Source organism: Streptomyces sp. NPDC051677 (genome assembly GCF_044453465.1).
Taxonomy (GTDB): domain Bacteria; phylum Actinomycetota; class Actinomycetes; order Streptomycetales; family Streptomycetaceae; genus Streptomyces.
The window spans coordinates 57,672-143,618 of sequence record NZ_JBITCT010000027.1; the positions used below are offsets into that span (position 1 = coordinate 57,672).

Here is an 85,947-nt window from a genome sequence, read left to right on the forward strand (position 1 = left end):
CTTCTACACCGGCACCGCCCGCGTCCTGGACACGGCAGGCCGCGTCGAGCGCTTCGAGCGCCGCTACGGGAAGCGGGGCGGGGCGTGAGCCTGTCGGTCGTGATCGTCGGCGGGCTGCACGCCGACGCCCGCCGGGCGACGGTCGCGCGCCTGCTCGCCGACGTCCCCGGCAGCGTCGTCCTCCACCACGACCTCGCGACGGCCGCGGCGGGCACGGTCGTACGGACGATCAGCGACGCCACCGGCATCCTCTCCGCCGGTGAGGCGCCCCTGGTCGACGACTGCGCCTGCTGCGCACTGCGCGAGGACCTCGTGCCCGAGCTGCGCCGCCTCGCCGGCGACGGCGCCACGCATCTCGCGGTCGTCGAACTGTGGGACTCCGTCGAGCCCAAGGCCATGGCCGAGGTGGTCGTGGCCGGCGGGCTCACGGTCACCGGCGTCGTCACCGCCGTCGACCCGGCATTGCTGCTGCCGTACCTCGGCAACGGCGACGACCTCGCCGACGTCGGCCTCGCCGCGGCCGCCACCGACCGGCGCACCGTCGCCGACACCTTCGCGAGGCAGCTGGAGTACGCCCCCGTCCTGGCGGTCGTCGACTCCGAGGAGGCCGACGACGAGGACCGCGAGCTGCTGGCCCAACTGCACCCGACCGCCCGCCAGGTCCGCATCGCCTCGGCCGGCCCTGCGGACGCACGCTCGCCCCTCGCGCGGGCGGTGCTGGCCGGCTTCGACGTCGAATCGGCCGCCGCCGCCCAGCATCCGGCCTGTGCGCTGCTTCCCGCCGAGGCCGACGCGCACGGTGTGAGCACCTACGTCTGGCGCCGGCGCCGTCCGTTCCACCCGGAGCGGCTGTACGCGGCGCTGGAGGACCTGACCTGCGCCGCCGCCCGCAGCCGGGGCCGGTTCTGGCTCGCCGACAGGCCCGACGTGCTGCTCCACTGGGACGCGGCGGGCGGCGCCCTGTGCGTGGAGTCGGCGGGGCCCTGGCTGGCGTCCCTCCCGGACGCGGCCTGGGACGAGGTCGCGCCGATGCGCCGCGCCGCCGCCGCGCTCGACTGGCACCCCGAGCACGGCGACTGCTGCCAGCACCTGGTCTTCACGTCCCCCGGCCTCGACCGCGACGGACTCGCCAGGCTCCTGGAGTCCTGCCTGCTCACGGACGCCGAGTACGCCGCCGGCCGGGCCGCCTGGAAGCGGTTGCCGCCCGCCTTCGACACCCTCCTGGAGGTCTGACCCCATGCCCCGCAAGCCCGACCGCAAGCCCGTCAAGTCCCGCCCCAACCCCCTCGACCAGGCGGGCATCACCTACATCGACTACAAGGACACCGACCTCCTGAGGAAGTTCCTCTCCGACCGGGGCAAGATCCGCAGCCGCCGCATCACCCGCATCACCGCCCAGCAGCAACGCCAACTCTCCCGAGCCGTCAAGAACGCCCGGGAAATGGCCCTCCTGCCGTACAGCACCGCCCGCTGACCCGAACCCGCCGTGGGGCACACCTCTCCCACCCGGCCTCGCGAACCGGCGCCGCCGGGCGCCCCGGGCGCAGCCCACTCCGGCTCCCGCCCCGCCGTCCCGTGTCCGATACGCGCCCACTGCGTCCACCCGGCCCCCGCCCACAAGCGCCCTCAGCCGTACTCTCGCCCCCACCACCGACGTACATCACCACCCTCATTCATACGAGGAAAGTCACCTCTACCGTCTACTCGGCTCGGTCGGCTGCCTCATCACCTCCCCGGTGAGCGGCCGACCCCGTCCTCATGCACCGAGCCGTCCCAGCGCCACCCCCACGGCCGACCTCACCGTCGTACGCGGGGGTGGCCTGTGTCGTCGTCGGGCGTCGTGGCCAGGGGGTGTTCCTGTCCGACGCGGGGGAGTGGGGTTGTGCGGGCAGGGGCCGGTGGGACGGGCGCCGGGGGTTTTCGAAGGTGGCGCGGGGGACGGCGCACGGCCCGAGAGCGGACCGGCGGTCGGCGTACGGCCCGGCGTCGGGCGGTGCGGTCGCACATCCGGAGGCTCCGGGTACGCCGTCGAACGGATGCCCGGCCTCCGCCGGAACGGTGTCCCTCGGGCGGGTTCCGAGGGCGTCCGCCGACCCTCCGTCGGCGATCCGTTGTCGTGCCGACGGAACACGATGGCCGTGGCGCGCGTCTGTTCCTAGGACACGAGTGGTTCGATCCGGACGACTTTCACGGGGACTCCACGACCTCCGGTGAATCGAACGAGTCGGGTAAAGCGGGCGTCAAAGCTGTAACCGCACAAGCACCCCGCGTGCACGTGCATCTGCTCATGCGACTGCACATGAACGGGGTTATGATCCGGGACAGTTGACCACGGCACCAATGGCCACACGGGCCACACGAGCCAGCGCACCACCAGGGAGCGACCTGTGGACCACGACGTTGACGGGGGGCACGACGTGTACAACGGCATGACGGCCACACAGCTGTACGGGGTTGCCTGGCAGAAGAGCCGGCACAGCAACTCGCAGGGTTCCTGCGTGGAGTTCGCGCGCCTGCCGGGCGGCGACGTGGCCGTGCGCAACTCGCGTTTTCCGGACGGCCCCGCGCTCGTCTACACGCGGGCCGAGATCGAGGCGATGCTGCTCGGCATCAAGGACGGCGAGTTCGACCACCTGATCGCGAGCTGACGTCCCCGGACGCCCCGTGCGCCGTCGCCGTCACGGTCACCGTCGTGTCGTAGTGCACATCGGAAATGTCCGCTGAAAACAGTTCACAACGCGCGTAGAACCGCGGCGCCAGGGCGCGCCGCGGTTCGTCATTCGGCGGGAGTGTGCAGCCGGAACAGCGCCCAGACCACCTTGCCGCCCAGGCTGCCGGAGAGCGGGTGCCAGCCCCAGCTGTCGGCGAACGAGTCGACGAGGAACAGGCCGCGGCCCGACTCCGCCGAGAAGTCCTCGCCCTCACGGGGCAGGGGACTGTCGTGGCTGGGATCGCGCACCGCGCACACGAGCCGCTCGGTCCACCGCATCAGGTGCAGCCGCACGGGCGGATGCTGATCCGTCATGCACGGCCCGTCGTCCGGGGACAGTCCGTGTCTCAGCGCGTTGGTCACCAACTCCGAGACGACGAGACAGACGTCGTCGAAACGGTCGCCCACGTCCCACTGGCCGAGGGTCCTCTTGGTGAACTGGCGGGCTTCGCGCACCGCTTCGAAGCGGGCGGGCAGGGCGCACGAGGCGGCGTTGGACACGGCCGCGGGATCAAGCGGCGGAAGGCCCTGCCGTAACGGCTCGAGCATGGTCGATCCATTCGTCCCCATGCGAGGCACTCCCGGGATTCGCGGTCGTTGCGATGCAGCGGTGGCGCGGGACCATGGTTTCTGATGCGCACTGCGGATGCAAGGGCAGATGCACGTGCACGTGACCGAAATGGACCCGCCCGTACCGCTTCTTGGCCATTTTTTCCGCCAACTTCTCGCTCATGCAGGGGCACTTCTCTTGCTTTCCCCTCACTCTTCCCACGCATCGCTCTGTGCGTATCCTTTGGCCTCTTTCCATCACTGTAATCAGACGAGTACTGCTCGAAGTGTTTTAGTGGCAGACTGCGGCCCCTAGGACGGGTTGGGGAGGCTGGCGAACGTGAGCGCGGGAGAGCCCGGATCGGTGGTGCGGCGGATGCTGCTCGGCTCGCAACTACGGCGGCTGCGTGAGACACGGGGCATCACGCGCGAGGCGGCCGGATACTCGATCAGGGCGTCGGAGTCGAAGATCAGCCGCATGGAACTGGGCCGGGTGAGCTTCAAGACCCGGGACGTGGAGGACCTGCTGACGCTGTACGGCATCACGGACGACACCGAGCGCCAAGCCCTCGTCGGACTCGCCCGCGAGGCCAACGTGGCGGGCTGGTGGCACAGTTACTCGGACGTCCTGCCCAACTGGTTCCCCACCTACGTCGGCCTGGAGGGCGCGGCCGCGCTGATCCGGGCGTACGAGGTGCAGTTCGTGCACGGCCTGCTGCAGACCGAGGCGTACGCCCACGCGGTCGTCAGCCGGGGCATGAAGGGCGCGAACGCGGCCGACATCGACCGGCGCGTGGCGCTGCGCCTGGAGCGGCAGAAGTACCTCGTCGCCGAGAACGCCCCCGACTTCCACATCGTCCTCGACGAGGCCGCCCTGCGCCGTCCCTACGGCGACCGCGAGGTGATGCGCGGGCAGCTCCAGCATCTGATCGACGTCTCAGAACGCCCCAACGTGCGGTTGCAGGTGATGCCGTTCAGCTTCGGCGGGCACTCCGGTGAGTCCGGCGCGTTCACCATCCTGAGCTTCCCGGAGTCCGACCTGCAGGACGTCGTCTATCTGGAGCAGCTCACGAGCGCGCTCTACCTGGACAAGCGCGAGGACGTCGCCCAGTACGAACAGGCGCTGACGGAGCTCCAGCAGGACAGCCCCGGACCGGACGAGAGCCGGGATCTGCTGCGCGGACTGATCCAGCTGTCGTAACGGCCTTCTCCACCAACTCCCCTGAAACACCCGTACGATGACGTGTGATCAGTACGTGATGCCGAGCGATCACAGCCGATCGCAGCAGGGGATTGAGGGTTCACATGTCGTCCTACTTCACCGACCTGGCCCAGCAGTACATCGACGGTAAGTGGCGTCCGGGGACGGGGTCCTGGGACATCATCACCGTCAACCCCTACAACGACGAGAAGCTCGCCTCGATCACCATCGCCACCGTCGACGAGGTCGACGAGGCCTACCGTGCCGCCGCCCGAGCCCAGAAGCAGTGGGCCGCGACCAGCCCCTACGCCCGCCGCACGGTCTTCGAGAACGTGCTGCGCCTGGTGGAGGAGCGCGAGCCGGAGATCAGCGCGATCCTCGTCGACGAGGCCGGCGGCACGCTCGGCAAGGCCGCCTTCGAACTCCACCTCGCCAAGGAGTTCCTGCGCGAGTCGATCCAGCTGACGCTGCGCCCCGAGGGCCGCATCCTGCCCTCGCCGACCGACGGCAAGGAGAACCGCGTCTACCGCGAGCCGGTCGGCGTGGTCGGTGTGATCAGCCCCTTCAACGTCCCGTTCCTGCTGTCGCTGAAGTCCGTCGCCCCCGCGCTGGCCCTCGGCAACGGCGTGGTGCTCAAGCCGCACCAGAACACCCCCGTCGCCGGCGGCGCCGTCATCGCCAAGCTCTTCGAGGACGCCGGTCTGCCCCCGGGGCTGCTGAACGTCGTCGTGACCGACATCGCCGAGATCGGCGACGCCTTCCTGGAGCACCCGATCCCGCGGGTCATCTCCTTCACCGGCTCCGACACGGTCGGCCGGCACGTCGCCACCGTCGCCGCCTCGCACCTCAAGCGGTCCGTCATCGAACTCGGCGGCAACAGCGCGTTCGTCGTCCTGGACGACGCCGACCTCGACTACGCGGTCGACGCGGCCGTCTTCAGTCGCTTCGTCCACCAGGGCCAGGTCTGCATGGCCGCCAACCGCATCCTGGTCGACCGCTCCGTCGCCGACGAGTTCACCGAGAAGTTCGTCGCCAAGGTGAAGACCCTCAAGGCCGGCGACCCGCGCGACCCGCAGACTGTCATCGGCCCGCTGATCAACTGCTCGCAGGCGGAGGCTGTCTCGGGGGTCGTGACGCAGGCGATCGCCGCGGGCGCGAACGCGCTCCTGCACGGCACGACCACCGACAACGTCGTCGAGCCCTCCGTGCTGGCCGGCCTCCCCGCCGACTCCCCCCTGCTCCGGCAGGAGGTCTTCGGCCCGGTCGTCTTCCTCAACACCTTCGACGGCGAGGACGAGGCCGTCCGCCTGGTCAACGACACCCCGTACGGCCTGAGCGGCGCGGTCCACACCGCCGACGTCGAGCGGGGCGTCGCCTTCGCCCGGCAGATCGTCACCGGCATGTTCCACGTCAACGACTCCACCGTCCACGACGAGCCGATCGTCCCCTTCGGCGGCGAGAAGAACTCCGGCGTCGGCCGTCTCAACGGCGAGACGACCGTGGAGGCCTTCACCACCACGAAGTGGATCTCGGTCCAGCACGGCCGCAGCGGCTTCCCGTTCTGAACGCGACCGGGGCGGGCCCCCGCGCATCGGGGCGCCCGCCCGGCACGCCCTAACCTGGGCACATGTCAGCGATCCGTCTTCTCGTGCTGGGCGCCGTGCGTCAGCACGGGCGGGCCCACGGCTACCAGGTGCGCGGCGACCTGGAGTACTGGGGCGCCCATGAGTGGTCCAACGCCAAGCCGGGCTCGATCTACCACGCCCTGAAGCAGATGGCGAAGCAAGGGCTGCTGCGCGAGCACGAGACGGCCCCGTCCACCGCGGGCGGCCCGCCGCGCACCGAGTACGAGATCACCGAGGCCGGCACCGAGGAGTACCTCAAGCTGGTACGCGAGGCGCTGACCTCGTACGACCAGAAGATGGACATGAAGACGGCGGCCATCGGCGCCGTGGTCGACCTCCCGCGCGCGGAGGCCGTGTCGCTCCTCAAGGAGCGCATCCGCCGCATCGAGGAGTGGCGCTCCGCCGTCACCGAGCACTACGTCCCCGAGGACGGCCCGGAACAGCTGGGCCACATCGGCGAGATCATGAACCTCTGGATCCACACGGCCGACGCGGACGCCGAATGGACCCGCGGCCTGATCGCCCGGATCGAGGGCGGGGCGTACGCCTTCGCCGGGGAGGGCGAGCCGTTCGTCGGTGTGCTGGCCAAGGGCCAGGAGAACCCGTACGCGACGGGGGAGCGCCATCCGGGGGACTCCCGCTGATCGAGCTCACTAATCAAGTTTGACGAGTCGCGGACTCGCAGTTACCTTGAATTGCGAGCAAGTAGTCAACTTTGACTAGGGATTAGGTCGGCGAGCGAGTTGGGGGACCGTCCATGCACGGCACGGCGATCACCGTCGAAGACGTACGCAAGAGGTACGGCGACACACAGGCACTGGACGGACTCGACCTCACGGTCGCCCGGGGCACCGTGCAGGGGGTGCTCGGACCGAACGGCGCGGGCAAGACGACCCTGGTCAGGATCCTGTCCACGCTGCTGCGACCGGACTCCGGGCGCGTCGAGGTGGCCGGCCACGACGTGGTGCGCCAGGCCCGCGAGGTCCGCCTGCGCATCGGCCTGCTCGGCCAGTACGCAGCCCTCGACGAGGAACTGGGCGGCCGGCAGAACCTGGAGCTGTTCGGCCGCCTCCACCACCTGGGCGCCCGCCACGCGCGCGTACGCGCCGCCGAGCTCCTGGAGCGCTTCGACCTCACCGACACCGGACGCAAACCCGTCCGCGCCTACAGCGGAGGCATGCGGCGCCGCCTGGACCTGGCCGCCTCCCTCATCGGCAGCGGGGACGGCGCCGACCCCGAGGTCCTCTTCCTCGACGAGCCGACCACCGGCCTCGACCCCCGCGGGCGCGCCGAGGTGTGGTCCGCGGTCCGCTCGCTGGTCGGCGGCGGGACGACGGTCGTGCTCACCACCCAATACCTGGAGGAGGCCGACCAGCTCGCCGACCGCATCTGCGTCGTCGACCGGGGCCGGGTGATCGCCGACGGCACGGCGGACGAGCTGAAGGCGCTCGCCGGCGGCGACCGCATCGACGTCGTCCTGCGCGACGCGGACCACCTGGACGCCGCCCTCGCCCTGCTGCCCCTGCCCCGGCAGGACGTCACCGTGGACCCCGACCGCCGACTGCTCAGCGCCCCCGTCACCGACCGCATGGCCGCCCTCTCCGGCGTCGTCCGCGCCCTGGAGGAGGCCGGCCTCGACGCGGAGGACGTGGCCCTGCGCCGCCCCACGCTGGACGAGGTGTTCCTGCACCTCACCGGTGACGACGCCCGTACGGCTGACCGCACCGACGACGACCGCACGAAGGAGGCCGTGTGACCACGTACGCGCTGACCGATTCCTGGACCATGACCCGGCGCGAACTCGCCCACTGGGCAAGGCAGCCCGGCCGACTGGTCGTCGGGCTCGTCTTCCCGGTGATGCTGCTGCTGATGTTCGGCTACCTGGTCGGCGGCGGCCGTGGCGTGAGCGGCGACTACCTCGACTACCTGATGCCCGGCATGCTCGCGCTCACCATGGCCTTCGGTCTGGAGGGCACGATGCTCGCCGTCACCCAGGATCTGAACAAGGGCGTCATCGACCGGTTCCGCGCGATGCCGATGGCCGACGGCGCGGTCCTGGTGGGCCGTTCGGCGGCCGACATGCTCCAGTCGGCCGTGGGCCTGGCCGTGCTGATCGCCGTCGGCCTCGCCCTCGGGTGGCGCCCCCAGGGCGGACCGGGCGCCTTCCTGGGCGCGGTGGGTCTCCTCCTCCTCTTCCGTTTCGCGATGCTGTGGATCGGCATCCAGCTGGCGCTGGTGGCCGGGAAACCGGAGATGGTGCAGGCCGTGCAGATCCTGGTCTGGCCGGTCGGCTTCCTCTCCAACGCCCTCGCCGCCCCCGCCTCCATGCCCGACTGGCTGGGCACGGCCGTCGAGTGGAACCCGATGTCCCGCACGGCGACAGCGGTACGCGACCTGTTCGACGGCACGGGCGCCGACCCGGGCCATCTGTGGACGGCGGTCGGCTGGCCGCTGGCCCTGCTGGCGGTCTTCTTCCCGCTGGCGGTCCGCAAGTTCGCCCGCATGAGCCGCTGACGCCCGCACGAGCCGCGGCTGCCCGGGGCCGGTGGCGGCCGACACCGGGACGGCCCCGCGGGTCAACCTAGTGGTGGAACCCGGTCGCCACCCCCTTGTCCCGCGTCGACGGCCCCGACTGCCGCCGCAGCTCCGGCAGCAGCCGGGTCAGGTCCTCCACGAACAGCTCGGCGAGGTCCTCCGAGAAGCCGTTTCTGCACACGACCCGCAGGGCGGACAGGTCCTCCCGGTTCGGCGGGAAGGTGTAGGCGGGAACCAGCCAGCCGTTCTCGCGTAGCCGCCGGGAGACGTCGAACACGTCGTATGCATCCACGCCCGGCGCCGTCGTGAAGGCGAACACCGGCAGTTGGTCGCCCCGGGTGAGAAGCCGGAAGTCCTCGAGCGCCTCCACCCGGTCGGCGATGCCCCGGGCCACATCCCGCGTGGTCTGCTGCACCGCACGGAAGCCGTCGCGGCCCAGCCGCAGCAGCGTGTAGTACTGCGCGACGACCTGCGCGCCCGGCCGGGAGAAGTTGAGCGCGAAGGTCGGCATGTCGCCGCCCAGGTAGTTCACCCGGAACACCAGCTCCTCCGGCAGGGCCTCCTTGTCGCGCCACAGCGCCCAGCCGACCCCCGGGTACACCAGCCCGTACTTGTGCCCCGAGGTGTTGATGGACGCCACGCGCGGGAGGCGGAAGTCCCACACCAGGTCCTCGTCTAGGAAAGGAGCGATCATCGCGCCCGATGCGCCGTCCACATGCACCGGAATGTCGAGGCCGGTCCGCTCCTGGAGGGCGTCCAGGGCCGCGCACAGCTCGGCGATCGGCTCGTAGGACCCGTCGAAGGTGGAGCCGAGGATGCCGACGACCCCGATGGTGTTCTCGTCGCACAGCTCGGCCGCGGCCTGTGGGTCGAGGTGGAACCGGTCCCCCTCCATGGGTACCTGACGGGTTTCCACCTCCCAGAAATTGCAGAACTTCTCCCAGCAGACCTGCACGTTGACGCCCATCACGAGGTTCGGGCGGACATCGCGCGCGGGATAGCGATCGGCGTTGCGCTGCGCCCACCGCCGCTTCATCGCCATCCCGGCGAGCATGCACGCCTCGCTCGAGCCCGTCGTCGAACACCCCACGGCCGCCGACGGGTCGGGCGCGTTCCACAGGTCGGCGAGCATCGCCACACACCGCCGCTCCAGTTCGGCGGTGCGCGGATACTCATCCTTGTCGATCATGTTCTTGTCGCGGCACTCCGCCATCAGCACCGCGGCCTGCGGCTCCATCCACGTGGTGACGAAGGTGGCCAGGTTGAGCCGCGCATTGCCGTCCAGCATCAGCTCGTCGTGCACGAGCTGGTACGCGGTCGACGGCGGCATCGGCGCGTCCGGCAGCCGGTGCTTGGGCGGCGCCTCGGTCATACCGCCCAGCGGATTCGCCTCGCCGTAGAAGGGGTTCACGGACAGGGGGCGCTCGTCGGGCTTCTTGGGGCCTTCGTGGAGGGGCATGGCTTCTTCTCCTGACTGAGGAGCGACGAGCGCCGGGTGGCGTTCTACCGCTTCATCGGATCGAGGGGCCTGATCGGTTCACGCAGTCATCGGTTCACGCAGTCACAGCACCGCCGTTCCGCCGTCGCGCAACCGCATCTGCGGCCGCCCCGTCACCAGCGGCCAGGCCGGCAGCGAGGCGACGCACAGCAAGACGGTGATCGCGGGCGCGGCGACTGTTCACGGCGGCCGTGAACAGACTTACCCAGCCCTGCCGGGTGACGGCCAGGAGCACCCCCAGCGCGCCGGCCGCCACGCCCACCGCCGGATGCGCCCAGGGCACGAGGGCATGCGCGGTGAGGCCGAGGCCGAGGCCGAGGGCGACGCCCACGAACACGGACGGGAGGATCCGCCCACCCCGGAAACCGCAGGACGCGGCGACGAGCAGCGCCGTCAGCTTCACCACCGTCATCGTCGCGAACGGTCCGGCCGACCAGCCCTCGGGATCGGCCGCGAGCTCCCCGACCTCGTCCAGCCCTCTGAAGAGCGTCAGATGGCCGCCCAGAGCCCCCAGCAGGCCCAGGACGAGTCCGCCGGCCGGCAGCGCCGGCATCGGGTGTCCCAGCCGCCCCAACGCGCCGTGCACGTACGGGAAGGCGCGGACGGCGTACACGCCGAGCGCCGCGCCCGCCGACGCGACCACCAGCGACGCCGGCAGGTCGCCCCACCCGGGCCGCCCGAACGCGGGCAGATGCAGGTCGAAGGCCGGCTGGGCCACCAGGGTGGTCGTCATCGAGCCGCCCGCGGCGGCGACCAGCGGCGCGCAGACGTCGTCCCACTGCGCCCCCTCGGTCTGCCGCCCCGCCAGCGCCTCGGAGACAGCAGCGCCGCCGCGACAGGTGTCCCGAACAGCGCGCCGATCGTCGCCGCCTCCGCCGGCGCGGGCCACAGCCCGCCCGGCAGCCGGGGCATGAGCCTGCCGCCCAGCCAGAAGGCGAGCCCCACGTTCACGGCGATGACCGGGTTCTCGGGGCCCAGGCTCGGCCCGCCCGCCGGCATCAGCGCGGCCGCCGCCAGCAGCCCGGGCAGCACGGCCGGCGGGAGCACGCGCGCCTCGAGCCCCGTCGTGGCCGGATCCGGCCCGGCGTGCCCCGGCGCCTGCCACACCATCAGCCCCACCAGCACGCCGGTCGCGGTGAGCATGACGAGCATCCACAGCACCGAGTACCGGCCCACGCCGAGCGCGTCCGGCAGATTCCGCCACGACAGCAGGCTCGCCGGCACGCCGACGACGAGAGCGGGCAGGATCAACGGCAGCAGAGCGCGTGCCGGAGTCGCCGGAGCGAAAGGCGCCTGCCGCGCGGTGTCCTGGGTCACGGGCTCACGATAAGCGTGCGTAACGGGACGAACACCTTGAAAAGGGTCACTCGGGGGCGGGGCTTGCACCTCACGCGACGTGAGGACGCACCGTGGAGCGCGTACCGAGAAGGGAGCGGACGAAGTGAGCTACTCCGTAGGACAGGTCGCCGGATTCGCCGGAGTCACGGTGCGCACCCTGCACCACTACGACGACATCGGCCTGCTCGTCCCCGGCGGGCGCAGCCACGCGGGCCACCGGCGCTACGAGGACGCCGACCTCGACCGGCTGCAGCAGATCCTGTTCTACCGGGAGCTCGGCTTCCCGCTCGAGGAGGTCGCGGCCCTGCTCGACGACCCGGCGACCGACCCGCGCGCGCACCTGCGCCGCCAGCACGAACTGCTGACCGCGCGGATCGAGAAGCTGCAGAAGATGGCCGCGGCCGTGGAACACGCCATGGAGGCACGCAAGATGGGCATCAACCTCACCCCCGAGGAGAAGTTCGAGGTCTTCGGCGACAAGGACCCCGAGCAGTACGCCGAGGAGGCGGAGCAGCGCTGGGGCGGCACCGAGGCCTACGCCGAGTCCCAGCGCCGCGCCGCCGGCTACACCAAGGACGACTGGAAGCGCCTGCAGGCCGAGGTCGACGACTGGAGCGAGCGCTACGCCGGCCTGGTGGCCGCAGGCGAGCCGCCCACCGGCGGGACGGCGATGGACATGGCCGAGGAGCACCGCCGGCACATCAGCACATGGTTCTACGACTGCCCGCACACGATGCACCTGTGCCTGGGGGAGATGTACGTCTCCGACGAACGCTTCAAGGCGTTCTACGACTCCATGCACCCGGGCCTCGCCGAGCACCTGAAGGAGGCGATCACGGCGAACGCGGCCCGACGGACTTCGTAAGGAGACGCCCCTGTGGTCCTGGTCCAGGGCCTACTCCTGGACCAGGACCACCGCCGTCCCGTACGCGCACACCTCGGTGCCCACGTCCGCCGCCTCCGTCACGTCGAAGCGGAACATCAGCACGCCGTTGGCTCCACGCACGCGTGCCTGCTCGACGAGGCGTTCCATGGCCTGGTTGCGGGTCTCCACGAGGGTCTTGGTCAACCCCTTGAGCTCGCCGCCGATCATCGACTTCAGGCCCGCTCCGATCTGGCTGCCCAGGTGCCGTGAGCGCACGGTCAACCCGAAGACCTCACCGATGACCTGCTGCACCCGGAACCCGGGTACGTCGTTGGTGGTGACGACCAGTACGTCCGGCTGAGGGCCCTGCCCGCCGCCGTAATCTTCGATGCCCATGGCTCACAGCCTTGTCCCAGTCGGGGCACAGCGCATCCTGGAGGCACCCGTGGAACCTGGGGCGGGCACATTGCGTTGATAGCTTTGTGCGGCCGTACCAAGGACGCCGTACTTCCCCCACCCGTAGGAGCCCGGAACCGTGACGACTCTTGCCCTCGGGCCGAGCTGGCTGGACCCCAACTATCTGCTCGACACCTACAGCATCTGGGGTCTGCTGCTCATCGTCTTCGCGGAGTCGGGTCTGCTGATCGGGTTCTTCCTGCCGGGTGACTCGCTGTTGTTCACCGCCGGCCTGCTGATCACGTCGAACCAGCTGGACTTCCCGCTGTGGGGGGCGATCGCCCTCATCTGCGTCGCCGCGATCCTGGGCGACCAGGCGGGTTACATGTTCGGCAAGAAGGTCGGCCCGTCGCTCTTCAACCGCCCGGACTCCCGCCTCTTCAAGCAGGAGAACGTCACCAAGGCGCACGAGTTCTTCGAGAAGTACGGCCCGAAGTCCCTGGTCCTGGCCCGCTTCGTGCCCATCGTTCGCACGTTCACGCCGATCATCGCCGGCGTCAGCGGCATGAAATACCGCTCGTTCCTGATCTTCAACGTCATCGGCGGCGTCCTGTGGGGCGCGGGCGTGACGCTGCTCGGTTCCTGGCTGGGCAAGATCGACTTCGTCAAGGTGAACATCGAGGCGATCCTCATTCTGATCGTCCTCGTCTCCGTGATCCCGATCATCATCGAGTTCCTGCGCGCCCGCTCCCAGGCCAAGAAGAACCCCCCGCAGGCCGCCCCCGCCCAGCAGCAGCCCCCGGTCATGGACGACGCGACGACCCAGCTCCGCCGCATCGAAGAGCCCGCTCCGTACGGCAACCGCGCCTACGACCAGAACCAGGGCTACCAGAACCAGGGCCACCAGGGTCAGAACCAGGGCCAGGGCCACCAGAACCAGGGCCACCCGAACGACTACTACGGCGGTCAGCAGCAGTACCCGCAACAGCAGCAGTACCCCCAGGACTGGCAGCAGCAGCCCCAGCAGCAACCCCAGGCCCAGCCTCAGCAGCAGCAGTACCCGTACAACCAGAACCAGGGCTACTAGAAGCGCTCCTGAGGGGCGCGGGGCGTCGCTCAGAACCCCCGCGTCCTCTTGGCGGCCCGCCGCTTTTCCGCGGAGCCGATCCGCAGGAACAGCCGCGACACCTCGGATCCCAGGTTCACGCCGATGGCGATGGCCATGGCCAGCGCAGCGGCCTTGGTGAGCGACACCAGCCCCGCGTCCACCTCGTTCTGCGCGATCGCCAGCAGCCCGAAATACGTCGCCGACCCCGGCAACAGGGGCCCGATCGCGGCGGTCGTGTACGGCAGGGCGGACGCGAACCGGTACCGCGAGAGCAGCTGCCCGAACAGTCCCACCACTCCCGCCGCGACGGCCGTGGAGGCCACCGGCGAGATCTCTCCGGTGTAGCGCATCGCGCCGTACACCGACCAGGCCACACCGCCGTTCAGCGTCACGGCGAGCACGGTGGATCGTTCCTGCTGGAGCAGCACCGCGAACGTCAGCGAGAGCAGCATCGAGGCCCCGATCTGCCACAGCGGGTGCTTGCCGATGCCCAGGGCCGTGTCGGGGTTGAGATGGGCGCCGAGCTGCACGCCGACGTAGAGCATCACCAGCACCCCGACGACGATGCCCACGAAGAAGTACATGACCTCCAGCAGGCGGGCGGCAGCGGTGATGTAGAAGCCCGTCAGACCGTCCTGGACGCCCGCCACCAGCGCCCGTCCGGGCAGCAGCGCGAACAGCCCACCGGTGATGACCGCGGAGGCCTCCACGTCGACGTGACCCAGCGTCAGCGCGATGCCTATCGCGGCCGGCGGCATCGCGGCGACCAGGAACTGGTAGAACTCCGGCAGCCCGCGCCCCGCGCAGAGCCACGCCAGCCGGTCGCCGAGCATCGCGCCGAGCGCGGCCGCGACGAACACGATCACGTCACCGCCGACCAGTACGGAAGCCGCGCCCGCGAGCAGTCCGCTCGCCGAGGTCAGCACCCAGGTCGGGTACGGGTGCCGGTTACGGCGCATCTCCGCGAGCCGCCGGTAGGCCTCCTCCAGGGAGAGGTGGGTCTCCGGGTCGCTCAGGTCGTCCACGAGCCGGAAGACGGCCGCCAGGCGCGTGTAGTCGGTGCCCCGGCGGCGCACGGTCCGCGACGCCGTCACCGGGTCCTCCACCAGGGACGGCTGGTACGAGATGGACAGCAGCGTGAAGGTGACGTTCGGCTCGCAGCGGTCGAGCCCGTAGGAGCGGCAGACGGCGAACATCGCGGCCTCCACGTCCTCGGCGCCCTCTCCGCCCGCCAGCAGCAACTCGCCGATGCGCAGCGTCAGGTCGAGCACGCGCGGGACGGCCGGGCCGCCCTCCTCCGCCTTGGGGCCGGGCTCCGGCGCGGGCCGTTCGGCCACCGGCATCCGCAGCATGGTGCGCATCCGGTCCTGCCAGGGCACGTCCTTGGTCAGACTCACCATCGGCACGCCGGCGGCGGGCGTGAAGGCTGCCGGGGCCTGTCGGGCGCTGTACGTGCGCGGCAGGCTGAACGCCGATCCCTCGGCCTCCGCGGCGGCCTGCTGCCCCACGTCCAGGCCCTGCGGAACGGCGAACTCCGAGGTGGTCTCCGACTCAACCCCGGTCTTCGGGACGGCCAGCCCCGCCGGGATCGCGAACTCGGACGTGATCTCGGGGTCGAATGCACTCCTCGCCTCGTCCGACTGCGGCTTGCGGTCATCCGCCTCCGACACTCAGCAACGCTCCCTGAACGACACCTTCCGTAGGCCCTCAGTATGCGCACAGACGCGCGAAAGGGCTGCACGCGTGCGCGTGCAGCCCTTTACGCACCTCTACGCTGCCGCGGCCTCAGTGACCGCCCTGGTCCTTGAACCGCTTGTAGGACCGCGCGATCTCCGCCTCGGCGTCCGTACGGCCGACCCAGTCGGCGCCCTCCACGGACTTGCCGGGCTCCAGGTCCTTGTAGACCTCGAAGAAGTGCTGGATCTCCAGGCGGTCGAACTCCGACACGTGGTGGATGTCCCGCAGGTGCTCCACGCGCGGGTCGGTCGCCGGGACGCACAGCAGCTTGTCGTCGCCGCCGGCCTCGTCCGTCATCCGGAACATGCCGATCGCGCGGCACTTGATGAGACAGCCCGGGAACGTGGGCTCGTCCAGGATGACCAGCGCGTCCAGCGGGTCGCCGTCCTCGCCGAGGGTGTTCTCGACGAAGCCGTAGTCGGTCGGGTAGGCGGTCGAGGTGAAGAGTCGACGGTCCAGGCGGATCCGACCGGTCTCGTGGTCCACCTCGTACTTGTTCCGCGAACCCTTCGGGATCTCGATCGTGACGTCGAACTCCACCGGTGGCTCCTCCATGATCAGCACATAGTTCTGGTGGTTAAGTGTCCCTCACGCAGCTGTGTGATCGCGAAAGGGGCTGGTGATCGTGCCAGAGCTGAGGCCTTGGCGGGCCGCGAGACCGCATGTGGAGCGGGTCGCGGACGCCGTACGACCGCGTCTGGCACGGGCCGCAGGGATCGTACGACCTCGCCTCGCGCGCGTGGGCGCCGCCGCCAAGCCGCAGGTCGCACGGCTCACCCAGGCGGCGAAGCCGCACCTCGCACGCGTCACGAAGCCGATGGCCGGACCGAACGCCAGGTCCTGGCAGTACTCCGCGGGTGCGGCGACCGCCGGGCTGGCGCTGGCCGCCGGTGTGGTGACCGCCGCCGGCCCCTGGGACTCCACCGGTCAGCGTACGGCGGAGCGGGACCGCGCAGTCGCCCTCGAACGGACGGGTGGCGCAGATCACGGCCGCGCGGACGATTCGTCCGGTACGTCCGACACGGTGGCCGGGGCGCCGCGGCCCGCCCCCAGCGCCGCCTCCGTCCTCACCGGCCTCGGCGGCGCCGTCGGCAGCACCGTGAAGTCGGCCCCGGCCGCCCTTCCCACCGGTCCCGGCCTCGCGAACGTCCTGGCCCCCCTCCTGGACGATCCGGCCCTCGGCGCCCGGCACACCGCCGCGGTCGTCGACGTGGCCACCGGCAGGCCGCTGTACGGCACCGGGGCCGACCAGGCGTTGACCCCGGCGTCCACCACGAAGATCGCCACCGCCGTCGCCGCGCTCTCCGCGATGGGCGCCGAGCACCGCCTCACCACGCGCGCGGCGCTCGAACCCGACACCAAGGAGCTCGTCCTCGTCGGCGGCGGCGACCCCACCCTCACGGCCCGCCCGGAGGCCGAGGGCTGGGCGAGCCTGCGCACCCTCGCCGTCTCCACCGCCGCCGCCCTGAAGAAGCGCGGCCTCACCCAGGTGACGCTCTCGTACGACACGACCCTGTACGCCGGAACCCAAGTTCACCCCATCGGGATCAACCCCAACCTCGCTCCCGTCACCGCCCTGTCCGCCGACGAGGGCCGCACCGACGACTCCACCAGCGGCCCGGCGACCCGGGTGAGCGACCCGGCGGCCGACGCGACCCTCAAGTTCGCGGAGTTCCTGAAGGCCGCAGGCATCAGGACCACGGCCCCCGGCCCCTCCAAGGCCACCACGCGCGCGCAGAGCCTCGCCACCGTCTCCTCGCCCCCGCTGTCCGCCCTGGTGGAGCGGATGCTCACCAACAGCGACAACGACATCGCCGAGGCCCTCGCCCGCCAGACCGCCGTCGCGACCCGCGTCCGCGCCGACTTCGACGGCGCCGGCAAGGCCGTCCAGGCCCAGCTGAAGAAGCTCGGACTGCCGACGGCCGGCGCCCGCTTCAGGGACGGCAGCGGCCTCAACCGCGAGGACCGGCTCACGGCGAACCTGCTGACCGCCCTCCTGGTCAAGGCGGGCGACCCAGCCCGACCCGGCCTGCGCCCCGTCCTCACCGGCCTCCCGGTCGCCGGCTTCACCGGCACCCTCACCAGCCGCTACGGCGACGGCGCCGCCGGTGTCGTCCGCGCCAAGACCGGGACCCTGACCGGCGTGAACACCCTCGCCGGCACGGTCGTCGACCAGGACGGCCGCCTCCTCGCGTTCGCGCTCCTGACCGCCGACACGACCGACCCGGCGGCCGCCCAGGCGGCGTTGGACCGGGCGGCCACGGCGCTCGCCGGATGCGGCTGCCGCTGACGGGCGTGGCCCGCTACCCCCGAGCCACCCCCGGCCCCGACCCTGACATCTCCCTGACCGGCCTCCTGCGGCCTGCCCCCAACGGCGGCGCTCACGTACGGTTGACGCATGACGAGCATCGGTGGTGCCGCATCTTCGGGGATGGTCGACTGGAATCTCGCGGTGGCGACCGCGACCCGCCTGGTACGGCCGGGACCCGAGGTCAGCCGTGACGAGGCCCGTGCCGTCGTCGCGGAACTGCGCCGACACGCCAAGGCCTCGGAGGAACATGTCCGGGGCTTCACTCGTATGGGCACCGAGGACACCCACGACACCCCGATCCTCGTCGTCGACCGCCCCGGCTGGGTGCGTGCGAACGTCGCCGGGTTCCGGGAGATCCTCAAACCCCTCCTCGACAAGATGCAGGAGCGGCGCGGCAGCACCCCCGGCGGCGCGGTCCTCGGCGCCGTCGGCGGCAAGGTCACCGGCGTCGAACTCGGCATGTTGCTGTCGTTCCTGTCCTCCCGGGTCCTCGGCCAGTACGAGACCTTCGCGCCCGCCACCCGCGAACTGCCCGCGGGCGCGGGCGGCGGCGGGCGGCTGCTGCTCGTCGCGCCGAACATCGTCCACGTCGAACGCGAACTCGACGTACAGCCTCACGACTTCCGCCTGTGGGTGTGCCTGCACGAGGAGACGCACCGCACGCAGTTCTCCGCCGTGCCCTGGCTGCGCGACCACCTGGAGGGCGAAATCCAGTCGTTCTTGGGCGAGACCGACGTCGACCCCATGACCTTCCTGGAGCGTGTCCGGGAAGCCGCCCAGTCGCTCGCGGGCGGCCGCCCCGAGGGCGAGGAGGACGACGGAGGGCGCTCCCTGGTCGAACTCGTGCAGACGCCCGCACAGCGCGAGATCCTCGCCCGCCTCACCGCCGTGATGTCCCTCCTGGAGGGCCACGCCGACTTCGTCATGGACGGAGTCGGACCGGAAGTCGTGTCGACGGTCGCCGAAATCCGCGAGAAGTTCCAGCAGCGCCGCGCCAAGGGCGCCTCCCGACTGGACCTCGCCCTGCGCAAACTGCTGGGCCTGGACGCCAAACTCAAGCAGTACCGGGACGGCGAACGCTTCGTCCGGGCCGTCGTCGACCAGGTCGGCATGGACGGCTTCAACCGCGTATGGACCTCCCCGAACACACTTCCGACCAAGGCGGAGATCGCCAAACCGGCGGACTGGGTCGCGCGGGTGCACCGCAAGGCCGAGTCGTGAACCTCCGACAGAGGTGGTAGCCGAATCCGGCCGTCGGCAGGCGAACGCCCCTTCAATCACCCGTCCGAGGGACCGTGAGGCCTCGGCAGGCGTGCAATGCTCGGGGAACGGCCCGGTTCTGTCACCATCTACACACTCTGAGTGACCGAACCTCGGGCTCACCCCCCGAAAACTTCATGAAGGGAACCGGACAATGGGTCCCCATCCTGCGGTCGCGGCGATACGCCTGGCGGTCCGCCGCGTCCTTCACGACATCCTCAACGACCACCCCGCCCCCGAAGCGAGCCCGCACGAGCGCCCGCCGTCGCCGCTCGTGCTCGTGGCGTGCTCCGGCGGCGCCGACTCCATGGCGCTCGCCTCCGCCCTCGCCTTCGAGGCCCCCCGGCTCGGCATCCGCGCCGGCGGCGTCACCGTAGACCACGGCCTGCAGCCCGGCTCCGACCTGCGCGCCGAGGAAGTCGTCCTGCGGCTGCGGGAACTCGGCCTCGACCCGGTCGAGTCCAGCGCCGTGTCCGTCGGCCGCGCAGGCGGCCCCGAGGCCGCCGCCCGCGACGCGCGCTACACCGCCCTGGACGCCGCTGCCGAACGCCACGGCGCCGCTGCGATCCTCCTCGGCCACACCCGCGACGACCAGGCCGAAACCGTCCTCCTCGGCCTCGCCCGCGGCTCCGGCATCCGCTCCCTGTCCGGCATGGCCGCGGTCTCGGGGGCCGGCGGCCGCTACCGCCGCCCCTTCCTCCAGCTCGACCGGCAGACCGCCCGCAAGGCCTGCATGGTCCAGGCCCTGCCCGTCTGGGACGACCCGCACAACGCCGACCCGGCCTACACCCGCTCCCGGCTGCGCCACGAGGGCCTGCCCGCCCTGGAGAAAGCTCTCGGCAAGGGCGTCGTCGAAGCCCTCGCCCGTACGGCCCAGCTCTCCCGCGACGACGCCGACGCCCTCGACGCCTGGGCCGGCCAGGCTGAGTCCTCCGTACGGGACGCAGCCGGCCTCCTGGAGTGCGCCAAGCTCTACGCACTGCCGCCCGCCGTACGCCGCCGGATCCTGCGCCGCGCCGCCATCGAGGCGGGCGCCCCGGCTGGTTCCCTCTTCGCCCGGCACATCGAGGAGGTCGACCGGCTGATCACCGGCTGGCGCGGCCAGGGAGTCATCAATCTCCCCGGCAAAGTCGTCGCCCAGCGCCAGGGTGGCAGACTGGTGATTCGGCAAGGCTGAATCCGGGCCCTCCGGCAGGACCGCTTACGTGGTCGTGGGCGGTCCCGGTGGCCGGTGGGACAACCGAAAGTGATGCGGGTGGACGCGAAAGACATGGGCACCGACCTCAAAGAGGTGCTCATCACCAAGGAAGAGATCGACGCGAAGCTGGCAGAGCTGGCCGCGAAGATCGACGCGGAGTACGCGGGCAAGGACCTGCTCATCGTCGGCGTCCTCAAGGGCGCCGTGATGGTCATGGCCGACCTCGCCCGAGCGCTGTCCACCCCCGTCACCATGGACTGGATGGCCGTGTCGTCCTACGGCGCGGGCACCCAGTCCTCCGGTGTGGTGCGGATCCTCAAGGACCTCGACACCGACATCAAGGGCAAGCACGTCCTGATCGTCGAGGACATCATCGACTCCGGCCTGACCCTGTCCTGGCTGCTGTCCAACCTCGGCTCGCGCGAGCCCGCCTCCCTCAAGGTGTGCACGCTGCTGCGCAAGCCCGAGGCCGCCAAGGTCGCCATCGACGTGCAGTGGGTCGGCTTCGACATCCCCAACGAGTTCGTCGTCGGCTACGGCCTCGACTACGCCGAGAAGTACCGCAACCTCCCGTTCGTCGGTACGCTCGCGCCCCACGTCTACGGCGGCTGAACCCGAAGGGCCCAAGCCCCGTACGAAGATCGGGAACCCCGGCGGGCCTCTCGCCGTTGGAGCATGCAGACGGGTGCGCCAGCCGTCCCGTGCGGCTTCGCGCGACAAAGCTGGGGTACCGTCAGAAGAACTGTCTTATCAAACTCACTATGGCAGGAGGGACGGGGCGACACCGCTCCGTATGGATGGACGTGAAGCGATACTTCCGTGGGCCGGTCATGTGGATCGTGCTGGCCGTCCTTGCCGTGGTCGTGTTGATGCAGGTCGTCGGCTCGTCCGGCGGCTACAAGACGGTGGACACAGGCCAGGTCATTGCAGCGATCAACGACAACAAGGTCGAGTCGGCCAAGCTCACCACCGGTGACGAGCAGACCGTCAAGGCCACGCTCAAAGACGGCACAAAGATCGAAGGCAGCTCGAAGATCCAAGCGAGCTACATCGGCGATCAGGGCGTGACCATCGCCAACACGCTGCAGACCAAGTACCAGGACAAGCAGATCCCGGACGGCTACACGGTCTCGCCGACGAAGCAGAACGCCTTCGTCGGGATCCTGCTGTCCCTGCTCCCCTTCGTCCTCATCGTGGTCGTCTTCCTGTTCCTGATGAACCAGATGCAGGGCGGCGGCTCCCGGGTCATGAACTTCGGGAAGTCCAAGGCCAAGCTCATCACCAAGGACACCCCGAAGACGACGTTCGCCGACGTCGCAGGCTCGGACGAGGCCGTCGAGGAACTCCACGAGATCAAGGAGTTCCTCCAGGAACCGGCGAAGTTCCAGGCCGTCGGCGCCAAGATCCCCAAGGGTGTGCTCCTCTACGGGCCTCCCGGCACCGGCAAGACCCTGCTCGCGCGCGCCGTCGCCGGCGAGGCGGGCGTCCCCTTCTACTCGATCTCCGGTTCCGACTTCGTCGAGATGTTCGTCGGTGTCGGTGCCTCCCGAGTCCGTGACCTCTTCGAGCAGGCCAAGGCGAACGCCCCGGCGATCGTCTTCGTCGACGAGATCGACGCGGTCGGCCGCCACCGCGGCGCCGGCCTCGGCGGCGGTCACGACGAGCGCGAGCAGACGCTGAACCAGCTGCTCGTCGAGATGGACGGCTTCGACGTCAAGGGCGGCGTGATCCTCATCGCCGCGACGAACCGGCCCGACATCCTCGACCCGGCCCTGCTGCGGCCCGGCCGCTTCGACCGCCAGATCGCGGTCGACCGCCCGGACATGCAGGGTCGTCTGGAGATCCTCAAGGTTCACCAGAAGGGCAAGCCGGTCGCGCCCGACGTCGACCTGGCCGCCGTCGCCCGCCGCACCCCCGGCTTCACGGGCGCCGATCTCTCCAACGTGCTGAACGAGGCCGCGCTGCTGACGGCCCGCTCGGACCTGAAGCTGATCGACAACCACATGCTGGACGAGGCGATCGACCGTGTGGTCGCGGGCCCGCAGAAGCGGACCCGGATCATGTCGGACAAGGAGAAGAAGATCACCGCGTACCACGAGGGCGGTCACGCCCTGGTCGCGGCGGCTTCGCCGAACTCCGACCCCGTCCACAAGATCACCATCCTGTCCCGCGGCCGCGCGCTCGGCTACACGATGGTGCTCCCGGACGAGGACAAGTACTCCACCACCCGCAACGAGATGCTCGACCAGCTGGCCTACATGCTGGGCGGCCGAGCGGCGGAGGAGCTCGTCTTCCACGACCCGACCACGGGCGCCGCGAACGACATCGAGAAGGCCACGGCGACCGCGCGGGCGATGGTCACCCAGTACGGCATGACCGAGCGTCTGGGCGCCATCAAGTTCGGCGGCGACAACACCGAGCCGTTCCTCGGCCGTGAGATGGCTCACCAGCGCGACTACTCGGAAGAGGTCGCCGCCCTGGTGGACGAGGAAGTCAAGAAGCTCATCGAGAACGCGCACAACGAGGCCTGGGAGATCCTGGTCGAGAACCGCGACGTCCTCGACAACCTGGTGCTTCAGCTGCTGGAGAAGGAGACGCTGGGCAAGGAGGAGATCGCCGAGGTCTTCTCGGCCATCGTCAAGCGCCCGGCACGGCCCGCCTGGACCGGCTCCTCGCGGCGCACGCCGTCCACCCGTCCGCCGGTGCTCTCCCCCAAGGAGCTCGCACTGACGAACGGCGCCAACGGCGCGGCACCGGCGATCTCCACCGCCAAGTCCACTGCGGTGGAGTCCACCCCGGTGGCCGAGCCCGCCTCGGAGGACCGCCCGGAGAGCTGACCCGGCTCCGGGAGCCCCACCAGGCCCGGAATGGATGCCGCGCCCCCCAGGACCTAGCCTGGGGGGCGCGGCATTTCGTATGACCGATTCTCTATGCCCGCAGATGAGGCGCGTGCCCCACACGCGCGAACCCGTACAGGAACGAGGCACCAGATGACCGACCCCGTGACGCTGGACGGCGAAGGCTCCATCGGCGAGTTCGACGAGAAGCGGGCCGAGAACGCCGTACGCGAGCTGCTGATCGCGGTCGGTGAGGACCCGGACCGTGAGGGCCTCCGCGAGACGCCGGGACGGGTGGCGCGGGCGTACAAGGAGATATTCGCGGGGCTGTGGCAGCAGCCCGAGGACGTCCTGACCACGACGTTCGACCTCGGGCACGATGAGATGGTGCTCGTGAAGGACATCGAGGTGTTCAGTACCTGTGAGCACCATCTCGTGCCGTTCAGAGGCGTCGCCCACGTCGGTTACATCCCGTCCACCAGCGGGAAGATCACCGGTCTGTCGAAGCTGGCCCGGCTCGTGGACGTCTACGCCCGCCGGCCGCAGGTGCAGGAACGTCTCACCACACAGATCGCCGACTCCCTGATGGAGATCCTGGAGCCGCGCGGCGTGATCGTCGTCATCGAGTGCGAGCACATGTGCATGTCCATGCGGGGCATTCGCAAGCCCGGCGCCAAGACCATCACGTCGGCGGTCCGCGGGCAGCTGCGGGACGCGGCGACGCGCAACGAGGCGATGAGCCTGATCATGGCGGACTGACGCCCGTCTGCCCCGCCTGCCCCGACTGCGCTCGCGCGCGCGGCGTCACGCCGTCGACGCTGCGCCGTTTTGGTGGTCGTCGTCCTCGGGGAGCTTGCAGACGCGTTCCAGGAAGATGGCCGCCGCTATGACGGCGATGCCTGCCAGGACCGAGAAGCCGGCGTAGATGGCCTGATCTCGACGGGCCGGAATGTCGAGGGACTCCAGGAGGAAGACGCCCGTGCCTCCGTACATGCCGGAGACCAGGGCGGCCACCAGCGCGCTGGCCTGACCGAAGACGACGGCGCGGGCCGCCATCAGGGGATCGACGCCCTTGGCCTCGGGGCGCCGCTCACGCTGGGCCTTGAGACGCCCGCGCAGCGAGAACGCCGTGGCGAGCAGGACCACGGCGATCAGGGCGAGCACGATGGGGGCGGCCAGCGGGACGCTGGGGAGGGTCCCGATCGAGTTCCAGAGGCGGGCGCCCGCCCAGGACAGGATCGCGGCGACGACGAACACGCCGGCCAGCACCCTGATGCGCAGCTCTCTCACGGTGTCCCTTCAGCTCCCCCGAGCCCGCGGACAGCGCGCGGGCAGTGGTCTTCTTGACCTTAACGACTACTCGGGCAGCTGGAGTTCCAGGTCCTTGCGGGCCGCGATGCCCTCGCGGGTGACGGCGTCGAGGAGCTCGGCGACCGCCCCGCGCCCGGGGAGTTGTGCCTCGGGCTCCACGTCATGCCAGGGGGCGAGGACGAAGGCGCGTTCATGGGCGCGGGGGTGGGGGAGGGTGAGGGTCGGGTCGTCGTCGACGACGTCGGCGTACGCGACGATGTCGACGTCGAGCGTGCGCGCGCCCCAGCGCTCGTCCCGTACCCGGTGGAAGGCCTCCTCGACGGCGTGCGCCCGCTCCAGGAGCGAGGACGGCGGCAGGGTCGTCTTCAGCAGGATCACCGCGTTGAAGTACGACGGCTGGCTGCCGGGCTCGACGCCCCACGGCTCGGTCTCGTACACCGGGGAGACGGCCTTGATGCGGACGCCCGGGGTGTCCTCCAGGGCGTCGATGGCGCCCTGGAGGGTCTCCAGGCGGTTGCCGAGGTTGGCGCCGAGGGAGATCACGGCGCGTTGGGGGTTGTGCAGGGTGGTGTCGGCGGCGTCGACCTTCTCGACGACGGAGGCGGGTACCGGCTGTACGGTCGGGTCGCTCTGACCCTCGGTGAAGAACGCGGTCATGCACGGCTCCGGGTGATGGTGACGGTCACGTCGTCGAAGGGGACGGTGATCGGGGCGTCCGGTTTGTGGACGCAGACCTCGACCTCCTGGACCCCTTCGTGCTTCAGACAGGCCTGGGCGATGCGCTCGGCGAGCGTCTCGATGAGGTCGACGGGGTCGCCCTGGACGACGGCCACGACCTCCTCCGCCACGATGCCGTAGTGCACGGTCTTCGCCAGGTCGTCGTCGGCGGCGGCCGGTCGGGTGTCCAGGCCCAGGACGAGATCCACGATGAAGGTCTGGCCCTCCTCGCGTTCCTTGGGGAACACGCCGTGGTACCCGCGGGCCTTCAGGCCACGCAGCGCGACACGATCCACGCGAATCCTCCTGCAGTCGTCGGTTCGGCCGGTGCGTACCGGGTGCGGGCGGCACCCCGGCCTCGAACGAATCTACCTGCGAGCACTGACAGACCCTGGCCCCCACCGCAGTGGCCCGGGCCGGAGCCAGGAGTGTTCACCGGGTGTTTCCCTTGGCGCGCCCGGCGGCTCACAGGTCGGTAGCCGCGCCTACCCACGGGTTCGTGATTCCAACCACTTTTTAGGCCCTGTGGATCGTCTACCCGCTCAGGAGGGGGTGTCCTCGTCCTCGGAGTCCTCGGGCTCGTCGTTTTCGGCCAGCACCGGGGAGCCGTGGTGCGACCACAGCTTCCAGCCGTCGGACGTGCGGCGGAACACGTTCGTGGCGACCACCAGCTGGCCCACGAGCGGCCCGAGCTCCTCGCCGGCCTCCGGCGCGGGGCCACCGCTGAGGATGTTCTCGGTGCAGGTCACGAGCGCGGCGTCGCCGGTGACCGAGACATGCACGTCAGTGAGGAAGAACTGGATGTAGTCGGTGTTCGCCATGATCAGCGCGTACGACCTGAGGACCTCGCCGCGACCGGTGAGCACGGGCCAGCCGGGGTGCACGCAGGAGATCACGCCGACGTCCGCCGGGTCGTGATAGGTCTCGTCCACGCCCAGGTCGGCCGGGGTGAGCCAGAGCGAGGAAACCCCTTCGAAGTCGCCTTGCTCCAGTGCCTCGTAGAAGGCGGTGTTGGCGGCCTCGACCTGCTCGACATCGGTGTGGGGGGCGCTCACCGGGCTCCTTCTGCGCCGTGCGGGCCGTGCATGTCCGGCGCGTCGCCTGCTTCGCGCGCCTCCTCCATGGCGCGGGCGACCCGTACCGCGTCCGCCGTCGCGCGCACCTCGTGCACGCGGACCGCCCAGGCGCCGGCCTGCGCGGCGAGGGCGGAGACGGCGGCCGTGGCGGCGTCGCGCTCGCGCGCGGGCGGCGGCGCGCTCCCGGGGCCGGCGAGGACGCGGCCGAGGAAACGCTTGCGGGAGGCGGCGACGAGCAGCGGGTGGCCGAGGGAGCGCAGACGGTCGAGGTGGGCCAGCAGGGAGAGATCGTGGTCGGCCTCCTTGGAGAAGCCGAGGCCCGGGTCGACGACGATGCGGTTCGGGGAGATGCCGCCCGCCAGGACGGCGTCCACGCGCGCGTGCAGTTCGTCCACGACTTCGGCGACGACGTCGGCGTAGACGCCCTTGACGTTGCCGCCCTCCAGGAAGCCGCGCCAGTGCATGACGACGAAGGGGGCGCCCGTGTCCGCCACGGCCGGGATCATCGCCGGGTCGGCGAGGCCGCCGCTGACGTCGTTGACGAGGGCGGCGCCGGCCGCGAGGGCCTGGGTGGCGACGGAGGCGCGCATCGTGTCGACGGAGACGACGACGCCCTCGGAGGCGAGACCGCGGACGACGGGGACGACCCGGCGCAGCTCCTCGGCCTCGTCGACGCGGGTGGCGCCGGGGCGGGTGGACTCGCCGCCGACGTCGACCAGGTCCGCGCCCTCGGCGACGAGTTGGAGGCCGTGCTTGACGGCGGCCGTCGTGTCGAACCAGCGGCCGCCGTCGGAGAAGGAGTCGGGGGTCACGTTGACGACTCCCATGACCGCGCAGCGGTCCCAATCCGGAAGGCCGTCGACGCGCCCGCGTCCGCTCTGCTTGCTCATACGTTCAGCGTAGGCCCAGGAAGGGGCCGGGCCGCGGTGCGGCCCGGCCCCGAGTCCCGCTGGACCTTCATCGTTGCGGCTATGCCGCCCGTACGTCCCTCTCCGCCACCGTGTGCGCGCACACGCGGGCCGCTTTGGAGCGGCGGCGCAGGAAGCGCGGCAGCGGGAGGGCGAGGTTGACGAAGCCTTCGGCCTGCATCGCGGCGAAGCCGATGCGGGGAAGGTCGCCGGAGGCCCGGTAGACGACGAAGCGGGGCTCCCAGCGGGGCTGGAACTTGGCGTTGAACTTGTACAGGGACTCGATCTGGAACCAGCGGGAGAGGAACACCAGCAGGCCGCGCCAGGCGCGCAGCACCGGGCCGGCGCCGATCTTCTCGCCGCGGGCCAGCGCCGAGCGGAACATCGCGAAGTTCAGCGACACGCGCGTGATGCCGAACTTGGGGGCCGCCTGGAGGGCGGCGACGATGAGGAGTTCGTTCATGCCGGGGTCGGCGGAGCGGTCGCGGCGCATCAGGTCCAGGGAGGCGCCGTCCGGGCCCCAGGGCACGAAGTGCAGGATCGCCTTCAGGTCGCCGTACTCGCCGGGGGCCTCGTCGGTCTTGTGGGCGGTGGCGATGAGGCAGTCGGCGTCGGCGGCGTCGCCGACGCGGCCCAGGGCCATGGAGAAGCCGCGCTCGGTGTCGGTGCCGCGCCAGTCCTCGGCGGCGAGGCGGATGCGCTCCAGTTCGGCCTCGCCGAGGTCAGCCACGCGCCGGACCCGGGTCTCGTAACCGGCGCGTTCGATGCGCTTGACCATCTGGCGCACGTTGCGCATCGCGCGGCCGGCCAGGGAGAAATCCGCTACGTCCACCACCGCCTCGTCGCCCAGTTCGAGGGCGTCCAGACCGGTCTCGCGGGTCCAGACCTCGCCGCCGGTCTCCGAGCAGCCCATGACGGCCGGAGTCCAGGAGTGGGCCTTGGCCTCGTCCATGAAGCGCTCGATCGCGCCGGGCCACGCCTCGACGTCGCCGATGGGGTCGCCGCTGGCGAGCATCACGCCGGAGACGACGCGGTAGGTGACGGCCGCCTTCCCGCTGGGGGAGAAGACGACGGCCTTGTCGCGACGCAGCGCGAAGTGGCCGAGGGAGTCGCGGCGGCCGTGCTTGTCCAGCAGGGCCCGCAGGCGGGTCTCGTCCTCCTCGGTGAGCTGCGCGGCCGGGTGCTCGGGGCGGAACGCGAGGTAGATCGTCGTCACCGCGGTGATCCATCCCAGCGCGCCCAGGGAGAAGGCGACCGTCCAGGAGGTGTTGCCCTGGTAGTCGACCGGGCCCTCGAAGCCGAAGAGGCCGTACAGGACGTGCGTAATGCGATCGGCCAGGCTCGGGTCGCCGATCATGCGGTTGGGGTGGACGCTGACGATGACCAGCCCCAGACCGAGGGAGCCGGCTCCCATGAGGACGAAGTTGGCCAGCGCGCGCCAGCGGCTGCGCGGATCGGGCAGCGCCGCGAACTGGTCGCGGTGCACCAGCAGCGGGACCAGGAGCGCGACAGAGATGAGCGCGCCCACGATGGAGTGCCGGTATACGAACTGTGCGACCGCGCCCGCCGGGAGCAGCACCACCGCCGCGCGCCAGGCGCGCCGCTTGGCCCGCTTGAGGCCGTGGGCGAGCAGCAGCAGCAGGACGCCCGCGCTGAGGGACAGCGCGGCCGCGAAGGGCCCGAAGGAACCGGGCAGCACCTCGGCGAAGGTGTGCATACGGCTGTGCCTGAACCGCGGGAAGACACCCGCGGCGACGTCCAGCAGACCCACGAGGGCGCACGCTCTGCCGACCAGGGCAGGTACGGACTCGGGGCGCGGACCTCGCACTATCTGCCGCACCCGGCTTGATCGGCGCGGAACCCCGCCCGACATTTCCCCATCTTCCGTGACAGACATCGCATCCCGTAGTTCCGCGAGAGACCTTGAACCCGGTGCCGATTCGGGCATCCGGCGACATTGCGCCCTCTAGGACGGTGTCTAGGGCTGAGAGGTTCACTCGTCTCCTCAAAGCCACTGAAAAGGCCAAGGAAAGTCTGGGACAAGCCCTCGCGAAGGAGTCGGGGGGACGGGCGTGTTCCCGGACGGAGAGCAGGCAGGAAACCATCGTGGGTCTCACGAGCAACAAAGTGCTGTTGTTGTCAGTGCTGTTCGCCCTCGCGCTGTTCGTCGGCACGGTGTGGCTGTGGCCGCGCCTGGCCCGGCGCAACTGGCGGGCCGTCAGCGGGCGCGTCGGTCTGCTGCTCGCCACCCAGTTGGCGCTGTTCGCGTCGGTGGGGCTCTCCGCCAACCAGGCCTTCGGCTTCTACGCCAGCTGGGCCGATCTGTTCGGCAAGGAGACGGACCAGGGCGTGGTCGTCGACCACGCGGCGGACGGCGGCCCGGCGGGGCCGCTGCAGGTCGTCGACACGCGGCGCGTGGACGGCGGCGGCAGCGGGCGGCCGCAGCTGGGCGGGCAGGTTCAGAAGGTCGCCGTCAACGGGAGGACGACGCACATAACCACGACCGCGTACGTGTACCTGCCGCCGGAGTACTTCGACCCGGCGTACCGCACGCGTACGTTCCCCGCCGCCGTCATCCTGACGGGGTACCCCGGTACGGCGGAGGCGCTCGTCAACAAGTTGCACTACCCGAGCACCGCGCGGGAGCTCGCCAAGGACGGGCGCATGCAGCCGATGATCCTGGTGATGCTGCGGCCGACGGTGGCGCCGCCGCGGGACACGGAGTGCGTGGACATCCCGGGTGGGCCGCAGACCGAGTCGTTCTTCGCGAAGGACCTGCCGGACGCCGTGACGGCTCACTACAGGGTCGGCAAGAAGCCCGGCAACTGGGGGATCATCGGCGACTCCACGGGCGGCTACTGCGCCCTGAAGCTGGCGATGCACCATCCGGAGGCCTATGCGGCCGGTGCGGGCCTTTCGGCGTATTACAAGGCGCCGATCGACCCGACCACCGGCGATCTCTTCCACGGGAACAAGACCCTGCGCAATGAGGCTGATTTGCTCTGGTATCTGAAGAATCGTTCCGCTCCGAATACCTCGCTGCTCGTCACCACCAGCAAGGTTGGAGAATCCAACTACAAGGCCACGATGAAGTTCATAGCGCTGGCGAAGGGCACGGGCAAAACCAGGATCTCCTCGATCGTCCTGGACAGCGGCGGCCACAACTTCAACACCTGGCGGCGGGAGATCCCGCCGACACTTCAGTGGATCAGCGGGCGGCTGGGCGACCGGTGACGGCGGCCCTCGACGGCTCCGACCGGAAATGATCTTGTTTGCCGTCGAATTCGACGGCAGCACTCTTTGCTGATGCTCTGTGAAGACTTCGGTATGGCTGTGTTTTTGCGGGGCGGGGCGCCAACAATCGCCTACGCGCGGTAAGTTTCTGGCCATGCCACGTGGACGTCACCGCCATTCCCCACCTTTGCACAGGCTGCTGCCTCCCTCGGCGATCGCAAGCGTCTCCCTTCTCTGCGCCCTAGGCCCCTGGGTGTTCACGGAGCCGACAGTGCTCCGGGGTCTGGCCGCGGCCGCCGCGGCGACGGCGATCGTCGGCGCGGTCGTGATGCGCCGCTGGGACATGCAGGCAGGCAAGCAGGTCGCCGACCTCACGCGCGCGCGTGCCGGTGACGAATGGCGTTACGAGGAACGCGTCGCCGAATTGGAGAGCGACCTCGACGAGTCGCGTGAGCTGCGCGTCAAGCTGGAGCAGCGACTGCGGTCCAAGCGCACCGAACTGGCCGGCCTGCGCAACGAGCACGCCGCGCTGCTGCGCCGCTACGCCACCGCGGAGACCGAGCGCGCCACCGCCCTGGAGGGCCGCCGTCTGCTCGAGATAGAAGCGGCTCCCTCGCCCGCACTGCCTGCCGCGCGCACGGCACAGGACACCGAGTCGACCGGCACGCCCGCCACGCGGGACATCGACGCCGCTGAGAGCACGGACGCCGTCGAGACGGACACCGAGGCGCGGGAGACCGAGAAGGCCGAGAAGGCCGAGGAGACCCGGGAGACGGCTGAGGCAGTCGAGTCCGCCGAGTCGGCGGAGTCCGGGGAGTCGGCCGAGCCCGTGGAGCCGGCCGAGGAGGAGCCGAAGGCTCCGGCGGTCTTCTCCCCTGAGGGATCGAAGCTGTTCCTGCGGGCGCAGGCGGCGCTGGCCCGGTTCGACACCGAAGCCGCCAAGGCGGCCAAGAGCGAGGACCACGCCGAGGAGGAGCCCGCGCGGACGACCTCCGTGGAGGTCGCCGCCGCCGGTGGCGAGACGGAGGCCGCGCAGGAGGACGAGGCGCAGGGGAATTCCGAGGCGGCCGACGAGCACGCGCGCGCGGTCGCCCCCCACACGGCGGACGAGGACGCCCCGGCTCCGCAGAACGAGGTCGCGGAGAGCGACGAGGCGAAGCAGGAAGCTCCGGAAGAGGCCTCTGCCGACGCGAACGGCGCGAACGACGCGAACGGCGCGACGAATGAGGCGAACGACGTGGCCGGTGAGGCCGGCGTGACCCGCGCGGATGACGCGAACGCGAACGAGGCGGAGTCCGCGCGGCCCGAGCCGTCGCCGACCCCTGCCCCGGCCGCCGAGGTCGGCTCCGCGCTCGTCCGCCGTCCCGCCGCTCCCGTGCAGCGTCCCTCCGGCCACTTCGCCGTCCCGACCGCCGTGGCCGTCGTACCCGCCACGCAGCCCGTACGGCGTCCGACGGCCGAGGGCGGGTTCGACTTCTTCGGCACGAAGAGCGCGTCGTCGCCCGACACGCTGGAGTCGTTGCAGAACGAGGACCTCGCCGACGTCGTCGGCCAGGAGGCTCTCGCGCTGCACAAGGCCGAGTCCGAGGGAGAGTTCAAGCCGGTCGACGAGGCGTCGCGCGGTGTGGGCCAGGTGATCGACCTGACCGCCCACGACGAGACCGAGGTGATCGACCTCCAGGGGCTGCGCAGCGCCGTCTCCTGACGCCGGCGCCGTGCAGTCCTAAGCCATCCACCGGTCGGGCCGGGCGTCCAGGCGCCCGGTCCGCGACCGTTCGGCCTGGCCGCGGAGCAGCTCCGCGGCCTCCTGTGCGTCCCGCAGGCGGGCTGTGACGGTCTTGTCGGCTCCCGTGTCCACATGGACGTCCGCGAGGCGCCAGAGGCGCTGCCAGGGCCCTTGCGTCAGCCGCACGCTCTGCACCTTGGCGTGCGGCACGAGCGTCAGGGTGCGGCGCAGCAGTCCGTGCCGGGCGGCGAACACGCTGTCTGTGACGGCGATCCCGTAGCCCCGCCACCACACCGGCACACACCGCCCGGCCCGTCGCGGCGAGCGCGACAGCGAGTCCTCGGCCGGGACGCTCACCCCGGGCAGCACGCGCGCGACGACGGCCTCCGCGGCCTCGCGCGGGGCGACCGGCACAAGCACGGAGTTGGCCGAGCCGGCCACATGCAGCTCGACGCGCACCCAGCCGAGCCGCCGCCACAGCAGCGGCCGGACGATCCGCACGGTCTGCACGCGTCCGGGCGGGACCGTCTCGTGTGTACGGTCCAGCAGCCCGTGGTCGATCCGCAGCCCGTCCGGGGACTCGCCGACCGTCCAGTCGTACTCGCCGACGAACCGTCCCACGCTGCTCGCGCCCGCCGCGCCGAGCAGCGGCACACCGGTCGCGAGGACCGTCCACACGCTGTGGGTGGCCAGCCACAGCACCGGCGGCACGACCAGCGCGGCGGCCAGCGCGCCCCAGGTCGCGCCGGTCAGCACCAGTGAGATCGCCAGCTTGCGCGCCGGTACGCGCAACAGCTCGCGCGCGGGCGCCTCGCCCACTTCGTGCGCCGTCTCCGGGGCGAAACCCGCCGCCCGCGCGAGCAGCTCCGCCCGCAGTACGCGGGCCTCTTCCTCGCCCAGGAAGGCGAGTTCGTCCTTCTTCTCGGCGCCGACCACGTCGAGCCGCAGCTTCGCGACGCCCGCGATCCGCGCCAGCAGCGGCTGGCCGACGTCGATCGCCTGGATGCGTTCCAGCCGGATGTGCGCGGTGCGCCGGAACAGCAGGCCGGTCCGGATGCGCAGTTCGCTGTCCGTCACCGCGAAATGGGTGAACCACCAGGTCAGAAAGCCGTAGAGGGAGGCCGCGGGGACGAGGACGGCGAGCGCGATCAGCAGGGTCGTGGTGGTGAGCCGGGTCAGCTGCTCCTGTGCCTGGTTCGGGTCGTGCACCGCCCAGCCGACGAGGACCGCGATCGGCGCCCACGCCCGCCGGAACGGCGTGACCGGGTGCAGCCTGCGCTCGGTGACGGGCCGCTGCGGGCGGGTGCCGGAGGCGGGCCCGTCCGATATGCCGTACACGTTCGCCTCGGCAGGCGTGTCCGGGACGTCGTCCTCGACGCCCGGGGTCGTCACAGTCCCGCCGATCGGGCCTCGCCGAGCTCGGTGAGCCGGTCGCGCAGTCGTTCCGCCTCGGCCGGGTCCAGGCCCGGGATGGTCGCGTCGGTCGCGGCGGCCGCGGTGTGCAGCTGGACGCTGGCCAGCCCGAAGTGCCGCTCGACGGGACCCGAGGTGACCTCCACGAGCTGCATGCGTCCGTAGGGCACGACGGTCTCCTCGCGCCACAGCACACCCCGGCTGATCAGCAGGTCGTCGGCCCGCTCGGCGTACCGCCAGGAGCGCCAGTTACGGCCGAGCAGCACCCACCCCCAGCCGATGCCGGCCAGCGGCAGCAACGCGAACGCCGCCCACACAGGGCCGACGAACAGGCCGAGCGGCAGCCCGATGCCGACGGCCGCCAGTCCCAGCCACACCACCAGCAACAGGCGCCGCATCCGCAGCAGCCCCGGAGGCAGTCCGGTCCACACGGGTCCGGCCGATCCGGTGTCCGTCGTCTCCACGCCCCCAGGGCTCCCCGTCTCCATGCGGCCAGCGTACGTAGGGGAGACTGTGATGCATGACTCCTCAGACGGAGACCACGGTCGGGATCGGCGGTGCCGCGGAGAGCACCGACATGGTGCTCAACATCGGCCCCCAGCATCCCTCCACGCACGGTGTGCTGCGGCTGCGGCTCGTGCTGGACGGCGAGCGCATCCAGCACGCGGAGCCGGTGATCGGCTACATGCACCGTGGCGCGGAGAAGCTGTTCGAGGCCCGCGACTACCGCCAGATCGTCATGCTGGCCAACCGCCACGACTGGCTGTCGGCGTTCTCGAACGAACTGGGCGTGGTCCTCGCGGTGGAGCGGATGCTCGGCATGGAGGTGCCCCCGCGCGCGGTGTGGACCCGCACGCTGCTGGCCGAGCTGAACCGGGTGCTGAACCACCTGATGTTCCTCGGGTCGTATCCGCTGGAACTGGGCGGCATCACACCGGTCTTCTATGCCTTCCGCGAGCGCGAGGTGCTCCAGAACGTCATGGAGGAGGTCTCCGGCGGGCGCATGCACTACATGTTCAACCGCGTCGGCGGCCTCAAGGAGGACATCCCGGCGGGCTGGTCCACGCGCGCGCGTGGCGCCGTCGCCGCGGTGCGTTCCCGCATGGACGTCTTCGACGACCTCGTGCTCGGCAACGAGATCTTCCGGGGGCGCACGCGGGACGTGGGCGTCCTCGCGCCGGAGCATGTGCACGCGTACGGCGTGAGCGGGCCCATCGCGCGGGCCTCGGGCGTCGACTTCGACCTGCGCCGCGACGAGCCCTATCTCGCGTACGGCGAGCTGCAGGACACCCTGAAGGTGGTGCACCGGACCGAGGGCGACTGCCTCGCGCGCTTCGAGTGCCTCCTGGAGCAGACGCACAACGCGCTCGACCTCGCGGACGCGTGCCTGGACCGGCTCGCCGACCTGCCGCCCGGCCCCGTCAACCAGCGGCTCCCGAAGGTCCTCAAGGCGCCCGAGGGGCACACGTACGCGTGGACCGAGAACCCGCTCGGCATCAACGGCTACTACCTCGTCAGCAAGGGCGAGAAGACCCCGTACCGGCTGAAGCTGCGCTCGGCGTCGTACAACAACATCCAGGCGCTCACCGAACTGCTGCCGGGCACGCTGGTCGCGGACATGGTGGCGATCCTGGGGTCGATGTTCTTCGTGGTCGGGGACATCGACAAGTAGGGATCACACCGCAGTGTCGAGCGGGTCCGGAATTCCAACCGGCTGGAGAAGCCACCCGAAGTCGCCCAGTCCGTCCGCCGCGGTGAGCTCGGCGGCCTCTCCGGCGCTCGCGAGGGCGCGCACATAGGCCGCGGGGTCGGTGGAGGCGAGCGCGAGCGGGGGGCGTGCGCCGGTCACGCCCAGGGCGTGCAGCGCCGTGCGTTGGGTGAGCAGACGGGCGCAGGAGCCCCTCTCGCCCGCCTCCGCGCACGCGTCCAGCGCGACGTGGGCCGTGATGTCGCAGGACCCGTCCGGCACGGGCGCCGTCTCACGGCCCTCCCGGAAGCCGGTGAGCGTCCCGAACGGGGGGCGTGCGTCCGCCGAGTGCGCGTAGTCCACCGCCACCGCGAGCCCCCGTACGACGCAGCCGACGGCGGACGCCCACGCGGTGTCCCGGGGCAGCCCGATCTCCGCCCGGAGCCCTTCCTCGCGCGCCGACGGCCACGGCCACCAGCGGGCGAGCCACTGCGCCTCCGCGCCGGACAACGGCTCCCCGAGCCGTTCGACCCCGTCGTCGCGGACGAGCACCAGCCGCGCCACCCCCGCGGCGTCGACTTCCGCGACCTCCAGGGGCACGTTGTCGAGCCACTCGTTGGCGAACAACAGACCGGTGACCTGTTGTGGGGGCTCGGGCAGCCACTCGATCCGGGGAGCGAGGCCCTCGGGGCGGCCGACGACTTCGACGGCGTACGCGCGCGTGCGGGCCGCCACGTCGTCGGGGAGCGCGGCGAGCACCGCGGTGACCAGTTCGCCCCGGCCGGCGGCCATGTCGACGAAGTCGAGCGACGCGGGACGGCCCAGCGCCTCGTCGACCCGGCAGAGGAGCCGGGCCACGGCCCCGGCGAAGAGCGGCGAGGCGTGCACGGACGTGCGGAAGTGCCCGGCCGGGCCCTCGGGCCGCCGGTAGAAGCCGCTCGTCGCATCGGTGCCGTACAGCGCGGCCTGCGTCGCGGCCCGCCAGCCGCGCCATCCGCCCGGATCGGTCACCTCGTCCACCATCCGGTCAGACTAGGCGTACAGGTGATCACGGCATCCACCTTGCGGAGTACGCACGCCCGCACCGGATCGGCCCTCCGGTTGACCCCTGCACGCATCGGCCTTCCCTACGCTGGGTTACGTGCAGCGCCTCTATGACTTCCTCCGCAGACACCCGACCTGGGTCGACGGCTTCTGGGCCTTCGTCCTGTTCGGGATCTCCGCGGCTGCCGGAACCGCGGGACAGGACCGCGGCGGCACCGACTCCATGGCGCTGCTGGTGCCGGTCGTGTTCCTGTTGTGCCTGGTCATAGCGTTGCGTCGGCTCATGCCCGAGAAGATGCTCGTGCTTGCCGCAGCGCTCGGACTGGCTCAGCTGGTGCTGAACGTCGGGGTCACGGCGGCCGACTTCGCCCTCCTGGTGATCGTCTACACGGTCGCCGCGACCGGCGCTCGCTGGGCCTCCCGCCTCTCCCTGGTCATGGCGCTGAGCGCGGCCACCCTCGCGCAGGTGCGCTGGCCGCACGAGAACGCGAGCGTGCCCGGCCAGGTGGCGGTCATCGTCTTCCAGACGGTGCCGTTCGCCCTCGCCTGGGTGCTGGGCGACTCCATTCGCACCCGTCGCGCCTACTTCGCTCAGCTGGAGGAGCGCGCGGAGCGTCTGGAGAAGGAGCGCGAGGCGCAGGCGAAGGTCGCGGTCGCCGCGGAGCGCGCCCGCATCGCGCGCGAGCTGCACGACGTCGTCGCGCACAACGTGTCGGTGATGGTGGTGCAGGCCGACGGCGCCGCCTATGTCCTCGACGCCGCGCCCGACCAGGCGAAGAAGGCCCTGGAGACGATCTCCTCCACCGGCCGGCAGGCCCTCGCCGAGATGCGCCGCCTGCTGGGCGTGCTGCGCACCGGCGAGCACCAGGAGGGCGGCGAGTACGTGCCGCAGCCGGACGTCGAGCAGATCGAGGACCTCGTCGAGCAGTGCCGCGGTTCGGGTCTGCCGGTGGACTTCAAGGTCGAGGGCACTGCGCGGCCGCTGCCCAGCGGCGTCGAGCTGACGGCGTACCGCATCGTGCAGGAGGCGCTCACGAACACGCGCAAGCACGGCGGACCGAACGCGGGCGCGAGCGTGCGCCTGGTCTACTTCGACGACGGCCTCGGCCTGCTCGTCGAGGACGACGGCAAGGGCGCCCCGCACGAGCTGTACGAGGAAGGCGGCGCCGACGGTGCGGGCCATGGCCTGATCGGCATGCGCGAGCGGGTCGGCATGGTGGGCGGCACCCTGGACGCGGGCCCGCGGCCCGGCGGAGGATTCCGCATCAGCGCCCTGCTCCCGCTCAAACCCGCGCATTGACGCCGATGTGCGCCCCCTGTTGACACCTGTCACGCCCCCCTCGCTGCCACCCAGCGAAGACCCACGGAAGAGGACCTCATGACCATCCGCGTGATGCTCGTCGACGACCAGGTGCTGCTGCGCACCGGGTTTCGGATGGTGCTCGCCGCCCAGCCGGACATGGAGGTCGTGGCGGAGGCGGGCGACGGTGTCGAGGCCCTGCAGGTGGTGCGGTCCACGGAGGTGGACGTCGTGCTGATGGACGTCCGCATGCCGAAGCTGGACGGCGTGGAGGCCACCCGGCGCATCTGCGCGGAGCCCGAACCGCCGAAGGTGCTGATCCTGACCACCTTCGACCTGGACGAGTACGCGTTCTCCGGACTGAAGGCCGGAGCCTCCGGCTTCATGCTGAAGGACGTGCCGCCGGGTGAGCTCCTCGCCGCCATCCGCTCCGTGCACAGCGGCGACGCCGTGGTCGCCCCGTCCACCACCCGCCGACTCCTCGACCGGTTCGCGCCGATGCTGCCCAGCGCCGGCAAGGAACCCCAGCACAAGGGGCTGGAGCGGCTCACGGAGCGGGAGCGCGAGGTGATGGTGCTGGTCGCCCAGGGGCTGTCCAACGGGGAGATCGCGGCCCGGCTGGTGCTGTCCGAAGCGACCGTCAAGACCCACGTGGGCCGCATCCTCACCAAGCTGGGCCTGCGCGACCGGGTTCAGGTGGTGGTCCTGGCGTATGAGACGGGGCTCGTCCGCGCGGGCGGCCACTGAGCCCCGCCTGGACAGGTCCTAGCGGAGGATCCCCTCCAGGAAGTCGCTGCCCAGCCGGGCCACCACGGTCACATCGAGCTGGTGCAGCACGTACCGACCGCGCCGGCGCGTGGTGAGCAGGCCCGCCTTCTTCAGGACGCCGAGGTGGCGGGATATCTCGGGGGCCGTCATGCCGTGGACCTGGGCCAGCTCGGTCGTGGTGTAGGCGCTGCGGGCCAGTTGGCGGCAGATCCGCATCCGCACGGGGTGGGACAGCGCGGTCAGCCGCAGCGTCAGCTGCTCCACCGACGGCGGTGACGTCAGCTCCGGCGAACCGACCGGGTAGTGGATCACCGGCTGCCAGCCGTACCGGTGCAGCACCGCCAGGTGCGGCCAGCCGAGACTCGTCGGCACCAGCAACAGGCCCCCGTCGCCCGTGGTGCAGCGGCCGTCGACCAGTTTGTCGACGACGATCCGCGCGGTGTGCTCGTCCAGTGTCACGGCCGGGGACACCGCGGTGAGCGCTTCGGCCAGGCCCTTGCGGCGCAGCAGGTCCGTCTTGTGGCGGGCGTCCGCCGCGAGAGCGTGGCTCACGCGGGCCCAGACGTCGGCGAAGAACGCCTCTTCGCAGTCCTCCAGGAACTCCCTCAGCCAGGCACGCACGCGTGGCGGGTCATCGAGCACCCGCCGGGTGAACCGCACCTGGCGCGGTCCGCGCGAGGCGGCCAGTTCGAAGGTGCGGCTCTGCAGAGCGGGGTCGGACAGGACGCTGGGGGCCGGCAGGTCGTACCCGGGCGCGCAGGTGAACTCCAGGGCGAGGTCCACGAACTCCTCGTCCGTCAGCTTGTCCAGGAGGTCGAGTTCCTCGGCGAGCGTGGCTCCGGGGAGCGTGCTGCGGCCCGGGATGCCCGCGTAGGGGAGGAAGAGGTCCGAGAAAGTCGTCCGCCACAGGAAGTCGGCCTCGCACATCCGGTCGGCCAGCCGTGGGTCGAGCCGGGCGGTGACGCCGGTGACCCAGCCCTGCAGGCCGGGGTGGTGCCCCGGCTCGGACAGTGCGTGCAGTGCCTGACCGAGCTCGGCCAGGGGCGAGGGAACGACGGCGACCCTGTCCGGCCGCAGCCCCGCGATGTCGATGTTCACGCCCATGCCCTCATGGTGCACCTCGCCACTGACAGGGCGGTTCCCGATTGACGGCCGCCGTCAATCGACGCGACGCGGGGCACGGGCCGGGCGCAGCCTGAGGACACCGGGGCCGCCGCGGAGCCTTCCGGATTCCCCTTCCACGTCCCGACACGTCCCGAAGAGGCATCGGCCATGAGCATCACGCAGCAGTACGCCCTCGACGCCTACCGCGCCCGGCAGCACGGCGAGCCCCCCGTCCCGGCGCCCGGCGCCCACGACTGGCAGGTGATGCGCGAACTGCGCGACTACCAGCAGTTCCGCGCGGTCCTCGCGAGCCGTCCCGCGCGCGGGCGGCTGCGCCGGGCACTGGCCCGCCGACTGCGCCCGCGCCCCACCTGCTGACCCCCACCCGCTGACCTGCGCCGGCCGACCCTCCTACCTGCTGACCCCCTGCTTGCCGGCCTCCTCGACCACGCGTGCCACCCGGTCCATGAAGTCTGCGACCGCCGCCCTCACGTCGTCCGCCGTCCACGTGAGGCCGGCGGCGCGGACGGAGACCTCGGTGTGAGACAGCCCCGGGCCGCCGCGCTCCCATGCGGTGGCGAAGAGCATCGTCTTCGTCTCCTCGGCCTGGAGCGCCGCCGCTTCGGCGAGCACGTCCGCCTCGTACGGCAGCCAGACCTGGAACTCGTGGGTGTGCGGCACCTCGGGGTGCACACGGGCCCACGGCACCCCGGCCTCGGCGAACCCCTCGCGCAGTGCGGCGGCCACCACGCGCGCGTGGGCCACGTATTCCGGCAGCCGCGGCAGTTCCCGCTCCAGGCCGATGAGGGCGGACAGTGCGGTGGGAAACTGCTGGAAGATCATTCCGCCGTAGCGGTGCCGCCAGGTCTTCGCCTCCTCCACCAGCGACTTCGGGCCGGCGAGCGCGGCGCCGCCGAAGCCGTCGAGGGACTTGTAGAACGACACATAGACGCTGTCCGCCAGGTCCGCTATCTCCCGCAGGGGGCGGCCGAAGTGGTGGGTCGTCTCCCACAGCCGCGCGCCGTCGAAGTGCACCACCGCGTCGCGCTCGCGCGCCGCCTCGACGACCTCGGTCAGCTCCTCCCAGGAGGGGAGCACGAAACCGGCGTCCCTGAGGGGCAGTTCCAGCATCAGCGCCCCGAACGGCTCCTCGAAGCCGCGGACCTCCTCGGCCGTGGGCAGACGGGGCTCGCGCGTCACCTGGACCGTGCGCAGCTCGCTGACGGTGGTGAACGCGCCCCGCTCCCATACCTCGGGATGACTCAGCGCGTGCAGCGCGACCGTGGGGTTGCCGGTGCGGCCCGCCCAGCAGCGCAGGGCGATCTGCTGGGCCATCGTGCCGGTCGGGAAGAACGCGGCGGCCTCCGTCCCCAGCAGTTCGGCGACCCGCTCCTCAAGGGCCTCCACGATCCTGTCGCCGTACATGTCCCCGGGTTCGTCCAGGTCGTAGACCTGTGCGGCCTCCTGCAGCAGCAGGGCCAGCCGATCCCGCAGCGAGCTCCGGAAGCCGCCGCGCGACAGGACGCGTTCCGCCTCCCGGAAGGCGACCGCCCGCCGCTCCCGCAGGCGCTGCCGCGCCGTCTTCTCATCGTCGTGCTCTGCCGTGTTCGCCATGCCCCGGATGATGCCGTGCGGCGGCTCGCGTCGGCACGCGCATTTCCGGCCCCCGCCCGGCACCGGAAGCCAGCCGGGGAAGGCAGCCGGGGGAAGCAGGCGGGGAGCAGGCGGGGAGCGGGCAGGAAGCGGGTGGGAAAGCCCACAGCCTGTGGACAACCGGACGTCTCTCGAACCGATCGCGTTAACATGACGAGAAATCGTCCGGTACCCGGAGCGGACTGGAACGGAAGGCCGTCGTCGCGTGAGTACAGCCCAACAGCCAGACCCCAGGGACCGCCCCGCGCGGCTCGCCGTGGGCGTGGTCGGCGCCGGCCGGGTGGGTCCCGCCCTGGCTGCGTCCCTCCAGCTCGCCGGGCACCGCCCGGTCGCCGTCTCCGGCGTCTCCGACGCCTCCAGGAGGCGCGCCGCGCTCCTGCTGCCCGACGTGCCCCTCGTCCCGCCCGCCGAGGTCCTCCAGCGCTCGGACCTGGTGCTGCTGACCGTCCCCGACGACACCCTGCCCGGCCTCGTGGAGGGCCTCGCCGAGACCGGCGCCGTACGGCCGGGCCAGCTGCTCGTGCACACCTCCGGGCGGTACGGCGCGAAGGTCCTCGACCCCGCCCTGCGCGCGGGCGCGCTGCCGCTCGCGCTGCACCCCGCGATGACGTTCACCGGCACGCCCGTGGACGTCCAGCGCCTGGCCGGCTGCTCCTTCGGCGTCACCGCGCCCGACGAGCTGCGGCTGGCCGCGGAGGCTCTCGTGATCGAGATGGGCGGCGAGCCGGAGTGGATCGCCGAGGAACGCCGGCCGCTCTACCACGCAGCCCTCGCCCTGGGCGCCAACCACCTGGTCACGCTGGTCGCCCAGTCCATGGAGCTGCTGCGCGCGGCCGGCGTCGACGCCCCCGACCGGATGCTCGGCCCGCTGCTCGGCGCCGCCCTCGACAACGCGCTGCGTTCCGGCGACGGGGCGCTCACCGGCCCCGTCGCGCGCGGGGACGCGGGCACGGTCGCCGCGCACGTCGCGCAGCTGCGCGAGCACGCCCCGCAGACCGTCGCCGGCTACCTCGCGATGGCCCGCGCGACCGCCGACCGCGCGCTCGCCCACGGGCTCCTCAAGCCCGAACTGGCCCAGGACCTCCTCGGCGTGCTCGCCGAGGGCGCCCACGGCACTCCTGGCAGCCCCGGAACTCCCGGCCCGCACGGCACCGAAGGAGATGCCGGATGACCACCATCCTGCTGCGCACCGCCGGCGAACTGCACGCACGCACGCGTGGCGGCCGCCGGGCCGTCGTGATGACCATGGGCGCCCTGCACGAGGGCCACGCCACGCTCGTGCGCACCGCCCGCGAACTCGCCGGGCCGGACGGCGAGGTCGTCGTCACAGTCTTCGTCAACCCGCTGCAGTTCGGCGCGGGCGAGGACCTCGACCGCTACCCGCGCACCCTGGACGCCGACGTCAAGATCGCCGAGCAGTCCGGAGCGGACGTGGTGTTCGCCCCCGCCGTGGACGAGGTCTACCCGGGCGGCGAGCCCCAGGTCCGCATCACCGCTGGCCCCATGGGGGAGCGCCTGGAGGGCAGTTCGCGCCCCGGGCACTTCGACGGCATGCTCACCGTCGTCGCCAAGCTGCTGCACCTCACCCGGCCCGACGTGGCCCTGTTCGGGCAGAAGGACGCCCAGCAGCTCGCCCTGATCCGCCGCATGGTGCGGGACCTGAACTTCGGCGTGGAGATCGTCGCCGTGCCCACCGTGCGCGAAGACGACGGGCTGGCCCTGTCCAGCCGCAACCGCTACCTGTCCGCCAAGGAGCGGCGCACCGCGCTCGCGCTCTCCCAGGCCCTGTTCGCGGGCGGCGACCGGCACGCCGCGCAGGAGGCGCTGCGAGCACGCGCGCGTGAGGTGCCCGCCACGCAGGCGCGCGCCGAGGCGCTCAGCGCCATAGGGGAGTCCCGCGCGGCCGCCGACGCGCACGCCGTCGCCAAGGCCACGCCCGGCAACCCCGCGGCCGTCCGCGCGGCCGCCCGCATGGTCCTCGACGACGCCGCCCGCCTCGACCCGCCGCTGCAACTGGACTACCTCGCGCTCGTCGACCCGTCCGACTTCACCGAGATCGAGGACGACTTCACCGGCGAGGCCGTCCTCGCCGTCGCCGCCCGGGTCGGCACGACCCGGCTGATCGACAACCTCCCCCTCACCTTCGGAGCCGCCTCGTGACCAGCACAGGCATACGACTGCACGCGCCCGCGCCCGGGTGGAGCATCGCCGCTGACGTCGTCGTCGTCGGTTCCGGCGTCGCCGGCCTGACCGCGGCCCTGCGCTGCGAGGCTGCCGGCCTGAAGACGGTCGTCGTCACCAAGGCCCGCCTCGACGACGGCTCCACCCGCTGGGCGCAGGGCGGCATAGCAGCGGCCCTGGGCGAGGGCGACACGCCCGAACAGCACCTGGACGACACGTTGGTGGCGGGCGCGGGCCTGTGCGACGAGGACGCCGTCCGGATCCTCGTCACCGAGGGCCCCGACGCCGTGCGCCGGCTGATCGAGACCGGCGCCCACTTCGACGAGTCCGAGGAAGGCGGCCTGGAGCTCACCCGCGAGGGCGGCCACCACCGCCGCCGTATCGCACACGCGGGAGGCGACGCGACCGGCGCGGAGATCTCCCGCGCGCTCGTCGAGGCGGTACGCGCGCGTGGCTTGCGCACGATTGAGAACGCGCTCGTGCTGGACCTGCTCATGGACGCCGACGGCCGCACCGCGGGCGTCACCCTGCACGTCATGGGCGAGGGCCAGCACGACGGCGTGGGCGCCGTGCACGCCCCCGCGGTCGTCCTGGCGACCGGCGGCATGGGACAGGTGTTCTCCGCCACCACCAACCCGTCGGTGTCCACCGGCGACGGCGTGGCGCTGGCCCTGCGCGCGGGCGCGGAGGTCTCCGACCTGGAGTTCGTCCAGTTCCACCCGACCGTGCTGTTCCTCGGCGCCGACGCGGAGGGCCAGCAGCCCCTCGTCTCGGAGGCCGTGCGCGGCGAGGGCGCCCACCTGGTGGACGCGGACGGCGTGCGCTTCATGGTCGGGCAGCACGAGCTCGCCGAGCTCGCGCCCCGGGACATCGTCGCCAAGGGCATCATGCGCCGCATGCAGGAGCAGGACGCCGAGCACATGTTCCTCGACGCCCGGCACTTCGGCGCCGACATGTGGGAGCACCGCTTCCCGACGATCCTCGCCGCCTGCCGAGCGCACGGCATCGACCCGGTCACCGAGCCCGTCCCGGTCGCCCCGGCCGCCCACTACGCCTCCGGAGGCGTGCGCACCGACTCCCACGGCCGCACGACCGTGCCGGGCCTGTACGCGTGCGGGGAGGTCGCCTGCACCGGCGTGCACGGCGCGAACCGGCTCGCGTCGAACTCCCTCCTGGAGGGCCTCGTCTACGCGGAGCGCATCGTCGCCGACATCGCCGCGAGCCAGGCGGACGACGGCCTCCACGCGCGCGTGCCCGCGCCGGTGGAGCGCCCCGAGAAGCCCGCGCACCCGCTGCTGGCCCCCGAGGCCCGGTTCGCCATCCAGCGGATCATGACCGTCGGCGCGGGCGTCCTGCGCTCCGCCGAGTCCCTGAAGAAGGCCGCCGACCACCTTCAGAGGCTGCACAGCGAGGCCCGCGACGCCCTCGACGAGAACGGCAAGACGGCCGAGCCCGGCGTCGACACCTGGGAGGCCACCAACCTCCTGTGCGTAGCGCGCGTCCTGGTCGCCGCCGCCCGGCGGCGCGAGGAGACCCGTGGCTGCCACTGGCGTGAGGACCACGCCGACCGCGACGACGCGAACTGGCGGCGTCACATCGTCGTCCGGCTGAATCCGGACCGCACGCTCGCCGTACACACCACCGATACCGCAGACTTCCCCCCGACCCGGCAGCACCAGCCGGAGCACCGTCCCCAGGAGCAGTGACAGAAGTGAGCACCCCCGACCTTCCCCTCGCCCAGAGCGGCGGCTGCGGCGACGGCTGTGCCTGTGGCGCCGACGCCGAGTTCGCCGACGCGGAATACATGGAGTGCGGGCTGGACCCCGCGCTCGCCCAGCTCCTGGCCGACGCCGGTCTCGACCCCGTCGAGGTCGAGGACATCGCCAACGTCGCCATCCAGGAGGACCTGGACCACGGTGTCGACGTGACGACGGTCGCGACCATCCCCGAGGACGCGGTCGCCACCGCCGACTTCACCGCGCGCGAGACGGGCGTGGTCGCGGGCCTCAGGATCGCCGAGGCGGTCGTCTCGGTCGTCTGCTCGGACGAGTTCGAGGTCGAGCGGCACGTGGAGGACGGCGACCGGGTGGAGGCCGGCCAGAAGCTGCTGTCGGTCACCACGCGCACGCGTGACCTCCTCACCGCCGAGCGCAGCGCGCTCAACCTGCTGTGCCGCCTGTCCGGCATCGCGACCGCCACGCGCGCGTGGGCGGACGTCCTGGAGGGCACCAAGGCACGCGTGCGTGACACCCGGAAGACGACGCCGGGCCTGCGCTCCCTGGAGAAGTTCGCCGTCCGCTCCGGCGGAGGCGTCAACCACCGCATGTCGCTGTCGGACGCGGCTCTGGTCAAGGACAACCACGTGGTCGCCGCCGGCGGCGTGACCCGGGCCTTCGAGGCCGTACGGGAGGCCTTCCCGGACGTGCCGATCGAGGTCGAGGTCGACACCCTGCACCAGCTGCGCGAGGTCGTCGACGCCGGAGCGGACCTGATCCTGCTGGACAACTTCACGCCCGGCGAGTGCGCCGAGGCCGTCGGCATCGTCGCCGGGCGCGCCCTGCTGGAGGCGTCGGGCCGGCTGACCCTGGAGAACGCCAAGGCGTACGCCGACACAGGCGTCGACTTCCTCGCCGTGGGCGCTCTGACGCACTCCTCGCCGATCCTTGACATCGGTCTGGATCTGCGAGCGGCCGAGTAGGAACGGGGAACGGCCATGCTGCTGACGATCGACGTGGGCAACACGCACACCGTGCTCGGCCTGTTCGACGGTGAGGACATCGTCGAGCACTGGCGGATCTCCACCGACGCCCGCCGCACCGCGGACGAACTCGCCGTACTCCTGCAGGGCCTCATGGGCATGCACCCGCTCCTCGGGGACGATCTGGGCGACGGCATCGACGGGATCGCGATCTGTGCCACCGTGCCCTCCGTGCTGCACGAGCTGCGCGAGGTGACGCGGCGCTACTACGGCGACGTCCCCGCGGTGCTCGTCGAACCCGGCGTGAAGACGGGCGTGCCGATCCTTTTCGACAACCCCAAGGAGGTCGGCGCCGACCGCATCATCAACGCGGTCGCGGCCAACGAGCTCTACGGCGGCCCGGCGATCGTCGTCGACTTCGGAACGGCGACGACGTTCGACGCGGTCTCCGCGCGCGGGGAGTACGTCGGCGGCGTCATCGCCCCGGGCATCGAGATCTCCGTCGAGGCCCTGGGCGTCAAGGCCGCCCAGCTGCGCAAGATCGAGCTGGCCAGACCCCGGAGCGTGATCGGCAAGAACACGGTCGAGGCGATGCAGTCCGGCATCGTCTACGGGTTCGCCGGCCAGGTCGACGGAGTGGTGACCAGGATGGCCCGAGAGCTGGCGGACGACCCGGACGACGTGACGGTGATCGCCACGGGCGGACTGGCGCCGACGGTCCTCGGAGAGTCCTCGGTGATCGACGAACACGAGCCGTGGCTGACGCTGATCGGGCTGCGCCTGGTGTACGAGCGCAACGTCTCGCGCATGTGAGCGGCGAACCGGCGGAGCCGACGCGGCCGCCCTCCGACGCACGCCGACGCACGCCGGCACGGGCCGGCACAGAGGACCACCAGGGCGGATTCGGTTGGATTCGGGGCGCGCCACACCTGTCGTTTATGTCGAATTTGTCTGATTAGCGCGTATCGTCGCCGCATGCCCACGCCCTACGGATCCCGCGGCGGCATGGCGTTCGGCGCGGAGGAGCTGCGTGTGCTCCGCCGCGCCCTCGCCCTCGCCCTCCACCCCGGCCCCGTCTCCGCCGAGGACGTCCAGGACTGCCATCGCCTCGCCGAGTCCCTCGACGAGGCGATGCGCGAGGCCGCCCGGCTGCGGGCCTTCCTGGTGGCCGACCTCGCCCGGTACCGCGCCGCCCTCCCCGGCACTGCCGCCGGCTACCTCGCGCTCCTGGAGGAGGTCCTGGCCACCGGCTACCGGCCCGACCCCGACGACCTCGCCGCGCTCCGCGCCCTGCGCGGCAACCCGACGGCCGCCGTCCTCCTTGACCGCTGTCAGACACTCGCCGAACAGGACGTACGCGCCCGCCTGGCCCGCCGCACGGCCCGGAGGCTCTCCGTGCCCGCTCCCGCCGTCCCGGCGTCACGTACGCGCCTCCTGGCCCTTCCTGGGGGCCGTTCCGGCGACGGCTGCGCCCGCCTCTCCGCCGCGACCGAGGGCGCGGGCGAGCGCCCGGGCGAGGAGTCGAGGAAGAAACCCGCCGAGAAGCCGGCCGCGCCCGCACCGGCGCCCCACCCCGCTCCCGGGCCCCGCCCCGCTCCCGGCCCCGCCGAGCCGTCCGCCCCGGAGCCCGCCCGCCGGCCCATTCCCACGCCGGGCGAGGTCTTCCCGCGCCGCAAACCGACCCCGCCGCCCGCCGCCCCTGACCAGCAGCGGCTGGCCGCGGGCTGACACCGGGCAGCCGCCGGGCGACCCCGCCCGGATGTCCCGTTCCTCCCTGGCTACCCTGGATCCATGGACTACGTCTCCGCGCTCGTGCCCCCCGTCGTCATGGCCGTGTTCTTCATCGGTGTGATCAGGGTGATCGTGAAGACCCAGGGCGGGGCCAACAAGGCCAAGGAGGACGCGGTCGTCGACGCCGCACTCGCGCGCGCGGAGAGCACCCGCCAGGCCTCCGCGAGCCCCGACGCCTGACCTGCTCACGACGCTTCCGCGGCCATCCAGGGCGTGCGGCTCCTTTCGGGGCCCGCACGCCCTTTTTGTTCCTGTTTGCTGATGAAAGTGCACGTTCGGCACGCGATCGGCAAGATCTCCCACTATTGTTCTGAGCTGTGCCTCGCCCATTGGGAGAACTCGAAGACGCGGTCATGACGCGGGTGTGGAAGTGGAACCGCCCTGTGACCGTTCGAGAAGTCCTGGAAGACCTTCAGCAGGAACGGTCCATCGCGTACACCACCGTGATGACCGTTTTGGACAATCTCCATCAGAAGGGCTGGGTGCGCCGCGAAGCGGAAGGCCGGGCCTATCGATATGAGGCGGTCTCCACCCGGGCCGCCTACGCTGCCGCCCTGATGAACGACGCCTGGGCGCAGAGCGACAACCCCGCAGCCGCTCTCGTCGCCTTCTTCGGGATGATGAGCGACGAACAGCGACACGCGCTGCGCGACGCGGTACGCATGGTCCAAGGCCCCGAAACCGCCGAACCCGCAACTGAGGAGAGCGCCGGGAGCACAGGGAGTGCGACAAGTGCGGCAAGTACGGCGACTACAGGGGAGAACCCCGCCTCGGCAACGGAGGCCGACGGGCGATAGCGTCCGGCACATGTCCGCAGAGAGTCCCTCCGCCGAGAACCCCGAAGTCACCGCTAAAGCCATCACCGTCCGACGGGCCCGGACCGGCGATGTCCCCGTCGTCCGCCGTCTGCTTGACGCCTACGTCCGCGGCGGCATCCTGCTCGACAAAGCGACGGTGACGCTTTACGAGGACATCCAGGAGTTCTGGGTGGCCGAACGCGACGACAACGCCGAGGTGGTCGGCTGCGGCGCCCTGCACGTCATGTGGGAAGACCTGGCAGAAGTCCGCACTCTCGCGGTGAAGCCCGGACTGAAGGGCGCCGGCGTCGGTCACCAGTTGTTGGAGAAGTTGCTCCACACCGCACGCTGGCTCGGGGTTCGCCGCGTTTTCTGCCTGACCTTCGAAGTGGAGTTCTTCGGCAAGCACGGCTTCGTGGAGATCGGCGAGACGCCGGTCGACACCGATGTCTACGCGGAGCTGTTGCGTTCCTATGACGAGGGCGTCGCGGAGTTCCTCGGACTCGAACGAGTGAAACCGAACACCTTGGGCAACAGCCGGATGCTTCTGCATCTGTGATCGTGGCCGTCCATTCCGCCCGACCCTCCTAGCCGGGGTTCCCTATGTCCGAAACGCGCACGTTTCCGGACCGAGGCGGGCTGCCGGTCTCTGTCAGGGGTTTGTGTTTTCCCAGGAAAAGCGGTTTGCTTTCGGACGTACTGCAGTACTGCATATAACAGGGCGCGGCTAAACGGCGGACGCCGCGGACCCCGTCCCTCACGTTTTCGATGAAAGGAAATCCGGTGGCACAGAAGGTTCAGGTCCTTCTTGTCGACGACCTCGACGGCGGCGAGGCGGACGAGACCGTGACGTTCGCGCTGGACGGCAAGACGTTCGAGATCGATCTCACGACTACCAATGCGGACAAGCTCCGTGGACTTCTCGAGCCCTACGTGAAGGGTGGCCGTCGTACCGGTGGCCGTGCTTCGGGTGGGCGTGGAAAGGCGCGCGCCGCTTCCGGTGGCAGCCAGGACACCGCTCAGATCCGTGCGTGGGCGAAGGAGAACGGTTACGAGGTCAATGACCGTGGCCGTGTTCCCGCGTCCATTCGCGAGGCCTACGAGAAGGCCAACGGCTGACCGCTCGCGCCCCGCAGCCGGACACGGTGACAATGCGTCGCCAGCGTGTCCACCAGCCGTACGAGATCGGGGGCGTCCCCAACGCCCCCCAAGGCCGACATCGTCGGCAGCGAGGTCTCGACCTCGCGCCCTGCCACGGGGGGCCGCAGCCACACGGCGGCCCCCTGCACCGGCCCGGGGGTGTTCAAGCCCGTGAGGGGCCCCGCGACGCGGTCCGGAACACCACTCGACACAAGCCCTTGATCGCGGCTCGGATCGCGACCCGGATCGCGGCTCACGTCCCGGCCGCCCGCAGGCCGGCCCGCGTTCAGGTCGGGTGACAAGGGCGCCTCCATGCACCCGCCCGCGCCGATCGCCGTCAGGTCCAGGGGCAGGGCGCCCCATTCCAGCCACTGCAGGATCCCCGGCACCTCCTCCGCGCCGCCCGCTGCCACGAGCAGCCATAGCCGGTCGCCCCGCGAGGCCACCGGCGAGCCCGGCGCCAGGCGCCGCAGGGCCGCGAGGCCCGCCTCGGCCGGTACGTCCAGTACGTCGAAGCGCTCGCCCACCAAAAGTCGTACCGGATCCCCGGGCACGGTCGCCCAGCCCAGTTCGTTCTCGTACCAGCCGCGGATCCGGTCCGCCGGATCATCCGGATCGAGCGGCCGTCGGGGGAGGGGAACCGTGAGGATCGCAGAGGCGGCCGAGCCGGCAGCCGGGGGGACTGAGCCAACCATGCCAAGTGCAACCGCCCAAAAGGCCCGCGAGTTACGCTGGGTGTTCCCACGGCTGCGCCGTGTGTCGACAAACGGGGCGGGTGGGGGTGCCGGGAGGCGCAAGGTTGTTCGCCCATAGCGGAGGGAACCGGTGCGCACCGCATGGAGTGTCCGTCCCAGCGGGTAAGACATCCCTAGTGGGAGGGGGCGACACGCAGAAAAGGCCGTCTCACGTTCGCCATCGGCGTACTGGCGAGTGGGGTAACTGCCTGGCCTGCGGGAACATCGTCTCGCACCATCGGGTTGGAGCAGATGTCGGCGTTCGGGGTCAGGAGGCCATCGACGGTGTCGGCAGTTGGAATGAGCGGTCCCCGCTTGCGGGACTAAGCTGCGGAAGGACAGGGAGGGGAAGTTCCCCCCACTGCCTGACCGCTCTGAGGAGCGATTAACGATGTTCGAGAGGTTCACCGACCGCGCGCGGCGGGTTGTCGTCCTGGCTCAGGAAGAAGCCCGGATGCTCAACCACAACTACATCGGCACCGAGCACATCCTCCTGGGCCTGATCCACGAGGGTGAGGGTGTCGCCGCCAAGGCCCTTGAGAGCCTCGGGATTTCGCTCGAGGCGGTCCGCCAGCAGGTGGAGGAGATCATCGGCCAGGGCCAGCAGGCCCCGTCCGGGCACATCCCCTTCACCCCCCGTGCCAAGAAGGTCCTGGAGCTGTCGCTCCGCGAGGCCCTTCAGCTGGGCCACAACTACATCGGCACGGAGCACATCCTGCTCGGCCTGATCCGCGAGGGCGAGGGCGTCGCCGCCCAGGTCCTCGTCAAGCTGGGCGCAGATCTCAACCGGGTGCGGCAGCAGGTCATCCAGCTGCTCTCCGGTTACCAGGGCAAGGAGACCGCCACCGCCGGCGGGCCTGCCGAGGGCACGCCCTCGACGTCCCTGGTCCTCGACCAGTTCGGCCGGAACCTCACCCAGGCCGCTCGTGAGTCCAAGCTCGACCCGGTCATCGGGCGCGAGAAGGAGATCGAGCGGGTCATGCAGGTGCTGTCCCGCCGTACCAAGAACAACCCGGTCCTGATCGGTGAGCCCGGCGTCGGCAAGACCGCCGTCGTCGAGGGCCTCGCCCAGGCCATCGTCAAGGGCGAGGTGCCCGAGACCCTCAAGGACAAGCACCTCTACACCCTGGACCTCGGCGCGCTGGTCGCCGGCTCCCGCTACCGCGGTGACTTCGAGGAGCGCCTGAAGAAGGTCCTCAAGGAGATCCGCACCCGCGGCGACATCATCCTGTTCATCGACGAGCTGCACACGCTGGTCGGTGCGGGCGCCGCCGAGGGCGCCATCGACGCCGCTTCGATCCTGAAGCCGATGCTGGCCCGCGGTGAGCTGCAGACCATCGGCGCCACCACGCTGGACGAGTACCGCAAGCACCTGGAGAAGGACGCGGCCCTCGAGCGCCGCTTCCAGCCCATCCAGGTCGCCGAGCCGTCTCTGCCGCACACGATCGAGATCCTCAAGGGTCTGCGTGACCGGTACGAGGCCCACCACCGCGTCTCCATCACGGACGAGGCGCTGGTCCAGGCCGCCACCCTGGCCGACCGGTACATCTCGGACCGCTTCCTGCCGGACAAGGCGATCGACCTGATCGACGAGGCCGGTTCCCGGATGCGCATCCGCCGGATGACCGCGCCGCCGGACCTGCGCGAGTTCGACGAGAAGATCGCGGGCGTGCGCCGCGACAAGGAGTCCGCGATCGACTCGCAGGACTTCGAGAAGGCCGCCTCCCTCCGCGACAAGGAGAAGCAGCTCCTGGCCGCCAAGGCCAAGCGGGAGAAGGAGTGGAAGGCCGGCGACATGGACGTCGTCGCCGAGGTCGACGGCGAGCTGATCGCCGAGGTCCTCGCGACCGCCACCGGCATCCCGGTCTTCAAGCTGACCGAGGAGGAGTCCTCGCGTCTGCTGCGCATGGAGGACGAGCTCCACAAGCGGGTCATCGGTCAGGTCGACGCCGTCAAGGCGCTGTCGAAGGCGATCCGTCGTACGCGCGCCGGACTCAAGGACCCGAAGCGTCCGGGTGGTTCGTTCATCTTCGCCGGCCCGTCCGGTGTCGGTAAGACCGAACTCTCCAAGGCGCTCGCCGAGTTCCTCTTCGGTGACGAGGACGCGCTGATCTCCCTCGACATGTCGGAGTTCAGCGAGAAGCACACGGTGTCGCGTCTCTTCGGTTCCCCGCCCGGATACGTGGGCTACGAAGAGGGCGGCCAGCTGACCGAGAAGGTCCGCCGCAAGCCGTTCTCCGTCGTCCTCTTCGACGAGGTCGAGAAGGCCCACCCGGACATCTTCAACTCGCTGCTGCAGATCCTGGAGGACGGTCGTCTGACCGACTCCCAGGGCCGGGTCGTGGACTTCAAGAACACGGTCATCATCATGACGACCAACCTCGGCACCCGGGACATCTCCAAGGGCTTCAACCTGGGCTTCGCGGCCTCGGGCGACAAGAAGTCCAACTACGAGCGCATGAAGAACAAGGTCTCGGACGAGCTCAAGCAGCACTTCCGCCCCGAGTTCCTCAACCGCGTCGACGACGTGGTCGTCTTCCCGCAGCTGACGCAGGAGGACATCCTGCGGATCGTCGACCTGATGATCGGCAAGGTCGACGAGCGCCTGAAGGACCGGGACATGGGCATCGAGCTCTCCCAGTCCGCCAAGGAGCTGCTGTCCAAGAAGGGTTACGACCCGGTGCTGGGTGCGCGTCCGCTGCGTCGCACCATCCAGCGCGAGATCGAGGACACGCTCTCGGAGAAGATCCTCTTCGGCGAGCTGCGCCCCGGTCACATCGTGGTCGTGGACACGGAGGGCGAGGGTGAGACCAAGACCTTCACCTTCCGCGGCGAGGAGAAGTCGGCCCTGCCCGACGTTCCGCCGATCGAGCAGGCGGCCGGCGGCGCCGGACCGAACCTGAGCAAGGACGCGTGACCCTCCGGGGGTTGAGCCTCCGGGAGTCAAGCCTCCGTCCGGGCTGACAAGAGGGGCCGGTGCTGAAAGGCACCGGCCCCTCTTGCATGTCCGCGATGCGGTTACGACAGCTGCCCGTCGTAGTCCGGCAGCTTGTACGTCGTCTCGGCGTGGCCGCCGGAGAGGTCGGTGGCGCTGTTGCCGATGTTCGCGATGATCGTGTAGCCCTTGCTCTCGATGTTCACGCGCTGGGCGGTCTTGTAGGCGGCGACGTCCTTGAAGAGGTCGAGGAAGCCGCGCACATAGAGCCCGGAGACCTGGTAGCCGACGTACTTGAGGTTGTAGTCGGTCACCCCGGAGATGATGCCCGGGCGGGCGGTGACGAAGAACAGGGAGACGCCGTGCTCCTGGGCGTACTTGGCGACGTCGAGGACCGGTTTGTTGGCCGGCTGCGGGTAGCTGAAGCCGAAGTCGGTCTCCAGGGTGGTGTTGTCGATGTCGAAGACGATCGCCTGCTTCTCGCCCGGCTTGGCGGCGGCGATGCGCTGCTTCAGTGCCGGCAGGGCCTTGTTCATCACGGCCTGGCAGTCCTGCTGCCAGGTGGCGTAGTCGACGTCCTCCGCGGCGGCCGCGGAGGCTGTGGCGACGGTGGAGGTGCCGGTGGAGGTGCCGGTGGCCGTCGCGGCCTGGGCGCCGGCCGGGACGGCCATCGCGGTGACCGCGGCCGTCGCCGCGGCGGTCATGGCTATGCGGCGCGTCCAGGTGCCTCTGGTCATGTGTGGGGTCCTCTCGCGTCCTTGCGTTGCCAGTGTCGTGGGCATGCTGATCGCTGGGGGTGGCCTGAGGGGAACCAGCGGGTTACTGGACGGTAGTGGTCGATGAGAGGCTGGTCACAGACCCGTGTCTGCGATCGTGACCGGGGTCACAAGTGGCCTGCGGGGTGCGGGAGTAGCCGCCGTCACATTCCGAAGTCCCTTGAGGCGGGCGGCCGGTGACATGCCGCACAGGCGAATCGGGTCCTACTAGGCCGGATAGTCGCATCGCAAATAGGCGCAAAAGGGGCATTGGCCTTGAAGTCCTGAGCTTCGCTCCGGCCTCCGGCGTGGACCGGTGTCGAAAGTGTCGGGAAAGGGTGATCTGTCAATAAGTGGGAAGTTTTAGCATGAATTACTAGCTTCCATCGTAGATCACACGTTTGGGGGTATGTGGGCCCCCGGGTTACCAAGGGATGGCCACTCCGGCAGAGCTTCGTGCCGGGTGGTTTCCTCTGTCCCCGTCCCCATGAGGTCTTCGATGTTCCAGCGCGTCACGTTCCGTTCTTCCCGTACGTCCCTGCTCCGCACCCGCGTGGCCGTCGGGGCCGCCGTCGTCGGCGCCTCGGTCGTGCTGGGAACCGGAGTGGCGTCCGCCGCTGCGCCTGCTGCCGCGCCCGCCGCCAAGACGGCCGTCTCCGCCGCCTCCTGGATCGACCCGGTGAAGAAGTACACGCTGTCCGCGGGCTTCGCCCAGGCCGGCGCCATGTGGCAGTCCACCCACAGCGGTCAGGACTTCGCCGTGCCGAGCGGCACCAAGGTGATGGCCGCGCACGGCGGCACCGTGGTCAAGGCCGGCGGCAACGGCGCCGGTGACGGCCCGGCCTACGGCAACGCCATCGTGATCAAGCACGCCAACGGCGTCTACTCGCAGTACGCCCACCTCTCGCAGATCGACGTGAAGGTCGGCCAGATCGTCAAGACGGGGCAGAAGATCGCCCTGTCCGGCAACACCGGCAACTCCAGCGGTCCGCACCTGCACTTCGAGATCCGTACGACCGCGAACTACGGCTCGGCGATCGACCCCGTCGCCTTCCTGCACGCCAAGGGCGTGAAGGTCTGACGCCCTCGTGATCAGGCGCCCCGGTGCGCCTGCGTCACCAGATCGATGGCGACCTCGAGGACGGCTTCCCGCTTGTCCTCGGGGTCGCCTTCGAGGTCCTGCAGGAAGAACATGCCGGCGTGCAGCGTGAAGATGGCGCTGACGCAGCGGACCTGGTCGGTCAGGGGGGCGTCCGGGTCGATGATGATGTCGCGCAGGCTGCGCGTGCGGTCCTTGAACGAGTCGCCGATCTGGAGTTCCCGCACCGTCGCCTGGTTCTCCTGCATGAAGCGGAAGAGCGGGGTCGCCTCGGAGAGGGCCTGGCTGTAGCGGCGGACGAGCTCCTGCTTGGTCTCCAGGGTGTGCGGCTGGTTCCGGCCCCACTCGATCAGGTCCTCGATCGGCTTCGTCAGATCCATGAAGATGCTGACGAGGATCTCTTCCTTGGTCTTGAAGTGGTAATACAGGGCAGCCTTGGTGACCTCCAGGCGCTCCGCGATCTCGCGGAGGGAGGTCTTCTCGTAGCCCTGCTCGGCGAAGAGTTCGAGCGCCACGTCCTGGATGCGCTGTCGGGTGTTGCCCCGGCGCTGCTGCTTCGTGCTGTCCATGGTGACGTCCATCCTCGTACTCCTTGAGCTCCCGCGGACACTTACTTGCCGCCCGGCTAGTCTGAGGCAGGAACTTACTTGACGCCCGGCTAGTGACAGGTCTACCTTCCCAGTGTAGTGAACTAGCCGGGCGGCAAGTAAGTGGCCGGTCGGGGGGAGTACCCAGGGGAGTGGGGAAGATGGCGGACACGAAGACAGCGAAGAGCGGGGCGGAGAAACCGCCCAGGAGCGTGCGGGTCGTCCTGCTCGCGCTGATGATCACGATGATGCTCGCGATGCTCGACAACATGATCGTGGGCACCGCGATGCCGACGATCGTCGGCGAACTCGGCGGGCTCGAACACCTTTCCTGGGTGGTGACCGCGTACACCCTCGCGACCGCCGCCTCCACCCCGATCTGGGGCAAGCTCGGCGACATGTACGGCCGCAAGGGCGTCTTCATGTCGTCGATCGTGCTCTTCCTGATCGGGTCCGCGCTCAGCGGCATGGCCCAGAACATGGGCGAGCTCATCGGCTTCCGCGCGATCCAGGGCCTCGGCGCGGGCGGTCTGATGGTCGGCGTGATGGCGATCATCGGCGACCTGATCCCGCCGCGTGAGCGCGGCAAGTACCAGGGCATGATGGCCGGCGTCATGGCGCTCGCGATGATCGGCGGCCCGCTCGTCGGCGGCACCATCACCGACAACTGGGGCTGGCGCTGGTCCTTCTACATCAACCTGCCGCTCGGCGCGGTGTCGCTGGCTCTCATCAGCACCGTCCTGCACCTGCCGAAGAAGCGGTCGAAGGCGGGCATCGACTACCTCGGTGTCGTGCTGCTGACCGTCGGCATCACCTCCATCGTCCTCGTCACCACCTGGGGCGGCACGGAGTACGCCTGGACGTCCGCGCGGATCATGGAACTCATCGGCATCGGCGTCGCCTCGCTCATCGGGTTCGTGTACTGGCAGACCAAGGCTGCCGAGCCGATCGTGCCGCTGCACATCTTCCGCAGCCGCAACTTCACCCTGATGTCGATCATCGGCTTCATCACCGGCTTCGTGATGTTCGGCGCGACCCTCTTCCTGCCGCTGTACCAGCAGTCCGTGCAGGGCGCCTCCGCGACCAACTCCGGGCTGCTGCTCCTGCCGATGCTCGGCGCCATGCTGGTCACCTCGATGGTCGCCGGCCGGGTGACCACGAACAGCGGCAAGTACAAGATCTTCCCGGTGGTCGGCAGCGTCCTCATGGTCATCGGCCTGTACCTGCTGTCCACGATGGACACCGGGACCAGCCGCTTCACCTCCGGTGTCTTCATGGCCGTCGTCGGACTCGGCATGGGCTGCCTGATGCAGATCACGATGCTGGTCGCGCAGAACAGCGTCGAGATGAAGGACATGGGCGTCGCGTCCTCGTCCACCACCCTCTTCCGTACGCTTGGCTCCTCCTTCGGCGTCGCGATCATGGGCGCGCTGTTCAACAACCGGGTCCAGGACGTCATGTCCGAGCGGGCCGGTGCACTGGGCTCGAAGGTCACCGAGCAGTCCGCGCAGCTGGACGCCGCCAGCCTGGCCAAGCTGCCCGCGGCAGCCCGGGAGGCCTACCAGCACGCGGTGTCGGCCGGCACGCACTCGGCGTTCCTGCTGGGAGCCGTGGTGGCGGTGGCCGCCCTGGTTGCGGCGGTGTTCGTGAAGGAGGTTCCGCTGAAGGGGGCGGGGCCGCAGAAGGGGGACGAGGCGAGCGGCGGAACGGCGTCCGCGCCGCCCACCATGGTCGAGGTCTGACCTCGCCCTGAACGAAGGCCTCCCGGCGGTGTCCGCCCCGGGGGGCCTTCCTGTGCGCCTGAACAGGCGCCGCTCTCGCGGACACGGTTGACCCCGGTGGGGGTTCCTCCGACGGTCGCTGCCTCAAGTCGGGCCTCAGCGGGCCGAGGAGATGGCTCCGCCACAGGAGGAGATGCTCCGCCACAGGAGCGGCCGTACGGCATCGAGGAGGTCTTCCGCGACGACAACGGCAACCGGTACTCGCCGACCCAGCGCACCGGTCGCGGTTCGCACGGCCCGCCCTCACGGCATCGTCGGATAGCTTCCCGTGTTCGTCGGCGCGTGCTCGGGCAGCCACAGGACGGCGACGGCGCCCTCGGACGGTATGTGCTCCGGGGCTCCCGCGGGCCGTACGTTGCGGAAGGTCAGCCGGGCGCCCAGGACACGGGCCTGGCCTGCCGCGATGGTGAGGCCGAGCCCGTGGCCGTGCCCGGCGCGGTCGGTGCTGCCGGTACGGAAGCGGCTCGGCCCCTCGGCGAGCAGGTCCGCGGGGAAGCCGGGGCCATGGTCGCGGACCCGGATGACCCGGCCCTCGACGGTGACCTGGATCGGCGGCTTGCCGTGCCGGGCGGCGTTGGCGAGAAGGTTGAACAGAACCCGCTCCAGGCGGCGCGGGTCGGTCGTGACCATCGACTCGTGCACCACCCGCACCTCGATGTCCGGGTCCTTGGCCGCCACCCGCCGGGCCACGAACTCGCCCAGCACGATGTCCTGCAGCTCGGCCCGCTCCGAGGCGCCGTCGAGACGGGCCACCTCCAGCACGTCCTCGACGAGGGTGCGCATGGCCTTCGCCCGGTCCAGGACCAGCTCCGTCGGCCGGCCCGGCGGCAGCAGCTCGGCGGCCGTCAGCAGTCCCGTCACCGGGGTGCGCAGTTCGTGCGCGATGTCGGCGGTGACCCGGCGCTCGGCCTCCAGCCGTTCCTGAAGCGTGTCCGCCATGGCGTCGACCGCGCTCGCCAGGTCGTCGGTCTCGTCCCGCACGACGCCGCCGATGGCGTCCCGTACGCGGACGTCCGACTCGCCCCTGGCGACCTGGTTCGCCGCGGCCGCCGCCTTGCGCAGCCGACGCGAGAGCTGCCCGCCGATGAGGACGCCGAGCGCGCTGCCGCCGAGGACGACCGCGATCGAGCCGATCACCAGAGCCTGGTCGAGGTCGTTGAGGATGTCCGTGCTGCGGTCGGTGAACCCGGTGTGCAGGGACAGCACATGCCCGTCCTTGACCGGCACGGCCGCCCAGATGTCCGGCACACCGCCCGCGCGGTCGGAGACGAACGTGGCCCGGCGGCCGTCCCGGACCTTCTCCTCCAACGCCGGCGGCAGGTTCGAGTCATCGATCTTGATGTTGGGGAAGTTCAGCCGCCCCGACGCCTCGTAGTTGCGCTGGGCGATCCCGACGCGCTCGTCGGCGAGGTCGCGCGCGTTGTCCAGCATGGACACGCGTGCGGCGTTGTGCACGACCAGGCTCAGCGTGATCGCCACGAGCGCACCGACCAGCGCGATCGCCGCGCTCAGCTTCCACCGCAGACCCGTACGGATGCCCATGCGCTCCGTACGGGCCGGAACCAGGTGCCGGATCATCCCCCGCATACTCCTGCCCCTGCCCCGCTCAGGCCTTCAGCTTGTAGCCGAAGCCGCGGACCGTCTCGATACGGTCCTGTCCGATCTTGGTTCGCAGCCGCTGCACATGGACGTCGACGACCCGGGTGTCGCCGCCCCAGCCGTAGTCCCACACCCGCTCCAGCAGTTTGTCGCGCGAGAGGACCGTGCCCGGAGCGGAGGAGAACTCCAGCAGCAGGCGCATCTCGGTCGGGGTCAGCGCCACCGGCTGTCCGGCCCGGCGCACCTCCATGCCCTCCGTGTCGACCTCCAGGTCGCCGAAGGTCAGCACGCCACCGGCGGCGGAGGCGGCGGGCTCGGTGCGGTCGCCGCCGCCCGCGTGGCCGAAGCGGCGCAGCACGGCGCGGATCCGGGCGACCAGCACGGCGCCGTCGAAGGGCTTGGTCACATAGTCGTCGGCGCCGGCCTCCAGGCCGAGGACGACGTCGATGGAGTCGGCGCGCGCCGACAGCATGATCACCGGAACGGTGGACTCGTCCCGGATGCGCCGGCACAGGCTCACGCCGTCCAGTCCGGGCACCATGACGTCCAAGAGCGCGATGTCGGGGCGGTCGGCACGGAACGCCTCCAGACCCGACAGACCGTCGGGCATCGCGGTGACCGCGAAGCCGTCCCGCTCCAGGGCGAGCTGGGTGGCTTCGCGGATGACGTCGTCGTCCTCGACGAACAGGACGTGTGTCTGGTCTGCCATCCCGGTGCTCTCAGTTCTCGTATGGGTATGCGATGCGTATGCGTTGTGGTGCGCGGGTCGGCCGTCAGCCTGAGGCCCGTCAGTCCGTGTGCTGCCAGTCTGCGGTCCCTCAAGCTGTCGGTGTCCTGTCGAGGGTGCCCTTTGAAGGGACGCCCGTAGCGCGACGGGCGTTCATTTTTCGTGCGGCCCGCCTCACCCGACACCCATTGATCGGAACGAGAGGCCCGATCGGTTCACGCTGCCGGAAGATTTTTTCGGCCGACCGATCCCGGGCAGGTCAGCCGGCCTCCGACGGCACCGCCGGCGGTTCTCCGTCGCCGACGTTGCTGTAGTCGTTGTGCCAGCTGAACTCCTTCATGAAGCGGCCCGCGGCCCAGCGGTAGGTGATCACGTTCTCGCCGGACGGGTTGGAGACCGGGTCGCCCTTCTCGTACACCTGCTTGGTCACTACCAGGTCGCCCCGGTCGATCTCCGCGTAGACCGGGGGCTCCTCGGCCTTGAACACGTTCTCATAGCCGCCGTCGCTCTCCCGGTACACGTACGAGCCGACGCCGACGAGGTCGCCGCAGGTGAGAACGTTGACGACGAGGTCGTTGCCGGAGCCGCCGGTGAGGTTGCCGTACGAGACGTCGACCGGGTACTCGTCGCCGGCGCAGGGCTTCAGCTCGCGCTTGACCTCCGCCGAGACCGCGGGGTCGTCCTTGATGAGCTGAACCGCGTCCGCCCGGCCGGGGGTGTCGGTGGGGGCGGCGGAGGGTGGGGCCGTGGCGCCCGCCATGGCGTCGGTGTGGGCCGGGCCCTCGTCACGGGCGCCGGTGCCGCCGGTGGCGCAGGCGGAGACGAAAAGGGCGAGGGCGGCGAGCACGGACATCGCCGTGATCGCCGCCTGGATGGTGCCTCGGGCCGGTGTGGGCCCGGCCTCGGTCAGGCCGCCGCGCAACGCTCCCGCTCCTCACGCTCCAGCGCGCGTGCGTCCAGATCGCGGGCTTCCAGCTCCTCGCGGAGCCGGGCGAGCGCCCGGTGCAGCGTGCTCTTGACCGTTCCCGTCGACATGCCGAGGGCGGCGGCCGTCTCCTCCGTGGACATCTGCTCCCAGTGTCGCAGCACCACGACGCTGCGCTGCTTCGGAGCGAGCACCTTCATCGCGTCCATCAGCAGGGCGCGGTCCGCGTGCTGCTGGGTGGAGTCGTCCACACAGGCGTCCGGGAGCTGCTCGGTGGGGACTTCCTCGAGCTTGCGGGCCCGCCACCACTCGGTCCGCGTGTTGATCATGACCCGGCGCAGGTAGGCGTCCGCGAGCCGCTTGTCCGCGATGCCGTCCCAGCGGCCGTACGTCCGGGCGAGGGCGGTCTGCAGGAGGTCCTGCGCGTCGACCGGGTCCGGGACCAGTCGGCGGGCGCTGCGCAGCAGCGCGTCCTGCCGGGTGCGGACATACTCCTCGAACTCGAGCACCTCGCCCTGCGCCATGGTCAACCGCCTCCGAATTCCCCGTTCCGACGGACTGTCCGCCGCCGGTTCACTGCTTCTGGTCTGTAACCCGTCGTGTCCCTGCCGGGTACGCAACTGAAGCTACGGAGGTGTTGTCACGGCGCTGTGCGAAGCAGCCTTCGGCTAGCGCTCAGCTGTCCGTCGGTTGTGTAACGGCGATGGGTTCGGGGTAAGGGGGCGGGGTTAATGATGTGGATATGGGTCGATTTATCCGGCGGTCGGCTGTGACAAAGGCTCGTCGTCGGCCGTAACGAAGCCGCTTGTCTGTGAAATGACCGTGCGTCAGACCTGGGCGCGAGACCTCTGTCAGGTCAGCGGCAGGCGGTACAGCCCGCCCGGGAGCGGCTCCACCAGCCCGTCCGCGACGAGGCCGTCGAGCGCACGCGCGCGTTGCACCGGCTCGTGCCACACCCGGTCGAGCGCCGACTGCGGCACGGGCGCGTGCGCCTCGCGCAGGACGGCGAGCAGCTTGCCCCTGACCTGACGGTCGGTGCCCGCGTACGTCTGGCCGCGGCGCGGCGGGCCGTCGTGCTCCGGCTTGCCCGCGAGCCGCCAGGCGCACTGCGCGGCGATCGGGCAGCGCACGCAGGTCTCGTTCTTGGCCGTGCAGACGAGCGCTCCGAGTTCCATGGACGCGGCGGCCCAGCGCGCGGCGGTCGGCTCGTCGTCGGGCAGCAGGGCGCGGGCCAGCTTGCGCTCGGCGGCCGTCGTGGCGGTGGGCGGGTACTGCACGCCCGTGACGGCCCGCGCGAAGACGCGGCGGACGTTGGTGTCCAGGACGGCGTGCCGCTGCCCGTACGCGAAGGAGGCGACGGCCGCGGCCGTGTACTCGCCGATGCCGGGGAGCGCGAGCAGCTGTGCGTGGTCCGACGGCACGTCGCCGCCGTGCCGTTCCGTTATCGCCGCCGCGGCGCCGTGCAGCCGCAGGGCGCGGCGCGGGTAGCCGAGCCGCCCCCACGCGCGTACGGCCTCGCCGGGCGCGTCGGCGGCCAGGTCGGCGGGGCGCGGCCAGCGGGCGAGCCACTGCTCGTAGACCGGCAGGACGCGGCTGACGGGCGTCTGCTGGAGCATGAACTCGCTGACCAGCACACCCCACGCGCCGGCGTCGGGGCGCCGCCAGGGCAGGTCGCGGGCGTTGTCGTCGAACCAGTCGATCACCGGGGAGTGCAGGTCCGCTCCGGGGGCGTCGGCGTCGGCGCTGGCGGGGCTGCTGTGCGGGGGCTTCGTGGGCGCAGTCATGGCCCTTCCGATCCTGCCATGCGTACCGGGGCACGCGCGCGTACCGCCACTCGCCCGGGTTGGGCGCCGGGAGCGCGGGCACGCGCGCGTGCCGCGGCCATGGCCAGAGGTGTGACGGGTGCGATCAACAAGGGGAGCGGGGCGTGCGGGCCGAAGTCGGGCGCGGGGGCCGTGGTTTCCGGGATGATGATCCGGAAAAGTTGTCGTCGCGGCGGCGGGTGGGGCCAGCGAACGCGTCGATCTCTCGTACAGTTTGCGCCGTGGGATCTCTGCGCAATCCGGTCGGGCCGCTTCCCTCCTCCATCTACTGGCGTCGGAGGGTCGTACTGCTGTCCGTGTTCGCCCTGTTGGCGCTGCTGATCCTATGGGTGGTGACGTCGGGCGGAGGCGGCGGCAAGAACGGCGCCGACGGGGGCGGCGGCAAGAATCCCGCGTCCTCCATCACGCCGGGGCCCTCCGGATCCGGGCCCGCGATCAGCCAAAACCCGGGCGGGCGTGACGAGTCGAGCCAGGGCGCCACCAGCGGGGCCGGTTCGGGGTCGGACTCGGGCTCCGGGGGCGGCTCCGGCTCCGGGGGCTCGGGCGGCGGCTCGGCGGGCTCCGGCGTCGACGACGACGGCGTCAACGGCGACAGCTCCAACGGCAGCGGTGGCGGGAGCGGTACGGCGACGACGTTGCCGGCCGGGACGACACTGCCCAACTGCACCGCCGGCGTGGTCACGTTGAGCCTGCGCAGCGTCCAGAACGTCTACTCGCCGGACCAGACGCCCACCTTCCAGCTGATCGCGAAGAACAGCTCGGGAAGCGACTGCAAGGTCGATCTCGGACCGAAGACCGCGGTGCTGACGATCACCAAGACGGGCGCCCACGACGACTACTGGTCGTCCGCGGACTGCCCCAAGGCGTCCGGGGGCCTGCTGTACCGGGTGCCGGCCGGGGACAGCTTCACGTACACCCTGAAGTGGGACCGCAAGCCGAGCGCCCCGGAGTGCGCAACGCCTCCGGCGGGAACGGCCGGAGCGGGGACGTACCTGGTGGAGGCCAAGGCCCCGGGGTTCGCGAAGGCACAGACGTCGTTCGTGCTGAAGGACGACTAGGACCGGCTGCAACCGACCTAGACGTACCGCTCCAGGATCGACGACTCCGCCAGGCGCGACAGGCCCTCGCGGACGCTGCGCGCCCTTGCCTCGCCCACGCCGTCCACCGTCTGGAGGTCGTCGACGCTCGCGGCGAGGAGCTTCTGCAGGCCGCCGAAGTGCTCCACCAGGCGGTCGATGATCGCGCCGGGCAGGCGCGGCACCTTCGCCAGCAGCCGGAAGCCGCGCGGGGAGACTGCCGAGTCGAGGGCCTCGGGGGAGCCGGTGTAGCCCAACGCGCGGGCCACCGTGGACAGTTCGAGGAGCTCGGCGTGGGTGAGCGCGTCCAGCTCGTACAGCGCCTCTTCGACCGTGCGGGAGCGCTTGGCGGTGGGCTCGGGCACGTAGTCCCGGACCACCAGCTCGCGCTCCGGTTCCACGCCGGCGATCAACTCGTCGAGCTGGAGGGCGAGCAGACGCCCGTCCGTGCCCAGTTCGACCACGTATTCGGCGATTTCGGTGGCGATGCGACGGACCATCTCCAGGCGCTGGGCCACCGCGGAGACGTCCCGGACCGTCACCAGGTCCTCGATCTCCAGCGCTGACAACGTTCCCGCGACCTCGTCCAGCCGGAGCTTGTAGCGCTCCAGGGTCGCCAGGGCCTGGTTCGCGCGGGACAGGATCGCCGCCGAGTCCTCCAGGACACGGCGCTGTCCGTCGACGTACAGGGCGATCAGGCGCATGGACTGGGAGACCGAGACGACCGGGAAGCCGACCTGCTTGCTGACCCGGTCCGCCGTGCGGTGCCGGGTGCCCGTCTCCTCCGTGGGGATGGTGGGGTCCGGCACCAGCTGGACGCCGGCCCGGAGGATCTTCGACAGGTCGGAGGAGACCACGATGCCGCCGTCGAGCTTGCACAGCTCGCGCAGGCGCGTCGCCGCGAACTCCACGTCCAGGACGAAGCCGCCCGTGCACATCGCCTCGACCGTCTTGTCGGAGCCCAGCACGATGAGTCCGCCGGTGTTGCCTCGCAGCACCCGTTCCAGGCCGTCGCGCAGGGCTGTACCGGGGGCGACCGCGCTCAGCGCGGCGCGCATCAGGCCGTCGGCACCGGAACTCCCACCGGACTTTCCGGGAGCTGCCGCCCGGTCGTTGGCTGCCACTGCACTCCTCCGGTCACAGGGTCTGGGGGTTCCCGTTTCGCGCACTCGTTTCGTACGGACGGGCGAGACCAGGGCAAAGTCTACCGGCGGTCCTCCGCCTCCTGTGGGGCGTCTCGGCGACGCGAGCGCGGCAGGACCCGCAGGGCGTCCCCCATGTCGGCGACTTCCAGGACCTTCATGCCTGCGGGGACCTTGCCGGGATCGCTCGGCACGAGCGCGTGCGTGAAGCCCAGACGGTGGGCCTCCGCGAGCCTGCGCTGCACGCCCGTGACCCGTCTGACCTCGCCCGCGAGGCCCACTTCACCGATCGCGACGAGGTTCTTGGGCAGCGGGGTGTCGCTGGCGGCAGAGGCCAGCGCGAGGGCGATCGCGAGGTCGGCGGCGGGCTCCGAGAGCTTCACCCCGCCGACCGTCGCCGAGTAGATGTCCCGCTTGCCGAGCGCGCTGATCCGGCCCCGCTGCTCCAGGACGGCCAGCATCATCGAGACCCGCGAGGTCTCCAGGCCGGACGTCGTACGGCGGGGCGAGGGAATCTGGGAGTCGACGGTGAGGGCCTGCACTTCGGCGACCAGGGGGCGGCGGCCCTCCAGGGTGACCGTCAGACACGTCCCCGGGACCGGCTCGTCACGCCGGGTCAGGAAGAGCCCGCTGGGGTCGGCGAGCCCTGTGATGCCCTCGTCGTGCAGTTCGAAGCAGCCGACCTCGTCGGTGGCGCCGTAGCGGTTCTTGACGCCCCGCACCAGGCGCAGGCGCGCGTGCCGGTCGCCCTCGAAGCTCAGCACGACGTCCACGAGGTGTTCGAGGAGGCGGGGGCCGGCGATCGAGCCGTCCTTCGTGACATGGCCCACCAGGAGCGTGGACATGCCGCGTTCCTTGGAGGCGCGGATCAGGGCGCCCGCGACCTCGCGGACCTGGGCCATGCCGCCGGGCGCCCCGTCGATCTCCGGGGAGGCCACGGTCTGCACGGAGTCCATGATCAGCAGGGACGGCTTCACCGCGTCCAGGTGGCCCAGGACCGCCGCCAGGTCCGTCTCGGCGGCGAGGTAGAGGTGGTCGTCGATGGCGCCGATGCGGTCGGCGCGCAGCCGGACCTGGGAGGCCGACTCCTCGCCGGTGACGTACAGCGTGCGGTGTTCGTCACTGGCCGACTTGGCCGCCACGTCCAGCAGGAGGGTCGACTTGCCGACGCCCGGCTCGCCGGCCAGCAGCACGACCGCGCCGGGCACGAGACCGCCGCCGAGGACGCGGTCCAGTTCGGGCACGCCGGTGGGGCGGGCGGTGGCCTGACGGCCGTCGACCTCGCCGATGGGCACGGCGGAGGTGGTGACGCGGCCCGGCGCCGTCGTACGGACCGCGGGCGTGCCGTACTCCTCGACCGTCCCCCAGGCCTGGCACTCGGGGCAGCGGCCGAGCCACTTGGCCGTCTGCCAGCCGCATTCGGTGCAGCGGTAGGACGGGCGGTCCTTGGTGGTCTTCGTACGGGCAGCCATGGGGAAACCGTAGCCGCCGCCACCGACAGCCGGACCTGCCTGTGGACAACCGGGCTCCCCGGACGCCCGCGCCCCTGGTGAATTGGACACGCCCTGTCACGAACGAGCCACGGGACGCCTCTTAGCCGTCCCCTTATGAGGGATCGTTTCACCCGTACGGATTAAAAGGACGCAAGGGACAAGAAGACCTAGTTCCGTGCCGCCTACGGTCGCACGGGTGATGAGCAGCAGCCCGGAAACCTCGACCCGCACGACCGGCGCGCACCGGGCGCACCGGGAGGTGCGCGACGGCGCTGCGGCGCGCACGCTCGCGCAGCGGCCGCCCGCGCGCTACGAGCCGTACCTGGACGGCCTGTTCACCTACTGCCTGTCCGTTCTGTGCGACCACGACGCGGCCACCGCCGCCCTCGGTGACGTCCTCACGTTCGCCGATCGGCGCGGCCAGCGTGTTCCGAACGCCGGGGGCGACCGCCGGGCCTGGCTGTACGCGCTGGCCCGCTGGGCCTGTCTGCGCAAGCTCACCGAGGCCAAGCAGAAACGTCAGGGCACGCACGCGGCGGCCCGCAACGGCACCCGCCGACCGCCGGGCGTCAAGTCCGCTGCAGCCCCTGCTTCCGCCGCTTCCGCCGACCCTGCCGACCCCCCCGATCCTGCCGGTCCCGACGAGGACCAGGAGCAACGGCGGCGGGAACTCGCCCTGCTCGCCTGGCCGGAGGCGGCCGGCACCACCCCGGAGCAGCGTGAGGCGCTCGAACTCGCCGTCCGCCACCATCTGGCCGCCCACGAGATCGCCGCCGTTCTCGGCAAGGACCTCGCCGTCGCCCGCGAACTGCTCTCCTCCGCCGCCTGCGAGGTCGAGCGCACGCGCGCGGCGCTCGCCGTCGTCGAGGCCGGCGGCTGTCCCGGTGTGTCCCGTCTCACAGGCGAGAACCAGGTCGTGCTCAGCGCCGCCCTGCGCCGTGAACTCGTCCGGCACGTCGACGACTGCCCGCGCTGCCGTCGCATCGCCGAACGCGCCGTTCCCGGCCGCTGGCCCGGCGCCGGGGTCACCCCCGCCGAGCTGCCCGTCCTGGAAGCCCCCCGCGCGCAGTTGCACGTCGCCATGGCGCACCTCCCGCGCGCGCGGGGCACCGCCGCGCCGCGCTACGACCGGCGCGGCTTCCCCATGGACCCCAAGGACCGCGCCGCCCGTCGGGAGCGGCTACGCGCGCGTGCCGTCACGACGACCGTGGTCGCCACCGTCGTCGCCGCGCCCGTGCTCGCTCTGTGGGCGGCCTACCGGAGCACGCCGACGGGGGACGCCGAGGGCCGCTCCGCCAGCGCCAGCGAGGCGCACGGCGCCGACGGCCTCGACGGTGAGACGGCCGGCGGCTACGAGAACGCCGGAAACGCCAGCACACGTCCCGGCGCCGGCTCCCTCAAGGACGACGGACCGGACGTCTCCGTTGAGGTCATCAGCGTCACGGGACTCGGCCGGAGCGCTTCCGGCCGCCTCTCCGTGACGGCGGCCACCAGCGGCGACACCACCCTCGTCACCCTCACCGCACCCCCGGACGGGGTGGGGCCGGTCCGCTGGTCGGCGGCCACCCCGGCCCCGTGGCTCTACCTGAGCCGCTCCGCGGGCGCCCTGCGGCCCGGCGAGTCGGTGACGGTCAAGGTGTACGTCGACCCTCTGCGGGAGCCCCCCGGGCGCTGGCACGCGCGCGTGGCGATCGCCCCGGCGGGCGCCGTCGTCTCCATCGAGGGCTACGGCACGGCCCCACGCCCCGCGGACCCCGGCAAAGGGCCGGGCCCGCGTCCCGGCGACCCGCCCCCGTCGTCCGACCCGCAACCGACCCCCACACCCCCGCCTTCCGCGGACCCCACCCCGGCCGGCCCGCCCTCCTCTTCCACCCCGGACCCCACCCCGACCCCCACCGCCCCGACCCCGTCCACCCCGGAGTCCTCACCACCGCCGTCCACCGACCCAGGCACCCCCACCCCGTCGACGTCGTAGACGTGGTCGCAGTCGCAGTCGCAGTCGCAGTCGCAGGAGCCCCGGGCAGCGGGCCCTGGGCCCCGGGAGCCGTGTGGTCCCCCGGAGCGGGCCGTCAGAACCTCATGCGGTCGGGTCCGCCGGATGCGGCGCCAGGAGCGGGAGCTGCGAGGCCAGGCGCTCCTCGCACAGCTCGGCCAGGCGGTCGTAGCCGGCCTTGCCCATGAGTTCGGTCAGCTCCGGGCGGTAGGAGACGTACACCGGGTCGCCCGCGCCGTGCGCCGAGGTCGCCGACGTGCACCACCAGTGCAGGTCGTGGCCGCCCGGACCCCAGCCCCGCCGGTCGTACTCGCCGATCGACACCTGCAGCACGCGCGTGTCGTCGGGCCGGTCGATCCAGTCGTACGTCCGCCGCACCGGTAGCTGCCAGCAGACGTCCGGCTTGGTCTCCAGCGGCTCGCGGCCCTCCTTGACGGCCAGGATGTGCAGCGAGCAGCCCGCGCCGCCCGCGAAGCCCGGACGGTTCTGGAAGATGCACGAACCGTTGAACGGGCGGGTCTGGCGGGAGCCCTCGTCGTCCTCCGAGACCCAGCCGTCCCGGGTGCCCTCCTCGTGGTGCTGCCAGAGGTCGGGCGTGAGCCTCGCCACATGCTCGGCGACGCGCTTCTCGTCGTCCTCGTCGGAGAAGTGGGCGCCCAGCGTGCAGCACCCGTCGTCCGCGCGGCCCGCCTGGATGCCCTGGCAGCCGCTGCCGAAGATGCAGTTCCAGCGAGAGGTCAGCCATGTCAGATCGCAGCGGAACACCTGCTCGTCGTCCGCCGGATCAGGGAACTCCACCCACGCCCGCGCGAAGTCGAGGCCCTTCTCGTCCGCTGCCAGGGCCTTCTTGGACTTCTTCGGTGACTTCACCGGCTTCGCCTGCGAAGAACCGCCGGTGGATTTGTCGGCCTTCGCCTTGTTCGTCTTTGGCACTCGTCCAGGGTAAGTCGCCGGCGGCCGCTTCGGGGACGGCCCACGGCCCTGCGGGCAGTAGCGTTCCCTACATGAGACTCGGTGTCCTCGACGTGGGATCGAACACGGTGCATCTGCTGGTGGTGGACGCACACCCGGGCGCGTGCCCCCTGCCCGCGCACTCGCACAAGGCGGAACTACGCCTTGCCCAACTCCTCGACGGGGACGGGGCCATCGGCCCCGAGGGCGTCGACAAACTGATCACGGTCGTCCACGAGTCGCTCCAGGCTGCTGAGGACAAGGGCGTCGAGGACCTGCTGCCGTTCGCGACCTCCGCCGTGCGCGAGGCCAGCAACGCCGACGACGTCCTCGCGCGCGTGCAGGCCGAAACAGGCGTCGAGCTGCAGGTTCTCTCCGGCGCCGAGGAGGCCCGGCTCACCTTCCTCGCCACCCGCCGCTGGTTCGGCTGGTCGGCCGGAAAACTGCTGGTCCTGGACATCGGCGGCGGCTCCCTGGAGATCGCCTACGGCATCGACGAGGAGCCCGACGCGGCCGTCTCGCTGCCGCTCGGCGCCGGCCGGCTCACCGCGGGCTGGCTGCCCGGCGATCCGCCCGACCCCGAGGACATACGGTCCCTGCGCCGGCACGCCCGCGCGCAGATCGCCCGCACGGTGGGGGAGTTCAGCCGCTTCGGCACCCCCGACCACGTCGTGGCCACGTCGAAGACGTTCCGGCAGCTCGCCCGCATCGCCGGCGCCGCCCGCTCGGCCGACGGCCCGTACACCCAGCGCCAGCTCAAGCGCGAGTCCCTGGAGGCCTGGGTGCCCCGCCTGGCCGCGATGACCACGGCCCAGCGCGCAGCGCTCCCGGGCGTCTCCGAGGGCCGCGCCAACCAGCTCCTCGCCGGCGCTCTGGTCGCCGAGGGCGCGATGGATCTCTTCGGCGTCGAGACGCTGGAGATATGCCCGTGGGCGCTCAGGGAGGGCGTCATTCTGCGCAGACTCGATCACATGGGTTCGCTTTAGTCACGTACAGGTGTGCGCGTAGGAGTGCGAGCCATCGCCCTCCGCGCGTAGCTGCCCGTGGCGTACCCCACAACGGCGAGCAGGCACACCGCACCGGAGCGACGGCACCCCGTAACCTGTCCCCCATGGCAGAGCCAGTCGTGCGGATCCCGGATGCGAAGGTCGCCCTGTCGACTGCCTCGGTCTATCCGGAGTCGACGGCGACGGCCTTCGAGATCGCCGCACGCCTCGGGTACGACGGCGTCGAGGTCATGGTCTGGAACGACCCCGTCAGCCAGGACATCGACGCGCTGCGCAGGCTCAGCGACTACCACCGGATCCCGATCCTCGCCGTCCACGCCCCCTGCCTGCTCATCACGCAGCGGGTGTGGTCGACGGACCCGTGGACCAAGCTCCAGCGGGCCCGTGCGGCGGCGGAGAAGCTCGGCGCGAGCACGGTCGTCGTCCATCCGCCGTTCCGCTGGCAGCGCCAGTACGCGCGGGACTTCGTCACGGGCGTCTGGCGGATGGCGGACGAGACGGACGTACGGTTCGCCGTCGAGAACATGTACCCGTGGCGCTACCGCGACCGCGAGATGCTCGCGTACGCGCCGGACTGGGACGTCACGAAGGACGACTACCGGCACTTCACGATCGACCTCAGCCACGCCTCGACGGCCCGCACGGACGCGATGCAGATGGTCGACCGCATGGCCGACCGCCTGGGCCACGTCCACCTCGCCGACGGAAACGGTTCCGCGAAGGACGAGCACCTCGTCCCCGGCCGCGGCTCCCAGCCCTGCGCCGAGCTGCTGGAGCGGCTCGCGCTGACCGGCTTCGACGGCCATGTCGTCATCGAGGTCAACACCCGGCGCGCGATGTCCGGCGCCGAACGTGAGGCCGACCTCGCGGAGGCCCTGGCCTTCACCCGCCTGCACCTGGCCTCGGCCGCGTCCTCCTCCTCGGCGCCCCGCCGATGACCGGCATCGCCGCCCGCAAGCGCGGCCGTCCCCCTCGTACGGAGTCGGCGGACACCCGTGACCGCATCCTGACGGCGGCCCGCGAGGAGTTCTCCGAACGGGGCTACGAGAAGACGTCCGTCCGCGGCATCGCGAAGGCCGCCGGCGTGGACCCGGCGCTGGTGCACCACTACTTCGGCACCAAGGAGCAGGTCTTCGAGGCGGCCGTCGAGGTCGCCTTCGCGCCCGCGCTGAGCGCGCCCGAAGCGGTCGCCGACGGGCCGTTGGACCAGGTCGGGGAGCGGTTCACCCGCTTCGTCTTCGGGGTGTGGGAGAACCCCACCACCCGTAAGCCCCTGCTGGCGATCCTCCGCTCCGCCGTGAACAACGACACCGCGGCCGCCGTCTTCCGCCGTCTGGTCGCCTCACAGCTGCTGCGCCGGATCGCCGCCCAGCTCGACCTGCCGGACGCCGAGCTGCGCGCCGAACTGGCGGCGGCACAGCTGGTGGGCTGCGCCATGATGCGGTACGTGATCAAGCTGGAGCCGCTGGCCTCGGCGGACCTGGAGCAGATCATCGCGCGCGTGGCGCCCGTCGTACAGGGACACCTCACGGCTCCCTGAGCACGCCGGGTCCTACCTGAGGACGAGACCTGCATCCCGCATTCCGGACACCTCGTCCCGCCCCCTGGATGACCGGCGTACGCTCATTAGCAGTCAGAAGTCTCTGATCGCAGTCTCTGAAGGAGCGAGCGACGATGCCCGAGCTGAGGTCCCGCACAGTCACCCACGGTCGCAACATGGCGGGCGCACGCGCCCTTATGCGCGCCTCCGGTGTACCCGGTGCGGACATCGGCCGGAAGCCGATCATCGCGGTGGCGAACAGCTTCACCGAGTTCGTGCCCGGGCACACGCACCTCCAGCCGGTCGGCCGGATCGTCAGCGAGGCGATCACCGAGGCCGGCGGCATCCCGCGCGAGTTCAACACCATCGCCGTCGACGACGGCATCGCGATGGGCCACGGCGGCATGCTGTACTCCCTGCCCTCCCGCGACCTCATCGCGGACTCGGTGGAGTACATGGTCGAGGCGCACTGCGCCGACGCCCTGATCTGCATCTCCAACTGCGACAAGATCACCCCGGGCATGCTCAACGCGGCCCTGCGGCTGAACATCCCGACCGTCTTCGTCTCCGGCGGCCCGATGGAGTCCGGCCGCGCCACGCTCGTCGACGGCACGGTCCGCACCCTCGACCTGGTCGACGCGATCTCCGACGCCGTCAACGACAAGATCTCCGACGAGGACATCCTCCGTATCGAGGAGAACGCCTGTCCGACCTGCGGCAGCTGTTCCGGCATGTTCACCGCCAACTCGATGAACTGCCTGACCGAGGCCATCGGCCTCTCCCTCCCCGGCAACGGCTCGGTCCTGGCCACCCACACGGCCCGCAAGCAGCTGTACGTCGACGCCGCGCGCACGGTCATGGACATCACCCGCCGCTACTACGAACAGGACGACGAGACGGTCCTGCCGCGCAACGTGGCGACCTTCGCGGCCTTCGAGAACGCGATGGCCCTCGACATCGCGATGGGCGGCTCCACCAACACGATCCTGCACCTCCTCGCCGCCGCCCAGGAGGCGGGCGTCCCGTTCGGCCTGGAGGAGATCAACGAGGTCTCGCGCCGCGTGCCGTGCCTGGCGAAGGTCGCGCCGAACGTCGCGAAGGACCGCACGTACTACATGGAGGACGTGCACCGCGCAGGCGGCATCCCCGCCCTCCTCGGCGAACTGCACCGCGCGGGCCTGCTCAACGAGGACGTGCACGCCGTCCACAGCCCGTCCCTGGGGGACTGGCTGAAGACGTGGGACGTCCGCGCGGGCTCGCCCTCGCCCGAGGCGCTCGAACTGTGGCACGCGGCCCCCGGCTGCGTCCGCTCCGCCGAGGCCTTCTCCCAGTCCGAGCGCTGGGAGGCCCTGGACGAGGACGCCGAGGGCGGTTGCATCCGCTCCGCCGAGCACGCCTACAGCAAGGACGGCGGCCTCGCGGTCCTGCGCGGCAACCTCGCCGTCGACGGCTGCGTCGTCAAGACGGCCGGCGTGGACGAGTCGATCTGGACCTTCGAGGGCCCGGCCGTCGTCTGCGAGTCGCAGGAGGAGGCCGTCGAGAAGATCCTCAACAAGCAGGTGACCCACGGCGACGTCGTCGTCATCCGCTACGAGGGTCCCAAGGGCGGCCCGGGCATGCAGGAGATGCTCTACCCGACGTCCTTCCTCAAGGGCCGCGGCCTCGGCAAGACCTGCGCCCTGATCACCGACGGCCGCTTCTCCGGCGGCACCTCGGGCCTGTCGATCGGCCACGCCTCCCCCGAGGCGGCCTCCGGCGGCACGATCGCCCTCGTCGAGAACGGCGACCGCATCCGCATCGACATCCCGAACCGCACCATCGAGCTCCTCGTCGACGACGCCGAGCTGGCGCGCCGCGAGGCCGCCCTCGACGGCGTCTACGCCCCGAAGAACCGCGAGCGCAAGGTGTCCGCCGCCCTGCGCGCCTACGCCGCGATGGCGACGAGCGCCGACAAGGGCGCGGTGCGCGACGTGTCGAAGCTGGGCTGACGCCCATCAGTGCGTGACCGGGGGCCGCTTCCCAGGGAGGCGGCCCCCGGCGCGTCTCACCAGTCCGCCGGATCCCGCCCGTCCACCGCGAAGACGGTCCCGTCGGGAGCGCCGGCGTAGACGCGGCCGTCCACCGCCTCGGGCGCGGGCAGCGCCGTCACCACTTCGTCGGAGTTCGCACCGAGCCGCAGCTGCGTCTGCCCGACGAGCTTCCCCCGGTCTGCGTCCACGGCGAGGAGACGACCGTCGGGGGCGCTGAAGTACACGTGCGCGCCGTCGGCGGACGGCACCGAACCGCGGCTCACGGCCGTCTGCAGGGACCACACCTGCTTCCCCGCGACCGTGTCCACGGCCACCAGCGTCCCGTCGAAGCCCAGCAGGTAGACCCGGTCGCCCTGCAGGGCCGCGCGCGCCTGCTGCAACTGCAGCGGCACGCCCAGCCTCACCCGCAACGACACCTTGTCCGCCGGGTAGTACCGGACCACGGCGTCGACCGACCCGTACCCGCTGCCCTGCGACAGCAGCACCAGGCTGTCGCCCGCGGTGCCCACCAGCGTCAGCGCGCCGCTGAGCCGCTCCTCCCACTTCACCTGCCCGGTCGCGGGATCCACGGCCGTGATCCGGGTGCGCCCTTCGCCCGAGCCAGACGTGCTCGACACGTACGCCAGCGGATCCTTGGGGAACGACAGGAAGTACGGCTCGCCCAGCCCCGGGATCCGCCGGCTCCACGCCGTCTTCCCCGTCGCCGCGTCCACGCCGGTCACCTTGCCGTCGGCCGCGGTCAGCAGCAGCGTGCCGCCGACGGTGCGGACACCCCGGTACGCCGACAGGTCCCGCTGCCAGCGCGTGGCGCCCGACGCCGGATCGAGCGCCTCCACCCGCTTGCCCGAGTGCGTGACCACCAGCGCCAGCCCGCCCGCGAGCACCGGCGCCTCGCCCGGCCGGTCGTCCTCGGCGAGCGCGTGCCGCCACAGCACCCGCCCGCCGGACGCGTCCAGCGCGGACACCAGCCCCGACTGCGCGCACAGCAGCCGCTTCGCGTCGTACGCGCACTGCGGCATGCCGCCCGTGCCGGTCCCGGCGCCCGTGTCCCCGCCCGCACCGCCGCCGTTCGCCGGGCGCGCGCTCCAGGGAGCGAAGGCGGCCGACGCGGACCCCGACGCGCCCCGCGCGCCCCGGCTCGTGCCGTTGTCGCCGAGCAGCTGCGCGGCGGCCAGCCCACCACCCGAGAGGACGACGACCAGGGCGCCGGCCGCCAGGGCGACCCGCCTGCGCCGACGCTTCACGCCTGCCGGTCCCGCCTCCGATCCGGACTGCGGATCCGCCCGATCCGCCCGATCCGCCCGATCCGCCTGATCGGCCTGGTCCGTCGGGCCCGCCGAACTCACCGAACCCGCCTGGTCGGTCTGGGGCTCCTCCAGCACCCGCTGCGACGGTATGAACGCCTGCGTGTCCCACGAGGCCGCCTCAGACCGCAGTTCCCGCATCATCTCGTCCGGCGTGGGCCGGTCCTCGGGCTCCTTGGCGAGACACCGCGTCACCAGCGGCGCGAGGTTCGCCGGTACGCCGGTCAGGTCCGGCTCGTCGTGGACGACCTGGTAGGCGACGACGTACGGGCTGTCGGAGTCGAACGGCCCGCGTCCCGTCGCCGCGTGCACCATCACGGACCCGAGCGCGAAGATGTCGGCGGCCGGCCCGACCTCCCGCGGCCGCCGGAACTGCTCCGGCGCCATGAACGGCGGCGTGCCGATCAACTTGCCCGTCTCGGTCCGCAGTTCGCTGTCCTTCGGCCGCGAGATACCGAAGTCGATGACTTTCGGACCGTCCTCGGCGAGCAGCACGTTGCTCGGCTTCAGATCCCGGTGCACGACCCCGACCCGGTGGATGTCGCGCAGTGCCTCCGCGAGCCCGGCCATCAGCCGCCGCAACTCGCCTGGGCCCATGGGCCCGTTCCGCTTCACCTGCTCGGCGAGCGTCGAGCCGGGAATGAACAAGGTGGCCATCCAGGGCCGTTCGGCCTCCGGGTCGGCGTCGACGACGGGTGCGGTGAACGCCCCGCTGACCCGCCGGGCGGCCGCCACCTCCTGCCGAAAACGCCCCCTGAACTCGGGATCCCGGGCGAACTGGGCATGGACGACCTTCACCGCGACCTTCATCCCGGAGGTGCTCCGGGCCAGGTGCACCACGCCCATGCCGCCGGATCCCAGGCGCTCCTCAAGACGGTAGTGACCGGCGTACTCCGGAAGTTCCGCTTCCGCGCCCGCTCCGGTGTTGCGCTGTGGCGTCATGGACCACCCCCGTGCTGTTCGTCCGCGCGCGCGACGCACGGAGCCTAGTCGATGACTCGTACGGGACAGAGGCGGCTTGCTAGCCTTCACGTACGAATTGCGCACATGTGTTTCATGGCGCGTTTCAGGGGAATCAACGTGGCCCCATGGCAGTCATGGGGTCCAACGGGGGGAGTTTTTTTCATGTCTGTTGACCGCGTGGAAGAGGTGGACGAGGTCGGGAGCGCCGACGCGGCGGATGCCCTCACGACGGCGTCTCTCACCTACTACCCGATCGCCCCGGGCGTCCGGCTGAACGTGCGCAGCGGCCCCGGCACCAGCTACCCGGTCGTCAAGGTCCTGAACGAGGGCACCAAGGTCCCGATCTTCTGCCAGACCCCGGGCACCTCGGTGAGCGGCCCGTACGGCACGACGAACATCTGGGACAACATCGCCGACAGCCAGTTCGTCTCGGACGCGTACGTCAGGACGGGCAGCGACGGCTACATCGCCCCGCGCTGCGCCTGATCCCAGCCTCGGGGCGACCCACCCGGGGAGCCCGCCCCCGTCCGGAGCCATAATCGTCCCGTGAGCGACGAAAACGGCACCCCGGACACGGCGGAGGGCTCCCCGGGAGCCCCCGCCGAGCAGGCAGGTCAGGCCGGCGCGGGCCCCCGTCCGGAGCCCCTGCGCTTCTTCGGCACCACCTGGGTGAACCACGACCCCGGCGTCCAGGGCTACGCGGCCCGCCGCATCGGCGTGGCCGTCGGCTCCCTCGCCGCCGTCACCGCCTCCTGTCTCGTCCTTCGCTTCGCCTACGAGGGCATCGCGATCGCCGACCTCGGCGGCTTCGTGACCCTCCTGGTCGTCGTGATGTTCGCGGTCTGCAGCGCGCTCGCCTTCCGGCACACCTGGGACGGCTTCTCCCGGCGCCCCGACCCCGACCGCCAGGCCTCCCTGCGCGGCCTGCTGGCCATCGGCTTCGTCGGCTCGCTGCTCGCCTACTTCTTCCGCGCCCTCACCGAGGCGCCCGGCGAGAAACTCCACCGCGAGGAGTACGACACGGCCCGCCAACAGCACCAACGCCGCACCTCCCGCCGCACAGGCAACCCATCGAAGAAGCGCCGCCGAGGCTGACGCCGAACCGGTCACGGAGGCAGGCCGCTCCACCCGCCGGCTCCACCCCGCCGCGCCCGGCCACCACCGCACCCGGCTCTTCCCCGACCACCTCCCACCGGCCACCATGGCCCCCATGACGTCGTCCTCCCCCATCCCCTCCCACGTCGCCCGAGCCCACTCCTTCAACTCGGCAGCGGCCCAGTACGCCGCCAACCGCCCCTCCTACCCGACCGCTCTCCTCGACGCGATCGAGGACCTCGCAGGCCACCCCCTGACCGGCGCGCGGGTCGCGGACATCGGCGCCGGCACCGGCATAGCGACGGCCCTCCTGCACGCCCGCGGCGCGGACGTCATCGCCGTCGAACCCGGGGACGGCATGGCCGCGCAGTTCCGCCGCGCTCTCCCCGACGTGCCGATCGTCCGGGGCGACGGCGACCACCTTCCGCTGGCCGACGCCTCCGTCGACTTCCTGACCTACGCCCAGTCCTGGCACTGGACCGACCCGGCCCACTCGGTCCCGGAGGCCCTGCGGGTCCTGCGCCCGGGCGGCGCGCTGGCGCTGTGGTGGAACACCAGCGCCGTGGACGTGCCGTGGATCGACGCCCAGGCCCACCGCATGGAGCGCCGCTTCGGCCTCGACCACGTCGTGCAGAGGAACGGCGACGGCAGCCGCGCCGCCCGCACCGACCCGACCGGCAGGCTCGACTTCGCCCACCGCACGGTCCGCTGGAGCCGCCGCGTCCCCCTCGACCTGCACCTGGCCAACATCGGCAGCCACTCGGTCTTCCTGGTGCACGGCGAGGAGAGCACGGCCGCCTTCCTCGCCGAGGAACGCCGCCACCTCCTCGCCGCGTTCCCGGACGGCGCCGTCGAGGAGACCTACGACGTCGAACTGCTGCTCGCGACCAGACCCTGACCCCGCGCGGCGGCCCACCCCTCCAGGGCCGCCGCACACGCGTGGTCCACATGCCGCAGCCCGCCCAACTCCAGCCGCACCTCACGGTCGTGCGGCAGCGCCTCCAACGCGTCCAGCAGCTTCGGCAGCCGCAGAAACGTCGCATGCCCCAGCACCCGTACGACGAGCCCGGCGTCGCCCCGGTCCTCCGTCTCGACGTGCACATGGCTGATCTCCCAGGCCGTCTTCGCCACGGCCAGCGCCAGCCCGACCAACACCCCCTCGAACAGGTTCCCGACGACGATCGCCCCCGCCGTGACCCCGAGCACCACGACCTCCCCCCGATGCCCGCGCCACAGCTTCCGCACCTCCCGCACCGGCACGAGCTTGCAGCCGGCGTGCACCAGCAGCCCTGCCAGCGCCGCGACCGGAATCAGCCCCAGCACCCCGGGCACGACGGCCGCGAACAGCAGCAGCCACACCCCGTGCAGCACCCGCGACGCCTTCGTCCGCGCACCCGCCCGCACGTTCGCCGCGCTTCGCACGATGACCGCCGTCAGCGGCAGCGCGCCCAGCATCCCGCACACGGTGTTGCCCGCGCCCTGCGCCATCAACTCCCGGTCGTAGTCCGTCCCCCGTCCGTCGTGCAGCCGGTCCACCGCCGCCGCGCTGAACAGCGACTCCGCCGACGCGATCAGCGCGAACGCCACGACCGTCCCGATCACCCCCACTTCCGTCAGCCGTCCGAAATCCGCCGCCTCCGGCACCCGCACGGCATCCAGCAGGCCCTGCACCCGGACCCGCCGCACCTCCAGGTCGAACACCCACGTGACGCCCGCCGCCAGCGCCACCGCGACCAACGGCGCCGGAACCAGCCGCGCACCGCCGCGCCACCGCCCCCACGCCACCAGCACGACCATGGTGGCACCCCCCACTGACAACGCCACCGGATCCACCCGCCCGGGCAGCGACACCAGCCCGGCGAGCTTCCCGAGCCCGCCCTCCGGCGCGCCCGCGTCCCCGAGGGCGTACACCTGTCCGGCGACCAGCACCAGCCCGATCCCGGCGAGCATCCCGTGCACGACGGCCACGGACACGGCCCGGAACCACCGCCCGAGCCGCAGCGCGCCCAGCCCGAGCTGCAGCAGCCCGGCGGCGAGCACGAGCGCCCCGAGCACCTGAACGCCGTACCGCTGCACGGCCTCGTGGACGAGCACGGTGAGCCCCGCCGCCGGCCCGCTCACCTGCAGGCTGCTGCCGGGCAGCACTCCGACGACCAGCCCGCCGACGATGCCGGTGACCAGCCCCAGCTCGGCGGGCACGCCGGAGGCCATGGCGACGCCCACACACAGGGGGAGCGCGACGAGAAAGACGACGAGGGAAGCGAACAGATCGGCTTTGCGAACACCACGGCGCAACACGGCGGCACCTCCGGTAGGAAACGGGAGATGCGTGGGCGCGCCGCACCGGGGGAGGGCGCGACGACGACCATGCGCGGACGCGGCCGGGACCGAAGCCCCGCCCGCGCAACGCGCATGAATTCCATTATCGGTTGAAACGATCGCCCGGACGACGGGTTCCTGTGCCGACCCGGTGAACACGGAAGCGGATGAACAGGAACCTCCGCTTCCAATCCCACCGCCACGCGCCTGCGCCCCCGCACGCCCCACCCCCGCACCCCACCGCCCGCGCACCCCACCGACCGAAGCGCTTGACGACTCATGGCCTCACGAGGATTATTCATCACATGATGAATTCTAGGATCGGGCCACCCGGCTCACCCGAGCCGCCCGCCGTGCCCGACACACCCCCCGCCGTCGTGGCCGACCGCCTCACCGTGGTCCGTGGCCCGCGCACGGTCCTCCACTCCCTCGGCTTCGCCGTCCCCCGCGGCCAGATCACCGGCCTGCTGGGCCCCTCCGGCTGCGGCAAGTCGACCCTCATGCGCGCGATCGTCGGCACCCAGGCCAAGGTCACCGGCACCCTCGACGTCCTGGGCCGCCCCGCCGGCCACCCCACCCTCCGCACCCGCATCGGCTACGTCACCCAAGCCCCCTCCGTCTACGACGACCTGACGATCCGCCAGAACCTCGACTACTTCGCCGCGATCCTCGACCCCGGCCGAAGCGCGGCGGACCGACGCCACGAGAACGTCACCCGAGCCATCGCCGACGTGGACCTCACCACCCACGCCCACGACCTCGCCGGCAACCTCTCCGGCGGCCAGCGCAGCCGCGTCTCCCTGGCCGTCGCCCTCCTGGGCGCCCCCGAACTCCTCGTTCTCGACGAACCGACGGTCGGCCTCGACCCCGTCCTCCGCCGCGACCTGTGGAACCTCTTCCATGACATCGCGGCGACCCGGGGCGCCACCCTCCTCATCTCCTCCCACGTCATGGACGAGGCCGAGCGCTGCCACCGCCTGCTCCTCATGCGCGAGGGCGAGATCCTCGCCGACGCCGCCCCCGACGCCCTGCGCACCCGCACCGGCACGGACACGGTCGAGTCGGCCTTCCTGCACCTGGTGGACGAAGCGGCCGCAGCAGGCCGCGCCAAGGAGACAGCCCGATGACCACGACGACCGGCATCCTGAACGCCTCCCGCACCACCGCCACCGCGGCCCGCGTCCTGCGCCAACTGCGCCACGACCCCCGCACGATCGCGCTGCTGATCCTGATCCCCTGCGTGATGCTGTTCCTGCTCCGCTACGTCTTCGACGGCAGCCCGCGCACCTTCGACGGCATCGGCGCGTCCCTCCTCGGGATCTTCCCCCTGATCACGATGTTCCTGGTGACCTCCATCGCCACCCTGCGCGAACGCACCTCGGGCACCCTCGAACGCCTCCTCGCCATGCCCCTCGGCAAGGGCGACCTGATCGCCGGCTACGCCCTCGCCTTCGGCGCCCTCGCGATCATCCAGTCGGCCCTCGCCACCGGCCTGGCGGTCTGGTTCCTCGACCTGGACGTCACCGGCAGCCCCTGGCTCCTCCTCCTGGTCGCCCTCCTCGACGCCCTGCTCGGCACGGCCCTCGGCCTCTTCGTCTCGGCCTTCGCGGCCACCGAGTTCCAGGCCGTCCAGTTCATGCCGGCGGTGATCTTCCCCCAGATCCTCCTCTGCGGCCTCTTCACCCCCAGGGACGCCATGCACCCCGCCCTGGAAGCCCTTTCCGACGCCCTCCCCATGTCCTACGCCGTGGACGGCATGAACGAGGTCCTCACCCACACCGACATGACAGCGACCTTCGTACGAGACGTCCTGATCGTGGCGGGCTGCGCCCTCCTGGTACTGGGCTTGGGCGCGGCAACGCTACGGCGTCGGACAGCGTGACCGACGAAGGGGCGGCTGGGCCGAAAACCGCAGTCCGCCCACCGGACACCACACCCCCCAACCCCACCGCCGATGCGAGGATGACTCCGGACGACGCAACCCCCGGAGGACCCCCAGCCATGACCCAGAAAGTCGCAGTCCTCGGCACCGGCAAAATCGGCGAAGCCCTCCTCAGCGGCATGATCCGAGGCGGCTGGCCCCCCGCCGACCTCCTCGTCACCGCCCGCCGCCCGGAGCGAGCCGAAGAACTCCGCACCCGTTACGGAGTCACCCCGGTCACCAACGCCGAGGCCGCCAAGACCGCCGACACCCTGATCCTCACGGTCAAACCGCAGGACATGGGCGCCCTCCTCGACGAACTCGCCCCTCACGTCCCCGCCGACCGCCTGGTCATCAGCGGAGCCGCCGGCATCACCACCGCCTCCATCGAGGAACGCCTCGCCACCGGCACCCCGGTCGTCCGCGTCATGACGAACACCCCCGCCCTGGTCGACGAGGCCATGTCCGTCATCTCCGCCGGCACCCACGCCACCGCCGACCACCTCGCCCACGCCGAGGAGATCTTCGGCGCCGTCGGCAAGACCCTCCGCGTTCCCGAGTCCCAGCAGGACGCCTGCACCGCCCTCTCCGGCTCCGGCCCCGCGTACTTCTTCTACCTGGTCGAAGCCATGACCGACGCCGGCATCCTCCTCGGCCTGCCCCGCGACAAGGCCCATGACCTGATCGTCCAGTCCGCGATCGGCGCCGCCACGATGCTCCGCGACAGCGGCGAACACCCGGTCAAACTCCGCGAGAACGTCACGTCACCCGCGGGCACGACCATCAGCGCCATCCGCGAACTCGAGAACCACGGCGTACGAGCCGCCCTCATCGCCGCCCTCGAAGCAGCCCGCGACCGCAGCCGCGAACTGGCCTCAGGCAAGAAGGACTGACGGAAGACCCGTCAGCAGGACCGAGAGCAGAACCGCCCCGCCCCCGCCCCCCGCCGAACGAACAAGCGGGGCGGTCACCTGCCCGAACCCGCCCCCACGATCTCCTTCGTGGTCACCACCCGCGCGAACCCGCCCCCGTGCAGCGACACCGCCGACGCCTGCGCGAGCTCGTCCGCGGTCCGCCGCCACCCGAACGGCCCCTCCAGGTCGAAGGTGTGCGTCGCGTCGTACGCGACCACGACCTGGTACCCCAGGTTCCCGCCCATCCGCGCGGTCGTCTCCACGCACATGTTGGTCTGGATACCCGCCACCACGAGCTGCGAGATCCCCTCCGCCCTCAGCCACGAGCCCAGATCCGGCGTCCCGAGGAAGGCCGAGTTCACGGTCTTCGTGATGAACAGCTCCGGCCCCGCCCCCTTCCCGCGCCGCTCCTGCACGTACTCCTTGAGGTCGTTGCCCTCGTACCCCGGCCGCAGCGGCGACTGCGGATTCGGGGAGTCGTGCCGCACGAAGACGACCGGCCGCCCCGTCTCCTGCCACAACTCGATGAGCGCGGCGATGTTGTCATCGGCCCCGGGATTGTTCCGCGGCCCCCAGTAGCCCAGCTCCTCGAAGCCCTTCTGCACGTCGATGACCACCAGCGCTGCGTTCTCTGCGATGTCCATGCCCTCGATCCTGCCGCCGCGGGCACCCTCGCTCCAGAAGCGCCAAAGTCATCGATCGATGGTTTACTGCCAACCATGCAGAACGCCGTGAAGCCCACGGAAACCAAAGAATCCGCAGAAGCCACGGAAACCACTGAATCCACGGAAGCCCCACAGGGCACGGGGCACGCAGAGACCGCGGGCAGCACCTACCGCGTTGCCCTGGTCGCCTTCCCCGGCATCCGCGCCTTCGACGTCTCGGTCGTCACCGAGGTCTGGGGCAACGACCGCACCGACCGCGGCGTCCCCGCCTTCGATCTGCACCGGGTCGCGGCCGACACCACCACCCCCATCCCCATGCGCGGCGGCCTGGCCCTCCTCCCCGACCGCGCCCTCAGCTGGCTCTCCCGAGCCGACCTGATCCTCGTCCCCGGTCTGGACGACTACCTCACCCCCGCACCCGCCCCCGTCCTGGAGGCACTGCGCCGCGCCCACGCCCGCGGCACCACCCTCGCCGCCCTCTGCGGCGGCGCCTTCACCCTCGCCCAGGCAGGCCTCCTCGACGGACGCCGAGCGATCACCCACTGGAACCTGATCAACCTCCTGCGCACCCACCACCCCCGGATCACCGTCGTCCCCGACGCCCTCTTCATCGAGGACGACAACATCTGGACCGCCGCCGGCACGGCAGCCGGCATCGACCTCTGCCTCCACCTGGTCCGCCGCTCCCACGGAGCCGAAACGGCCGCGACCATCGCCCGCGCCATGGTCACCGCCCCCTTCCGCACCGGCACCCAGGCCCAGTTCATCGAACACCCCACTCCCCGCGCGGACCGGGACGCCGACACCCTCGCTGCCGTACGCGAACACGCCCTTCGTCATCTGCACGAACCACTCACCGTCGCCGACCTGGCGGCGCACGCCGGAATGTCCCCGCGCAGCTTCGCCCGCCACTTCACGGCGGCGACCGGTGTCACCCCCCTCCGCTGGCTTCTCGACCAGCGCATCGCCGCAGCCCAGAAACTGCTCGAACGCACCGACCTCCCCATGCCCGAGGTCGCCCGGCGCGCCGGCTTCGGCAGCGAGGTCACGATGCGCCAGCACTTCGCGTCGCGCCTCGCCACCAGCCCCCGCGCCTACCGGGCCGCGTTCAGCACTCCGCCCGCCATCGGCGCCGACTCGCCGACGGGCTCCGTCACCGGCGGAAGCAACCCGATCGCGCGATAAGCGGTATCCACGACGGGCCGGGCCATCCCGCGAGCCTTCTCCGCACCATCCCGCAGCACCCCCTCGACATAGACGGGGTCAGCGCACAACTCCTTGTGCCTGACCTGCACGGGCTTCAGCACCTCGACCACCGCGTCCGCGGTGTCCTTCTTCAAAGCGCCGTACGACTGGTAAACGCCCGCCAAGATCTCCGGGTTCCCACCGGTGCAAGCGGCGAGGATCTCCAGCAGATTCGCGACCCCGGGCCGCCCCTCCCGGTCGTACACGACTTCCCGCCCGCTGTCGGTGACCGCCCGCATGACCTTCTTACGCACCGCTTCGGGCTCGTCCAGCAGATAGACGATCCCCGGCCCGAAGTCGTCGCTCTTGCCCATCTTCGACGCCGGCTCCTGCAGGTTCATCACCCGCGCCGCCACCGCCGGATGCGTGGCCTTCGGCACGACGAACGTGTGCCCGTACCGCTGGTTGAACCGCACCGCCAGATCCCGCGCCAGCTCCACATGCTGCGTCTGGTCGTCCCCCACCGGCACCTCGTCGGTCCCGTAGGCCAGGATGTCGGCCGCCATCAACACGGGATACGTCAGCAACGACAGCCGCACACTCCCGCCGCGCCCCCGCTCCCGCGCTGACTTCTCCTTGTACTGGATCATCCGCCGCATCTCGCCGTCCGTGGCCACGCACTCCAGCAGATACGACAACCGCGCGTGCTCGTCCACATGACTCTGCACGAACACGGTGCACAGTTGTGGGTCCAGTCCCGCCGCCAGCAGCAGCGTCGCCGCCTGCCGACTCAGCCGGCGCACCCGCGCCGGATCGTGCTCCACGGTCAGCGCGTGCAGATCCACGACGCAGAACAACGAGTCCGCCCGGTGCTGGTCGACCTCGGCCCACTGCCGCAGTGCTCCCAGGTAGTTCCCCAGCGTCAGGTGCCCGGTCGGCTTGATCCCGCTGAAGACCCGCTTCATCTCTCCACCTCCTGGTCGACGCCGCCGTCCCGGTCGGCCGTCCCCCTGGAACCCGGTGGGAGAAACAAGAACGGCCGCCGAGGCGGCGGCCGTTGAGTGCATACGTGAGCACGGCCGCCGTCAGGCGGCCCACCACAGCTGGGTGCACGTACGCGTAGTCATGTCCGTCAGGGTACGCCTCAGGGGTGCCTCCGGGACATGAGTTGACACGCTCACGTCCGGATACGTAGTGTTCTCCGAGTTGTCCGACGTGAGCGCCGACTCCGGTCGGTCCCCGGGCAGCCATTCCGCAGGTACCAACCACTTCTCGACGCGCAGTCGATCCGGCTGCCGTCGCGTCATTGGCGTGCGTATTCGCGAAATGAGGAATCCGCGTTCGAAAGGACGCAGGCCCCCGATTGGCTTCGGGAGCAGGGAATCCGCTAAAGTCTCACTCGTCGGAACGGCCCAGCGGCCGCGAAGACAAGCCCCCGCTGACTGGGAATCAGGACCGAAAGGATCTGATAGAGTCGGAACCGCCGGAAAGGGAAACCGCGAAGCAAGAAACGCGGAGAACCTGGAAAGCACCGAGGAGATCGGATCGAGAAAAAGATCTGATAGAGTCGGAAACGCAAGACCGAAGGGAAGCGCCCGGAGGAAAGCCTGAGAGAGTCTCTCGGGTGAGTACAAAGGAAGCGTCCGTTCCTTGAGAACTCAACAGCGT

80 protein-coding genes and 1 pseudogene (1 of these 81 cut by a window edge) are annotated in these 85,947 nt (G+C 71.1%); 49 read left to right on the plus strand and 32 right to left on the minus strand.

Annotated elements, in window-relative coordinates; translation table 11 throughout:
• The 4 genes from ACIBAF_RS28565 to ACIBAF_RS28580 all read left to right on the plus strand — a co-directional run.
• Nucleotides 1-88: the final stretch of a type B 50S ribosomal protein L31 gene (locus ACIBAF_RS28565; RefSeq protein WP_399466775.1), read on the plus strand. It extends 179 nt beyond the left edge of the window; only the last 88 of its 267 coding nucleotides appear in the window; its start codon lies beyond the left edge, outside the window; its stop codon occupies nt 86-88.
• Nucleotides 85-1,233 (plus strand): CobW family GTP-binding protein, encoded by a 1,149-nt coding sequence (locus tag ACIBAF_RS28570; RefSeq protein WP_399466776.1) that lies wholly within the window; start codon nt 85-87, stop codon nt 1,231-1,233. The genes ACIBAF_RS28565 and ACIBAF_RS28570 overlap by 4 nt, the downstream gene beginning before the upstream one ends.
• A 4-nt stretch (nt 1,234-1,237) precedes the next feature.
• Nucleotides 1,238-1,474, plus strand: a complete 237-nt coding sequence (gene rpsR / locus ACIBAF_RS28575) for a 30S ribosomal protein S18 (RefSeq protein ID WP_399466777.1) — start codon at nt 1,238-1,240, stop codon at nt 1,472-1,474.
• A gap of 913 nt (nt 1,475-2,387) precedes the next feature.
• Complete coding sequence (locus ACIBAF_RS28580; RefSeq protein WP_079660715.1) at nt 2,388-2,648, plus strand: DUF397 domain-containing protein; 261 nt, start codon at nt 2,388-2,390, stop codon at nt 2,646-2,648.
• A gap of 128 nt (nt 2,649-2,776) precedes the next feature.
• Here the strand turns inward: ACIBAF_RS28580 and ACIBAF_RS28585 are convergent, their stop codons facing one another.
• Complete coding sequence (locus tag ACIBAF_RS28585; RefSeq protein ID WP_399466778.1) at nt 2,777-3,259, minus strand: ATP-binding protein; 483 nt, start codon at nt 3,257-3,259, stop codon at nt 2,777-2,779.
• Nucleotides 3,260-3,635: 376 nt separating this feature from the next.
• On the opposite strand from ACIBAF_RS28585, the gene ACIBAF_RS28590 reads away from it, so the two are divergent.
• From ACIBAF_RS28590 to ACIBAF_RS28610, 5 genes are all read left to right on the plus strand, one after another.
• The gene (locus tag ACIBAF_RS28590; protein ID WP_399466888.1) at nt 3,636-4,460 is read left to right on the plus strand and encodes a helix-turn-helix domain-containing protein; all 825 of its coding nucleotides are present in this window, start codon (nt 3,636-3,638) and stop codon (nt 4,458-4,460) included.
• Nucleotides 4,461-4,564: 104 nt separating this feature from the next.
• Nucleotides 4,565-6,025, plus strand: coding sequence for an aldehyde dehydrogenase family protein (locus tag ACIBAF_RS28595; RefSeq protein WP_399466779.1), 1,461 nt, complete (start codon nt 4,565-4,567; stop codon nt 6,023-6,025).
• 62 nt (nt 6,026-6,087) lie between these two features.
• Entirely contained in the window at nt 6,088-6,729 is a 642-nt protein-coding gene (locus ACIBAF_RS28600; protein ID WP_399466780.1) for a PadR family transcriptional regulator, read from the plus strand.
• Nucleotides 6,730-6,842: 113 nt separating this feature from the next.
• Nucleotides 6,843-7,841 (plus strand): ATP-binding cassette domain-containing protein, encoded by a 999-nt coding sequence (locus ACIBAF_RS28605; protein ID WP_399466781.1) that lies wholly within the window; start codon nt 6,843-6,845, stop codon nt 7,839-7,841.
• On the plus strand, nt 7,838-8,599 hold the full coding sequence (locus ACIBAF_RS28610) for an ABC transporter permease (RefSeq protein ID WP_399466782.1): 762 nt from the start codon (nt 7,838-7,840) through the stop codon (nt 8,597-8,599). The genes ACIBAF_RS28605 and ACIBAF_RS28610 overlap by 4 nt, the downstream gene beginning before the upstream one ends.
• Before the next feature lie 67 nt (nt 8,600-8,666).
• Here ACIBAF_RS28610 and ACIBAF_RS28615 read toward each other — a convergent pair whose 3' ends face one another.
• Nucleotides 8,667-10,079, minus strand: coding sequence for a glutamate decarboxylase (locus ACIBAF_RS28615; RefSeq protein WP_399466783.1), 1,413 nt, complete (start codon nt 10,077-10,079; stop codon nt 8,667-8,669).
• A 102-nt stretch (nt 10,080-10,181) separates the two neighbouring features.
• Nucleotides 10,182-11,435, minus strand: a pseudogene (locus ACIBAF_RS28620) (ion channel protein).
• A gap of 124 nt (nt 11,436-11,559) precedes the next feature.
• Here ACIBAF_RS28620 and ACIBAF_RS28625 point away from each other — a divergent pair.
• Complete coding sequence (locus ACIBAF_RS28625) at nt 11,560-12,321, plus strand: MerR family transcriptional regulator (protein WP_399466784.1); 762 nt, start codon at nt 11,560-11,562, stop codon at nt 12,319-12,321.
• Nucleotides 12,322-12,351: 30 nt separating this feature from the next.
• Here the strand turns inward: ACIBAF_RS28625 and ACIBAF_RS28630 are convergent, their stop codons facing one another.
• Nucleotides 12,352-12,717 carry a YbjQ family protein gene (locus ACIBAF_RS28630; RefSeq protein WP_399466785.1) on the minus strand — a complete coding sequence of 122 codons (366 nt, stop codon included), beginning with the start codon at nt 12,715-12,717 and terminating at the stop codon, nt 12,352-12,354.
• A 139-nt stretch (nt 12,718-12,856) separates the two neighbouring features.
• On the opposite strand from ACIBAF_RS28630, the gene ACIBAF_RS28635 reads away from it, so the two are divergent.
• Nucleotides 12,857-13,804 (plus strand): DedA family protein, encoded by a 948-nt coding sequence (locus ACIBAF_RS28635; RefSeq protein ID WP_399466786.1) that lies wholly within the window; start codon nt 12,857-12,859, stop codon nt 13,802-13,804.
• A gap of 29 nt (nt 13,805-13,833) precedes the next feature.
• Here ACIBAF_RS28635 and ACIBAF_RS28640 read toward each other — a convergent pair whose 3' ends face one another.
• Both ACIBAF_RS28640 and ACIBAF_RS28645 read right to left on the minus strand, forming a co-directional pair.
• Nucleotides 13,834-15,495 (minus strand): threonine/serine exporter ThrE family protein, encoded by a 1,662-nt coding sequence (locus tag ACIBAF_RS28640; RefSeq protein WP_399466787.1) that lies wholly within the window; start codon nt 15,493-15,495, stop codon nt 13,834-13,836.
• Nucleotides 15,496-15,610: 115 nt separating this feature from the next.
• Nucleotides 15,611-16,102 carry an inorganic diphosphatase gene (locus ACIBAF_RS28645; protein ID WP_399466788.1) on the minus strand — a complete coding sequence of 164 codons (492 nt, stop codon included), beginning with the start codon at nt 16,100-16,102 and terminating at the stop codon, nt 15,611-15,613.
• Nucleotides 16,103-16,181: 79 nt separating this feature from the next.
• Here ACIBAF_RS28645 and dacB point away from each other — a divergent pair, with 79 nt between their 5' ends.
• The 6 genes from dacB (at nt 16,182) to folE (ending at nt 23,927) form a co-directional block, all read left to right on the plus strand.
• Nucleotides 16,182-17,852 (plus strand): D-alanyl-D-alanine carboxypeptidase/D-alanyl-D-alanine-endopeptidase, encoded by a 1,671-nt coding sequence (dacB, locus tag ACIBAF_RS28650; protein ID WP_399466789.1) that lies wholly within the window; start codon nt 16,182-16,184, stop codon nt 17,850-17,852.
• Nucleotides 17,853-17,960: 108 nt separating this feature from the next.
• A complete protein-coding gene (locus tag ACIBAF_RS28655; protein WP_399466791.1) occupies nt 17,961-19,094 on the plus strand; it encodes a zinc-dependent metalloprotease in 1,134 nt (377 codons plus the stop codon).
• A 193-nt stretch (nt 19,095-19,287) separates the two neighbouring features.
• Complete coding sequence (gene tilS / locus ACIBAF_RS28660) at nt 19,288-20,310, plus strand: tRNA lysidine(34) synthetase TilS (RefSeq protein WP_399466792.1); 1,023 nt, start codon at nt 19,288-19,290, stop codon at nt 20,308-20,310.
• A gap of 72 nt (nt 20,311-20,382) precedes the next feature.
• Nucleotides 20,383-20,943, plus strand: a complete 561-nt coding sequence (hpt, locus tag ACIBAF_RS28665; protein ID WP_079660703.1) for a hypoxanthine phosphoribosyltransferase — start codon at nt 20,383-20,385, stop codon at nt 20,941-20,943.
• A gap of 185 nt (nt 20,944-21,128) precedes the next feature.
• The gene (gene ftsH / locus ACIBAF_RS28670; RefSeq protein ID WP_399466793.1) at nt 21,129-23,168 is read left to right on the plus strand and encodes an ATP-dependent zinc metalloprotease FtsH; all 2,040 of its coding nucleotides are present in this window, start codon (nt 21,129-21,131) and stop codon (nt 23,166-23,168) included.
• Nucleotides 23,169-23,321: 153 nt separating this feature from the next.
• The gene (gene folE / locus ACIBAF_RS28675) at nt 23,322-23,927 is read left to right on the plus strand and encodes a GTP cyclohydrolase I FolE (protein ID WP_399466794.1); all 606 of its coding nucleotides are present in this window, start codon (nt 23,322-23,324) and stop codon (nt 23,925-23,927) included.
• Nucleotides 23,928-23,972: 45 nt separating this feature from the next.
• On the opposite strand, the gene ACIBAF_RS28680 is transcribed toward folE, so the two are convergent.
• The 6 genes from ACIBAF_RS28680 to ACIBAF_RS28705 form a co-directional block, all read right to left on the minus strand.
• Nucleotides 23,973-24,458, minus strand: a complete 486-nt coding sequence (locus tag ACIBAF_RS28680) for a DUF3180 domain-containing protein (RefSeq protein ID WP_399466795.1) — start codon at nt 24,456-24,458, stop codon at nt 23,973-23,975.
• Nucleotides 24,459-24,524: 66 nt separating this feature from the next.
• Nucleotides 24,525-25,136 carry a 2-amino-4-hydroxy-6-hydroxymethyldihydropteridine diphosphokinase gene (gene folK / locus ACIBAF_RS28685; RefSeq protein ID WP_399466796.1) on the minus strand — a complete coding sequence of 204 codons (612 nt, stop codon included), beginning with the start codon at nt 25,134-25,136 and terminating at the stop codon, nt 24,525-24,527.
• Complete coding sequence (folB, locus tag ACIBAF_RS28690) at nt 25,133-25,492, minus strand: dihydroneopterin aldolase (RefSeq protein WP_079660698.1); 360 nt, start codon at nt 25,490-25,492, stop codon at nt 25,133-25,135. Before folB ends, folK begins: the two co-directional genes overlap by 4 nt.
• Before the next feature lie 246 nt (nt 25,493-25,738).
• Nucleotides 25,739-26,251 carry a nuclear transport factor 2 family protein gene (locus ACIBAF_RS28695; RefSeq protein ID WP_399466798.1) on the minus strand — a complete coding sequence of 171 codons (513 nt, stop codon included), beginning with the start codon at nt 26,249-26,251 and terminating at the stop codon, nt 25,739-25,741.
• Entirely contained in the window at nt 26,248-27,162 is a 915-nt protein-coding gene (gene folP, locus ACIBAF_RS28700; protein WP_399466800.1) for a dihydropteroate synthase, read from the minus strand. The genes ACIBAF_RS28695 and folP overlap by 4 nt, the downstream gene beginning before the upstream one ends.
• A 79-nt stretch (nt 27,163-27,241) precedes the next feature.
• A complete protein-coding gene (locus tag ACIBAF_RS28705) occupies nt 27,242-29,053 on the minus strand; it encodes a phosphatidylglycerol lysyltransferase domain-containing protein (protein ID WP_399466801.1) in 1,812 nt (603 codons plus the stop codon).
• A gap of 233 nt (nt 29,054-29,286) precedes the next feature.
• Between ACIBAF_RS28705 and ACIBAF_RS28710 the strand changes: the two genes are divergently transcribed.
• Together ACIBAF_RS28710 and ACIBAF_RS28715 are read left to right on the plus strand one after the other, a co-directional pair.
• On the plus strand, nt 29,287-30,414 hold the full coding sequence (locus tag ACIBAF_RS28710) for an alpha/beta hydrolase (RefSeq protein ID WP_399466802.1): 1,128 nt from the start codon (nt 29,287-29,289) through the stop codon (nt 30,412-30,414).
• 154 nt (nt 30,415-30,568) lie between these two features.
• A complete protein-coding gene (locus tag ACIBAF_RS28715; RefSeq protein WP_399466804.1) occupies nt 30,569-32,119 on the plus strand; it encodes a hypothetical protein in 1,551 nt (516 codons plus the stop codon).
• Nucleotides 32,120-32,137: 18 nt separating this feature from the next.
• On the opposite strand, the gene ACIBAF_RS28720 is transcribed toward ACIBAF_RS28715, so the two are convergent.
• Together ACIBAF_RS28720 and ACIBAF_RS28725 are read right to left on the minus strand one after the other, a co-directional pair.
• On the minus strand, nt 32,138-33,532 hold the full coding sequence (locus ACIBAF_RS28720) for a PH domain-containing protein (protein ID WP_399466806.1): 1,395 nt from the start codon (nt 33,530-33,532) through the stop codon (nt 32,138-32,140).
• Entirely contained in the window at nt 33,529-34,041 is a 513-nt protein-coding gene (locus tag ACIBAF_RS28725; protein WP_399466807.1) for a PH domain-containing protein, read from the minus strand. Before ACIBAF_RS28725 ends, ACIBAF_RS28720 begins: the two co-directional genes overlap by 4 nt.
• Nucleotides 34,042-34,073: 32 nt before the next feature.
• On the opposite strand from ACIBAF_RS28725, the gene ACIBAF_RS28730 reads away from it, so the two are divergent.
• On the plus strand, nt 34,074-35,225 hold the full coding sequence (locus ACIBAF_RS28730) for an NADH-quinone oxidoreductase subunit D (RefSeq protein ID WP_399466808.1): 1,152 nt from the start codon (nt 34,074-34,076) through the stop codon (nt 35,223-35,225).
• 3 nt (nt 35,226-35,228) lie between these two features.
• Here the strand turns inward: ACIBAF_RS28730 and ACIBAF_RS28735 are convergent, their stop codons facing one another.
• A complete protein-coding gene (locus ACIBAF_RS28735) occupies nt 35,229-36,263 on the minus strand; it encodes an SAM-dependent methyltransferase (RefSeq protein WP_399466809.1) in 1,035 nt (344 codons plus the stop codon).
• A gap of 118 nt (nt 36,264-36,381) precedes the next feature.
• Here ACIBAF_RS28735 and ACIBAF_RS28740 point away from each other — a divergent pair, with 118 nt between their 5' ends.
• A complete protein-coding gene (locus tag ACIBAF_RS28740) occupies nt 36,382-37,584 on the plus strand; it encodes a sensor histidine kinase (protein WP_399466811.1) in 1,203 nt (400 codons plus the stop codon).
• A 78-nt stretch (nt 37,585-37,662) separates the two neighbouring features.
• On the plus strand, nt 37,663-38,331 hold the full coding sequence (locus tag ACIBAF_RS28745; protein WP_399466813.1) for a response regulator: 669 nt from the start codon (nt 37,663-37,665) through the stop codon (nt 38,329-38,331).
• A gap of 18 nt (nt 38,332-38,349) precedes the next feature.
• Here ACIBAF_RS28745 and ACIBAF_RS28750 read toward each other — a convergent pair whose 3' ends face one another.
• On the minus strand, nt 38,350-39,456 hold the full coding sequence (locus ACIBAF_RS28750; protein WP_399466814.1) for a DUF5937 family protein: 1,107 nt from the start codon (nt 39,454-39,456) through the stop codon (nt 38,350-38,352).
• 168 nt (nt 39,457-39,624) lie between these two features.
• Here ACIBAF_RS28750 and ACIBAF_RS28755 point away from each other — a divergent pair, with 168 nt between their 5' ends.
• Nucleotides 39,625-39,834, plus strand: a complete 210-nt coding sequence (locus ACIBAF_RS28755; protein WP_399466815.1) for a hypothetical protein — start codon at nt 39,625-39,627, stop codon at nt 39,832-39,834.
• A gap of 33 nt (nt 39,835-39,867) precedes the next feature.
• Here ACIBAF_RS28755 and ACIBAF_RS28760 read toward each other — a convergent pair whose 3' ends face one another.
• Nucleotides 39,868-41,070: a threonine aldolase family protein gene (locus ACIBAF_RS28760; RefSeq protein WP_399466816.1), complete on the minus strand. Its 1,203-nt coding sequence runs from the start codon at nt 41,068-41,070 to the stop codon at nt 39,868-39,870.
• A gap of 244 nt (nt 41,071-41,314) precedes the next feature.
• Between ACIBAF_RS28760 and ACIBAF_RS28765 the strand changes: the two genes are divergently transcribed.
• From ACIBAF_RS28765 to ACIBAF_RS28810, 10 genes are all read left to right on the plus strand, one after another.
• The gene (locus ACIBAF_RS28765; RefSeq protein WP_399466818.1) at nt 41,315-42,280 is read left to right on the plus strand and encodes a Rossmann-like and DUF2520 domain-containing protein; all 966 of its coding nucleotides are present in this window, start codon (nt 41,315-41,317) and stop codon (nt 42,278-42,280) included.
• On the plus strand, nt 42,277-43,269 hold the full coding sequence (gene panC, locus ACIBAF_RS28770) for a pantoate--beta-alanine ligase (protein WP_399466819.1): 993 nt from the start codon (nt 42,277-42,279) through the stop codon (nt 43,267-43,269). The genes ACIBAF_RS28765 and panC overlap by 4 nt, the downstream gene beginning before the upstream one ends.
• On the plus strand, nt 43,266-44,996 hold the full coding sequence (locus tag ACIBAF_RS28775; RefSeq protein ID WP_399466820.1) for an L-aspartate oxidase: 1,731 nt from the start codon (nt 43,266-43,268) through the stop codon (nt 44,994-44,996). Before panC ends, ACIBAF_RS28775 begins: the two co-directional genes overlap by 4 nt.
• 5 nt (nt 44,997-45,001) lie before the next feature.
• On the plus strand, nt 45,002-45,988 hold the full coding sequence (gene nadC, locus ACIBAF_RS28780; RefSeq protein WP_399466821.1) for a carboxylating nicotinate-nucleotide diphosphorylase: 987 nt from the start codon (nt 45,002-45,004) through the stop codon (nt 45,986-45,988).
• 15 nt (nt 45,989-46,003) lie between these two features.
• A complete protein-coding gene (locus tag ACIBAF_RS28785; RefSeq protein WP_079660679.1) occupies nt 46,004-46,801 on the plus strand; it encodes a type III pantothenate kinase in 798 nt (265 codons plus the stop codon).
• A 192-nt stretch (nt 46,802-46,993) separates the two neighbouring features.
• A complete protein-coding gene (locus ACIBAF_RS28790) occupies nt 46,994-47,716 on the plus strand; it encodes a hypothetical protein (protein ID WP_399466890.1) in 723 nt (240 codons plus the stop codon).
• 63 nt (nt 47,717-47,779) lie between these two features.
• Complete coding sequence (locus ACIBAF_RS28795) at nt 47,780-47,959, plus strand: hypothetical protein (RefSeq protein WP_399466823.1); 180 nt, start codon at nt 47,780-47,782, stop codon at nt 47,957-47,959.
• A gap of 173 nt (nt 47,960-48,132) precedes the next feature.
• Nucleotides 48,133-48,576: a BlaI/MecI/CopY family transcriptional regulator gene (locus tag ACIBAF_RS28800; protein ID WP_399466824.1), complete on the plus strand. Its 444-nt coding sequence runs from the start codon at nt 48,133-48,135 to the stop codon at nt 48,574-48,576.
• 10 nt (nt 48,577-48,586) lie between these two features.
• Nucleotides 48,587-49,135: an amino-acid N-acetyltransferase gene (locus ACIBAF_RS28805; RefSeq protein ID WP_399466826.1), complete on the plus strand. Its 549-nt coding sequence runs from the start codon at nt 48,587-48,589 to the stop codon at nt 49,133-49,135.
• A gap of 224 nt (nt 49,136-49,359) precedes the next feature.
• A complete protein-coding gene (locus ACIBAF_RS28810) occupies nt 49,360-49,695 on the plus strand; it encodes an Lsr2 family protein (RefSeq protein ID WP_399466827.1) in 336 nt (111 codons plus the stop codon).
• Here the strand turns inward: ACIBAF_RS28810 and ACIBAF_RS28815 are convergent.
• On the minus strand, nt 49,674-50,411 hold the full coding sequence (locus ACIBAF_RS28815; protein ID WP_399466829.1) for an SCO3374 family protein: 738 nt from the start codon (nt 50,409-50,411) through the stop codon (nt 49,674-49,676). The genes ACIBAF_RS28810 and ACIBAF_RS28815 overlap by 22 nt on opposite strands.
• Nucleotides 50,412-50,841: 430 nt before the next feature.
• On the opposite strand from ACIBAF_RS28815, the gene ACIBAF_RS28820 reads away from it, so the two are divergent.
• Nucleotides 50,842-53,367: an ATP-dependent Clp protease ATP-binding subunit gene (locus tag ACIBAF_RS28820; RefSeq protein WP_079660672.1), complete on the plus strand. Its 2,526-nt coding sequence runs from the start codon at nt 50,842-50,844 to the stop codon at nt 53,365-53,367.
• A gap of 101 nt (nt 53,368-53,468) precedes the next feature.
• Here ACIBAF_RS28820 and ACIBAF_RS28825 read toward each other — a convergent pair whose 3' ends face one another.
• A complete protein-coding gene (locus ACIBAF_RS28825; protein WP_399466831.1) occupies nt 53,469-54,122 on the minus strand; it encodes an HAD family acid phosphatase in 654 nt (217 codons plus the stop codon).
• A 517-nt stretch (nt 54,123-54,639) separates the two neighbouring features.
• Between ACIBAF_RS28825 and ACIBAF_RS28830 the strand changes: the two genes are divergently transcribed.
• Nucleotides 54,640-55,221, plus strand: coding sequence for a M23 family metallopeptidase (locus tag ACIBAF_RS28830; RefSeq protein WP_399466833.1), 582 nt, complete (start codon nt 54,640-54,642; stop codon nt 55,219-55,221).
• An 11-nt stretch (nt 55,222-55,232) separates the two neighbouring features.
• Here the strand turns inward: ACIBAF_RS28830 and ACIBAF_RS28835 are convergent, their stop codons facing one another.
• Complete coding sequence (locus ACIBAF_RS28835) at nt 55,233-55,820, minus strand: TetR/AcrR family transcriptional regulator (protein WP_399466835.1); 588 nt, start codon at nt 55,818-55,820, stop codon at nt 55,233-55,235.
• Between the two features lie 167 nt (nt 55,821-55,987).
• Between ACIBAF_RS28835 and ACIBAF_RS28840 the strand changes: the two genes are divergently transcribed.
• On the plus strand, nt 55,988-57,568 hold the full coding sequence (locus ACIBAF_RS28840) for an MDR family MFS transporter (protein ID WP_399466837.1): 1,581 nt from the start codon (nt 55,988-55,990) through the stop codon (nt 57,566-57,568).
• A gap of 282 nt (nt 57,569-57,850) precedes the next feature.
• Here the strand turns inward: ACIBAF_RS28840 and cseC are convergent, their stop codons facing one another.
• The 5 genes from cseC to ACIBAF_RS28865 all read right to left on the minus strand — a co-directional run bounded on the left by cseC (nt 57,851) and on the right by ACIBAF_RS28865 (nt 62,642).
• Nucleotides 57,851-59,194 (minus strand): two-component system sensor histidine kinase CseC, encoded by a 1,344-nt coding sequence (cseC, locus tag ACIBAF_RS28845; protein WP_399466839.1) that lies wholly within the window; start codon nt 59,192-59,194, stop codon nt 57,851-57,853.
• Between the two features lie 19 nt (nt 59,195-59,213).
• Nucleotides 59,214-59,915, minus strand: coding sequence for a two-component system response regulator CseB (gene cseB, locus ACIBAF_RS28850; protein WP_079660666.1), 702 nt, complete (start codon nt 59,913-59,915; stop codon nt 59,214-59,216).
• A 277-nt stretch (nt 59,916-60,192) separates the two neighbouring features.
• A complete protein-coding gene (locus tag ACIBAF_RS28855) occupies nt 60,193-60,855 on the minus strand; it encodes a hypothetical protein (RefSeq protein ID WP_399466841.1) in 663 nt (220 codons plus the stop codon).
• Nucleotides 60,840-61,382 (minus strand): SigE family RNA polymerase sigma factor, encoded by a 543-nt coding sequence (locus tag ACIBAF_RS28860; protein ID WP_399466843.1) that lies wholly within the window; start codon nt 61,380-61,382, stop codon nt 60,840-60,842. The genes ACIBAF_RS28855 and ACIBAF_RS28860 overlap by 16 nt, the downstream gene beginning before the upstream one ends.
• Nucleotides 61,383-61,709: 327 nt before the next feature.
• The gene (locus ACIBAF_RS28865; RefSeq protein WP_399466845.1) at nt 61,710-62,642 is read right to left on the minus strand and encodes an A/G-specific adenine glycosylase; all 933 of its coding nucleotides are present in this window, start codon (nt 62,640-62,642) and stop codon (nt 61,710-61,712) included.
• A gap of 260 nt (nt 62,643-62,902) precedes the next feature.
• On the opposite strand from ACIBAF_RS28865, the gene ACIBAF_RS28870 reads away from it, so the two are divergent.
• Complete coding sequence (locus tag ACIBAF_RS28870) at nt 62,903-63,739, plus strand: hypothetical protein (protein WP_399466847.1); 837 nt, start codon at nt 62,903-62,905, stop codon at nt 63,737-63,739.
• Nucleotides 63,740-63,756: 17 nt separating this feature from the next.
• Here the strand turns inward: ACIBAF_RS28870 and disA are convergent, their stop codons facing one another.
• On the minus strand, nt 63,757-64,881 hold the full coding sequence (gene disA, locus ACIBAF_RS28875) for a DNA integrity scanning diadenylate cyclase DisA (RefSeq protein ID WP_399466849.1): 1,125 nt from the start codon (nt 64,879-64,881) through the stop codon (nt 63,757-63,759).
• 80 nt (nt 64,882-64,961) lie between these two features.
• A complete protein-coding gene (gene radA, locus ACIBAF_RS28880) occupies nt 64,962-66,371 on the minus strand; it encodes a DNA repair protein RadA (RefSeq protein WP_399466850.1) in 1,410 nt (469 codons plus the stop codon).
• Nucleotides 66,372-66,588: 217 nt separating this feature from the next.
• On the opposite strand from radA, the gene ACIBAF_RS28885 reads away from it, so the two are divergent.
• Entirely contained in the window at nt 66,589-68,367 is a 1,779-nt protein-coding gene (locus tag ACIBAF_RS28885) for a hypothetical protein (protein WP_399466853.1), read from the plus strand.
• Between the two features lie 102 nt (nt 68,368-68,469).
• On the opposite strand, the gene ACIBAF_RS28890 is transcribed toward ACIBAF_RS28885, so the two are convergent.
• Nucleotides 68,470-69,318: a hypothetical protein gene (locus ACIBAF_RS28890; protein WP_399466855.1), complete on the minus strand. Its 849-nt coding sequence runs from the start codon at nt 69,316-69,318 to the stop codon at nt 68,470-68,472.
• Nucleotides 69,319-69,389: 71 nt separating this feature from the next.
• Here ACIBAF_RS28890 and ACIBAF_RS28895 point away from each other — a divergent pair, with 71 nt between their 5' ends.
• The 4 genes from ACIBAF_RS28895 to ilvD all read left to right on the plus strand — a co-directional run bounded on the left by ACIBAF_RS28895 (nt 69,390) and on the right by ilvD (nt 73,871).
• Nucleotides 69,390-70,322, plus strand: coding sequence for a Ppx/GppA family phosphatase (locus tag ACIBAF_RS28895; RefSeq protein ID WP_399466856.1), 933 nt, complete (start codon nt 69,390-69,392; stop codon nt 70,320-70,322).
• Nucleotides 70,323-70,447: 125 nt separating this feature from the next.
• On the plus strand, nt 70,448-71,281 hold the full coding sequence (locus tag ACIBAF_RS28900) for a sugar phosphate isomerase/epimerase family protein (RefSeq protein WP_399466859.1): 834 nt from the start codon (nt 70,448-70,450) through the stop codon (nt 71,279-71,281).
• Nucleotides 71,278-71,883, plus strand: coding sequence for a TetR family transcriptional regulator (locus ACIBAF_RS28905; RefSeq protein WP_399466861.1), 606 nt, complete (start codon nt 71,278-71,280; stop codon nt 71,881-71,883). Before ACIBAF_RS28900 ends, ACIBAF_RS28905 begins: the two co-directional genes overlap by 4 nt.
• A gap of 134 nt (nt 71,884-72,017) precedes the next feature.
• A complete protein-coding gene (gene ilvD, locus ACIBAF_RS28910) occupies nt 72,018-73,871 on the plus strand; it encodes a dihydroxy-acid dehydratase (RefSeq protein WP_399466863.1) in 1,854 nt (617 codons plus the stop codon).
• Between the two features lie 56 nt (nt 73,872-73,927).
• On the opposite strand, the gene ACIBAF_RS28915 is transcribed toward ilvD, so the two are convergent.
• On the minus strand, nt 73,928-76,159 hold the full coding sequence (locus ACIBAF_RS28915; protein WP_399466864.1) for a serine/threonine-protein kinase: 2,232 nt from the start codon (nt 76,157-76,159) through the stop codon (nt 73,928-73,930).
• A 183-nt stretch (nt 76,160-76,342) separates the two neighbouring features.
• Between ACIBAF_RS28915 and ACIBAF_RS28920 the strand changes: the two genes are divergently transcribed.
• The 3 genes from ACIBAF_RS28920 (at nt 76,343) to ACIBAF_RS28930 (ending at nt 78,173) form a co-directional block, all read left to right on the plus strand.
• Nucleotides 76,343-76,666, plus strand: coding sequence for an SH3 domain-containing protein (locus ACIBAF_RS28920; RefSeq protein WP_399466866.1), 324 nt, complete (start codon nt 76,343-76,345; stop codon nt 76,664-76,666).
• Between the two features lie 60 nt (nt 76,667-76,726).
• The gene (locus ACIBAF_RS28925; RefSeq protein ID WP_399466868.1) at nt 76,727-77,275 is read left to right on the plus strand and encodes an EamA/RhaT family transporter; all 549 of its coding nucleotides are present in this window, start codon (nt 76,727-76,729) and stop codon (nt 77,273-77,275) included.
• Nucleotides 77,276-77,390: 115 nt separating this feature from the next.
• Nucleotides 77,391-78,173, plus strand: coding sequence for a class I SAM-dependent methyltransferase (locus tag ACIBAF_RS28930; RefSeq protein WP_399466870.1), 783 nt, complete (start codon nt 77,391-77,393; stop codon nt 78,171-78,173).
• On the opposite strand, the gene ACIBAF_RS28935 is transcribed toward ACIBAF_RS28930, so the two are convergent.
• Nucleotides 78,137-79,570: a SulP family inorganic anion transporter gene (locus ACIBAF_RS28935; RefSeq protein WP_399466872.1), complete on the minus strand. Its 1,434-nt coding sequence runs from the start codon at nt 79,568-79,570 to the stop codon at nt 78,137-78,139. The genes ACIBAF_RS28930 and ACIBAF_RS28935 overlap by 37 nt on opposite strands.
• Nucleotides 79,571-79,899: 329 nt before the next feature.
• On the opposite strand from ACIBAF_RS28935, the gene ACIBAF_RS28940 reads away from it, so the two are divergent.
• The 3 genes from ACIBAF_RS28940 (at nt 79,900) to proC (ending at nt 82,408) form a co-directional block, all read left to right on the plus strand.
• Nucleotides 79,900-80,721 carry an ABC transporter ATP-binding protein gene (locus ACIBAF_RS28940; protein WP_399466874.1) on the plus strand — a complete coding sequence of 274 codons (822 nt, stop codon included), beginning with the start codon at nt 79,900-79,902 and terminating at the stop codon, nt 80,719-80,721.
• Nucleotides 80,718-81,476 (plus strand): ABC transporter permease, encoded by a 759-nt coding sequence (locus tag ACIBAF_RS28945; protein ID WP_399466876.1) that lies wholly within the window; start codon nt 80,718-80,720, stop codon nt 81,474-81,476. Before ACIBAF_RS28940 ends, ACIBAF_RS28945 begins: the two co-directional genes overlap by 4 nt.
• A gap of 119 nt (nt 81,477-81,595) precedes the next feature.
• On the plus strand, nt 81,596-82,408 hold the full coding sequence (gene proC, locus ACIBAF_RS28950; protein ID WP_399466878.1) for a pyrroline-5-carboxylate reductase: 813 nt from the start codon (nt 81,596-81,598) through the stop codon (nt 82,406-82,408).
• Between the two features lie 74 nt (nt 82,409-82,482).
• On the opposite strand, the gene ACIBAF_RS28955 is transcribed toward proC, so the two are convergent.
• Nucleotides 82,483-83,073 (minus strand): cysteine hydrolase family protein, encoded by a 591-nt coding sequence (locus tag ACIBAF_RS28955; protein ID WP_399466881.1) that lies wholly within the window; start codon nt 83,071-83,073, stop codon nt 82,483-82,485.
• Nucleotides 83,074-83,148: 75 nt separating this feature from the next.
• Here ACIBAF_RS28955 and ACIBAF_RS28960 point away from each other — a divergent pair, with 75 nt between their 5' ends.
• Complete coding sequence (locus tag ACIBAF_RS28960; protein ID WP_399466883.1) at nt 83,149-84,279, plus strand: GlxA family transcriptional regulator; 1,131 nt, start codon at nt 83,149-83,151, stop codon at nt 84,277-84,279.
• Here ACIBAF_RS28960 and trpS read toward each other — a convergent pair.
• Nucleotides 84,189-85,244 (minus strand): tryptophan--tRNA ligase, encoded by a 1,056-nt coding sequence (gene trpS, locus ACIBAF_RS28965; protein ID WP_399466885.1) that lies wholly within the window; start codon nt 85,242-85,244, stop codon nt 84,189-84,191. The genes ACIBAF_RS28960 and trpS overlap by 91 nt on opposite strands.
• Between the last annotated feature and the right edge of the window lie 703 nt (nt 85,245-85,947).

What these genes read in the sequence shown, in the direction of transcription:
- rpsR (WP_399466777.1), top strand. Translation starts at nt 1,238, where the DNA reads ATGCCCCGCAAGCCCGACCGCAAGCCCGTCAAGTCCCGCCCCAACCCC.
- ACIBAF_RS28585 (WP_399466778.1), bottom strand. Translation starts at nt 3,259, where the DNA reads ATGCTCGAGCCGTTACGGCAGGGCCTTCCGCCGCTTGATCCCGCGGCC.
- ACIBAF_RS28590 (WP_399466888.1), top strand. Translation starts at nt 3,636, where the DNA reads ATGCTGCTCGGCTCGCAACTACGGCGGCTGCGTGAGACACGGGGCATC.
- ACIBAF_RS28595 (WP_399466779.1), top strand. Translation starts at nt 4,565, where the DNA reads ATGTCGTCCTACTTCACCGACCTGGCCCAGCAGTACATCGACGGTAAG.
- ACIBAF_RS28600 (WP_399466780.1), top strand. Translation starts at nt 6,088, where the DNA reads ATGTCAGCGATCCGTCTTCTCGTGCTGGGCGCCGTGCGTCAGCACGGG.
- ACIBAF_RS28605 (WP_399466781.1), top strand. Translation starts at nt 6,843, where the DNA reads ATGCACGGCACGGCGATCACCGTCGAAGACGTACGCAAGAGGTACGGC.
- ACIBAF_RS28615 (WP_399466783.1), bottom strand. Translation starts at nt 10,079, where the DNA reads ATGCCCCTCCACGAAGGCCCCAAGAAGCCCGACGAGCGCCCCCTGTCC.
- ACIBAF_RS28630 (WP_399466785.1), bottom strand. Translation starts at nt 12,717, where the DNA reads ATGGGCATCGAAGATTACGGCGGCGGGCAGGGCCCTCAGCCGGACGTA.
- ACIBAF_RS28655 (WP_399466791.1), top strand. Translation starts at nt 17,961, where the DNA reads ATGACGAGCATCGGTGGTGCCGCATCTTCGGGGATGGTCGACTGGAAT.
- tilS (WP_399466792.1), top strand. Translation starts at nt 19,288, where the DNA reads ATGGGTCCCCATCCTGCGGTCGCGGCGATACGCCTGGCGGTCCGCCGC.
- hpt (WP_079660703.1), top strand. Translation starts at nt 20,383, where the DNA reads ATGCGGGTGGACGCGAAAGACATGGGCACCGACCTCAAAGAGGTGCTC.
- ftsH (WP_399466793.1), top strand. Translation starts at nt 21,129, where the DNA reads ATGGACGTGAAGCGATACTTCCGTGGGCCGGTCATGTGGATCGTGCTG.
- folE (WP_399466794.1), top strand. Translation starts at nt 23,322, where the DNA reads ATGACCGACCCCGTGACGCTGGACGGCGAAGGCTCCATCGGCGAGTTC.
- folK (WP_399466796.1), bottom strand. Translation starts at nt 25,136, where the DNA reads ATGACCGCGTTCTTCACCGAGGGTCAGAGCGACCCGACCGTACAGCCG.
- folP (WP_399466800.1), bottom strand. Translation starts at nt 27,162, where the DNA reads ATGAGCAAGCAGAGCGGACGCGGGCGCGTCGACGGCCTTCCGGATTGG.
- ACIBAF_RS28705 (WP_399466801.1), bottom strand. Translation starts at nt 29,053, where the DNA reads ATGTCGGGCGGGGTTCCGCGCCGATCAAGCCGGGTGCGGCAGATAGTG.
- ACIBAF_RS28715 (WP_399466804.1), top strand. Translation starts at nt 30,569, where the DNA reads ATGCCACGTGGACGTCACCGCCATTCCCCACCTTTGCACAGGCTGCTG.
- ACIBAF_RS28725 (WP_399466807.1), bottom strand. Translation starts at nt 34,041, where the DNA reads ATGGAGACGGGGAGCCCTGGGGGCGTGGAGACGACGGACACCGGATCG.
- ACIBAF_RS28730 (WP_399466808.1), top strand. Translation starts at nt 34,074, where the DNA reads ATGACTCCTCAGACGGAGACCACGGTCGGGATCGGCGGTGCCGCGGAG.
- ACIBAF_RS28735 (WP_399466809.1), bottom strand. Translation starts at nt 36,263, where the DNA reads ATGGTGGACGAGGTGACCGATCCGGGCGGATGGCGCGGCTGGCGGGCC.
- ACIBAF_RS28745 (WP_399466813.1), top strand. Translation starts at nt 37,663, where the DNA reads ATGACCATCCGCGTGATGCTCGTCGACGACCAGGTGCTGCTGCGCACC.
- ACIBAF_RS28750 (WP_399466814.1), bottom strand. Translation starts at nt 39,456, where the DNA reads ATGGGCGTGAACATCGACATCGCGGGGCTGCGGCCGGACAGGGTCGCC.
- ACIBAF_RS28755 (WP_399466815.1), top strand. Translation starts at nt 39,625, where the DNA reads ATGAGCATCACGCAGCAGTACGCCCTCGACGCCTACCGCGCCCGGCAG.
- ACIBAF_RS28760 (WP_399466816.1), bottom strand. Translation starts at nt 41,070, where the DNA reads ATGGCGAACACGGCAGAGCACGACGATGAGAAGACGGCGCGGCAGCGC.
- panC (WP_399466819.1), top strand. Translation starts at nt 42,277, where the DNA reads ATGACCACCATCCTGCTGCGCACCGCCGGCGAACTGCACGCACGCACG.
- ACIBAF_RS28785 (WP_079660679.1), top strand. Translation starts at nt 46,004, where the DNA reads ATGCTGCTGACGATCGACGTGGGCAACACGCACACCGTGCTCGGCCTG.
- ACIBAF_RS28790 (WP_399466890.1), top strand. Translation starts at nt 46,994, where the DNA reads ATGGCGTTCGGCGCGGAGGAGCTGCGTGTGCTCCGCCGCGCCCTCGCC.
- ACIBAF_RS28795 (WP_399466823.1), top strand. Translation starts at nt 47,780, where the DNA reads ATGGACTACGTCTCCGCGCTCGTGCCCCCCGTCGTCATGGCCGTGTTC.
- ACIBAF_RS28800 (WP_399466824.1), top strand. Translation starts at nt 48,133, where the DNA reads ATGACGCGGGTGTGGAAGTGGAACCGCCCTGTGACCGTTCGAGAAGTC.
- ACIBAF_RS28805 (WP_399466826.1), top strand. Translation starts at nt 48,587, where the DNA reads ATGTCCGCAGAGAGTCCCTCCGCCGAGAACCCCGAAGTCACCGCTAAA.
- ACIBAF_RS28815 (WP_399466829.1), bottom strand. Translation starts at nt 50,411, where the DNA reads ATGGTTGGCTCAGTCCCCCCGGCTGCCGGCTCGGCCGCCTCTGCGATC.
- ACIBAF_RS28820 (WP_079660672.1), top strand. Translation starts at nt 50,842, where the DNA reads ATGTTCGAGAGGTTCACCGACCGCGCGCGGCGGGTTGTCGTCCTGGCT.
- ACIBAF_RS28825 (WP_399466831.1), bottom strand. Translation starts at nt 54,122, where the DNA reads ATGACCAGAGGCACCTGGACGCGCCGCATAGCCATGACCGCCGCGGCG.
- ACIBAF_RS28830 (WP_399466833.1), top strand. Translation starts at nt 54,640, where the DNA reads ATGTTCCAGCGCGTCACGTTCCGTTCTTCCCGTACGTCCCTGCTCCGC.
- ACIBAF_RS28835 (WP_399466835.1), bottom strand. Translation starts at nt 55,820, where the DNA reads ATGGACGTCACCATGGACAGCACGAAGCAGCAGCGCCGGGGCAACACC.
- ACIBAF_RS28840 (WP_399466837.1), top strand. Translation starts at nt 55,988, where the DNA reads ATGGCGGACACGAAGACAGCGAAGAGCGGGGCGGAGAAACCGCCCAGG.
- cseC (WP_399466839.1), bottom strand. Translation starts at nt 59,194, where the DNA reads ATGCGGGGGATGATCCGGCACCTGGTTCCGGCCCGTACGGAGCGCATG.
- cseB (WP_079660666.1), bottom strand. Translation starts at nt 59,915, where the DNA reads ATGGCAGACCAGACACACGTCCTGTTCGTCGAGGACGACGACGTCATC.
- ACIBAF_RS28860 (WP_399466843.1), bottom strand. Translation starts at nt 61,382, where the DNA reads ATGGCGCAGGGCGAGGTGCTCGAGTTCGAGGAGTATGTCCGCACCCGG.
- ACIBAF_RS28865 (WP_399466845.1), bottom strand. Translation starts at nt 62,642, where the DNA reads ATGACTGCGCCCACGAAGCCCCCGCACAGCAGCCCCGCCAGCGCCGAC.
- radA (WP_399466850.1), bottom strand. Translation starts at nt 66,371, where the DNA reads ATGGCTGCCCGTACGAAGACCACCAAGGACCGCCCGTCCTACCGCTGC.
- ACIBAF_RS28895 (WP_399466856.1), top strand. Translation starts at nt 69,390, where the DNA reads ATGAGACTCGGTGTCCTCGACGTGGGATCGAACACGGTGCATCTGCTG.
- ACIBAF_RS28900 (WP_399466859.1), top strand. Translation starts at nt 70,448, where the DNA reads ATGGCAGAGCCAGTCGTGCGGATCCCGGATGCGAAGGTCGCCCTGTCG.
- ACIBAF_RS28905 (WP_399466861.1), top strand. Translation starts at nt 71,278, where the DNA reads ATGACCGGCATCGCCGCCCGCAAGCGCGGCCGTCCCCCTCGTACGGAG.
- ilvD (WP_399466863.1), top strand. Translation starts at nt 72,018, where the DNA reads ATGCCCGAGCTGAGGTCCCGCACAGTCACCCACGGTCGCAACATGGCG.
- ACIBAF_RS28915 (WP_399466864.1), bottom strand. Translation starts at nt 76,159, where the DNA reads ATGACGCCACAGCGCAACACCGGAGCGGGCGCGGAAGCGGAACTTCCG.
- ACIBAF_RS28920 (WP_399466866.1), top strand. Translation starts at nt 76,343, where the DNA reads ATGTCTGTTGACCGCGTGGAAGAGGTGGACGAGGTCGGGAGCGCCGAC.
- ACIBAF_RS28930 (WP_399466870.1), top strand. Translation starts at nt 77,391, where the DNA reads ATGACGTCGTCCTCCCCCATCCCCTCCCACGTCGCCCGAGCCCACTCC.
- ACIBAF_RS28940 (WP_399466874.1), top strand. Translation starts at nt 79,900, where the DNA reads ATGATGAATTCTAGGATCGGGCCACCCGGCTCACCCGAGCCGCCCGCC.
- ACIBAF_RS28945 (WP_399466876.1), top strand. Translation starts at nt 80,718, where the DNA reads ATGACCACGACGACCGGCATCCTGAACGCCTCCCGCACCACCGCCACC.
- proC (WP_399466878.1), top strand. Translation starts at nt 81,596, where the DNA reads ATGACCCAGAAAGTCGCAGTCCTCGGCACCGGCAAAATCGGCGAAGCC.
- ACIBAF_RS28955 (WP_399466881.1), bottom strand. Translation starts at nt 83,073, where the DNA reads ATGGACATCGCAGAGAACGCAGCGCTGGTGGTCATCGACGTGCAGAAG.
- ACIBAF_RS28960 (WP_399466883.1), top strand. Translation starts at nt 83,149, where the DNA reads ATGCAGAACGCCGTGAAGCCCACGGAAACCAAAGAATCCGCAGAAGCC.
- trpS (WP_399466885.1), bottom strand. Translation starts at nt 85,244, where the DNA reads ATGAAGCGGGTCTTCAGCGGGATCAAGCCGACCGGGCACCTGACGCTG.